Origin of the sequence: Siculibacillus lacustris (assembly GCF_004328075.1) — a bacterium.
Lineage (GTDB): Bacteria > Pseudomonadota > Alphaproteobacteria > Rhizobiales > Ancalomicrobiaceae > Siculibacillus > Siculibacillus lacustris.
This window is the reverse complement of sequence record NZ_SJFN01000021.1, coordinates 1-89,070: the sequence shown is the minus strand read 5'-3', so window position 1 is coordinate 89,070 and position 89,070 is coordinate 1. Positions and strand designations below refer to the sequence as shown.

The 89,070-nt window shown below is 70.1% G+C and carries 86 protein-coding genes, 1 tRNA gene and 1 pseudogene; 39 read left to right on the top strand and 49 right to left on the bottom strand.

Annotated elements, in window-relative coordinates; all coding sequences use genetic code 11:
• The 6 genes and pseudogenes from EYW49_RS14585 to rplS form a co-directional block, all read left to right on the top strand.
• The coding region (locus tag EYW49_RS14585) for a GyrI-like domain-containing protein (RefSeq protein WP_131310321.1) at window positions 1-564 on the top strand (564 nt) is incomplete at its 5' end.
• 299 nt (window positions 565-863) lie between these two features.
• Window positions 864-2,381, top strand: a complete 1,518-nt coding sequence (gene ffh / locus EYW49_RS14580; protein WP_131310320.1) for a signal recognition particle protein — start codon at window positions 864-866, stop codon at window positions 2,379-2,381.
• Window positions 2,382-2,514: 133 nt separating this feature from the next.
• Window positions 2,515-2,880, top strand: a complete 366-nt coding sequence (rpsP, locus tag EYW49_RS14575; RefSeq protein WP_131310319.1) for a 30S ribosomal protein S16 — start codon at window positions 2,515-2,517, stop codon at window positions 2,878-2,880.
• Window positions 2,881-2,906: 26 nt separating this feature from the next.
• A complete protein-coding gene (gene rimM / locus EYW49_RS14570; RefSeq protein ID WP_131310318.1) occupies window positions 2,907-3,452 on the top strand; it encodes a ribosome maturation factor RimM in 546 nt (181 codons plus the stop codon).
• Window positions 3,449-4,174 carry a tRNA (guanosine(37)-N1)-methyltransferase TrmD gene (gene trmD, locus EYW49_RS14565; RefSeq protein WP_228259617.1) on the top strand — a complete coding sequence of 242 codons (726 nt, stop codon included), beginning with the start codon at window positions 3,449-3,451 and terminating at the stop codon, window positions 4,172-4,174. Before rimM ends, trmD begins: the two co-directional genes overlap by 4 nt.
• 96 nt (window positions 4,175-4,270) lie before the next feature.
• Window positions 4,271-4,636: pseudogene (rplS, locus tag EYW49_RS14560) on the top strand (50S ribosomal protein L19); the annotation flags it as partial.
• 585 nt (window positions 4,637-5,221) lie between these two features.
• Here rplS and EYW49_RS14555 read toward each other — a convergent pair.
• The 4 genes from EYW49_RS14555 to hemC are packed head-to-tail and all read right to left on the bottom strand — an operon-like array spanning window position 5,222 to window position 10,179.
• Window positions 5,222-6,886 carry a heme biosynthesis protein HemY gene (locus EYW49_RS14555; RefSeq protein ID WP_131310316.1) on the bottom strand — a complete coding sequence of 555 codons (1,665 nt, stop codon included), beginning with the start codon at window positions 6,884-6,886 and terminating at the stop codon, window positions 5,222-5,224.
• 10 nt (window positions 6,887-6,896) lie between these two features.
• Entirely contained in the window at window positions 6,897-8,492 is a 1,596-nt protein-coding gene (locus tag EYW49_RS14550; protein ID WP_131310315.1) for a COG4223 family protein, read from the bottom strand.
• Window positions 8,493-8,528: 36 nt separating this feature from the next.
• A complete protein-coding gene (locus EYW49_RS14545; protein WP_206365476.1) occupies window positions 8,529-9,203 on the bottom strand; it encodes a uroporphyrinogen-III synthase in 675 nt (224 codons plus the stop codon).
• A gap of 52 nt (window positions 9,204-9,255) precedes the next feature.
• Entirely contained in the window at window positions 9,256-10,179 is a 924-nt protein-coding gene (gene hemC, locus EYW49_RS14540) for a hydroxymethylbilane synthase (RefSeq protein WP_131310325.1), read from the bottom strand.
• 172 nt (window positions 10,180-10,351) lie between these two features.
• On the opposite strand from hemC, the gene tsaD reads away from it, so the two are divergent.
• From tsaD to EYW49_RS14510, 6 genes are all read left to right on the top strand, one after another.
• Entirely contained in the window at window positions 10,352-11,428 is a 1,077-nt protein-coding gene (tsaD, locus tag EYW49_RS14535; RefSeq protein ID WP_131310313.1) for a tRNA (adenosine(37)-N6)-threonylcarbamoyltransferase complex transferase subunit TsaD, read from the top strand.
• A complete protein-coding gene (locus EYW49_RS14530) occupies window positions 11,425-12,444 on the top strand; it encodes an NAD(P)H-dependent glycerol-3-phosphate dehydrogenase (protein WP_131310312.1) in 1,020 nt (339 codons plus the stop codon). Before tsaD ends, EYW49_RS14530 begins: the two co-directional genes overlap by 4 nt.
• A 29-nt stretch (window positions 12,445-12,473) precedes the next feature.
• Complete coding sequence (locus EYW49_RS14525; RefSeq protein WP_131310311.1) at window positions 12,474-12,761, top strand: YciI family protein; 288 nt, start codon at window positions 12,474-12,476, stop codon at window positions 12,759-12,761.
• Window positions 12,762-12,771: 10 nt separating this feature from the next.
• Window positions 12,772-13,191 (top strand): EVE domain-containing protein, encoded by a 420-nt coding sequence (locus EYW49_RS14520; protein WP_131310310.1) that lies wholly within the window; start codon window positions 12,772-12,774, stop codon window positions 13,189-13,191.
• On the top strand, window positions 13,188-13,862 hold the full coding sequence (locus EYW49_RS14515; RefSeq protein ID WP_228259616.1) for a class I SAM-dependent methyltransferase: 675 nt from the start codon (window positions 13,188-13,190) through the stop codon (window positions 13,860-13,862). Before EYW49_RS14520 ends, EYW49_RS14515 begins: the two co-directional genes overlap by 4 nt.
• Window positions 13,863-13,986: 124 nt before the next feature.
• Window positions 13,987-14,361: a hypothetical protein gene (locus EYW49_RS14510; protein WP_131310308.1), complete on the top strand. Its 375-nt coding sequence runs from the start codon at window positions 13,987-13,989 to the stop codon at window positions 14,359-14,361.
• A gap of 6 nt (window positions 14,362-14,367) precedes the next feature.
• Here EYW49_RS14510 and EYW49_RS14505 read toward each other — a convergent pair whose 3' ends face one another.
• Together EYW49_RS14505 and rpmF are read right to left on the bottom strand one after the other, a co-directional pair.
• Window positions 14,368-14,778 carry a hypothetical protein gene (locus tag EYW49_RS14505; RefSeq protein WP_131310307.1) on the bottom strand — a complete coding sequence of 137 codons (411 nt, stop codon included), beginning with the start codon at window positions 14,776-14,778 and terminating at the stop codon, window positions 14,368-14,370.
• A gap of 153 nt (window positions 14,779-14,931) precedes the next feature.
• Window positions 14,932-15,114 (bottom strand): 50S ribosomal protein L32, encoded by a 183-nt coding sequence (gene rpmF, locus EYW49_RS14500; RefSeq protein ID WP_131310306.1) that lies wholly within the window; start codon window positions 15,112-15,114, stop codon window positions 14,932-14,934.
• Between the two features lie 278 nt (window positions 15,115-15,392).
• Between rpmF and EYW49_RS14495 the strand changes: the two genes are divergently transcribed.
• Window positions 15,393-16,325, top strand: a complete 933-nt coding sequence (locus tag EYW49_RS14495) for a polyprenyl synthetase family protein (RefSeq protein ID WP_131310305.1) — start codon at window positions 15,393-15,395, stop codon at window positions 16,323-16,325.
• 827 nt (window positions 16,326-17,152) lie between these two features.
• Here EYW49_RS14495 and ispG read toward each other — a convergent pair.
• A complete protein-coding gene (gene ispG, locus EYW49_RS14490; RefSeq protein ID WP_131310304.1) occupies window positions 17,153-18,397 on the bottom strand; it encodes a flavodoxin-dependent (E)-4-hydroxy-3-methylbut-2-enyl-diphosphate synthase in 1,245 nt (414 codons plus the stop codon).
• A 186-nt stretch (window positions 18,398-18,583) separates the two neighbouring features.
• Between ispG and EYW49_RS14485 the strand changes: the two genes are divergently transcribed.
• Window positions 18,584-19,810 carry an argininosuccinate synthase gene (locus EYW49_RS14485; RefSeq protein ID WP_131310303.1) on the top strand — a complete coding sequence of 409 codons (1,227 nt, stop codon included), beginning with the start codon at window positions 18,584-18,586 and terminating at the stop codon, window positions 19,808-19,810.
• A gap of 70 nt (window positions 19,811-19,880) precedes the next feature.
• Here EYW49_RS14485 and EYW49_RS14480 read toward each other — a convergent pair whose 3' ends face one another.
• Together EYW49_RS14480 and EYW49_RS14475 are read right to left on the bottom strand one after the other, a co-directional pair.
• The gene (locus EYW49_RS14480; protein ID WP_131310302.1) at window positions 19,881-21,083 is read right to left on the bottom strand and encodes a multidrug effflux MFS transporter; all 1,203 of its coding nucleotides are present in this window, start codon (window positions 21,081-21,083) and stop codon (window positions 19,881-19,883) included.
• Window positions 21,080-21,556 carry a MarR family winged helix-turn-helix transcriptional regulator gene (locus tag EYW49_RS14475; RefSeq protein ID WP_131310301.1) on the bottom strand — a complete coding sequence of 159 codons (477 nt, stop codon included), beginning with the start codon at window positions 21,554-21,556 and terminating at the stop codon, window positions 21,080-21,082. Before EYW49_RS14475 ends, EYW49_RS14480 begins: the two co-directional genes overlap by 4 nt.
• A 266-nt stretch (window positions 21,557-21,822) precedes the next feature.
• Here EYW49_RS14475 and typA point away from each other — a divergent pair, with 266 nt between their 5' ends.
• The 4 genes from typA (at window position 21,823) to EYW49_RS23020 (ending at window position 26,182) form a co-directional block, all read left to right on the top strand.
• Window positions 21,823-23,640 (top strand): translational GTPase TypA, encoded by a 1,818-nt coding sequence (typA, locus tag EYW49_RS14470; protein ID WP_131310300.1) that lies wholly within the window; start codon window positions 21,823-21,825, stop codon window positions 23,638-23,640.
• A 175-nt stretch (window positions 23,641-23,815) separates the two neighbouring features.
• Window positions 23,816-24,109 carry a FeoA family protein gene (locus EYW49_RS14465; protein WP_131310299.1) on the top strand — a complete coding sequence of 98 codons (294 nt, stop codon included), beginning with the start codon at window positions 23,816-23,818 and terminating at the stop codon, window positions 24,107-24,109.
• A gap of 4 nt (window positions 24,110-24,113) precedes the next feature.
• Complete coding sequence (feoB, locus tag EYW49_RS14460; protein ID WP_131310298.1) at window positions 24,114-26,021, top strand: ferrous iron transporter B; 1,908 nt, start codon at window positions 24,114-24,116, stop codon at window positions 26,019-26,021.
• Window positions 26,018-26,182, top strand: coding sequence for a hypothetical protein (locus EYW49_RS23020; RefSeq protein WP_165498265.1), 165 nt, complete (start codon window positions 26,018-26,020; stop codon window positions 26,180-26,182). The genes feoB and EYW49_RS23020 overlap by 4 nt, the downstream gene beginning before the upstream one ends.
• 20 nt (window positions 26,183-26,202) lie before the next feature.
• Here the strand turns inward: EYW49_RS23020 and thpR are convergent, their stop codons facing one another.
• The 8 genes from thpR to tesB all read right to left on the bottom strand — a co-directional run bounded on the left by thpR (window position 26,203) and on the right by tesB (window position 35,998).
• The gene (gene thpR, locus EYW49_RS14455; protein ID WP_131310297.1) at window positions 26,203-26,826 is read right to left on the bottom strand and encodes an RNA 2',3'-cyclic phosphodiesterase; all 624 of its coding nucleotides are present in this window, start codon (window positions 26,824-26,826) and stop codon (window positions 26,203-26,205) included.
• Window positions 26,827-27,003: 177 nt separating this feature from the next.
• Entirely contained in the window at window positions 27,004-27,807 is an 804-nt protein-coding gene (locus EYW49_RS14450) for an exodeoxyribonuclease III (protein ID WP_131310296.1), read from the bottom strand.
• 91 nt (window positions 27,808-27,898) lie between these two features.
• Window positions 27,899-28,618, bottom strand: coding sequence for an outer-membrane lipoprotein carrier protein LolA (locus EYW49_RS14445; RefSeq protein ID WP_131310295.1), 720 nt, complete (start codon window positions 28,616-28,618; stop codon window positions 27,899-27,901).
• 123 nt (window positions 28,619-28,741) lie between these two features.
• Entirely contained in the window at window positions 28,742-31,405 is a 2,664-nt protein-coding gene (locus EYW49_RS14440) for an FtsK/SpoIIIE family DNA translocase (RefSeq protein ID WP_131310294.1), read from the bottom strand.
• A 26-nt stretch (window positions 31,406-31,431) separates the two neighbouring features.
• Window positions 31,432-32,646, bottom strand: a complete 1,215-nt coding sequence (locus tag EYW49_RS14435) for an aminotransferase class I/II-fold pyridoxal phosphate-dependent enzyme (protein ID WP_131310293.1) — start codon at window positions 32,644-32,646, stop codon at window positions 31,432-31,434.
• A gap of 217 nt (window positions 32,647-32,863) precedes the next feature.
• A complete protein-coding gene (locus EYW49_RS14430; RefSeq protein WP_131310324.1) occupies window positions 32,864-34,432 on the bottom strand; it encodes an ammonium transporter in 1,569 nt (522 codons plus the stop codon).
• Between the two features lie 26 nt (window positions 34,433-34,458).
• The gene (locus EYW49_RS14425) at window positions 34,459-34,797 is read right to left on the bottom strand and encodes a P-II family nitrogen regulator (protein WP_131310292.1); all 339 of its coding nucleotides are present in this window, start codon (window positions 34,795-34,797) and stop codon (window positions 34,459-34,461) included.
• Window positions 34,798-35,119: 322 nt separating this feature from the next.
• On the bottom strand, window positions 35,120-35,998 hold the full coding sequence (gene tesB, locus EYW49_RS14420) for an acyl-CoA thioesterase II (RefSeq protein ID WP_131310291.1): 879 nt from the start codon (window positions 35,996-35,998) through the stop codon (window positions 35,120-35,122).
• 181 nt (window positions 35,999-36,179) lie between these two features.
• Between tesB and EYW49_RS14415 the strand changes: the two genes are divergently transcribed.
• The 4 genes from EYW49_RS14415 to EYW49_RS14400 all read left to right on the top strand — a co-directional run bounded on the left by EYW49_RS14415 (window position 36,180) and on the right by EYW49_RS14400 (window position 38,665).
• Entirely contained in the window at window positions 36,180-37,412 is a 1,233-nt protein-coding gene (locus EYW49_RS14415; protein WP_131310290.1) for a ubiquinone biosynthesis hydroxylase, read from the top strand.
• A gap of 139 nt (window positions 37,413-37,551) precedes the next feature.
• Window positions 37,552-37,896, top strand: a complete 345-nt coding sequence (locus EYW49_RS14410; protein ID WP_131310289.1) for a hypothetical protein — start codon at window positions 37,552-37,554, stop codon at window positions 37,894-37,896.
• Between the two features lie 131 nt (window positions 37,897-38,027).
• Window positions 38,028-38,285, top strand: coding sequence for a hypothetical protein (locus tag EYW49_RS14405; RefSeq protein ID WP_131310288.1), 258 nt, complete (start codon window positions 38,028-38,030; stop codon window positions 38,283-38,285).
• A 152-nt stretch (window positions 38,286-38,437) separates the two neighbouring features.
• Window positions 38,438-38,665, top strand: a complete 228-nt coding sequence (locus EYW49_RS14400) for a hypothetical protein (RefSeq protein ID WP_131310287.1) — start codon at window positions 38,438-38,440, stop codon at window positions 38,663-38,665.
• Window positions 38,666-38,731: 66 nt separating this feature from the next.
• Here the strand turns inward: EYW49_RS14400 and EYW49_RS14395 are convergent, their stop codons facing one another.
• The 5 genes from EYW49_RS14395 to ccmA all read right to left on the bottom strand — a co-directional run bounded on the left by EYW49_RS14395 (window position 38,732) and on the right by ccmA (window position 41,748).
• Window positions 38,732-39,367: a DsbE family thiol:disulfide interchange protein gene (locus EYW49_RS14395; RefSeq protein ID WP_131310286.1), complete on the bottom strand. Its 636-nt coding sequence runs from the start codon at window positions 39,365-39,367 to the stop codon at window positions 38,732-38,734.
• Window positions 39,364-39,543 (bottom strand): heme exporter protein CcmD, encoded by a 180-nt coding sequence (gene ccmD, locus EYW49_RS14390; protein ID WP_131310323.1) that lies wholly within the window; start codon window positions 39,541-39,543, stop codon window positions 39,364-39,366. Before ccmD ends, EYW49_RS14395 begins: the two co-directional genes overlap by 4 nt.
• 2 nt (window positions 39,544-39,545) lie before the next feature.
• Window positions 39,546-40,277, bottom strand: a complete 732-nt coding sequence (locus EYW49_RS14385; RefSeq protein ID WP_131310285.1) for a heme ABC transporter permease — start codon at window positions 40,275-40,277, stop codon at window positions 39,546-39,548.
• 167 nt (window positions 40,278-40,444) lie between these two features.
• Window positions 40,445-41,113: a heme exporter protein CcmB gene (ccmB, locus tag EYW49_RS14380; RefSeq protein WP_131310284.1), complete on the bottom strand. Its 669-nt coding sequence runs from the start codon at window positions 41,111-41,113 to the stop codon at window positions 40,445-40,447.
• Window positions 41,110-41,748 (bottom strand): heme ABC exporter ATP-binding protein CcmA, encoded by a 639-nt coding sequence (gene ccmA, locus EYW49_RS14375; protein ID WP_228259615.1) that lies wholly within the window; start codon window positions 41,746-41,748, stop codon window positions 41,110-41,112. The genes ccmB and ccmA overlap by 4 nt, the downstream gene beginning before the upstream one ends.
• Before the next feature lie 199 nt (window positions 41,749-41,947).
• Here ccmA and acnA point away from each other — a divergent pair, with 199 nt between their 5' ends.
• Both acnA and EYW49_RS14365 read left to right on the top strand, forming a co-directional pair.
• Entirely contained in the window at window positions 41,948-44,650 is a 2,703-nt protein-coding gene (acnA, locus tag EYW49_RS14370; RefSeq protein ID WP_131310282.1) for an aconitate hydratase AcnA, read from the top strand.
• A 211-nt stretch (window positions 44,651-44,861) separates the two neighbouring features.
• Window positions 44,862-45,605: a DUF1223 domain-containing protein gene (locus EYW49_RS14365; protein WP_228259619.1), complete on the top strand. Its 744-nt coding sequence runs from the start codon at window positions 44,862-44,864 to the stop codon at window positions 45,603-45,605.
• Window positions 45,606-45,615: 10 nt separating this feature from the next.
• Here EYW49_RS14365 and EYW49_RS14360 read toward each other — a convergent pair whose 3' ends face one another.
• The gene (locus tag EYW49_RS14360; protein WP_131310280.1) at window positions 45,616-45,999 is read right to left on the bottom strand and encodes a DUF2794 domain-containing protein; all 384 of its coding nucleotides are present in this window, start codon (window positions 45,997-45,999) and stop codon (window positions 45,616-45,618) included.
• 240 nt (window positions 46,000-46,239) lie between these two features.
• On the opposite strand from EYW49_RS14360, the gene EYW49_RS14355 reads away from it, so the two are divergent.
• On the top strand, window positions 46,240-48,447 hold the full coding sequence (locus tag EYW49_RS14355; RefSeq protein ID WP_131310279.1) for a glycoside hydrolase family 3 N-terminal domain-containing protein: 2,208 nt from the start codon (window positions 46,240-46,242) through the stop codon (window positions 48,445-48,447).
• Here EYW49_RS14355 and EYW49_RS14350 read toward each other — a convergent pair.
• Genes EYW49_RS14350 through EYW49_RS14335 form a run of 4 tightly spaced genes read right to left on the bottom strand, consistent with a single transcriptional unit; the run spans window position 48,439 to window position 53,078 of the window.
• Window positions 48,439-49,284, bottom strand: coding sequence for an ABC transporter permease (locus EYW49_RS14350; protein WP_131310278.1), 846 nt, complete (start codon window positions 49,282-49,284; stop codon window positions 48,439-48,441). The two genes, EYW49_RS14355 and EYW49_RS14350, sit on opposite strands and share 9 nt — an antisense overlap.
• Window positions 49,281-50,231 carry an ABC transporter permease gene (locus EYW49_RS14345; protein WP_131310277.1) on the bottom strand — a complete coding sequence of 317 codons (951 nt, stop codon included), beginning with the start codon at window positions 50,229-50,231 and terminating at the stop codon, window positions 49,281-49,283. The genes EYW49_RS14350 and EYW49_RS14345 overlap by 4 nt, the downstream gene beginning before the upstream one ends.
• Before the next feature lie 43 nt (window positions 50,232-50,274).
• Window positions 50,275-51,771 carry an ABC transporter substrate-binding protein gene (locus EYW49_RS14340; protein ID WP_131310276.1) on the bottom strand — a complete coding sequence of 499 codons (1,497 nt, stop codon included), beginning with the start codon at window positions 51,769-51,771 and terminating at the stop codon, window positions 50,275-50,277.
• Entirely contained in the window at window positions 51,768-53,078 is a 1,311-nt protein-coding gene (locus EYW49_RS14335) for an acetylornithine deacetylase/succinyl-diaminopimelate desuccinylase family protein (RefSeq protein ID WP_131310275.1), read from the bottom strand. The genes EYW49_RS14340 and EYW49_RS14335 overlap by 4 nt, the downstream gene beginning before the upstream one ends.
• Before the next feature lie 188 nt (window positions 53,079-53,266).
• Here EYW49_RS14335 and EYW49_RS14330 point away from each other — a divergent pair, with 188 nt between their 5' ends.
• From EYW49_RS14330 to EYW49_RS14315, 4 genes are all read left to right on the top strand, one after another.
• On the top strand, window positions 53,267-53,746 hold the full coding sequence (locus EYW49_RS14330; RefSeq protein WP_165498263.1) for a tellurite resistance TerB family protein: 480 nt from the start codon (window positions 53,267-53,269) through the stop codon (window positions 53,744-53,746).
• 68 nt (window positions 53,747-53,814) lie between these two features.
• The gene (locus tag EYW49_RS14325; protein WP_131310273.1) at window positions 53,815-54,528 is read left to right on the top strand and encodes a glutamine amidotransferase; all 714 of its coding nucleotides are present in this window, start codon (window positions 53,815-53,817) and stop codon (window positions 54,526-54,528) included.
• 498 nt (window positions 54,529-55,026) lie between these two features.
• Entirely contained in the window at window positions 55,027-55,749 is a 723-nt protein-coding gene (locus EYW49_RS14320; protein WP_131310272.1) for a helix-turn-helix transcriptional regulator, read from the top strand.
• Between the two features lie 229 nt (window positions 55,750-55,978).
• Window positions 55,979-56,620, top strand: coding sequence for an acyl-homoserine-lactone synthase (locus EYW49_RS14315; RefSeq protein ID WP_165498262.1), 642 nt, complete (start codon window positions 55,979-55,981; stop codon window positions 56,618-56,620).
• A 4-nt stretch (window positions 56,621-56,624) separates the two neighbouring features.
• On the opposite strand, the gene EYW49_RS14310 is transcribed toward EYW49_RS14315, so the two are convergent.
• From EYW49_RS14310 to EYW49_RS14300, 3 genes are read right to left on the bottom strand one after another with little or no spacing between them, the layout of a single operon-like run.
• The gene (locus EYW49_RS14310) at window positions 56,625-59,759 is read right to left on the bottom strand and encodes an efflux RND transporter permease subunit (protein ID WP_131310270.1); all 3,135 of its coding nucleotides are present in this window, start codon (window positions 59,757-59,759) and stop codon (window positions 56,625-56,627) included.
• Window positions 59,756-60,829, bottom strand: a complete 1,074-nt coding sequence (locus tag EYW49_RS14305; protein ID WP_131310269.1) for an efflux RND transporter periplasmic adaptor subunit — start codon at window positions 60,827-60,829, stop codon at window positions 59,756-59,758. The genes EYW49_RS14310 and EYW49_RS14305 overlap by 4 nt, the downstream gene beginning before the upstream one ends.
• Window positions 60,829-61,413 carry an O-acetyl-ADP-ribose deacetylase gene (locus EYW49_RS14300; RefSeq protein WP_131310268.1) on the bottom strand — a complete coding sequence of 195 codons (585 nt, stop codon included), beginning with the start codon at window positions 61,411-61,413 and terminating at the stop codon, window positions 60,829-60,831. The genes EYW49_RS14305 and EYW49_RS14300 overlap by 1 nt, the downstream gene beginning before the upstream one ends.
• Before the next feature lie 439 nt (window positions 61,414-61,852).
• On the opposite strand from EYW49_RS14300, the gene EYW49_RS14295 reads away from it, so the two are divergent.
• The gene (locus tag EYW49_RS14295; protein WP_131310267.1) at window positions 61,853-62,056 is read left to right on the top strand and encodes a hypothetical protein; all 204 of its coding nucleotides are present in this window, start codon (window positions 61,853-61,855) and stop codon (window positions 62,054-62,056) included.
• Window positions 62,057-62,362: 306 nt separating this feature from the next.
• Here EYW49_RS14295 and EYW49_RS14290 read toward each other — a convergent pair whose 3' ends face one another.
• The 3 genes from EYW49_RS14290 to EYW49_RS14280 all read right to left on the bottom strand — a co-directional run bounded on the left by EYW49_RS14290 (window position 62,363) and on the right by EYW49_RS14280 (window position 66,063).
• Window positions 62,363-63,421 (bottom strand): substrate-binding domain-containing protein, encoded by a 1,059-nt coding sequence (locus EYW49_RS14290; protein ID WP_131310266.1) that lies wholly within the window; start codon window positions 63,419-63,421, stop codon window positions 62,363-62,365.
• A 67-nt stretch (window positions 63,422-63,488) separates the two neighbouring features.
• Entirely contained in the window at window positions 63,489-64,529 is a 1,041-nt protein-coding gene (locus tag EYW49_RS14285) for an ABC transporter permease (RefSeq protein ID WP_131310265.1), read from the bottom strand.
• Window positions 64,530-64,545: 16 nt separating this feature from the next.
• Window positions 64,546-66,063, bottom strand: coding sequence for a sugar ABC transporter ATP-binding protein (locus tag EYW49_RS14280; RefSeq protein ID WP_131310264.1), 1,518 nt, complete (start codon window positions 66,061-66,063; stop codon window positions 64,546-64,548).
• Window positions 66,064-66,298: 235 nt separating this feature from the next.
• Here EYW49_RS14280 and mtnK point away from each other — a divergent pair, with 235 nt between their 5' ends.
• Together mtnK and mtnA are read left to right on the top strand one after the other, a co-directional pair.
• A complete protein-coding gene (mtnK, locus tag EYW49_RS14275) occupies window positions 66,299-67,588 on the top strand; it encodes an S-methyl-5-thioribose kinase (RefSeq protein ID WP_131310263.1) in 1,290 nt (429 codons plus the stop codon).
• A 4-nt stretch (window positions 67,589-67,592) separates the two neighbouring features.
• Entirely contained in the window at window positions 67,593-68,690 is a 1,098-nt protein-coding gene (mtnA, locus tag EYW49_RS14270; RefSeq protein WP_131310262.1) for an S-methyl-5-thioribose-1-phosphate isomerase, read from the top strand.
• Window positions 68,691-68,842: 152 nt separating this feature from the next.
• Here the strand turns inward: mtnA and EYW49_RS14265 are convergent, their stop codons facing one another.
• Complete coding sequence (locus EYW49_RS14265) at window positions 68,843-69,859, bottom strand: sugar-binding transcriptional regulator (protein ID WP_165498261.1); 1,017 nt, start codon at window positions 69,857-69,859, stop codon at window positions 68,843-68,845.
• A gap of 160 nt (window positions 69,860-70,019) precedes the next feature.
• Here EYW49_RS14265 and EYW49_RS14260 point away from each other — a divergent pair, with 160 nt between their 5' ends.
• Complete coding sequence (locus tag EYW49_RS14260; protein WP_206365477.1) at window positions 70,020-70,709, top strand: class II aldolase/adducin family protein; 690 nt, start codon at window positions 70,020-70,022, stop codon at window positions 70,707-70,709.
• A gap of 314 nt (window positions 70,710-71,023) precedes the next feature.
• Here EYW49_RS14260 and EYW49_RS14255 read toward each other — a convergent pair whose 3' ends face one another.
• The 7 genes from EYW49_RS14255 to EYW49_RS14225 form a co-directional block, all read right to left on the bottom strand.
• Window positions 71,024-71,863, bottom strand: a complete 840-nt coding sequence (locus tag EYW49_RS14255) for a class I SAM-dependent methyltransferase (protein WP_206365474.1) — start codon at window positions 71,861-71,863, stop codon at window positions 71,024-71,026.
• Between the two features lie 111 nt (window positions 71,864-71,974).
• Entirely contained in the window at window positions 71,975-72,376 is a 402-nt protein-coding gene (locus EYW49_RS14250) for a hypothetical protein (RefSeq protein ID WP_131310259.1), read from the bottom strand.
• Between the two features lie 70 nt (window positions 72,377-72,446).
• Window positions 72,447-73,715, bottom strand: a complete 1,269-nt coding sequence (locus EYW49_RS14245; RefSeq protein WP_131310258.1) for a radical SAM protein — start codon at window positions 73,713-73,715, stop codon at window positions 72,447-72,449.
• 25 nt (window positions 73,716-73,740) lie between these two features.
• Window positions 73,741-74,706, bottom strand: coding sequence for an aliphatic sulfonate ABC transporter substrate-binding protein (locus EYW49_RS14240; protein WP_131310257.1), 966 nt, complete (start codon window positions 74,704-74,706; stop codon window positions 73,741-73,743).
• 17 nt (window positions 74,707-74,723) lie between these two features.
• Window positions 74,724-75,473: an ABC transporter ATP-binding protein gene (locus EYW49_RS14235; protein WP_131310256.1), complete on the bottom strand. Its 750-nt coding sequence runs from the start codon at window positions 75,471-75,473 to the stop codon at window positions 74,724-74,726.
• A gap of 3 nt (window positions 75,474-75,476) precedes the next feature.
• Window positions 75,477-76,298 (bottom strand): ABC transporter permease, encoded by an 822-nt coding sequence (locus tag EYW49_RS14230; RefSeq protein WP_165498260.1) that lies wholly within the window; start codon window positions 76,296-76,298, stop codon window positions 75,477-75,479.
• 1,128 nt (window positions 76,299-77,426) lie between these two features.
• Window positions 77,427-77,512, bottom strand: a tRNA-Leu gene (locus EYW49_RS14225).
• 390 nt (window positions 77,513-77,902) lie between these two features.
• Between EYW49_RS14225 and EYW49_RS14220 the strand changes: the two genes are divergently transcribed.
• From EYW49_RS14220 to EYW49_RS14210, 3 genes are all read left to right on the top strand, one after another.
• Window positions 77,903-78,487, top strand: a complete 585-nt coding sequence (locus tag EYW49_RS14220) for a YqaA family protein (protein ID WP_131310254.1) — start codon at window positions 77,903-77,905, stop codon at window positions 78,485-78,487.
• Window positions 78,488-78,517: 30 nt separating this feature from the next.
• Window positions 78,518-79,042 (top strand): disulfide bond formation protein B, encoded by a 525-nt coding sequence (locus EYW49_RS14215; RefSeq protein ID WP_131310253.1) that lies wholly within the window; start codon window positions 78,518-78,520, stop codon window positions 79,040-79,042.
• Window positions 79,043-79,137: 95 nt separating this feature from the next.
• Window positions 79,138-79,893 (top strand): hypothetical protein, encoded by a 756-nt coding sequence (locus EYW49_RS14210; protein ID WP_131310252.1) that lies wholly within the window; start codon window positions 79,138-79,140, stop codon window positions 79,891-79,893.
• 64 nt (window positions 79,894-79,957) lie between these two features.
• On the opposite strand, the gene EYW49_RS14205 is transcribed toward EYW49_RS14210, so the two are convergent.
• Entirely contained in the window at window positions 79,958-80,521 is a 564-nt protein-coding gene (locus EYW49_RS14205) for an HNH endonuclease (protein ID WP_131310251.1), read from the bottom strand.
• A gap of 159 nt (window positions 80,522-80,680) precedes the next feature.
• Window positions 80,681-81,337, bottom strand: coding sequence for a DNA-3-methyladenine glycosylase family protein (locus tag EYW49_RS14200; protein ID WP_131310250.1), 657 nt, complete (start codon window positions 81,335-81,337; stop codon window positions 80,681-80,683).
• A gap of 151 nt (window positions 81,338-81,488) precedes the next feature.
• Here EYW49_RS14200 and gluQRS point away from each other — a divergent pair, with 151 nt between their 5' ends.
• A complete protein-coding gene (gene gluQRS, locus EYW49_RS14195) occupies window positions 81,489-82,394 on the top strand; it encodes a tRNA glutamyl-Q(34) synthetase GluQRS (RefSeq protein ID WP_131310249.1) in 906 nt (301 codons plus the stop codon).
• Window positions 82,395-82,425: 31 nt separating this feature from the next.
• A complete protein-coding gene (locus EYW49_RS14190) occupies window positions 82,426-82,848 on the top strand; it encodes a response regulator (protein WP_131310248.1) in 423 nt (140 codons plus the stop codon).
• Here the strand turns inward: EYW49_RS14190 and EYW49_RS14185 are convergent, their stop codons facing one another.
• Window positions 82,849-83,238 carry a hypothetical protein gene (locus tag EYW49_RS14185; RefSeq protein ID WP_131310247.1) on the bottom strand — a complete coding sequence of 130 codons (390 nt, stop codon included), beginning with the start codon at window positions 83,236-83,238 and terminating at the stop codon, window positions 82,849-82,851.
• A gap of 239 nt (window positions 83,239-83,477) precedes the next feature.
• Here EYW49_RS14185 and EYW49_RS14180 point away from each other — a divergent pair, with 239 nt between their 5' ends.
• Window positions 83,478-83,906, top strand: a complete 429-nt coding sequence (locus EYW49_RS14180; protein ID WP_131310246.1) for a L,D-transpeptidase — start codon at window positions 83,478-83,480, stop codon at window positions 83,904-83,906.
• Window positions 83,907-83,935: 29 nt separating this feature from the next.
• Here EYW49_RS14180 and EYW49_RS14175 read toward each other — a convergent pair whose 3' ends face one another.
• The 5 genes from EYW49_RS14175 to EYW49_RS14155 form a co-directional block, all read right to left on the bottom strand.
• Window positions 83,936-85,609, bottom strand: coding sequence for an AMP-binding protein (locus EYW49_RS14175; RefSeq protein ID WP_131310245.1), 1,674 nt, complete (start codon window positions 85,607-85,609; stop codon window positions 83,936-83,938).
• 134 nt (window positions 85,610-85,743) lie between these two features.
• Entirely contained in the window at window positions 85,744-86,244 is a 501-nt protein-coding gene (locus EYW49_RS14170) for a rubrerythrin family protein (protein ID WP_131310244.1), read from the bottom strand.
• Between the two features lie 303 nt (window positions 86,245-86,547).
• Window positions 86,548-86,856 carry a DUF6506 family protein gene (locus EYW49_RS14165; RefSeq protein WP_131310243.1) on the bottom strand — a complete coding sequence of 103 codons (309 nt, stop codon included), beginning with the start codon at window positions 86,854-86,856 and terminating at the stop codon, window positions 86,548-86,550.
• A 50-nt stretch (window positions 86,857-86,906) separates the two neighbouring features.
• Window positions 86,907-88,295 (bottom strand): dihydrolipoyl dehydrogenase, encoded by a 1,389-nt coding sequence (gene lpdA / locus EYW49_RS14160; RefSeq protein WP_131310242.1) that lies wholly within the window; start codon window positions 88,293-88,295, stop codon window positions 86,907-86,909.
• Between the two features lie 26 nt (window positions 88,296-88,321).
• Window positions 88,322-89,070 (bottom strand): 2-oxo acid dehydrogenase subunit E2 (locus EYW49_RS14155; RefSeq protein WP_165498259.1); only part of this gene is annotated, 749 nt, incomplete at its 5' end.

The following is an 89,070-nucleotide window of genomic DNA, read 5'->3' as shown; positions in this document are numbered from 1 at the left end:
CCGCCCGCTCCGCCGCCGGCTCCGGTCGTGCCGCCGCCGGCCCCGCCGGTCGAGCCGCCCCCGCCGCCGCCCGCCGCGGCGGTCGAGCCCGCCCGGCCGACCCCGGCCGCACCGGAAGAGGTCGTACTCAAGGCCCGTCCGGTGCTGTTCGTCACCGGCCGGACCACCTGGGACGACGCCGAGAAGAAGATGGGCGAGGCCTTCGCCACCCTCAACGGCGCGATCAAGAAGTCCGGCGCCAAGCCGGCCGGCGGCCTCTTGGTGCAATATGTCGAAACCGACGGCGACGACGTCGGCTACAAGGCGATGCTGCCGGTGGTCGAGGCGCCCAAGGCCAGCAAGCTGCCCAAAGGCGTCAAGGCCGGGACCTCCCCGGCCGGCAAGGCCCTGAAGTTCGTCCACAACGGCTCGCTCGACGACCTCGAGGAGGTCTATGCCCGCATCGACGACTGGCTCGCCGGTCACGGGCTCGATTCCAAGACCGTGGTCGAGGAATACGACGCCGCCGCCCTCACCGCCCCGGAAGACCGCGTGGTGGTCGACATCTGGGTGTTCACCAAGTGAGCCTCGGCCCTCCCCCCACGGGGAGGGCCGCTCGCCGGCGCAGGCGACGCGATCGCCCGCGGATTCTTCGCGTCCCGCGCCGGCGTCTGCCCGCCGGCGGCCGAGAACATTGACTCCGCGGCCGCTCTCGCCTAGAGCTTCCGCCTCTCGCCGACTTCGTCGTCGATCTCCTGCCGACCGGGGCATCGCATAAGCCCCCGGAGGCGACCGTCCGCCAGCGCGTTGCGCCCGCGGGCGCGTTTTTGTTTGGGAGATCGGTTGCGCGGTCGGGCGAGGCCACGAGAAACGGACCCGAACCCATGTTCGAGAACCTGTCGGAACGCCTGTCCGGCATCCTGGACAAGCTCACCCGCCGCGGCGCCCTCTCCGAGGCCGACGTCGGCGAGGCGATGCGCGAGGTGCGTCGCGCCCTGATCGAGGCCGACGTCGCCCTCGACGTGGTCCGCTCGTTCACCGACAAGGTCCGCAACCGCGCCGTCGGCCACGAAGTGCTGCGCTCGGTCACCCCCGGCCAGCAGGTCATCAAGATCGTCCACGATCAACTCGTGGAGATGCTCGGTTCGACCGCCCGGCCGATCGACCTCGAGGCCCCGGCCCCGGTGTGCATCATGATGGTCGGCCTGCAGGGCTCGGGCAAGACCACCACCACCGCCAAGATCGGCAAGCGGCTGGGCGACCGCCACAAGGCCAAGACCCTGCTCGCCTCGCTCGACACCCGCCGCCCGGCGGCGCAGGAGCAGTTGCGGGTCCTCGGCGAACAGAATTCCATCGACACGCTGCCGATCGTCGTCGGTCAGACCCCGACCCAGATCGCCGAGCGCGCCATGACCGCCGGCCGCCTCGGCGGCTACGACGTGGTGATCCTCGACACCGCCGGCCGCACCCACATCGACGAGCCGCTGATGCTCGAGATGGCCGAGATCAAGAAGATCTCCAAGCCGCACGAGATCCTGCTGGTCGCCGACGCCCTGACCGGCCAGGACGCGGTCAATCTCGCCAAGTCCTTCGACCAGCGGGTCGGCATCACCGGCATCGTGCTGACCCGCATGGACGGCGACGGCCGCGGCGGCGCGGCGCTGTCGATGCGCGCGGTCACCGGCAAGCCGATCAAGCTGGTCGGCACCGGCGAAAAGGCCGACGCGCTCGAGGACTTCGATCCGGCCCGCATCGCCGGCCGCATCCTCGGCATGGGCGACATCGTCGCCCTGGTCGAGCGCGCCGCCCAGGACTTCGACGCCAAGAAGGCGGCCGACATGGCCGCCAAGATGAAGAAGGGTCAGTTCGACCTCGACGATCTCGCCGACCAGCTGCGCCAGATGAAGAAGCTCGGCGGCATGAAGGGCATCATGGGCATGCTGCCCGGCATGGGCAAGATGAAGGGCCAGTTGGACGGCTTCGACGAGAAGGTGTTCGACCGCCAGATCGCCATCGTCCAGTCGATGACCCCCAAGGAGCGCCGCAAGCCGGAACTGCTCGCCGCCTCGCGCAAGCGTCGCGTCGCCACCGGCTCCGGCACCCGCGTCGAGGACGTCAACAAGCTCCTCAAGATGCATCGCCAGATGGCCGACATGATGAAGGCCATGGGCAAGAAGAAGGGCGGCCTGCTCGGCGGCCTCGGCTCGATGTTCGGCGGCGGCGGCATGCCCGACCCGGCCGAGCTCGAGGCGATGGCCAAGTCCGGTCAGATGCCGCAGCTGCCGCCCGGCGGCCTCGGTGGCTTGGGCGGCGGCATGCCGACCCTGCCGCGCGGCATGACCCTGCCCGGGCTCGGCGGCCCCAAGGGCCCGCAGGGCCCCGGCTTCGGCCGCAAGAAGTGAATTCGCCCCGTCCGGTCGCCGCCGGCCTCGCCTCGCGAGGGTCCGACGGCGCGGCGGGAGAATGGACGATCCGGAATTCCGAGGGCGTGACCCGCCTTCGCTCGACACCGAAACGACAACGAAAGGAAGAGCCATGTCGCTCAAGATCCGACTCGCCCGTGGTGGCTCCAAGAAGCGCCCGATCTATCGCATCGTCGTCGCCGACGCCCGCGCCCCCCGCGACGGCCGCTTCATCGAGAAGGTCGGCACCTACAACCCGATGCTCGCCAAGGATCATGCCGATCGCGTCACCCTGGTGACCGAGCGCCTGACCCATTGGCTGTCCGTCGGCGCCCAGCCGACCGACCGCGTCGCCCGCTTCCTCGACACCGCCGGCCTGATCAAGCGCGAAGCGCGCAACAATCCGGAAGCCGCCGTGCCGGGCAAGAAGGCCCAGGAACGCGCCGCCGAGCGGGCCAAGAAGGCCGAAGCGGCGGCTGCCGCTCCCGCGGCCGAGTGACCTCGCGTGCCGCCGAGGGTGAGATCATGACCTCCGATCCGATCCTCGTCGGCCGTATCGGCGCCGCCCACGGCATTCGCGGCGAGGTGCGGGTCAAGGCCTTCACCGAGCCGGCCGAGGCGCTCGGCGACTACGGTCCGCTGATGCTCCCCGACGGGCGCCGGCTGACCATCGAACGGATGCGCGACCAGGGCACCATGCTGGTGGTCAAGTTCCGCGAGATCGCCGACCGCACCGCGGCCGAACGCTTCAACGGCCTCGACCTCACCATCGAACGCTCGGCGCTGCCGGCGCCCGACGACGAGGAGACCTTCTACCACGCCGATCTGGTCGGCCTGGCGGTGGTCGACGGCACCGGGGACACGCTCGGACGGATCGTCGCCGTGCCGAACTTCGGCGCCGGCGATCTGCTCGAGGTCCAGCCGGCCGAGGGCGGGACCTACTATCTGCCCTTCACCCGGGCCTTCGTGCCGACCGTCGACGTGGCCGGCGGCCGGGTGACGGTCGAACTGCCCGCCGACTTCTTCGATACCGAGGAGCCGACGGACGCCGAGACGGGGGACGACGCGTGACCGGCTTCGCCGCCACCGTGCTGACCCTCTACCCGGAGATGTTTCCGGGCCCGCTCGGGACGGCGCTCGCCGGCCGGGCGCTCGCCCGGGGCACCTGGACGCTCGACTCCGTCGACATCCGGGACTTCGCGGAGGGGCGGCATCGCTCCGTCGACGACACGCCGGCGGGCGGCGGACCGGGCATGGTCCTGCGCGCCGACGTCGTCGCCCGGGCGATCGACGCGGTGTCGGTCGGACCGGACGGGGCGGCGGATCGCCGTCCGCGCCTGTTGATGAGCCCGCGCGGGCGACCCCTGACCCAGGGGTGGGTGCGCGAGCTGGCGGCGGGGCCGGGGGTGATCCTGCTCTGCGGCCGCTTCGAAGGGGTCGACGAGCGGGTCGTCGAGGGCCGCGAGCTGATCGAGGTGTCGATCGGCGACTACGTGCTGTCGGGTGGCGAGATCGCCGCTCTGGCGATTCTCGATGCCGTCGTCCGCCTCCTCGACGGGGTGATGGGCAAGGCGGAATCCGGTTCGGAGGAGAGCTTCGAGGCCGGACTCCTGGAATATCCGCACTACACCCGACCGCAGGTCTGGGAGGGGCGGACGATCCCCGAGGTGCTGACCTCCGGTGATCACGGAGCCATCGCGCGCTGGCGGCGCGGGATGGCCGAGGCGATCACCGAAGCCCGGCGACCGGACCTGTGGGCGGCGCGTGTGCCGCCCGACCGGCGCCGGACATGACTTTCGGCCCCGCGACCTGCCCTTCGATGCGACGAGGGCATGACAAGGGGCGCGACTTCGAGTATGGACAACGCAACTTCTGACCAGGTGAGAGCCATGAACATCATCGAACAGCTCGAGAAAGAGCAGGCGGCCGTGATCGCCGAAAAGCGCACGATCCCCGCCTTCGCCCCGGGCGACACCGTCCGCGTCAACGTGCGCGTCGTCGAAGGCGCGCGCACCCGCGTGCAGGCCTACGAAGGCGTGTGCATCGCCCGTTCGGGCGCCGGCCTCAACGAGAGCTTCACGGTCCGCAAGATCTCCTACGGCGAGGGCGTGGAACGCGTGTTCCCGATGTACACCCCGCTGATCGAGTCGGTCGACGTGGTCCGTCGCGGCAAGGTGCGGCGCGCCAAGCTCTATTACCTGCGCGGCCTGACCGGCAAGGCGGCCCGCATCGTCGAGAAGAAGCAGGACCGCAAGGTCGTCACCGCCGCCGAGTGATCGGCGCCGCGCGTCCTCTGCCTACGAATGCCACGAGGCCGGGAGCGATCCCGGCCTTTTCGGCGTCGGGGTGGGGTGAGCGGCGCGTATTGCGGGCGGCGCTGTGCGGTGAGGGGCGGCGCAGCGAGGCGCGGCGAGGGTCGCACGGCTCGGGCGGGCGGATCGGGGGAGATCGCTCGACGGGGTCGGTTTCGCGGTCAATGCCGGCCGTGCCGGCTGCTTCCGAGCGGCAATCGGCGATCCTCGGGGAGCCTACCTGTGGACGTCCTCTCCCCCCTCGAGGGGGAGAGACAGAGAGGGGGGCCCAGACTCTCCCCCCGCGCGCCCGTCGAGGATGCAGCTACCCGCCCCCCCTCCCTGTCCCTCCCCCTCGAGGGGGGAGGGGACGAGGTGGCGTCGCACTCGAACAATCCTGTAGGCGGGGTTTTCGTCAACCCTTCGAGCCGGCAATGCCATCCTCGATGGATCGCGATGTCCCGGAACGCGGCTCGGGTGAGAACAATCGCCCACCGCACGGCCTCACCCCCGCGGGCACCCTCGCCCGCGGCCGTGCCCCGCGCGCCGTCAGTTGAACAGCCGGAACCGCTTCTTGGGATCGACCGCCGGGACTTCCGTATCCGGCCCCGGATCGTCGGGGAGATGCGGCAGGGCCGTCTCGACGCCGTTGCTGCGGCCGGTCGGGCCGATCGTCGGGGGGACCGCCGTATCCGGCAGATCGCGCTCCGGCGCCACGGTGATCGGCCGAGCGGCCGCTTGAGGCGGAGCCGTGACCGGCGCCTTGGCCGGCTCCGGCGCGACCGCGACGGGCTTTGCGGGTTCGGGCGCGACCGCCGCCTCGACCACCGGCGCGACCTCGGGTGCCGGTGGGGCTTCGATCGGCGTGATCGATCCCGACAGCGCCAGGGCCTCGTCGGGCCGATCGATCGGATCGGTCACCAATCCCGTCACTTCTTCCGGCGGCAGCTTCCATTCGAAGGCGTCGAGGCGGCCGGACACCGGCGACACCGGCATCCAGCGATCGGACACGAAGCCGTCGGCGACCCAGGTGCGGTCGCGCGCGGCGTGCACCGCCCGCGTCAGCCAGGCGCGGGCGGCGCCGACGTTGCCGTGCTCGCCCTCTTCGATCTCGGCCATCAACAGGCACACCCGCCGGCTCGGCCCCTGCGCCACGAAGGGCTCGAGCGACCGGCGCGCGCCGGCGAAATCACGCACGTCGATCTCGGCGCGGGCCATCGCCAGCGCACATTCGGGATGATGGGCGCGGACCTTGACCAGATCGCGGATCCGCGACAGCCGGTCCTGGACCGAATCCCCAGCCCTGAGATGGGCATAGGCCTCGGCCAGTTCGGGATGCGGCTCGACCTTCCAGGCGGCCTCCAGCACCCGCGCCGCCTTGCGCAGATCGCCGCCGCGGGCCACCAGCCGCGCCGCGACGCAGGCCGCCGGCACCAGACCGGGGGCGAGCCCATGGGCCTCGAGCGCGGTCGCGCGCACCACGTCGGGGGCCGCCTGCTCGCGCTCCAGCGCGTCGGCGGTCAACACCACGGCGCGCAGCCGACGGGCATCGGCCTTGTCGATCACCCCGTGCCGGCGGTTGCGCTCGATGGTCTCGAGCGCCCCCTGCCAGTCGCGCGACTGCGAGCGATATTCGACCAGCGCCTGACCGGCCCAGCCGAGCTTGGGGGCCGCCTGATTGGCGGCTTCGGCATGGGCCGCCGCGGCGAGCCCATCGCCCCAGCGCACCGCCTCGACATAGAGGCCGCGCAGGCCGAGCAGCCGCGTCGCCGGAACCTTGGCCATCGCCTCGAAGGCGGCGCGCGCGCCGGCGCGATCGCCGATCGACTGGGCCGACTGGGCTTCGAGCAGCAGCGCCAGCGGCTCGTCGCCGAGGATCCGCCGCGCTTCCGTCGAGAACTTCGCCGCGGTCGCCGGATCGCCGGCACCGACCGCGATCATGCCGCGCGACAGCGCCGCCCAACCCTTGTCGCGACGGCGGCGGCCGAAGAACGAGCCGATAGATCCCGGCGTGTTCCAGATCGCCCGGAGCACCGCCACGACCACCATCACCGCCACCACGAAGGCGACGACGCCGATCGCCACGGTCATCAGGTCGGTATCGACCCGGGTGCCCTGCCAGACGAATGTGACCTCGCCCGGCCGGTCGGCGAGCCAGGCGAAACCGAAGGCGAGAGCGAGGAGAAGGACGAGGAACGCCAGCAACCGGATCATCGTCGCCACCTCACGGATTGGATTTGGAGAGTTCGGCGAGGGTCGCCGCCGTCTGCGCCGCCAGCGCCGCATCGACCGCCACCCGCGCCGCCAGGGCCGCGCCCCAGTCGGCCGACAGCCGCCGCGAGGCCTCCGGCAGGGCCTTCCACACGCCGAGCGCACCGGGCAGATCGCCGGCCGCCATCCGCGCCTCGAGGCGCGACAGCTGCGCGGCGAGGCCTTCGCCGGCGATCTCGCCGGCCGGCCGCACCCGCACGATCTGCGCCGCGTGGGCGATCAGCCGATCGACCACGCCGTCGCCGGCCACCCGCGTCTCTTCCGCCTCGGCCATCGCCTTGGTCTGGGCGGGCAGCCGATCGCGCAGCGCCGCGACGCTCGGCACGCCCTTGGCCGCGAAGGGCTCCAGCGCCGCCAGATCGACCTTGCCGGTCCGCTTGACCACGTCGAATTCGCCGGCGAAGGGCCGGCCGGAATCGACCGCCGAGCGCAGATCGGCCAGCGCCACGGCCAGCACCGCCCCGGCCTGGGCCTTGGTCGCCGAGGCCGCACCGGCCTCGACCGCCGCGACCCGGCCGTCGATCGTCCCGATTCGGGACTCGACCTCGCCGGTGCGCTTGCCGAGCGCCTCGGTGGCCGCGCCGCGCGCCGCCTCCGCCGCCTTCTCGGCCGATTCCACTGCCGACAGGCGGCCGATCAGTCCATCCACGTCGGCGCGCAGCCCCTCGAGGCCGCCCAGCCGGGTGCGCACGCCCTCCAGGATCCGGGCGATGTCGGCGCTGCGCCGATCGAGATCGCCCGCCAGACCCTCCTTCAGGACCCGCCCGTCGGCGACCACGCCGTCGAGCCGCTCGCGCGCCTTGTCGAGTGCCGCATCGACCCGCCCGGCCACCGCGTCGAGCGCGGCCTGGGTCGAGCCGTCGGCCGGCAGCGACGCGAGCGCGCCGGCGACCGAATTGCGCGCCGCCTCCAGGCGTTCGTGCAATTCGCGTTCGAGCCCGGTGAGGCGCGCCGCCAGATCGTCGCCGCGCGTCGTCGCCGCCTCGAGGGCCGCGAGCCGCGTCTCCAGGGCCGCCAGACCGGCGGCGGGCGTCGGAGCGGCGGCGAGTTTGCGGTCGAGCTCGGCGAGGCGCGATTCCAGCGCCGCGATCTTGGTCTCGGCGGCGGTCGGACCCTTGGCCTCCGGCGCGGCACGCGGCGCCAGCAGCTGCGATCCGCCGATGCCGATCGCCCCGCCCAGCACCGTGGCCAGCGCGGTGGCCAGCGCCAGCCGGCCGAAGCCCTGGGATCCGCTCGGTTCCGGGCGGCTCGGCGGCGGCAGCAGCGGCGGCACCGGTTCGGCGGCGGGTTGATCGAGACCGGCGTCGGCGCGAATTTCGGGGGACGGTTCGCCGTCACCGCTCGCCGCGAACAGCGGCGCGGTCTCGGCGCCGTCGGCGGGCTCGGCCGGCGTCACCGCCGCGGCCGGGTCGACCTCGCTCGGGGGCGCGACTTCGGGGGTGGCCGTCGGCGTCTCGGGCTCGGCCGGCGCCGTCACGGGCGTCTCCGGCGCCGCCGCGTCCTGCGGCCGGTGGCCGTCCGCCGGTTCCGCTTCGATCTTCGACGCCATGTCCCGTCTCCTGGTCTCTTCGTCCGGTAGGGGCGCTCACGCCGTGGCGTAGTCCCCGAAAGTCGCCATCATCGCCGCCGAATCCGGCGACGCCGCGACCACCACGTCGGTCCATCCGGCCTTGCGGAAGGGCGCGGCGGTCGCTTCGGATATAGCATGGATGCGGAAGGCCGGCGAAGCGGGTGGAAACCCGCAATCCGCGAGCAACCCCAGCAGGATCGCCGCACTGCGCGGCGAATGCACGGCGACCGCGTCGATCGCCCCGGCCTCGAGCGCCCGGCGCGCCTCGTAGGGCAGTTCCTGCGCCGCTTCCGCCCGATAGACCTCGATCACCCCGACCCCGAAACCGTGGGCCGCGAGATCTTCGCGGAAACCGCGGGTACGGTCGCGCCCGGCCACCCACAGCAGCGCCCCGTCGGCGGGATCGAGCCGGTCGCAGACCAATCGCACCAGGGTGTGGCGATCGCCCTCGGCCGAGGCCACGGTGGAGAAACCCGCTGCCCGCGCCGCCTTGGCGGTGCCGGCGCCGACCACCAGCAGCGGCAGGCGGTGAATCTCGCGCCGCCCGGCCAGCGCCTCGACGGCGTGCCGGCTGGTCGACAGCAGCGCCTGGACCCCGTCGAGCGGCAGATGTGCCGGCGGCGTCGCCACCACCTCCATCAGCGGCGCGACGATCGCCTCGTTCCCCAGCCGGACGAGGCGCGCCGCCATGGCGCGTCCCTCCCGTTCCGGCCGCGTCACCAGGATCCGCATCGTCTCGTCCTCACCCTTGGAAGAACCGCGGTCCGCCGCGTTCCTTCAACACCCGACCGGCCTCGCGACCGATCGCCGCGGCCTCGCCGATCGGCCCGGAGCGGGCGATCGCATGGGCCACCGAACCGTCCGGCGTCAGAATCTCGCCGTCGAAGATCACGCTCTCGCCCACGACCCGCGCCCAGCCGGCGATCGGCGTGCGGCACGAGCCGTCGAGCTCGTGCAGGAAGGCCCGTTCGAGCGCCAGCGCCACGCCGGTGTCGCCGTGGTGGATCGACGCCACCAGGGCGCTCGTCGCATCATCGTCGGCGCGGCTCTCGAGGCAGATCGCCCCTTGGCCGACCGCCGGCAGAAATTCTTGCGGTGCGATCGCCGCGGTCACCACGTGCTCGAGCCCGAGCCGCCGCAGGCCCGCCAGTGCCAGCAGCGTCGCATCGACCTCGCCGGCCGCGAGCTTGGCCAGCCGCGACTGGACGTTGCCGCGGAAGGTCACCACCGCGAGATCGGGGCGCGCCCGTTTGACCATCGCCTGGCGCCGCAGCGAAGCGGTGCCGACCACCGCGCCCGGCGGCAACGCCGAAAGGCTCTCGGCGCGCGGCGAGACGAAGGCGTCGCGGACGTCCTCGCGCGGCAGGAAGGCCGAGATGGTCAGACCATCGGGCAGAATCGTCGGCATGTCTTTGGAAGAATGCACCGCGAGATCGATGGTTCCGGCCAGCAGCGCGTCTTCGATCTCTTTGGTGAACAGACCCTTGCCGCCGACCTCCGAAAGGGGGCGATCGAGGATGCGATCGCCCGAGGTCTTGATCACCACGATCTCGAAGTCCTCGGCCGGCCGGCCGCTCGCCGCCACCAGCCGTTCGCGGGTCTCCGTCGCTTGGGCCAGCGCCAGCGCACTGCCGCGCGTCCCGATTCTGACCTTGTCGGCCGACATCTTCGATTGCACGTCGTTCCCGCCCGGTGTTACGGCATGAACCTCGGAAGACGGGGCGCGCGAGCGGCCCCGAGGCTTCCGCCGCCCTGTCTAGAGGAAGTCGAAGCCGGCCGCCACCGATTGCGACCAATGGGGGAGCGCCGAGCGGCCCCCGTGCGAGAAGGACGACGACGTGCGGATCTTGGGAATCGAGACCAGTTGCGACGAGACCGCCGCCGCGGTGGTGCTGCGCGACGCCGAGGGTCGCGGCCGAATCCTCGCCGACGTGGTCCATTCCCAACTCGCCGACCACGCCCCGTTCGGCGGCGTGGTGCCCGAGATCGCCGCCCGCGCCCATGTCGACCTGCTCGACGGCCTGATCGCCCGGGCGCTCGACGAAGCCGGGATCGGATTCGCCGACCTCGACGGCGTCGCCGCCACCGCCGGGCCCGGCCTGATCGGCGGGGTGATCGTCGGATTGATGACCGCCAAGGCGATCGCCGCGGTCCATCGCCTGCCGCTGCTCGCGGTCAATCACCTCGAGGGCCATGCCCTGACGCCGCGCCTCACCGACGCCGTCGCCTATCCCTATCTGCTGCTGCTGATCTCCGGCGGCCACAGCCAGTTCGTCGCGGTCGAGGGCCTGGGGCGCTACCGCCGCCTCGGCACCACCGTCGACGACGCCCTCGGCGAGGCCTTCGACAAGACCGCCAAGCTGCTCGGCCTGAGCTATCCCGGCGGCCCGGCGGTCGAGCGGATGGCCGCGACCGGTGATCCCGCGCGATTCGACCTGCCGCGCCCCCTGATGCGCCGCGACAGCCTCGATTTCTCGTTCTCCGGCCTCAAGACCGCGCTGCGCCTCGCCGCCGAAGCCTGCCAGCCGGTCGACGACCAGACCGTCGCCGATCTCTGCGCCTCGTTCCAGGCGGCGGTCGGCGACGTCGTACGCTTCAAGGCGACGCTGGCGCTGGAGCGCTTCCGCCGCGACACCGGCGAGGCGGTGCCGATCCTGGTCGCCGCCGGCGGCGTCGCCGCCAATCGCGCCGTCGGCCGGGCATTGGCCGAAGCCGCCGCGGCGGTCGGCGGCCGTCTGGTGATCCCGCCGCCCAAACTCTGCACCGACAACGGCGCGATGATCGCCTGGGCCGGCGCCGAGCGCCTCGCTGCGGGACTCGTCGACGGGCTCGAGGTCCAGGCCCGCGCCCGCTGGCCGCTCGACGGCGACGCCGCTCCGAAACTCGGGTCCGGCCAATGGGGAGCCAAGGCATGATCGAAACCTCGCCCCTCGCCCCGATCGAGCGCGTCGCGGTGATCGGCGCCGGTGCCTGGGGCACCGCGCTGGCTCTGGTGGCGCTGCGCGCCGGCCGCAGCGTGACCCTGCTCGCCCGCGACGCCGCCACCGTCGGGGCCTACGCCACCGCCGGCCGCAACCCCCGCCTCGGCGATCTCGCCCTCGACCCCGGCCTCGTCGTCACGCTCGACGCCGACGCGGCACTCGCCGGCGCCGATCTGGTGATCCTGGCGGTGCCGACCCAGGCCACCCGCGCCGCCGCCCGCGCCCACGCCGGCCGCATCGCCGCCGGCGTGCCGGTGGTCGGCGCCGCCAAGGGCCTCGAACACGGCACCCGCGCCCTGGTCACCGAAATCCTCGCCGAAGAGCTCCCCGGAACCCGCGCCGCGATCCTGTCCGGCCCGAGCTTCGCCGCCGACGTCGCCCGCGGATTGCCGACCGCCGTCACCGTCGCCGCTCTCGACGACGCCGTCGCCGAAGGCGTCGCCCGCGCCCTGTCGTCGCCGAGCTTCCGGCCCTACGCCTCCCACGACGTGGTCGGCGTCCAGATCGGCGGGGCGTTGAAGAACGTGTTGGCGATCGCCTCCGGCATCGTCGTCGGCCGCGGCCTCGGCGCCAGCGCTCAAGCCGCGCTGACCGCCCGCGGTTTCGCCGAACTGACCCGCCTCGGTCAGGCGCTCGGCGCCGAAGCCGAGACGCTGATGGGCCTGTCCGGCCTCGGCGATCTCGTGCTCACCGCCACCTCGCCGCAGTCGCGCAACTTCACCCTGGGTCTGGCGCTCGGCGCCGGTGGGCGCATCGCCGACCTGACGGCGACCGGCCGCACGCTGGCCGAGGGCGTCCACACCGCCGCCGTCGCCGTCGACTTCGCCGCCGCCCACGGCGTCGAACTGCCGATCACCGCGGCCGTCGCCGAGGTCGTCGCCGAACGTCTCGGCGTCGATGCGGCGATCGACCGCCTGATGAGCCGCCCGCTCAAACGCGAAACCGCCTGATCCCCCGCGCATCCCGAGGAGACGCCCCCATGCTGTTCGTCGCCGTCTGCCGTGACAAGCCCGACCACCTCGCCGTCCGCACCGCCCATCGCGACGCCCATCGTGCCTGGCTCGCCGGCCTTGGACACACGCTGAAGATCGCCGGCCCGTTCCTCGACGACGCCGGTCACGAAATGATCGGCTCGATGCTGATCCTCGAGGCCGACAGCCTCGAGGCCGCCCGCGCCACCTTCGCCGCCGACCCCTATGCGATCGCCGGCCTGTTCGCCGCGGTCGAGGTGCGGCCGTGGCTGTGGATCTTCGGCAAACCCGCCTGAGGAGGTGTCGATGGCCCATTGGCTCTACAAGTCCGAACCCGGGGTGTGGTCCTGGGACGCCCAGGTCGCCGCCGGCGCGGCCGGGACCTATTGGGACGGCGTGCGCAACCACCTCGCCAATGCCCACATGAAGGCGATGGCGGTCGGCGACCGCGGATTCTTCTATCATTCCAACGAAGGCAAGGCGGTGGTCGGGATCGTCGAGGTCGCCGCCGCCTGGGCGCCGGACCCCGCCGACCCCAAGGGCACCTTCGGCGCGGTGACGCTGCGCGCCGTCGAACCGCTGCCCCGCCCGGTCGGACTGGTCGAGATCAAGGCCGATCTGCGCCTCACCGAGATGGTGCTGGTCAAGAACTCGCGCCTGTCAGTCCAGCCGGTGACCGACGACGAATGGCGGCTGATCTGCGACCTCGGCGGCCTCGCGCCTTGACCCCCGCCCGGGTGTCCGACCCGCGGGCCTTCGTGCTGGCCAACACCCGTCTGCAGAGCCCGCCGCACGTGCCGGAGATCCGCCTGCATCTCGCCGACGAGGCGATGGATCTGTGGCGGCTGACCGAGGAGGACCTCGCCACCCTCGGCCTGCCGCTGCCGTTCTGGGCCTTCGCCTGGGCCGGCGGTCAGGCGCTGGCCCGCTACGTCCTCGATTCCCCCGCGACCGTCGCCGGACGCCGCGTTCTGGTCTTCGCCGCGGGTGCCGGGCTGGAGGCGATCGCCGCCGCCCGCGCCGGCGCCGCATCGATCGTCGCCACCGAGATCGATCCCTTCGCGCTCGCCGCCCTGGCGCTCAACGCCGAGGAGAACGGCGTCGCCTTCACCATTTCCGACCGCGACGTCCTCGCCCGCCCCTTCGTGGATCTGGCGCCCCGTCCCGAAACGGTCCTGCTCGGCGACGTGTTCTTCGAGGAACCGATGGCGACCCGCGTCGCCGCCTTCGCCGCCGACGCCACCGCCCACGGCGCCGACGTACTGATCGGCGACCCCGGCCGGGCCTATCTGCCGACCGACCGGCTCGAACGGCTCGCCGAATATCAGGTGCCGACCACCCGCGCCCTCGAGGATTCCGAGGTCAAGCGCACCCGCGTCTGGCGCTTCCGCGCCTGACGACGCTGCCGCCGCGCCGTTTCGAGCCGTCGCGGTGTGGTCCCGATCTTGCGAAGTCTGAACGAAGGATCACCAAAGCGTCCCAATTCGAGACGAGGGTCGGTCCGGCGTTTCGGAGTGGGTCATGCGGATCGGTCGCACGGAAGCGGTATTCGGCAACGGCCCGACGGCGCTGCGGCGCGCCGGCGGCGGTCGCGTCGAGCCGATCGACCGCTCCGCCTCGCCGCGCCGCGAACTGCCCCGCGAGACTCCGGAAAGCGCCTCCCGCGCCCTGGTGCCGACCGCCGCGCCCGCCGTCCCCGAGAGCCCGGCCGAACGCCTCGCCCGGTACCGGACGCATACGCCGTTCATCGCCCATCTGATCGGCCAGCGCGACGACGCCGAGGCCCTGCGGGTCCGCCGCCGCGCCCCCCCGGCGCTCGCCGCCGCGACCTACGACCGGGCCATGGCCGGCGCCGGTCTGCTGGTGCCCGGCTATTTCGTCGACGCCGCGCTCTGAGGCGCGTCAGTCGCGATCGATCCCGAAGTCGCGCCGCGCCCCGCGGATGGTGATGGTGAAACCACCGATCACGTCGATCGTCGCCACCACCGTCAGGATGAAGAACACCGAGGTCGCCGCCGCACCGACGGTCAGGAACTCGACCAGGTGGACCACGAACACCGCGAAGGACAGCACGTGGTCGACGATCGTCGGCCCGGCGGTACGCGTCGCCTTGACGATCTCGACGAACAGGCAGGCCAGCGCCGCGACGATCAGCACGTCGCCGAGCAGCAGCGTGAAGCGCGCGTCGGAGACCATCGTCACGGTGAACACCGGCTGGACCCACGGGTCGCCCGGCGTCGCGCCGAAGAAGCCGGCGATCACCAGATTGTAGACGAGCAGGGGAGCGAGGGTCAGCGGCAGGCTCAGGAACATCGACGCAACCGTCCGAACGCGAGCCGCGGGCGGGAATCGCCGCGCGTCACCCTTCGATACAATCGAAGCGGGTCGAAATGAAGAAGGGGCCGGCGCATCGCCGACCCCTCCGTTCGTCTTTTCGGCGACCGGACCCCGCAGGATCCGGATCGATCACTCGGCCTTGGGCTCGAGGATCTGGCGGCCGCGATACATGCCGGTCTTCAGATCGACGTGATGCGGACGGCGCAGTTCGCCGGAATCCTTGTCTTCGACGTAGGTCGGGGCCACGAGCGCGTCCGCCGAACGGCGGAACCCGCGCTTCATCGGCGAGGTCTTTCTCTTCGGAACGGCCATCGTTCTCTCCAGGATGCAAGGCACGCCGACCGGGGACGGAACGCACCGAAAGGGACGCGTCACCGTCGACCGACGCCCCGCGGCCCGAACGGCCGGCCGAAGGCGATGGTTTTCGGTGGATGGGCCGGGCTTATACAGAAGCGCGGGCGGCTTGACCAGAGCCTTCGCGCGCTTTTCGCGCCGCCGCCGGTCGATCGTCGCGCGCCCCCCGCGCTTTCGGCTTGGCGGAGGCGCGGATTCGCGTTAACCGACGGGTTCGCCCGCCACGGACCCCGCCCATGACCCCCGACGCCTTCGCCTCCCGCCTCGACAGGGCCGCCGCCGCGATCGAGGCGATGCTCGCCCGGCTGATCGATGCAACCCCGCGCCCCGGCGAGACGCTCCGCCCATCCCGTCTCGTCGCCGCCATGGGCCATGCCACACTGGGCGGCGGCAAGCGCCTCCGGCCGTTCCTGCTGGTCGAGACCGCCAACCTCTTCGGACTTTCCGACGAGGGCGTCCTGCGCGCCGCCTGTGCCGTCGAGATGGTCCATTGCTACAGCCTCGCCCACGACGATCTGCCGGCGATGGACGACGACGACCTGCGCCGCGGCCGCCCGACCGTCCACCGCGCCTTCGACGAGGCGACCGCGATCCTCGCCGGCGACGCCCTGCTGACCCTGGCCTTCGACACGCTGGCCGATCCCGCGACCCACCCGGACGCCGCGGTGCGCGCCGATCTGGTGCTGCGGCTGGCCCGCGCGAGCGGCCTCGGCGGCATGGTCGGCGGTCAGATCCTCGATCTCGGCGCCGAGGGCCGCTGGAGCGACGACCACCGGCCGCTGGCCCTCGACGACGCGGCGATCCGCCGCCTCCAGGCGATGAAGACCGGGGCGCTGCTGCGTTGGCCCCTGGAGGCCGGCGCGGTGCTGGCCGGCGCGTCCCGCGACGACGTCGCACGCCTCGGCCGCTTCGGCGACATCGTCGGCCTCGCCTTCCAGATCGCCGACGACCTGCTCGACGTCGAGGCGACGCCCGAAACCCTCGGCAAGGCCACCGGCAAGGACGCCGGCCGCGGCAAGGGCACCCTGGTCGGCCTGCACGGGGTCGCGGCGATGAAGGCCGAGCTCGCCCGCCTCACCGCGGCGGCGGAAGCCGAACTCGCCCCCTGGGGTCCCCGCGCGGCCGTCCTCCTCGCCGCCGCCCGCTTCGTCGCCGAACGACGGAAGTGACGGCGGGCAGATACGAAGCTCCCGATGATGCCTTCTGCAGAGCATCCCTTACGCACGAATCACGATGGCATTCGCCAACAGATTATTGAATCAACATAACTGATTGTTATAACTTTATGTTTTTCAATTGGCACCTGTGGAAACCGTGTGGATGGCCTTGCGTTATGAGGATTCACACGCGAATCGAGACGTGCTAGCTTTGATTCGCCCTACCAGTCGGGGCAAAGTTGAAAGCTGAAAGAGCGACACGGTGAAATTCTGCCGGCCGTAGCACCGCCCACAAGGCGGGAGTGATTTATGGGGTTCGAGGCAGGCCCCATCTCTTTCAGTTTACTACGGGCACCCCAGCGGGTGCCCGTTTTATCTAGAAATAAGAATAAGTCGTGCTTGCTTTTGTTTATATTGCCGCTCATCGATCCTATGCATCGAAGAGACCCAAATTTGGTGACCGCTTTCGGTCGCCTTCATGGGGATAAAGAACATTTTGGCACCTTCGTGCCTATAAATTGCACCGAAAAAATTTAATTTCTCTGGATCTCTGTAAATATCTCCGTTCATTATTGCGATCGGAAGTAACACTAGATCAAAGCTCGTAATATCTCTATGTTTCAACAATATATGCGCCGCTGTTTTGCCTGACAAATAAACAGCTCCGACCGAACACCCAAATTCCTTTCGAGCACCTTCGTGGATATTACATATCCACAAAGGGTCATTTTTCCCGGAAAGCAGATTCGTGAGCTGGGCGTGTTCAAGCGTCATGCCCGCATGAATACAATCAGCAGTTATCTCGTTGCAAATGGAACATTAATCCCATCCAAGGAAATTCAGACACCCCTGCGCCCGGCGCCCCAGCGCGTCTCGATGTAGTCGGCGACCAGCGCCTTGAACTCGGCGGCGATTGCCGGGCCCTTGAGGGTCACGGTCTTGTGGCCGTCGACGAACACCGGGGCGGACGGCGATTCGCCGGTGCCGGGCAGCGAGATGCCGATGTCGGCGTGTTTGCTCTCGCCGGGGCCGTTGACGATGCAGCCCATCACCGCGACGTTCAGCGCCTCGACCCCGGGATATTTCGCCTTCCACTCCGGCATCGATTCGCGGATCAGCGCCTGGATGTCGTGGGCGAGCTCCTGGAACACCGTCGAGGTGGTCCGGCCGCAGCCGGGACAGGCCGCGACGATCGGCGCGAAGGTTCGGAAGCCCATGGTCTGGAGCAGTTCCTGCGCAGCGATGACCTCCTTGGTGCGGTCGCCGCCGGGCTCGGGGGTCAGCGAATAGCGGATGGTGTCGCCGATCCCCTGCTGCAGCAGCAGCGCCATCGCCGCCGACGAGGCGACCAGTCCCTTCGAGCCCATGCCGGCCTCGGTCAGACCGAGGTGGAGGGCGTAATCCGAGCGCGCGGCGATCTCGCAGGAGACCTTCACCAGATCCTGGATCTGGCTGACCTTGGCCGAGATGACGATGCGGTCGCGCGGCAGCCCGATCTCTTCCGCCGTCTCCGCCGACAGCAGCGCCGAACGCACCATCGCCTCGTGCATCACCGCGCGCGCCGACAGCGGCGCCCCGGCGGCGGCGTTCTCGTCCATCAGCCGGGTCAACAGATCCTGGTCGAGCGAGCCCCAGTTGACGCCGATCCGGACCGGCTTGCCGTGGCGGATCGCCAGTTCGACGATCGCCGCGAACTGCCGATCGCGCTTGTCCTTGAAGCCGACGTTGCCGGGATTGATCCGGTATTTGGCCAGCGCCGCGGCGCACGCCGGATGATCGGCGAGCAGCTTGTGGCCGATGTAGTGGAAGTCGCCGATCAGCGGCACCGTGACGCCCCAGGCGTCGAGCCGGTCGCGGATCTTCGGCACCGCGGCGGCGGCCTCGTCGCGATCGACGGTGATCCGCACCAGTTCCGAGCCGGCGCGGGCCAGATCGCGGACCTGGGCGGCGGTGCCGGCGACGTCGGCGGTATCGGTGTTGGTCATCGACTGCACGACGATCGGTGCGCCGCCGCCGATCCGCACCCCGCCGACGTCGACGGCGACCGAGGCACGGCGGGCGAGCGGGGCGACGAGCGGATACATGAGGGACTCCGGGCGGGAACGGGGGGCAGACGCGGCCGACAGGAATGTCGCCCTCCCGTCGCCGCCGTCAAGAGCCCTGCGCGCCGCGCGCGCACCGATCCCGCCGCCCGGTCTTGCGCCGACCGAACGAGCGGTTAGAGTGCCGCCGAATTTCGCCCTTTCCCCAACGATCCCGAGGAGCCGACGATGGCCGTGGAGAACGTCAAGAAGGTGGTGCTGGCCTACTCCGGTGGCCTCGACACCTCGATCATCCTCAAGTGGCTCCAGGTCACCTATGGCTGCGAAGTGGTGACCTTCACCGCCGATCTCGGCCAGGGTGAAGAGCTCGAGCCGGCGCGCAAGAAGGCCGAGATGCTCGGCATCAAGGAGATCTTCATCGACGATCTCCGCGAGGAGTTCGTGCGCGACTACGTCTTCCCGATGTTCCGCGCCAACGCCGAATACGAAGGCCTCTACCTGCTCGGCACCTCGATCGCCCGGCCGCTGATCGCCAAGCGCCAGATCGAGATAGCCCGCCAAGTCGGCGCCGACGCGGTCTGCCACGGCGCCACCGGCAAGGGCAACGATCAGGTCCGCTTCGAGCTCGGCTACTATGCGCTGGAGCCGGACATCAAGGTCATCGCGCCGTGGCGCGAATGGGACTTCAAGTCGCGCGAGGCGCTGATCGCCTTCGCCGAGCAGCACCAGATCCCGATCTCCAAGGACAAGCGCGGCGAAGCGCCGTTCTCGGTCGACGCCAACCTGCTGCACTCCTCGTCCGAGGGCAAGGTGCTCGAGGATCCGTGGGTCGAGCCGCCGGAATACGTCCACATGCGGACGATCTCACCCAAGGACGCCCCCGACGTCGCCACCGAGATCACCATCGCCTTCGAGAAGGGCGACGCCATCGCCATCGACGGCGTCGAGATGTCGCCGGCGACCCTGCTGACCCGGCTCAACGAGCTCGGCCGCGCCAACGGCATCGGCCGCCTCGACCTGGTCGAGAACCGCTACGTCGGCATGAAGTCGCGCGGCGTCTACGAGACCCCCGGCGGCACCATCCTGCTCCAGGCCCATCGCGGCATCGAGAGCATCACGCTCGACCGCGGCGCCGCCCATCTCAAGGACGAGCTGATGCCGCGCTACGCCGAGCTGATCTACAACGGCTTCTGGTTCTCGCCGGAGCGCGAGATGCTGCAGGCGCTGATCGACAAGAGCCAGGAAGCGGTGCGCGGCGAGGTCCGGCTCGAGCTCTACAAGGGCAACGTCCGGGTCACCGGCCGCCGCTCGCCGTGGTCGCTCTACGACCAGGAGCTGGTGACCTTCGAAGAAGGCAAGGTCGCCTACGACCAGCGCGACGCCGCCGGCTTCATCAAGCTCAACGCCCTGCGCCTGCGCAGCCTGGGACGGCGGAAGAATCGCCTGGGGGCGTGAGCGCTCGCGCTTTGCGACGAGATGCCAGGGCGGCGGCTCCCGACGGGGCCGCCGCCCTTTCCGTGTCGGCTCACACCCGCGCCTTCGGCCACCACAGACCGAGGAGATGGGTCGCGAAGGCGATGGTCAGCATCGCCGGGAAGATCGTGCCCAGTGCGTTGACCGGATCGACGAAGGCCGTCGCCGCCAGACCGCCGACGAAACCCGCCCCCATCTGGATGAAGCCGAGCAGCGCCGAGGCCGAACCGGCGGTCTCGGCGAAGGGGGCGAGCGCCCGCGTCGTCAGATCCGGCATGATCGCCGCCGCCGCGAAGGCGAAGATGCCGATCGGGATCATCACCGTGGCATAGGTCGGGGTGATCCCGTGGCCGAGCGCCGCCGTCGCCAGCGCCCCGAGGAGGCCGAAGATCAGCCCCGGCAGCACCAGCCGTTCGGCTCCCCACACCGCCATCAGCCGGCGGGTCACCAAGCCGCCGAGGGTGTAGGACCCGGTCTGGGCCAACATGCCGAAGCCGAAATGGGTCGGCGTCAGGCCGACCCGGTCGATCAGCACGAAGGGCAGGATGGTGCCGAGCGCATAGAACACGCCGATCGCCGTGCCCATGGTCACCGCCGGCACGATGAAGCGCCGGTCGACGATCAACTGCCCGTAGGTCGCCAGCACCCGCCCCGGCCGCGCCCGCGCCGGATCGCGCGACAGGTTGGTCTCCGGCATGGCGAAACCGACCATCGCCATCGCCGCCAGCCCCACCGCCGCCATCACCACGAAGATCGCGTGCCAGCCCGAGAGATCGAGCACGATGCCGCCGATCGTCGGCGCCACCGCCGGACCGATCGCCAGCATGATGCCGATGGCGTTCATCACCTGCGCCGACTGCTGGCCGACGAACAGGTCGCGCACCACCGCGCGCGCCACCGCCACCCCGACCGCCGCGCCGATGCCCTGGAGCAGCCGCGCCGCGATCAGCACTTCGATCGAGCTCGCCAGCATCGCCACGACGCTGCCGGCGACGTAGAGCACCAGGAACAGTCCGGCGATCGGCCGGCGGCCGTAGCCGTCCGACAGCGGGCCGCACACCAGTTGCGCCAGCGCGAAACCGGCGAAATAGGCGGTCAGCGTCGATTTGACCATCGCCATCGAGGTGCCGAAGGCCAGGACCAGCGCCGGCATCGCCGGGGTGTAGATCGCCATCGACACCGAGCCCAGCGCGATCAGCAGGCCGCCGATCACCGTGGTCCGGCCGGCCGACATCGTCACGGGAATGACGCTCATGCCGCATGCCCCCGCGCCGCGGGACTCGTCGCCAGATTGGCCCGCACCCGATGGAGCAGGCTCGACAAGGCCGCCACCTCCTGGGCGTCGAGATCCGCGGCCATCGCCGCCCGCACCCGCGCGGCGATCGTGCCGATCGTCGCGGCGACCGAAAGCCCGGCTTCGGTCGCCCGCACGATCTTGGCGCGGCGATCGTCGGCGTCGGGCCGGCGCTCGACCAGACCGCGGGCTTCCAGCCGGTCGAGATGGCCGACCAGGGTCATCGGCTCGATGTGCAGCCGCTCGGCCAGCCGCGACTGACGCGAGCCGCCGCCGTCGCAGCGCTCGACCAGGGTGATCAACACCCGCGCCTCGCCGGAGGTGAAGTCCAGACCGGCGTCGCGGAAGGCCGCCTCCAGACGTCGCCAGAACAGGCGGGCGACGTCGGAGACGAGAATGCCGAGCGTATCCTCGGCCCGATCGGGGGGGATCATGGCAACTCCGAATTCAAAAGGATGCCTTATGATAAGGTCGCCTTACGATTCGACAAGGGTCGGGGCGACGAAAAGCGGCCGCGTCACCGTCATCGCCGCGTCACCGAACCGACGCATCGATCGGGTCGCCGCCGGAGCGGTGCCTCTCGCGCTTGCGAAAAACCCCTGAAAAGGTTAGAGACGGCGCCAATCCGTGAAAGACGACCGATCACACACGACGCGGGCGGCGCGTTGAGCGCGCGACCCCGTAACCGGCAGGCATTTCCATGAAGATCCGCAACATCGCCATCATCGCCCACGTCGACCACGGCAAGACGACTCTGGTCGACGAGCTCCTGAAGCAGTCCGGCACCTATCGCGAGAACCAGAAGGTCGCCGAACGCGTGATGGATTCCAACGAGTTGGAAAAAGAACGCGGCATCACCATTCTGGCCAAGGCGACGTCGATCGTGTGGAAGGACACCCACATCAACATCGTCGACACGCCCGGCCACGCCGACTTCGGCGGCGAGGTGGAGCGCATCCTCAACATGGTGGACGGCGCCATCGTGCTGGTCGACGCCGCCGAGGGCCCGATGCCCCAGACCAAGTTCGTGGTCGGCAAGGCGCTGAAGGTCGGTCTCCGCCCGATCGTGGCGATCAACAAGGTCGATCGCCACGACGCCCGCGCCCAGGACGTCGTCAACGAGGTGTTCGACCTGTTCGCCGCCCTCGACGCGACCGAAGACCAGCTCGACTTCCCGATCCTCTACGGCTCGGGCCGCAACGGCTGGATGGCCCATTCGCCCGAAGGCCCCGACACCGACGGCATGAAGCCGCTGCTCGACCTGGTGCTCCAGCACGTCCCCGAGCCGCACGTCGAGGAAGGGCCGTTCCGCATGATCGGCACCATCCTCGAGGCCAACCCCTTCCTCGGCCGCATCATCACCGGTCGCATCTCGTCCGGCACGATCAAGCCGAACCAGACCATCAAGGTGCTGCACCACGACGGCACCGTGCTGGAAACCGGCCGCATCTCCAAGATCCTGGCCTTCCGCGGCCTGGAGCGTCAGCCGATCGACCTCGGCGAGGCGGGCGACATCGTCGCCATCGCCGGCCTGCAGAAGGGCACCGTCGCCGACACCTTCTGCGACCTGTCGGTCACCGAACCGATGCACGCTCAGCCGATCGACCCGCCGACCGTCACCATGTCGTTCCTGGTCAACGACAGCCCGCTCGCCGGCACCGAAGGCGACAAGGTGACCAGCCGTGTCATCCGCGACCGCCTGCTCAAGGAAGCCGAGGGCAACGTCGCGCTGAAGATCGAGGAATCGGTCGACAAGGATTCGTTCTACGTCTCCGGCCGCGGCGAACTCCAGCTCGCCGTGCTGATCGAGACCATGCGCCGCGAGGGCTTCGAACTGGCGGTGTCGCGGCCGCGCGTGGTGATGCAGAAGGACGAGGCGACCGGCGAGACGCTCGAGCCGATCGAAGAAGTGGTCATCGACGTCGACGAGGAGTTCTCCGGCGTCGTCGTGCAGAAGATGAGCGAGCGCAAGGCCGACATGGTCGAGATGCGGCCCTCGGGCGGCAATCGTCTGCGGCTGATCTTCTACGCACCGACCCGCGGCCTGATCGGCTACCAGTCGGAACTGCTCACCGACACCCGCGGCACGGCGATCATGAACCGCCTGTTCCACGAATACGCCCCCCACAAGGGCGAGATCGCCGGCCGCCGCAACGGCGTGCTGATCTCCAACGACGCCGGCGAGTCCGTCGCCTACGCCATGTGGAAGCTGGAAGATCGCGGCCCGATGATGATCGAGCCCGGCACCAAGGTCTACCGCGGCATGATCATCGGCGAGCACACCCGCGAGAACGATCTCGAGATCAACGTGCTCAAGGGCAAGCAGCTGACCAACATCCGCGCCGCCGGCAAGGACGAGGCGGTGAAGCTGACCCCGCCGATCCGCATGACCCTCGATCGGGCGCTGGCCTGGATCCAGGACGACGAGCTGATGGAAGTCACGCCCAAGTCGATCCGCCTGCGCAAGTCCATGCTCGATCCCAACGAGCGCAAGCGCATCGCCAAGACCGGCTACTGAGCCGCACGGCAGCCATTCCCGACGGCCGGACCTCGCGCGATCGAGGCCCGGCCGTCGGCGTTTCGGGCGCCGCGTCGCGGCCCCGTGCGAACCCGCGATCCGGAAACTACTTATTGCGAGTGAGTGGCAATGTCCCTATTCACGGATCAGAGCCCTCGTGTCCCGGAGCCGCCCCTTGTCGTCCTCGTCGCTTACCCTCGCCGACCCGGCCGAGCCCGATCGGCTCGGCGCCTGCCCGCGCGGCTGGTCCGGTTGGGTCACCGGCTACGAGGCGACCGACGCGCTGTCGATCCCCTGGAACGAGTTGGAGCGACGTCTGCTCGAGATGGGCTTCGTCGAAGGGGCGCGGCTGGAGGTCCTCCAGGAGGGTCCGATCGCCCGCGATCCGATCGCCGTGCGGGTCGACGACCTCACCGTGGCGGTGCGACGCCGCGACGCCGCGGTGATCCGCGTCAGCGCCGCGGAATGAGCCGATGAACGTCGCAGCCCCCGATCTCGCCCCCGAAACCGCCACGCCCTTCGTGCTCGACAGCGCCCCCGAGATCGCCCTGGTCGGCTGCCCCAACTCCGGCAAGACCGCGCTGTTCAACGTCCTGACCGGCGCCCGCCAGAAGGTCGCCAACTACGCCGGCGTGACCGTCGAGCGCAAGGAGGGCGCCTTCGTCACGCCCGCCGGACGTTCGGTGAAGATCCTCGACCTGCCCGGCACCTACTCCTTGCGCGGCCGCAGCCCCGACGAGGCGGTGACCCGCGACGTGGTGCTCGGTCGCCTCGACGGCGAGGCCATCCCCGATGCGGTGATCTGCGTCGCCGACGCCACCAACCTGCGCCTGGTGCTGCGGCTGGTGTTGGAACTGAAGTCGGTCGGTCGGCCGATGATCCTCGCCCTCAACATGGTCGACATCGTCGAGCGCCTCGGTGGTCGCGTCGATCCCGAGCGCCTGTCCCAGGAACTGGGGATCCCGGTGGTCACCACCGTGGCGGTGCGCAAGGGCGGCGCCGACGATCTGATCGCCGCCGTCGACCGCCTCGACTTCGGCCGCCGCGTCGACGTGCACGGCTGGAGCGAGCCGACCGGCGACGAGATCCGCGCCGCCCATGCCGAAGCGGCGCGCATCCTCCAGGCCTGCGCCTTCCATCCCGGCGACGAGAAACTCACCCGCCGCCTCGACCGCGTGCTGCTGCATCCGGTCGCCGGCCTCGCCATCCTGTTCGCGATCCTGTTCCTGGTGTTCCAGGCGGTGTTCACCTGGGCCGCCCCGGCGATGGACCTGATCAAGGCCGGCGCCGGTCTGGTCGGCGACACCCTGCGCATCGCCCTGCCCGACGGCATCCTGCGCAGCCTGCTGGTCGACGGCGTGGTCGCCGGGGTCGGCAGCGTCCTGGTGTTCCTGCCGCAGATCCTGATCCTGTTCCTGTTCATCATCCTGCTCGAGGACTTCGGCTACATGGCCCGGGCGGCGTTCCTGATGGATCGCCTGATGGCCGGCACCGGCCTGCACGGCCGCGCCTTCATTCCCCTCCTGTCGAGCTTCGCCTGCGCCATTCCCGGCGTGATGGCCGCCCGCGTCATCGAGAACCGCCGCGATCGGCTGGCGACCATCCTGGTGGCGCCCCTGATGACCTGCTCGGCGCGCCTGCCGGTCTACACCCTGGTGATCTCGGCCTTCGTGCCCGATCGCACGGTGCTCGGCGGGATGGGCCTGCAGGGCCTCGTGATGTTCGCGCTGTTTTCCGCCGGCATCGGCTCGGCGCTGGTCGTCGCCTTCGTGCTCAAGAAGCTGGTGTGGCGCGAGGCGCCGGAACCCTTCCTGATGGAGCTGCCCGACTACAAGTGGCCACGTCCGTGGAACGTCGCGCTCGGCCTGTGGCAGCGCGCCGAGGTGTTCCTGCGCCGCGCCGGCACCATCATCCTCGCCCTGATGGTCCTGATCTGGTTCCTGTCGTCCTGGCCGGCCCCGCCCGAGGGCGCCGTCGGCCCGGCCATCGACTGGTCGATCGCCGGCCGCGTCGGCCACTGGCTGACCCCGCTGTTCGCGCCGATCGGCTTCAACTGGCAGATCGTCGTGGCGCTGATCCCCGGCATGGCGGCGCGCGAAGTCGCGGTCGGGGCGCTCGCCACGGTCTATGCCCTGTCGGCCACCGGCGAGGAGGTCGGTCAGGCGCTGCAGCCGATCCTCGCCGCCGAATGGTCGCTGCCGACCGCCCTGTCGCTGCTCGCCTGGTTCGTGTTCGCGCCGCAATGCGCCTCGACGCTCGCCGTGGTCAAGCGCGAGACCAATTCTTGGGCATGGCCGGCGGTGATGTTCGGCTACATGGCGACGCTGGCCTATCTCGCCGCCTTCCTGACCTTCCACATCGCCACCTGGGCGCTGACATGATCGAGAAGCTGATCGTCGCGGCGATCGTCGCCGCCGCCGTCCTCTGGCTCGCCCGCCGCTGGTGGCCGTCGCTTGCCTGCGGCCGCCGAACCGATGCGGCCGCCACGCCCGGCAAGCCCGGCACGACCTGCGGCAAACCCGGCTGCGGCGGCTGTCACTGACAGCGCCAGTGAGGTCCCGCTCACGCCGAAGTCGCGAAGCGCGGGTGCAGACGGCCGACGATCGGCGCGATCCGCGTCGGGGCGCGACCGAGGCCGCCGCCGGCGGTCGCCGGGGCGAGGTCGTAGGTCTCTTCGGTGACGTAGGGTCCGCCGCCGCGCGAGGCCTTGGACGAGAACAGCACGAAACGGTCGGCGGTGAAGGTGACCCCGGCGAAGCCGCCGCGCAGCGCCAGCCATTGCGCCACGCCCTCGTGCGAGGCCGCCTTGCAGCGGGCGATGGTGACGTGGGGGGTGAAGCGGCGCGGTTCGGCCGGCAGGCCGAGGCGCTGGCAGATCCGCTCGTGCTCGGCCTGGAGCTCGCTCAGCGCCGCCGACGCCGCCACCTTGGCCACCAGCGAATGGGGCTGGCGCCCGCCGAACACCGTCACCCCTTCGATCCGCACGTCGAACCGCTGCCGGCGGACCCGCGCCAGCTCCTGGGCGACCTCGTCGGCGGTGCGTTGGTCGACGTCGCCGATGAAGCGCAAGGTGACGTGGTAGTTCTCGGGGTCGATCCACTTGGCGCCGATCAGGCCGCCGCGCAGGAAGGACAGGGAGAGACCGAGACTTTCGGGGACTTCGAGACCGGTGAAGAGGCGCGGCATCGTCGGGTCCTCCGGTCTCGTCCCGGACGGCCGGAAGGTCCCGGCCCTCGAGGGCGCGGTCACCGCGGTCGAATCGCTCGCCGCGATGCACCATGGGGAAAAGGTACGCGAGCCCGCCGCGACATCAAGACCGGGACGGCGCGCGCGACCGCTCCGCCGCCCGGGCGGGCCGAAATGTCACAGGTCGAAGCGGGCGATCACCGGCACGTGGTCGGACGGCCGCTCCCAGCCGCGCGCGGCGCGCAGCACCTCGACCCCGATGAGCCGGCCGTCGAGATCCGGGCTCGCCCAGACGTGATCGAGGCGGCGCCCCTTGTCGGCCGCCGCCCAGTCGGCCGCCCGGTAGCTCCACCACGTGTAGAGCTTCTCCGGCTCCGGCACGAAGCGGCGCATCACGTCGATCCAGCCGCCGCCGCGGCGGATCGCCTCGAAGGCCGCGGTCTCGATCGGCGTGTGCGACACCACCTTGAGCAGCGCCTTGTGCGACCACACGTCGTCGGCGAGCGGCGCGATGTTGAGATCGCCGACCACCACCGACGGCATCGTCGCCGGGGTGGTGCCGAGCCAGGCCTCGAGCTCGGCGAGGAAGGCCAGCTTGTGGGCGAACTTGTCGTTGATCACCGGATCGGGCTCGTCGCCGCCGGCCGGGATGTAGAAGTCGTGCAGCTGCAGCGGGCCGACCGCGGTGTCGAGGACCACCGCGAGATGGCGGGCGTCGCCCTTCTCGCAGAAGTCGCGTTTGTCGACCGCCGTGAACGGCCGTTTCGAGACGATCGCCACCCCGTGGTAGCCCTTCTGGCCGTTGATCGCCACGTGGTCGTAGCCGAGCCGGTGGAAGGCGCCGGTCGGGAAACTGCCGTCCGGGCACTTGGTCTCCTGCAGGCACAGCACGTCGGGCTGCGTCGTCTCCAGGAAATGCTCGACCAGCGGCAGGCGCAGCCGCACCGAATTGATGTTCCAGGTGGCGATGGCGATCGACATGGCGGACCCTGCGCGAGCCGGGACCGCCCCCCGCGGAGTGGCCGACGCCGGCCCTGGCCGGAGCGGCGAACCCGGCGGGTCGAGCCAGTCCCTAGCGGATGATGGTGCGGTCGATCTTGAACAGCTTTTCGTCGACCGGTTGATTCGGCGTGACGTTGTAGACCGCCACGGTCGTATCGTAGCCCTGGGCGTCGGTCACCGTCCACTGCCGGAGTTCCGACGACTTGCGGTCGAACACCATCGTCAGCTTGCCGTCGCCGAACACCGTGTTCTGCTCCAGCACCACCGAGATCAGATCGGGCTCGAGCGACACCTTGGTGACGTTGGCCTCCGAGGTCAGGTCGATCTGATCGGCGAGCAGGAAGCGCAAGGGCGTCTTGCCGAGCGGATAGAGATCCTTGGTCTGGTTCTTGATGTCGCGCACCACCACGTCGATGCCGTCGGCGACGATGTCGAGGTTGGAGGGCTTGGCGTAGATGAAGCGGATCTTGCCCGGCCGGGCCATGTGGAATTCGCCGTCGGCGGTTTCGCCGTCCGGTCCGAACTGCACGAAGGCGCCGCTCATCGTCCGCACCGAGTTGAAGTAGCGGTTGATCGCCGACAGCGCCTCGCGCTGGGCCGGAGCGAGCCCGCCGGGCTTGACGCCGGCGTTCTGCATCACCATCGGCGCCTTGGGCGAGGCGGTGGCGGCCGGCGACGGCGAGGGTGTCGGGGTCGGCGGCGCGGCGAAGGCCAGCGACGCGGCGACCGCCACGGCGCCAAAGGAACCGAGGCGGGCGAGCAGAACGAACGGCGACGAACGGAGCGGCATCGAGGAAACCTTCGCGAGGACGGACGCGGAATCGGACGGGCCGGAGGGCGAACCGGCGGGGGGATCGACCACCACCATGGCCGGGCTTCGTGGCGGAACTCGGGAGCCGAGCCCCGCCATCGCTCAGTCGGCCTCCCCGACCAGGATGTCGCGCTTGCCGGCGTGATTGGCGGCGCCGACCAGCCCCTCCTTCTCCATCCGCTCGATCAGCGAGGCGGCGCGGTTGTAGCCGATCTGCAGCCGCCGCTGGATGTAGGAGGTCGAGGCCTTCTTGTCGCGCAGCACCAGGGCCACCGCCTTGTCGTAGAGATCGGCGGCATCCTCCAGCCCGCCGGCATCGCCGTCGCCGGCGACCTCCTCCTCTTCCGCGGTGATCGCCTCGAGATAGGCCGGCGCGCCCTGACGCTTCAGATGCGCCACCACCTTCTCGACCTCCTCGTCGGAGATGAACGGCCCGTGGACGCGCTGGATCCGGCCGCCGCCGGCCATGAACAGCATGTCGCCCTGGCCGAGCAGCTGCTCGGCGCCCTGCTCGCCGAGGATGGTGCGGCTGTCGATCTTCGAGGTCACCTGGAAGGAGATGCGGGTCGGGAAGTTGGCCTTGATGGTGCCGGTGATGACGTCGACCGACGGCCGCTGAGTGGCCATCACGATGTGGATGCCGGCGGCCCGCGCCATCTGCGCCAGCCGCTGGATCGCCCCTTCGATCTCCTTGCCGGCGACCATCATCAGGTCGGCCATCTCGTCGACGACGACGACGATGTAGGGCAAGGGCTCCAGCGCCAGTTCTTCCTGCTCGAAGATCGGCTCGCCGGTGTGGCGGTGGAAGCCGGTCTGGACCTCGCGGGTCAGCACCTCGCCGCGGGCGTTGGCTTCCGCCACCCGGGCGTTGAAGCCGTCGATGTTGCGCACCCCGAGCTTGGACATCTTGCGATAGCGGTCCTCCATCTCGCGGACCGTCCACTTCAGCGCCACCACCGCCTTCTTCGGGTCGGTGACCACCGGGGTCAGCAGATGGGGAATGTTGTCGTAGACCGACAGTTCCAGCATCTTCGGATCGATCATGATCAGCTTGCACTGCTGCGGCGTCAGCCGGTAGAGCAGCGACACGATCATGGTGTTGATCGCCACCGACTTGCCCGAACCGGTGGTGCCGGCGACCAGCAGATGCGGCATCCGCGCCAGATCGGCGATCACCGATTCGCCGCCGATCGTCTTGCCGAGACAGAAGGCCAGCCGCGCCTTGGTCTGATCGAAGTCGCGGCTCGACAGCAGCTCGCGCAGGAACACCGTCTCGCGCCGCTGATTGGGCAGCTCGATGCCGATCACGTTGCGCCCCGGCACCACCGCGACGCGGGCCGACACCGCGCTCATCGAGCGGGCGATGTCGTCGGCGAGCCCGATCACCCGCGACGACTTCACCCCCGGCGCCGGTTCGAGTTCGTAGAGCGTCACCACCGGCCCGGGCCGGACGTGGTTGACCTCGCCCTTGATGCCGAAGTCGTCGAGCACACCCTCCAGCATGCCGGCGTTGGATTCGAGCACGTCCTCGGAGAGCTCCTTGTCGGGTCCGAGGCGCTTCGGTTCGGTCAGCAGCGACAGCGCCGGGAACTGGTAACCGCGGGCGTCGAGGTGGTCGTCGCGCATGCCGACGTCGCGCGCGCCGGGCTTGCCCGGCAGCGGCGGCTTGGCCGCCGGGGTCACGGCGATGCGCCGGCCGTCGGAGGCGTCCGCGCCGGCGTCGACCGGCGCGCCGCGGGTCACCTGGGCGGTGCGCGGCGCGGTCGCGGCTTGCGGCGGCGGGCTCCAGTCGTCCTCGTCCTCGTCGTCGAAGGGCAGTTCGCTCTGCAGCGGCGCCGTCCGCGCCGGTTCGGGCGCGGCGACCCGCGTCGGGGCCGGTCGCGACTCCGGCCGCGGCGGGGTGAAGCCCGGCTCGACCCGGCCGACCGGGGCCCGCGAGCGCAGACCGACCGACGGCGGCAGCGCCTCCTCGTCGTCCCAAGCCTCCTCGCGTCGTCCGAACCGCGCCAGCATCCGCCGCAGCGACGGTCCGTGGCCGCGCGCGTCGAGGGTGTTGGGACGCCGTCCGAAGATCCGCAAGACGTTGGCGCGGGCCACCAGGAAGCCGTGGTGCAGCATCGCGAAGGGCATGAAGCCGCCGCGATCCTCGTCGGGGCCGCCGAAGTCGTCGTCGTCCCAGGCCGAATCCGCTTCGATCCGGCGCGGTCCCCACCAGCCGAGGCAGCGCGGGAAGGCGTGGATGGCGAAGCCCCCGAAGGCGAGGCCGGCGATCACCCGCACGCCGTCGCCGTCGCCGAGCAGCTTCACCGGCAGCCGCAGCAGCATGTCGCCGATCACCCCGCCGAGGCCGATCGGCAGAGGCCAGCCGCCGGCCAACGGCAAGGTCGCCAGCATCCCGCTGGTCGCCAGCCCGCCGAGCACCCACCAGGTCGCGAAGCGCCGATCGAAACCACCGGCCCCGGCGGCGATCAGGCGCCAGCCGATCACCAGGAGCGGCGGCAGCAGCAGCGGCGCCGACAGGCCGACGACCTGCATCGCCAGATCGGCGAGGATCGCGCCGACCGAGCCGAGGGCGTTGTGGGCCGGCTGGGTGGTGGCGTTGGACAGGCTCGGATCGGTCGCCGACCAGGTCGCCAGCGCCGCCCCCACCGCCGCCACCGCGGCCATCGTCGCGAGCCCCGCGAAACCGCGCAGGTTTCGGGCGAGGACCTGACGGACGTCCGCCTCCGGAGAGTAGGCGGGAGATGCCGAGCGTGCCGAACGCATGAGGGCGCCCTCCGTTTCAGTCGGCCTCAGCCGAGGGTTTCGACGATGCGACCGAGGGCCTCTTCGGTCGCCGCGAGGCTTTCGACCATCGCCACACGCAGGTAGGCTTCGCCGGGATTGCCGGCCCCGCCGCCGCACAGGTAGCTGCCCGGGACGGTGCGCACCCCCGCCTCGACCCACAACCGCATCGCTGCCGTCTCGCCGCCGCCCGAGCCCGAGACGTCGAGCCACAGGAAGAAGCCGCCCGGCGGCGTGCGATGGCCCCAGCGCGTGCCGATGATCCGCTCGGCCGCGGCATATTTCAGATCGTAGAGCCGACGGTTTTCGATCACGTGGGCTTCGTCGGCGAGGGCCGCCACCGCCACCGCCTGGATCGGCCCCGGCACCTGCGGCGCCGCCATGTTGCGGAACCCCGCCCAGGCCGCGAGAAACGCCGCGTCGCCGGCGGCGAAACCGCAGCGCAGACCCGGCAGATTGGAGCGCTTGGACAGCGAATTGAACGCGACGATGCCGTCGAAGCCCTCCGGCGTCTCCAGCGCCACCGACAACACCCCGTCGGGGACCATCCCGTCGCGATGGATCTCCGAATAGCATTCGTCGGCGAACACCAGGAAATCGTGGCGACGCGCCGTGTCGATCACCTCGCGCCAGTCGGCACGGCTCGCCACCGACCCTTGCGGATTGGCCGGCGAGGCATAGTAGATCGCCACCGCCCGATCGAGCAGATCGCGATCGATCTTGGTCAGGTCGGGCAGGAAGCCGGTCTCCGGCCCCGCCTCGATCAGCACCGCCTCGCAGCCGGCCGCCGCGGCGCCCGCCGCATAGGCCTGATAGAACGGATTGGGCAGCAGCAGGGTCGGCCGGGCGATGCCGCGCTTGCGCGTCCGCCGGGCCTCCAGCGCCGCGAAGAACAGGCCCTCGCGCGAGCCGTTGAGCGGCAGCACCTGGGTCTCCGGATCGATCCGCCCGTTGAGCCCGAATCGCCGATCGAGCCAACCGGCCACCGCGCCGCGGAACTCCGGGGTGCCCTTGATCGGCGGATAGCGCCCGAACCCGGCGGTCTCGGCGGCGAGAATCGGCGCCACGAAGCCCGGTACCGGGTGGCGCGGCTCGCCGACCGTCAGGTTGATCGGCGACCGCCCGGGCGCGTGCGGCGCCAGGAGATCGGCCAACTTCTGGAACGGCGAGGCGAAGATCGCCGGCGATTCGGCAGCGGGCGAGGACGTCGGGGCGGGGCTCATGGGGGTCCGATCGATGGGTTCGTCGGCCCCGAGCCTAGTCGGCGCTGGTTAAGGCGCTGTTAACCAAGGGCGCCCGATCGCCGTGGTTCGCGCGGCCGGCATCGCGGCGGGAACGCCCGGCGGCGGCCGGGGACCGCGGGACGAGAAAAAACCCCGGGCGGCTGAGCCGTCCGGGGTCGGGAGTTGGTCGGTCTCGGGGACCGGCAGGAGGAGAAGATCAGTTGTAGCCGCGTTCGCCGTGGGTCGAGATGTCGAGACCCTCGCGCTCGGCCTGCTCGCTGACGCGGATGCCGAAGATCGCCTTGATGATCAGCAGCGCCACGAGAGAGACCACGCCGGAGACCACCACCGAGGTGCCGACCGCCCAGAGCTGGGAGGTGACCTGGTCGCCGAGGACGTAGGGCACCATGCCGGAGGTCGCGTCGACCGCCGCATAGTTGGTGACGCCCACGCCGCCGAGACCCGGGTTGACGAACACGCCGGTCAGGATCGCACCGACGATGCCGCCGACGCCGTGCACGCCGAAAACGTCCAGGCTGTCGTCGTACTTGAACATGCCCTTGAGCCAGGTGACGGCCCAGAAGCAGATCACGCCGGCGGCGACGCCGATGACGATCGAGCCCATCGGACCGGCGAAGCCGGAAGCCGGGGTGACCGCCACCAGACCGGCGACCGCACCCGAGATGGCACCCAGCGCCGAGGCATGACCACGGGCCAGCCACTCCACGAAGGTCCAGGCCAGGGCCGCGGCGGCGGTGGCGACGATCGTGTTGAGGAAGGCGAGACCGGTCAGGCCGTTGGCTTCGAGGTTGGAGCCGGCGTTGAAGCCGAACCAGCCCACCCACAGCAGACAGGCGCCGATGACGCTGAGCGGCAGGTTGTGCGGCGCCATGTTGTCCTTGCCGAGACCGACGCGCGGTCCGAGCACGATGGCGGCGACGAGACCCGCGATGCCGGCGTTGATGTGGACGACGGTGCCGCCGGCGAAGTCGATCGCGCCCTTGGCATAGAGGAAGCCACCGGTCGCGGTGACCGCGTCGGAGAAGTCCGACAGGACCTTGGCGACGGCTTCCTTGTTCTCGCCGGCTGCGGTGAGCGCGGCCAGGAACTTCTGGGCACTCTCTTCACCCAGCGCACCCTTGATGGCGTCGAGGTTGGAGGCGGCCAGAGTGAAGGCGTCCGGGCCGGCCCAGAACCACACCATGTGGGCGATCGGCAGGTAGGAGAAGGTGAACCAGATCGTCAGGAACAGCAGCACCGCGCCGAACTTCATGCGCTCGGCGAAGGCGCCGACGATCAGCGCCGGGGTGATGGCGGCGAAGGTCAGCTGGAAGATGACGTAGACGATCTCGGGAATGACCACGCCCTTGGAGAAGGTCGCGGCATTGGCGAAGCTCATGCCGGCCACCGGATCGGCGGTCAGGACGCCCTTCAGGAACAGCTTGTCGAAGCCGCCGATGAAGGGATTGAGCGCGCTCGAGGCGTTGCCGGAGAAGGCCAGCGAATAGCCGTAGACCACCCACAGGAGGGCGATCAACGAGAAGCCGGCGAACACCTGCATCAGCACCGACAGGACGTTCTTCGACCGGACGAGACCCGCATAGAACAGCGCCAGACCGGGGATCGTCATCATGATGACGAGCGCGGTCGAGATCAGCATCCAGGAGGTGTCACCCTTGTTGGGCGTCGGCGCATCGGCGAAGGCCGAAGCAGCGGAGAGGGCCACGAGACCCGCCGCCAGCGAGGCGGTGCGAGCGCCCCGCGCGATGGAGAGGTTGAGGTTCATTGTCTTGGTCACTCCCACGGGGTGTCTCAGAGCGCTTCCGAATCGGTCTCGCCGGTGCGGATACGAACCGCCTGGTCGATGCCGTAGACGAAGATCTTGCCGTCGCCGATCTGACCGGTCTTGGCGGCGGAGGAAATCGCCTGCACGACCTTGTCGACCTGATCGGAATTGACCGCGATCTCGATCTTGATCTTCGGCAGGAAGCTGACGGCATATTCGGTGCCGCGGTAGATCTCGGTGTGTCCCTTCTGCCGGCCGTAGCCCTTGACCTCGGTCACGGTCAGACCCTGGACGCCGATCGCCGTGAGGGCATCGCGCACCTCGTCCAGCTTGAACGGCTTGATGATGGCCATCACGAATTTCATGTGGTGGTTCCCGTTTCCCTACGCCCGGTGGAGCGGGCCCTGAAGACTGACTGGTGACGGTGGGCTCGAGATCCGACCGGCGCCGGACCTCTTGTAATCAAGCTTCGTGCCAACTGCCCGAAAACCCCGTCAAACCCTTGTAAACCATCCCATCCGACGCCTGCCGCGGCGCGCTTCGGGCGTGTATTCCGACTGTCTTGCCGCATCCTGAGGCAGATCCCTCCGGCCTTTGGCCGATTCATCGGGATTCTCCCCTAGGGGTCGCTCGAGAAATAGGCAGCTGCTCACCATCGAGTCGCGATCGGCGGAGGTGACCGAGGGCTCAGGCCGGATCCGGCCGCGCCGACCGGCGCCGAATCAGGCCTTCCTGCGCCGTCGAAGCGACCAGCTCGCCGCTCGCCGTATGGATCGCGCCGCGGCAGAAGCCGCGCCCGCCCCCCGAGATCGGGCTGTCCTGGGTGTAGAGCAGCCAGTCGTCGACCCGGAGCGGGCGATGGAACCACATGGCGTGGTCGAGGCTGGCCAGTTGCAGCGTCGGATCGAACACCGAGCGGCCGTGGGCGAACAGCGCCGTGTCGAGCAGCGTCATGTCCGAGGCATAGGCCAGCACCGCGGCGTGGATCGCCGGATCGTCGGGCAGCGGCCCGGTGCTGCGCATCCACACCTGCTGGAAGGGATCGAGCCGGCGGCGCGAGAAATAGTGTTCGAGGTCGACCGGGCGCAGTTCGATCGGCCGCTCGTGCTCGAAATAGGCGCGCACGCCGGCCGGCGCCTCGGCCAGGAACTGCTGCTTCAGCGTCGCCTCGTCGGCGAGCGTCCCCGGCAGCGGCGCCGTCGGGCCGGCCACCTGATGGGCGAGGCTCTCCTCCGGGCGGTGGAACGAGGCCTCCATCGAGAAGATCGCCGCGCCGTGCTGGATCGCTTCGACATGGCGGGTGGTGAAGCTGCCGCCGTCGCGAATCCGCTCGACCCGGTAGACGATCGGCACCTTGGGGTCGCCCGGCCGCACGAAATAGCCGTGCAGCGAATGCACCGGCCGATCGGCGCCGACCGTGCGGGTCGCCGCCACCAGCGCCTGGCCGATCACCTGTCCGCCGAACACCCGCTGCCAGCCGGACTGCGGACTGCGACCTCGAAACAGATCGCGTTCGAGCGGCTCGAGATCGAGGATCTCGAGCAGAGCGGCGACGGCAGCGGACATCGAGGGCCTCGTGACAACGTTGGGGGGAGGAAGTTGCCGATTAGGTGTTCATCCTTACGCTCGAACGTCAACTTGGTCGATCGGATCGGTCATGGCTTTCCCCGCGCCATGCTGGTTGAATGGCGCGACGCGCCGACCGGCGCTGCGACACGTCGTCGCCCCGACCGAGGAGGACCACCCCATGACCGACCATTACGACGTCGTCGTCGCCGGTGGCGGCTATGTCGGCGCGTCGTTGGCCTTGGCCCTGAAGCGCGCCGATCCGCGTCTCACCGTGGCGGTGGTCGATCCGACCCCGCCCGGCGGCGGCGCCGACACCCGCGCCTCGGCGATCGCCGCCGCCGCCCGCCGCCTGCTCGAGCGCCTCGGCGTGTGGGCCGAGATCGCCCCCCACGCCCAGCCGATCGTCGACATGATCGTCACCGATTCGCGGCTCGGCGACGCCGTGCGGCCGGTGTTCCTGACCTTCGACGGCACCCTCGACACCGGCGAGCCCTTCGCCCACATGGTCCCCAACGGGGTGATGGTCGCCGCCCTGCTCGCCGCCGCCGGCGCCGCCGGAGTCGACCTGCGCCTGCCCGAACGGGTCGTCGGCTTCGAGACCTGCCCGGCCGCCACCACCGTCCGCCTCGGCGGCGGCGCCGTGCTCACCACCGGCCTGCTGGTCGCCGCCGACGGCGTCCGCTCGCGCCTGCGCGATCTCGCCGGCATCCGCGCTCTGCGCTGGGACTATGGCCAGTCCGGCATCGTCGCGACGATCGGCCACGAACGCCCCCACGGCGGCCGCGCCGAAGAACATTTCCTGCCCGCCGGCCCCTTCGCGGTGCTGCCGCTGGCCGACGACGCCGAGGGCCACCACCGCTCCTCGCTGGTGTGGACCGAACGCAGCGACGCCGCCGACCGACTGGTCGCCGGCGATTCCTTCACCTTCGGGCTCGAACTCGAGCGCCGCTTCGGCCGCCATCTCGGACCGATCGCCGCGCTGACCCGGCCGCGCGCCTTCCCGCTCGGCCTGACGCTCGCCCGCGACTTCGTGCGGCCGCGCTTCGCGCTGGTCGGCGACGCCGCCCACGGCATCCACCCGATCGCCGGCCAGGGCCTGAACATCGGCTTCCGCGACGTCGCGGCGCTGGCCGAAGTGGTGGTCGAGGCCCGTCGCCTCGGCCTCGACCCCGGCGGGCTCGACGTGCTCGCCCGCTACGAGCGCTGGCGGCGGTTCGACGCGGTCGAGATGGGCATCGTCACCGACGTGCTGAATCGCCTGTTCTCCAACGACCTCGGACCGATCCGGGTGGCGCGCGACATCGGCCTCGGTCTGGTCGACCGCCTCGGCGGGCTCAAGCGCCGCTTCATCCGCGAGGCCGCCGGCATCGGCGGCGCCACCCCCCGCCTGCTGCGCGGCGAAGCGATCTGAGGCGGCGATGAACGGCAGTTGAAGGGCGGGTTCGGATCCGGTTCAGTCGGGATCGGCGAAGATCGCTCCATCGACCGGCGATCGAGGTCCCTTCCGGACCGACGCCGCGGTCGACGGGTCTCGCATCGGAGCCGCCGCCATGACCTTCCGCATCCGCAGCCTCGCCCTCGGCCTCGCCGCCGCCGTCCTCGGCGCCGGCCTGCTCGCCGCGGTTCCCGCCCTGGCCTCCGAAGACGGCGGCAACGACGACTGGCAGCCCCGCCATTACGCACCCCGCTACGACCGGGGCGCCGACGGCCGCTCCGCCGGCGGTTGGGGCGACCGCTCCGAAGACGGCTGGAACAACCGGTGGGGACCCCGCGGCGACTGGGGCGGTCACCACGGATTCCGCGACCGCCGCTGCTGGACCGAAGAGCGCCACGTCCGCATCGACACGCCCTGGGGGCCGCGCTGGCGCCTCGGCGAAGTCCGCAACTGCCGCTGATCCCGGGTCGATGAACCGCGGATGAACGTCGATCTCACGGTCGGTTCACGCTTCGAGATGCAGAATGGAAATATCGGAAGTCGACGTCGCCGACCCAACGGGGCGCGATCGCGAGATCGGAGGATACGAACATGAGGAAGTCCATGCTCTCGGCCGCCGCCGCGGTCCTTCTCGCCGTCGTCGGCACCGCCCTCCTCGCCGCCCCGGCCTCCGCCCAACCCTACTGGCGCCATCATCACCACCACTATGGTTGGGGCGGCCCGATGGTCGGCTCCGGCCTGTGGCTCTATGCGCCGCGCCCGCGCTGCTGGACGGAGGTGCGCACGGTGCGTGTCCACACCCGCCACGGCTGGGTGCTGCGCGACCGCGCCGTTCGCTACTGCCGCTGATCCCCCGGCGACGGTCCGTTCGGACCGCCGTCACCCCCTCCGTTCTTCCGGTCGACGCCCGGTCGCAACGGCGCGATGATGATGCGTCGACGCACGTAGCGGCCGCAGGGCCGCGTCAGACGAGAACAACAGAAGACATCGGGAGACCCGACATGGTCCGCAGCAGACTCCTGACCGCCCTGGCCCTGGTGGCCGGCTTCGTCGCCCTCGACGCCGCCAGCCCCGCCGCCGCCCAGCCGTGGGGCTGGGGTCCGCCGCCGCGCCATCACCGCTGGGACGGCCCGCCGCCGCGCCGCTGCTGGATGGAAGAGCGCCGCGTCCGCGTCGACACCCCCTGGGGTCCGCGCTGGCGGATCCGCGAAGTCCGCGTCTGCCGCTGACCACACCCCGCACGAGATTCGACGCCGGCCCTCACGGGCCGGCGTTCGTGTGTCCACGTGCCGGACTCAGGAGCGGCCGGGCGTACGGGCCAGCGCCTTGACGATCTCCGGGCCGAGCACCGCGGCGATCGAGCCGGCCGACAACGGGCCGATGAACTTGTAGGTCACGGTCCCGTCGGCGGCGACCACATAGGTCTCGGGCACCCCGTAGACCCCCCAGTCGATGCCGGTCCGCCCCGATTCGTCGAGCCCGATCGCCGCATAAGGGTTGCCGAGCCCGGCGAGATAGCGCCGCGCATTGTCCGGCTTGTCCTTATAGGCGATGCCGACCAGCCGCACCCGCGGATCGCGCGCCAGCAGATCGAGCGCGCCGTGCTCGACCCGGCATTCGGCACACCACGACGCCCAGTAGTTGACGATCGTCACCCGTCCCGGACCGGGGGCGAGGAGATCGGCCGAGGTCAGGCCCGGCAGCGCCGCGCCGTCGCGAGTGATCCCCGGCAGCGCCGGCAGGGCCAGCGTCGGCGCCGGCCGATCGATCAGCATCGACGGCAGGCGGTTGGGATCGCCCCCCGTCTCCAGCCGCCACAGGAAGAATCCGGCGAGCGCCACGAAGATCACCAAGGGCAACAGCGCCAGCGACGGCCCGCGCCGAATCGGCGCCTCCGTCGCGGCCGGGCCGTCCGTCTCGATCCCGCTCATCGCCCCTCGCCTCCCGCCGCAACGTCCGAACGCCGGCGGATGCCGCGCGCCTCGAGCTCGGCCAACTGCCGGCGTTGGGCGCGGCCGTCGAGGCCGACCCACAGAAAAAGCCCGGCGATCACCACGACGGCGAAGCCATAGGCGGCGACGATGAATCCGGCGTGGGTCCCGAGCATGGTCACTCCGCCCTCGAGGCTTCGATCATCCGCATGGCGCGGATCCGCCGGCGCAGGATCTCGTTGCGCATGGCCATCAGGTGCACCGTCACGAACAGGCCGGTGAAGGCCCCGGCCATCACCAGGAGCGGCACCAGCATCGCCGGGTCGATGGTCGACCCGCCCATCCGGAACACCGAGGCCGGTTGATGCAGGGTGTTCCACCATTCGACCGAAAATTTGATGATCGGGATGTTGACCACCCCGACCAGGGTCAAGACCGCCCCGGCGCGCGCCGCGCGCACCGGGTCCTCGATCGTCTCGGTCAGGGCGATCAGCCCGAGATACATGATGAACAGCACCAGCACCGAGGTCAGGCGGGCGTCCCACACCCACCAGGTGCCCCACATCGGCTTGCCCCACAGCGATCCGGTGGCCAGCGCCAGGAAGGTGAAGGCCGCACCGATCGGCGCCGCGCACTTGGCCGAGACGTCGGCGAGCGGGTGGCGCCACACCAGGGTGCCGAGCGCCGATCCGGCCATGGTCATGTAGCAGAACATCGACAGCCACGCGCAGGGCACGTGGACATACATGATCTTGACCGTCTCGCCCTGCTGGTAGTCGGCCGGCGCCACCGCGAACACCAGCCACAGGCCGATCGCGAAGGTCACCGCCGTCGCCCCGGCGATCCACGGCAGCAGCCGGGCGACGAGACCCAGGAAGCGGGTCGGATTGGCATAGTCGATCAGACGCATCGTCTCGTCCCGCAGGCTCTTCGATCGTCGCGGCCGGCCACCCCGCGTGGTCGATCCCGCCTCGCTCCGCCGGCCCTGGCCCCAGACTTCTAGAGGGCGGGCGACGGCGCATCAATGCCGTCTCCCTCGGCCTTTCGCCTTGCGCGGGATCAAGTCGCCGTGACGGCTCAGTCGCCGGCGAAGCGCAGGGCCGCCGCCCCCGCCACCGGCCCGAGCACCGCCGCGAACAGGCCGAGCGCCGACAGGATCAGAAACGGGGTGAGGAACGGCACCGGCTCGCTCACCGCCGCCGTCGCCGCCGAGACGCCGAAGATCATCACCGGCACGGTCAGGGGCAGCACCAGGATGGCCAGCAGCAGGCCGCCGCGCCGCAGCGACACGGTCAGCGCCGCGCCGATCGCTCCGATGAAGGTCAGGGCCGGCGTGCCGACCAAGAGCGTCGTGGTGGTCGCCGCGATCGCCGTCGGCTCCATGTTGAGGAACACCGCGAACAGCGGCGACACCACCACCAAGGGCAAGCCGGTCGCGGTCCAATGGGCCAGGCACTTGACCAACACCACCAGTTCGAGCGGCGTCTCGCCGGCGACGATCAGATCGAGGCAGCCGTCGTCGCGATCGGCCTGGAACAGCCGGTCGAGCGACAGGAGCGTGGCGAGCAGCGCGCCGATCCACAGGATCGCCGGGCCGATCCGGGCGAGCAGCGCCAGATCCGGCCCGACCCCGAAGGGCACCACGGTGACCACGATCAGGAAGAACAGCGAGCCCATCAGCGCGCCGCCGCCGACCCGGGTGGCGAGTTTCAGTTCGCGCACGAACAGGGCGAGGAGCGCCGTCATGCCGCCCGCTCCCCGTTGCCCGGAGCGAGCGCCAGATTCTCGGACGCCGGCAGCGCCAGGGGCAGATGGGTCGCCGCCATCACCACGCCCCCGGCCGCCAGATGCCCGGCGACGATCTCGGTCAGCCGTGCCTCCGCCGCCGCATCGAGCGCCGCCGTCGGCTCGTCGAGCAGCCACACCGGTCGCGCCGTGACCAGGAGGCGCGCGAAGGCCAGCCGCCGCCGCTGCCCCGCCGAAAGATAGGCTGCCGGCAGGCCGGCGAGCCGCCCGAGCCCGACCCGATCGAGCGCCGCATCGACCGCCAGCGCCGGCACGCCGCCGAAATCCCGCCAGAAGGCGAGATTCTCGGCGACCGTCAGCGGCCCCTTGAGCGCATCCTGATGGCCGAAATAGTGACACTGCTGGCCGATCGTCAGCTCCGGATCGCCACCGGTCAGCGCCAACCGTCCGCCGACCGGCCGGAGCAGGCCGGCGACCAGCCGGAGCAGGGTCGACTTGCCCGAGCCGTTGGCACCGGTGACGATCAGCGCGGTGCCGGCCCGCGCCGTGAAGGACAATCCGTCGAGCACCCGCCGTCCGCCGCGATCGAGCGTCAGCCTCTCCCCGGTCAGGCGTTCCACGGCGGCCGTCGTCACGTCGCTCTCGTCCTTTTCCCCGCCGGTGGGCGGTCGGCGCGGACCATGTCCGAAAGCGCCGAACTGGTCAATTCGCCGCCCCGCCCCATATGCCGGGGGTAGCGTCGGCGCCCGCGCCCGCTCGAGGACCCGTCGGCCGCGTCCGACGACCCCGTCGCGGGGATCACGCCGTCCCGCCATCGCAGGGAGCCCCACGACCATGCCCACGCCCGACACGTTCCGCGCCCGCCGTCTCCTCGCCGTCGGTGGCGTCGACCACGTCGTCTTCGGCCTCGCCGAGGCCGAGCGCAACGGCCTGCCCGGGATCGGCCGCCTGCCGCGCTCGCTGAAGGTGCTGCTCGAGAACCTGCTGCGCCACGAGGACGGTCGCACGGTGACCGCCGACGACATCCGGGCTCTCGCCGACTGGACCACCACCCGCGGCCGCGGCGAACGCGAGATCGCCTTTCGCCCCGCCCGGGTGCTGATGCAGGACTTCACCGGCGTGCCGGCGGTGGTCGATCTGGCGGCGATGCGCGACGCCATGGTGGCGCTCGGCGGTTCGCCCGCCCGCATCGAGCCCTTGGTGCCGGTCGATCTGGTGATCGATCATTCGGTGGTGGTCGAGGCCTTCGGCGCCGCCGATTCGCTCGCCCGCAACGTCGAGCGCGAATACGAGCAGAACGGCGAGCGCTACGACTTCCTGAAATGGGGTCAGGGCGCGTTCGAAAGCCTGCGCGTGGTGCCGCCCGGCACCGGCATCTGCCACCAGGTCAATCTCGAATATCTCGCCAAGACAGTGTGGACCCGCCGCGACCGCGACGGCACCGTCCACGCCTATCCCGACACCTGCGTCGGTACCGACAGCCACACGACGATGGTCAACGCCCTCGGCGTGCTCGGCTGGGGGGTCGGCGGCATCGAAGCCGAGGCGGCGATGCTCGATCAGCCGGTGTCGATGCTGATTCCGGAAGTGATCGGCGTCCGCTTCACCGGCCGCCTGCCGGCCGGCGTCACCGCCACCGATCTGGTCCTGACCGTGACCCAGATGATCCGGGCGAAGGGCGTGGTCGGCAAGTTCGTCGAATTCTTCGGCCCCGGCCTCGACGTGCTGTCGCTGTCCGACCGCGCGACCATCGCCAACATGACGCCGGAATGGGGCGCGACCTGCGGCTTCTTCCCCATCGACGAGGTGACCCTCGCCTATCTGCGCCTGACCGGCCGCACCACCGAGGAGGTGGCGCTGGTCGAGTCCTACGCGCATGCCCAGGGCCTGTGGCGCGACCCCGACGCCGAGGAGCCGCTGTTCACCGAGGTCCTCGACCTCGACCTCGCCACGGTGCGGCCGTCGCTGGCCGGCCCCGGCCGACCCGAGGACCGGGTCGACCTCGCCGCCGTCCCGACCCGTTTCGCCGAAGTGCTCGCCGCCACCCCCGGCGCGACCGTCGACCTCCACCACCGCGCCCGGGTCGAACACCGCGACTTCGACCTCGGCCACGGCGACGTGGTGATCGCCGCGATCACCTCCTGCACCAACACCTCCAACCCGGCGGTGATGGTCGCCGCCGGACTGCTCGCCCGCAAGGCCCGCGCCGCCGGCCTGATGCCGGCCCCGTGGGTCAAGACCTCGCTCGCGCCGGGATCGCAGGTGGTCGCCGCCTATCTCGCCGAGTCCGGCCTGCAGGCCGACCTCGACGCCCTCGGCTTCGCCCTGGTCGGCTTCGGCTGCACCACCTGCATCGGCAATTCCGGCCCCCTCGCCCCCGAGATCTCCGCGGCGATCGGCGCCGACAGACTCGCCGTCGCCGCCGTCCTGTCGGGCAACCGCAACTTCGAGGGCCGCATCTCCCCCGACGTGCGGACCAATTGGCTGGCCTCGCCGCCGCTGGTGGTCGCCTATGCGCTGGCCGGATCGGTGCAGATCGATCTCACCACCCGTCCGCTCGGCATCGGCACCGGCGGCCGGCCGATCTATCTCGAAGAGGTCTGGCCGAGCGACGCCGAGATCCGCGAGATCGTCGACCGCCACCTCGGCGCCGATCTGTTCCGCGCCAAATATGCCGACGTCTTCACCGGCGACGCCCGCTGGCGGGCGATCACCCCGTCGGGCGGCGGCACCTATTCGTGGAACGACGCCTCGACCTACGTCCGCAACCCGCCCTACTTCGAGGGTCTCACGCGCACCCCGCTGCCGCTCGCCGACGTGGTCGGCGCCCGGGTGCTGGCGCTGTTCGGCGACAAGATCACCACCGACCACATCTCGCCGGCCGGGGCGATCGGCAAGACCTCGCCGGCCGGGCGCTACCTCGCCGAGCACGGCGTGGTGCCGCGCGACTTCAACCAGTACGGCACCCGGCGCGGCAATCACGAAGTGATGATGCGCGGCACCTTCGCCAACATCCGCATCAAGAACCACATGGTCCGCGACGCCACCGGCACCGTCGTCGAGGGCGGCCTGACGGTCCATCACCCCTCCGGCTCGACCCTGTCGATCTGGGACGCGGCGGTGCGCTACCGCGCCGAGGGGGCGCCGCTGGTGGTCTTCGCCGGCGTCGAATACGGCAACGGCTCGTCACGCGACTGGGCCGCCAAGGGCACCGCGCTGCTCGGCGTGCGGGCGGTGATCGCCCGCTCCTTCGAGCGAATCCACCGTTCCAATCTGGTCGGCATGGGGGTTCTGCCCCTGCAGTTCCTCGACGGCACCAGTTGGGAGAGCCTCGGCCTCACCGGCGACGAGGTCGTCTCGATCGGCGGTGTCGCCCGCGGTCTGACCCCGCGCTGCCGCCTCACCGTGACCATCGATCGCGCCGACGGCCGTCGCCTCGAGGTCGAGGTGATCGCCCGCATCGATACCGCCGACGAACTCGACTATTTCACCGACGGCGGCATCCTGCCCCACGTGCTGCGTCGGCTGCTCGACTGAGCCGGCGCGGCGCGCGCCACGCACCTTCGTCTCACCGCGAAGTGACTGGTCCGGATCGGCCGATTGTGGCTAACGTCTTCCCTCGGCAGGGATCGTCCGACCCGCGCAAGGCGCGGAGATCGGGCGGACCACCGACCACCGAGGGGAGGACCGGGCTCTGAAACCGCTGACGTCGAGATGCGCCGGAACGTCGTTGGGCGCCGGCTTGGCCGTGCTGATCTCGACGCTCGCCGCGCCGTCGGTGGTCGCCGCCGACGAGGCGACCGACCCCTCGCGACACCCGCGCGCGGTGGTCGAACTGTTCACCAGCCAGGGCTGCGCCAACTGCCCGCCGGCCGACGCGCTGATGCAACGCCTCGGCGCCGATCCCGATCTGGTCACCCTGTCCTTCGCCGTCGACTATTGGGACTACCTCGGCTGGAAGGACACCGCCGCCCGGCCGGAATTCTCCCAGCGCCAGCGCGCCTATGCCGAGATGCGCGGCGACCGGGCGATCTATACGCCGCAGGTGGTGATCAACGGCCGCGTCCATGCGGTCGGCTCCGACCGCCCGGCGATCGAGCGCCGCCTCGCCGGCCTCGCCGCCGAGCATCAGGATCTCGACGTCGCCATCGATCTCGAGACCGCCGGCGACGCCCTGGTGATCCGGGTCGGCGCCGCCCCCGACGACCGACCGCGCCCCCCCGCCACCGTGTGGTTGCTGCATTACGAGAAGAGCCGCACCGTGCCGATCGGTCGCGGCGAGAATTCCGGCAAGACCATCACCTACACCCACCTGGTGCGCAGCATGCAGCCGATCGGCATGTGGAAGGGCGCCGCCCTGCGGCTCGAACTGCCGCGCCGCGAGGCCACCCATGACGGCTCCGGCGGCTGCGCCGTACTGGTCCAGGTCGACCGCGACGGCGGTCCCGGTCCGATCGTCGGCGCCCGCGTGCTGGCCGGCCCGTCGTCCTGAGGCGTCCCGCTCAGCAGTCGACCAGCTTCGGCACCGTCTCCAGCACCGCCAGCACCCGTTTCAGGTCGGCGCCGCGTTTGACGATGCGCCCGCCCTGGTCGACCACCCGATAGGCCCCCTGGCGCGCCGCCAGCTTCGGGTCCTTCTCGATGCGGAATCGCGCGGTCTCGCGGGCATGGCGGAACACCGAGAACACCGCCCGGTCGGGCAGGTGATCGATGGCATAGTCGCGCCATTCGCCGGCCGCCACCATCCGCCCGTAGACGGCCAGGATCTCGAACAGCTCGCGGCGATCGAAGGTGACGTCTCGGGTTGCCGGCCGCGCCCGGAACCCGACCACCGTGCTGCCGGGCGAATCTGCCCCCGCCGCTTCGCCGCCGCCCGCTTCGCTCACCGCGCACGTCCTTTCGCGAAACCTTCGCCCGAGGTCGCCGCCGTTGCCGGACGGCGCCGTCGCCGAACCGTCATGATCGGCGAGCCGCCCGCCGCTGGCAAGACCCGCCGGCGGCGTCCGGTGGCCTCGCGGCGCAATCCTGTTGCGCCAGACCGCCCGACGATCGATCCGACGGTTTGACCGCGGCCCGTCGGTCGGCGATGGTGCCGGCCCCGCCGCCCCGTCGAAACGAAGTTCCCCATGGTCCGGTTCCTGCGTCCTCTGTCGCTGCTCCTCGCCCTCCTGCCCGCCATCGCCGGCGCCGGCGAAGCCCCGGTCGCCCCGCCTCGCGACGCCCGCATCGAGGCCGAGATCGCCGCGCTCCTCGCCCGCATGACCCTCGAGGAGAAGGTCGGCCAGATGTACATGGGCGGCTGGTCGCCGGACTTCGATCTCTCGGAAGTCACGAGCTCGAGCATCGGCGCCCTGTCCGGTCCGCCCGACGCCCCGACCATCGCGTCGATCGCCGCGACCGCCCGCCGCACCCGGCTGGGCATCCCGCTCTTGTTCACCCAGGACATGATCCACGGCTACCGCACCCTGTTCCCGATGCCGCTCGGCCTCGCCGCCTCCTTCGATCCGCGGGTGATCGCCGCGGCCGCCGAAGGCACCGCCCGCGAGGCGGCCGCTCAGGGCATGCATCTGGCGCTCGGACCGATGGTCGACCTGTCGCGCGACCCGCGCTGGGGCCGGGTGGTCGAAGGGCCGGGCGAAGACGTGTTCCTGTCGCGCCTGTTCGCCGAGGCCACCGTGCGCGGGCTGGCCAAAGGCGGGCTCGCCGCGACCCTGAAGCACTTCGTCGGCTACGGCGCCGCGGAGGCCGGGCGCGAATATGCCGCGACCTGGATCCCGGACGTGCAGTTGCGCGACGTCTACCTGCCGGCCTTCCATGCCGGGCTTTCCGCCGGCGCACCGATGGTGATGGCCGCCTTCAACGCCCTCAACGGCATCCCCGTCACCGCCAATCGCTTCGCGCTGACCACCCTGCTCAAGGGCGAATGGGGCTTCGACGGCTTCGTCGTGTCCGATTGGGATTCGGTCTCGGAACTGAAGGCCCACGGCCTCGCCGCCACCGATTCGGACGCGGTCGCACTCGCCGTCAATGCCGGGCTCGACGTCGAGATGGCCGGCCGCCTGTTCCCGCGCCTGCTGCCCGATCTGGTGCGCGCCGGCCGGGTGCCGATGGCCCGCATCGACGACGCCGTGACCCGGGTCCTGCGGGTCAAACATCGGCTCGGCCTGTTCGACGCGACCCGGCCGGCGATCGATCCGGCTGCGGCGACCGCGGCGTTGGCCACCCCGGCGACCCGCGAGATCGCCCGCGAGGTCGCCCGCCGCTCGGTGGTGCTGTTGAAGAACGATGCCGACCGCCTGCCGCTGGTGGCGCCGCCGCCGCGCATCGCGGTGATCGGCGCCGCCGCCGCCGATGCCGGCGACCACATGGGCGCCTGGGGCGCCGCCGGTCGCCGCGAGGACGTGCCGCTGCTCCTCGACCAGCTGCGCGACCGCCTCGCCGGCCGCAGCGAGGTCACCTTTTCCGCGCCGTGCGACGACGCCTGCCGCTCGACCGACGGCTTCGACGCGGCGGTCGCCACCGCCGCGGCCTCCGATCTGGTGATCGCCGTGCTCGGCGAGCCGTGGTGGATGACCGCGGAAGCGACCTCGCGCACCCGCCTCGGCCTGCCCAATCACCAGGAGGAACTGCTGACCCGGCTCGCCGCCACCGGCAAGCCGATCGTCCTGGTGGTCATCGCCGGCCGGCCGATGGTCCTGACCGAGACCTTGCCCAAGGTCGCGGCGATCCTCTGGACCTTCTCGCCCGGCACCATGGGCGGCGCGGCGCTGGCCGACCTGCTGCTCGGCGAGGCGAGCCCTTCGGCGCGCCTGCCGATGAGCCTGCCGCGCGCCGTCGGTCAGGTGCCGATCAGCTACGACCAGCTGCCGAGCGGCCGCCCGACCGGCCCCGATCTCCTGACCTCGCGCTATCTCGACGAGGAGGCGAGCCCGCTGTTCCCCTTCGGCTACGGCCTCACCTACACTCGCTTCGCCCACCGCGACCTGCGCGTCGTCGCCGATCGCCTGCGCCTCGCCGACACGCTCGCCGTGGCAGTGACCGTCGCCAATGTCGGCAGCCGGCCGGGGCGCGAGATCGTCCAGCTCTACGTCCACGACCTCGTCGCTTCGCGCAGCCGGCCGCTGCGCCAGCTCGCCGCCCTGGCGATCGTCGACCTCGCCCCCGGCGAGAGCCGCGAGGTGACCCTGTCGGTGCCGGTCGCCGATCTCGCCTTCCACGACGACGCCGGCCGCCGCATCGTCGAACCGGGGGTGTTCCGTGTCTTCGTCGGCGGCTCGTCGGACGCGACGCTGTCGGCCGACGTCACCGTGGTCGAGGGCACGCCGTCACCCTGACGGCAGCCGGCGCCGGCCCTTGGGGTCGAGGAGATCGCGCAAGCCGTCGCCGAGCAGGTTGAGGCCGATCACCGACACGGCGATGGCGAGGCCGGGGAAGATCGCCAGCCCCGGCTGGCGGCCCATGTAGGTCTGGGCTTCGGCCAGCATCCGCCCCCAGCTCGGGGCCGGCGGCCGCACGCCCAGGCCGAGATAGGACAGGCCGGCCTCCGCCAGAATCGCCAGAGCGAACTGGATGGTCGCCTGCACGACGATCGGCCCGAGCACGTTGGGCAGCACCTCGCCGATCAGGATGCGGGCCTCGCCGAGCCCGGCGAGCCGGGCCGCCGCGACGAAGTCGAGCGCCGTCACCTGCAGCGCCGCGCCGCGCACCAGCCGCACGAACACCGGCACGTTGAACAGCGCCACCGCCGCCACCACGTTGGCCGCCCCCGGCTCGCGGATCGCCGCCACCAGCATCGCGGTCAGCACCACCGGGAAGGCGAAGGCGAAGTCGGCGACCCGCAGCACCAGGCCCGACAGGAACGATCCCGGCCGCGCCGCGGCGATCAGACCGAGCGCCGTGCCGACCGCCATGGCGAGACCGATCGCCGCCAGGGCGATGGCGAAGGAGGTGGTCGCCCCGACCATCAATTGCGAGGCGACGTCGCGCCCGAACGGATCGGTGCCGAGCAGATGGCGCGCCGACGGCCCCTGCAGCCGCTCGGCCACCGCCATCGCGGTCGGCGAACGCGGCGTCCACACCACGGCGAGCGCCGCCACCGCGACCATCGCCCCGGTCGCCGTCGCGCCGATCACCAGCGACGGCGATCGCAGCAGCCGCCCGGGCCCGCTCATGCCGCACCTCGCCCGAGGCGCGGATCGATCACCCCATAGGCGACGTCGACGACGCTGTTGACCACCACCACCAGCCCGGCGAACAGGGTCACCAGGGCCCGCACCACCACCAGATCGTGGCCGGAGATCGCCTGGAACAGCAGCCGCCCGAGGCCGGGCAGGTTGAACACGTTCTCGATCAGGATCGCCCCGGCGACCAGCGACGAGAACTGCAGCCCGAGGATGGTCACCACCGGCACCAGGGCGTTGCGGGCGACGTGGCGGCGCATCACCGCGCCGCGGTCGAGGCCCTTGGCGCGCGCCGCGCGGACGAAGTCGGAGGAGAGCACTTCGAGCGCCGCGCCGCGGGTGACCCGCGCCAGGATCGCCGCCTGCGGCAAGGCCAGCGCCACCACCGGCAGCACCAGGGCCGCCGCCGCCGGACCGAGCCCGCCGCCCCAGCCGGGAAAGCCGCCGGCCGGCAGCCAGCCGAGCGTCACCGAGAAGCCGAGCACCAGCAGGATGCCGATCCAGAAGGCCGGCACCGCGAGGCCGATCTCGACCACCACCATCACCCCCGTGTCGAAGGCGCCGCCGGCGCGCGCCGCCGCCGCCAGCCCGACCGGCAGGCCGATCGCCGTCGACAGGCCGATCGCCGCCACGGCCAGCGCCAGCGTCACCCCCAACCGCTCGCCGATCAGGCTCGCCACCGCCACCCGATAGGTGGTGCTCTCGCCGAGCTCGCCGCGCGCCAGATCGCCGAGCCAGCCGAGGAAGCGCCAGACCACCGGCCGGTCGAGGCCGAGATCCCGATGCAGCGCCGCCAGCGTCTCCGGCGTCGCCGAGACCCCGAGGATCATCGCCGCCGGATCGCCGGGCAGGACTTCGGTGACCACGAACACCACCGTCGCCGCGCCGAGGAGCGTCGCCACCAGTTGCACCAACCGGCCGAGGATCAGGTCTCGCACCGCTTCCCGCCTCCGCCGCCCGACCGCGCCCCCGCCCCGCCGCTCATGGCCAGGCGAGCTCGGCGAGCGGATTGGCCGGCAGCGGCCAATCGGTCCACATGCCGGTGAGCCCGCCGCGCGTCACGGTGATCTTGGGCAGGATGAACAGGAAGATGTTGACCGCGTCCTGGGCGAGCATCTTCTGCGCCGAGATGTAGAGGCGGTCGCGCGCCGCCTCGTCGGGGGTGGTCTCGATCGTCGCCATCAACTCCTGAAAGCCGGGATTGACGTAGTTGAAATAGTAATCGGGCCGCGCATAGATGCCGATGTCGAGCGGCTCGGTGTGCGAGATGATGGTCAGGTCGTAGTCCTTGCCACGGAACACCTGCTCGAGCCACTGCGGGAACTCGACCGGCAGGATCGCCACCTCGACGCCGATCTCGGCCAGCTGCGCCGCGACGATCTCCGCCGAGCGCCGGGCATAGGCCGGCGGCGGCACCTTCAGCGTCAGCTTCAGGCCCTTGACCCCGGCCTCGTCGAGCAGCGCCCGCGCCTTGTCGGGATCGTGGGCGTTGATCGCCGTGAGATCGATATAGGCCGGATGATTGGGCGAGAAATGGCTGCCGATCGGTGTGCCGGTGCCCGATTCGACCGCCAGATTGACCGCGTCGCGATCGATCCCCATGGCCAGCGCCCGGCGCACCCGCACGTCGTCGAGCGGCTTGCGGGCATTGTTCATGGCGACGATGGTCTCGCCCTCGGTGCGCCCGACCACCACCGCGAGTTTCGGATCGGCGGCGAGCGAATCGGCGGCTTCCGGGGCGGCGAGATTGGTCAGCACGTCGCAATCGCCGGCCTTGATGCCGGCGACCTGGGCCTGGGGATCGTTGACGAAGCGGAAGGTCGCCTTGGCGATCCGCGTCGGCCCGCCCCACCACGCGCCGGTCGCGACCAGGGTCAACCGATCGCCGCGGGTCCAGGAGTCGAGCCGGTAGGGGCCGGTGCCGATCGGCTTGGTGGCGTTGGTCGCGGCCGTGGCACGGCCGACGATCACCGCATCACCCCAGGCGAGGCCGTAGAGGAAGTTCGCCGACGGCTGTTTCAGGGTGATCTTGACCGTGCGCGCGTCGGGCGTGTCGATCGCCGCGATCGGCGCGAAGATCCATTTCTGGGCGTTCTTGGAGTCGGGCGCCACCGCCCGCTCGAAGGAGAAGCGCACGTCGTCGGCGGTCACCGGCGTGCCGTCGTGGAAGATCGCCCCGTCGCGCAGGTGGAAGGTGAAGACCGTCCCGTCGGCGGCGACGTCCCAGCCTTCGGCGAGCCGCGGCACGATCCTCCCGTGGCGGTCGAGCCCGACCAGACCTTCGAAGATGTTGGCATAGGTCACTTCGCGGATCGCCTGCGCCGCTCCGGCGGTCGGGTCGAGCACCGGCGGCTCCAGCGACATGCACAACACCACGTCGCCGCGGGCCGGTGCGCCCGGGGCCGGCACCGGCTCGGCCCCGCCGGCGACGGCGACGCTCGCTGCCCATGCCGCGGCGATGATCCCGATGGCTCTCATGACGTCCCCTCCCGTGTCTCGGCATCCGCCGTCCAGTCGACGCCGATCAGCGTCGCCACCGTCGCCGCCAGGACCTTGGCGGAGGCGACGAGATCGTCGATCTCGACGTGTTCGTCGGGTTGGTGTGCCTGTTCCAGGTCGCCCGGTCCATAGGCCACGCAGGCGAGCGCACCGCCGAATCGGGCGAGATGCTTCTGGTCGTAGGTCCCGGGCGAGGCGACGTGCCGCGACGGCCGCCCCAACACCCGGTGGATCCAATGGTCGAGCGCCGCGACCACCGGCGCCTCGGGGTCGGTCATGGTCGGCGGAAAGCTCATCAGATCGCGCATCCGCCAGTCGAGCCCGGCGCGCTTGGCCTTGACCCGCTCGAGCAGCTCGACGACTTCGGCGCGCACCGAATCCGGGCTCTCCTCGACCAGCCAGCGCCGGTCGAGCACCAGGCGGCAGCGATCGGCGACCAGCGGCGCCGGCAGGCCGGCGTCGTCGGTTTCCGCGAGGCCGCCGTGCAGCGAATTGAGGTTGAGGGTCGCCGCCCTGGCGCCTTCGGGCACGCAGGGCATCCGCGTCGTCCGCTCGGCCAGCCGCGGCAGCAGCTCGGTCTCGAGCAGCGCCAGGAAGTCGCCCATGCCGCGGATCGCGCTGACCCCCAGGAACGGCATCGAGCCGTGGCCGATCCGTCCGGTGATCTCGACTTCCGCCCACCACACGCCGCGATGGCCGAGGCACACCCGGTCGACCCCGAGCGGTTCGGGAATCAGCACGTGGTCGACGCGGCCGGGATCGAACAGCCCGAGCCGGGCGAGATGGCCGACCCCGCCGAAGCCGCCGGATTCCTCGTCGGCGGTGCCCGACAGTTCGAGCGTCCCCGGCAGCGGCCCGCCGACCTCGATCAGCGCCTCGAGGGCGATCATCGCCGCGGCGATACCGCCCTTCATGTCGGCGGTGCCACGGCCCCAGACGCGGCCGTCGCGGACCAGCCCCGCGAAGGGCGGGACGGTCCAGCCCTCGCCCGCCGCCACCACGTCGATGTGGCCGTTGATGTGGACGGTCGGTCCGGGCGCCGCACCGGCGCGGCGGGCGACCACGTTGATCCGCGGATGGCGGTCGCCGTCGCCGGGCGCGCCCTTCGCGCGGATGTAGTCGACCGCGAAGCCGAGGCCGGCCATCCGCTCGCCGATGTAGCGGGCGCAGGGCTCGTAGTCGGCGCCGGGCGGATTGACCGTGGCGAAGCGCACCAGATCGGCGGTGGTCGCGACCAGGGCGTCGCGTTTGGCCTCGATCCGTTCGAACAGCCGTGACGGCGTCATCGCACCCACTCCCCGGTCGATCGTCGCCGCCTCACGGCCGCGGTCGGCGGACGCCCCCGACTATAGGCATTCGCCCGGAGCCCGCAACGACGCTGCCCGCGACCCGGCTCGCCCGAAGGCGGATGGAACCGACCGCACGCTTCTGCAATAGTGGAAACACCGATCCCCGGAACCCGGACCGCGCCGCGATGTTCGATGCCCTGAAGCGCTTCTTCGCCGATCTCGCCCCCGAGGCGCCGGGCGAGCCCTGGGAGCTCGACGACCCGCGGCTCGCGGTCGCCGCCCTGATGTTCCATCTGATCGCCGTCGACGGCTGCATCACCCCGCGCGAGATGGCCGGCATGGAGGGCGAACTCGGCCGCCGCTACGGGCTCGACGCACCGCAGGTGCGCACCCTGGTCGCCGCGGCGCGCGCCTCGACCCGCGAATCGACCGATCTCCAGAGCTTCACCGCCGGTCTCGCCCGCCGCCTGCCGATGGCCGAGCGCCACGAGGTGCTCGCCTCTTTGCTGCGGGTGGCGCTGATCGACGGCTCGCTGCACGAATTCGAAGACGATCTCGTCTGGCGCATCGCCGACCTCCTCGGCATCGCCCCGCACGAGCGGGTGGCGATCCGCAAGCGGCTGGAGGCCGACCAGGACGACGCCGACGCGCGGGCCGGCCGATGACCGTCTCCGACCACGGCGACGCGGCGCTCCCGCCGCCCTCGCGCCCGAACGACCCAGAACCCCGGCCGATGATGCCGCCGCCGAAATCCGCCGAGCCCCTGCTGCCGATCCTGATCGTGCTGCATCAGGAGCAATCGTCGCCCGGGCGTGTCGGCCAGATGCTCCAGGCCCGCGGTCATGCCCTCGACATCCGCCGCCCGCGCTTCGACGATCCGCTGCCGACGACCATGGCCGGCCACGCCGGCGCGGTGATCTTCGGCGGACCGATGAGCGCCAACGATTCCGACCCGTGGATCCGCCGCGAGATCGACTGGATCGGCGTGCCGCTGGCCGAGGACAAGCCGTTTCTCGGCATCTGCCTGGGCGCCCAGATGCTGGTGCGCCAGCTCGGCGGCACGGTGTTCGCGCACGAGCGCGAGGAGGTCGAGGTCGGGTGGTATCCACTGCTGCCGACCGAAGCGGGCCGCGCCCGCATCGACTGGCCGGACAAGGTCTATCAGTGGCACAGCGAGGGCTTCGATCTGCCGACCGGCGCCACCTTGCTCGCCACCGGCGAGCGCTTCCCCAATCAGGCGATCGCCCATGGCCGCGCCGCCTGGGGCGTCCAGTTCCATCCCGAACTGACCTGGGCGATGATGAACCGCTGGACGGTGCGCGCCGCTCATCGTCTCGGCGCGCCCGGCGCTCAGTCGCGCCGCCATCATTTCGAGGGACGCGGCCTGCACGATCACCAGACCCTGCGCTGGACCGAGCGGTTCCTCGACCTGTGGCTCGCCCCCTGACATGCGACGACCCCGCCACCGGGGGAGGGTGACGGGGTCGACGGGCGCTCACGGGGGGATGCGAGGCCGACGACACGCGACAGGGGGGGCGTGGTGTGCCGTCAGGCGCAGCGGGGGTCCGACCGTCGCTCGGCCCGGATCGTCCAGGGGGGTGGCGACCGGGGGCGGTTCGGACGGGCCGTCCGTTGCGATTGGATGATCTTGGTCGCCGGGCGTGGCCGCCCTTTGACCGAATGATGGCGAAAGCGCGAGGACGATCACGAAACCCGGAGCGCGGCGTCACCGGGCGATCCGAAACGATTTTTCCGGGACTTGCGGACAACCGTATGCGACATCGCCTTGGGTCGCGCCGCAGGTTGCGCTATCTTCGCATGCGTCGCGTCCGATCGGGGCTCGATCCCTCGGCGGGTCGGGAGGGTCGGGTCGCGGCTCGTCCGGTGAGAACCCCGCCCCCCGGCCGGGTTTGCGGCGAACGCAGGCGTCCAACGGCGGATTCCAATGGATCGGTTGCAGACCGCCCTCGACTTCATCGGCGACATCGCCGCAGAGGTCGACGTGAATCAGATGCTGGCCCGCCTGAGCCGGATCGCCGGGGGATTCGGCTTCGACTCGTTCCTGCTCACCGGCGTACCCGATCCCGGCCGCCGGATCGACGGCTACATCATGCTGTCGGGCTGGAGCGAGGCCTGGCTCGACCGTTACGTCTCCCAGGACTACGTCCAGGTCGATCCGATCGCCCGACGCCTGCAGAGCGTCGCCGATCCCTTCGTCTGGTCGGAGGTCATGCGTGGCCTCAAACCCGACCCGATGGGGCGCCGGGTGATGGACGAAGCTGCCTCGATCGGCATGCGTGACGGCCTCTGCGTGCCGCTCTACGACCGGGTGCGCGGCCGCTCGGTGCTGTCGCTCGCCGCCCGGACCGTCGATTTGTCGCCGGCCGACCGCGCCGTGCTCCATCTCGTCGGCATGTACGCCCAGTCGCGCATCCGCACCCTGCTCGATCCGGCGCCGCACGTCGACGAGCACCCGCGCCTGTCGCCGCGCGAACGCGAATGCCTGCAGTGGACCGCCGCCGGCAAGACCTCCTGGGAGATCTCGGCGATCCTCGGCCTGTCCCAGAGCACCACCGACGGCTACATCGCCTCGGCGACCCGCAAGCTCGGCGCGGTCAACCGCACCCAGGCGGTGGCCGAAGGCATCCGCCGCGGCCTGATCGACTGAGCCTCCCGGCTCCGGCCGTCGCGCGCTCGACGCACCACCGCACCCTCCGATGAACGCCACTTGCCGGAAACACCGATGCCCGCCGCCGTCGGCGGTGGCCGTTGCGCAGCGGTACCCGCTCTCTTCGATTGTAATTTCTTCGTCGACAACCAGAGTCTCCCTGCGACGCGGCCGAGAATCGGTCACGTCGCACGCGCCGTCCGTGCAGCCGAAAGACTGGGGAATCCGAATGATAAGAACCATCGAGAACGTCACCGCCGACCACCGCCTGCCCGTCCTCGAACAGGCGTGGCGGCTTCGCCACCGCGTCTTCGTCGAGGAAAAGGGCTGGCACGACCTCGCCCGTCCCGACGGTCGCGAGATCGACGCCTACGACCACGCCGAGGCGACCCACCTCTGCGTGATGCGCGGCGACCGCGTCGTCGCCTATGCGCGCCTGCTGCCGACCACCCGCGGCCACCTGCTCTCCGACGTGTTGCCGGAGCTGTGTCGCTTCCGCGCGGTGCCGCGCGGGCCCGAGACCCGCGAATGGACCCGCCACTGCGTCGATCCCGCCTACCGCGGCAGCGGCGCGGTGATGGGCGAGGTCGAACGCGAGCTGATCTGCGGCATCGTCGACTGGGCCGCCGAACACGGCGTCGAGCAGCTGACCGCCGAGGGTCACCCGGTGTGGGCGTCGCGCCTGCGCCGGCTCGGCTTCGGCGTCGAGCCGCTGTGCCTGCCGACCCCGATCGCCGGGGAGAAGGCGATCGGCATGCTGATCGCCCTGGAGGGTGCCGATCCCGACGGCGCCGGCGGCCGCCGCACCCCCACCGGCGCGGTCCGGGTGCCGGCGTCGCGTCCGGCTCCGACCGTCCCGCTCGGCCTCTGAGCCGTCAGGCCGATCCTTCCGGCGCGCTCCGGCGCGCCGGATCCTCCAGCGCCGTCTCGACCGACGATTCGAGCTCGGCCACGCCGGCATCGGGCCGCCGCCGCCGGGTGAACACCATCAGCGCCGACGGCGTCACCACCAGCGTCAGGATGGTGGCGAAGGCCAGACCGAACACCATGGCGCTCGACAGATGGATCCACCATTGGGTCGAGGGTGCGCCGATCGTCGTCTCGTGGCCGATCAGGTCGGGGTTGATGCCGAAGGCGATCGGCAGCACGCCGAAGATCGCCGTCACCGCGGTCAGCACCACCGGTCGGGCGCGTTCGCGACAGGTCTCGAGCGCCGCGTCGCGCTTCTCCCAGCCCTCGTGGATCAGCCGGTCGTAGGTGTCGATCAGCACGATGTTGTTGTTCACCACCACGCCGGCCAGCGCGATGATGCCGATCCCCGACATCACCACCGAGAACGACATGTCGTTGGCCATCAGGCCGAGGAACACGCCGATCGTCGAGAACACCACCGCCGACAGCACCAGCGCCACCGAGGTGAACTTGCCGAACTGGGCGAGCAGCACAGCGAAGATCAGGAACAGCGCCGTGCCGAAGGCCTTGGACAGGAACGCCGAGGCCTTGCGCCGTTCCTCGTCCTCGCCCTTGAGCTTCCAGCGCACCCCCGGGCCGAGATCGAGGCCGGCCATCTGGGCGGTGACCTTGGCCTGGACGTCGGCGGCGGGAACACCCTCGCGCAGGTTGGCGCTGACCGTCAGCACCCGCTCGCCGTCGACCCGATCGAGCCGGCCGACCCGCGGCGCCGCCTTGCGTTCCATGACGTTGGCGATCGGCACCGAGCCGTTGACCGAGTTGATGCGGATCTCGTCGAGGGTGGCGAGTGTCCGCCGCTCGGGCGGATAGCGCAGCACGATGTCGACCGAATCGGTGGTGTCGGAGGGTCGATAGTCGGTGAGCTTCAGGCCGTTGGTGACCAGTTGCACCGCCGACCCGACGGTCCCGACCGAGACCCCGTATTTCGCCGCCTCGGAGCGCTTGACCTCCAGCCGCCAGTCGATGCCCGGAACCTGGCGGGCGTCGTCGATGTCGACCACCTCCGGGTGGTCGCCGAGCATCGCCGCCACCTTGGCCGCCGCCGCCGGCAGATTGGCCGGATCTGCGGCCTTGATCTGGATCTGGATCGGCTTGCCGGTCGGCGGGCCGGCCTGCGGCTTGCGCGGCTCGATCTCGAGACCCGGCATCTCGGCGGTGCGCTCGCGGATCTCCGCCAGCACCTCGCGCGCCGGCCGCCGCTCGCGCCAGTCGACCAGTTCGAACTGGATCACCCCGATCACGTCCTCGGCGACGTCGCCGGAGCCGCCGCGCTGCTCGCCGACCCGGGTGTAGACGGTCTTCAGTTCGTTCATGCCGAGGAGCCGCGCCTCGACCGCCGCCACCGCGCCGTTCTTCTCCTCGAGGCTGAGATTGCCGCGGGCGTGGACATGGACGAGCCCGTAGTCCGGCTCGACGTCGGGGAAGAACTCGACGCCCTTGCCGAGCTTGCCATAGGCCTGCGGCACGGCGATCAGCAGGACGAGGGCAATCGCCAGCACCGTCTTGGGGTGATCGACCGCCCGCGTGACGATCTTCATGTAGAGCCCGTCGACCTTCTTCACCTCGTGCTTGGGCGGGCGCCCGAACAGCGAGCCGAGGGTCGGCGTGAAGATCAGCGAGAAGATCAGCGACGCCGACAGCGTGGCGATCAGCGTGATCGGCATGTACTTCATGAACTCGCCGACCACGCCCGGCCAGAACAACAGCGGCGAGAACGCCGCCACCCGGGTGGCGGTCGCCGCGAACACCGGCCCGGCCATGCGTTTGGCCGCCAGCGAATAGGCCACCGGCGGCGACATCCCCTCCTCCATCCGCCGCTCGGCGAATTCGGCGACGATGATCGCATCGTCGACCAGCATGCCGACCGCGAGGATCAGCGAGAACAGCACCACGATGTTGACCGTCAGCCCGGCCAGCGACAGCCACATGATGCCCATCAGGAACGACGTCGGGATCGCCAGCCCGATCATCGTCGAGGCGCGGAAGCCGAGCGCGTAGAGGATCACCACGAAGACCAGGATCACCGCGATCAGCACCGAATTCTGCAGTTCGCCGAGCAGGCGCCGGATGTCGGTCGACTTGTCCTGGCTGAAGCCGATATGGACGCCGGCCGGCATCTTGGCCGCGAACTCGCCGGCCACCCATTTCACCGCGTCGACCGTCTCGATCAGGTTGGCGCCGGTGCGCTTGACCACTTCGACGGCGATCGCCGTGCGCCCGTCGATGCGGGTGATGGTGGTGGCGTCCTTGAAGGTGCGCTTGACCGTGGCGACTTCCGCGGCGCGCACCACGGCGTTGGGGCCGGCGACGATCGGCAGATCGGCGACGTCGGCGAGCCCTTCGATCAGCGACGGCACCTTGACCGCGTAGCGGCCCTCGCGCCCCTCGAGCGTCCCCGCCGCCACCAACTGGTTGGAGCCGTTGGCGACCGCCAGCAGCTGGTCGAGCGACACGCCGTAGGATTCGAGCAGCATCGGATCGACGTTGATCTCCACGAGATCGTCGCGCGCGCCCTGCAGATCGGCCGAGAGCACGCCGGGCACCTGTTCGATCGCCTGACGCAACTCGCGCGCCAGGGTGGTCAGCGTCCGCTCCGGGGCGTCGCCCGACACCGTCACCACCAGCACCGGGAACAGCGACAGATTGACCTCGCGCACCGCCGGCTCGTCGGCGGTCGTCGGCAGGTCGCGCTTGGCGTCGTCGACCTTGGCGCGCACGTCGGCGAGCGCCGCCGAACTGTCGAAGCCGGCGTTGAACTCGAGCAGCACGTAGCCGCCGCCCTCGAAGGCCTGGGAGCGCATCTCCTTGACGTTGGTCACCGACTTCAGCCGCGTCTCGACCGGCCGTAAGAGCAGCCGCTCGGAATCCTCCGGCGAGATGCCGCGGAGCGTGAGCTGGACGTAGACGATCGGGATGCGGACGTCGGGTTCGGCCTCCTTGGGGATGCCGACATAGGAGAAGGCGCCGGCCACCAGCGTGAAGATCAGACACACCAGCGTCAGGCGCCAGTTGCGGATGGCGATGTCGACCGGGCTCATCGCACCACCTCGGCGACCACCGGGGTTCCGACCTTGACGAACTCCTGGCCGGCGACGATCACCCGGGTGGCATCGGCGATGCCGGCGAGCCACAGGCCTTCGGCGGTGTCGTCGAGAATCTCGACCGCGCGGAAACCGACCTTGCCCTCGGCATCGACGAAGCGCACGCCGATCACCCCCTCGTCCGACAGCGTCAGCACCGAGCGCGGCAACCGCACCGCCGGCACCGGCTCCGACGGCAGGGTGATCTCGGCGGTCAGCCCACCGGCGATGCGGTCGCCGGTGTTGATCGCCTCGACCTCGACCCGGTAGGTGCGGGTACGCTCGGCCGCCGACCGCGACACGTAGCTGATCCGCCCCTTGATGGTCTCGCCGGTGACCAGCCGCACCTCGGCCGGCCGTCCGACCGCGGCGCGTCCGACCGAACGTTCGCTGACCTCGCCGACCACCAGGATCGGATCGAGCGCCAGCACCGTGGCGATCAACCGCCCCTCGCCGACCGCCTGACCCCGCTCGATCGGGATCTGGTCGACCACCCCGGCGATCGGTGTCACCAGCGTCTTCTTGTCGACCTCGACCCGCGCCATGTCGAGCATCGCCGCGGCGCTGTCGACCGCCACCCGCGAGGCGGTGAGGTTGAGGCGCGGATTGGACCCGGTCTCGGTCAGCCGGCTGGCGGCTTCATATTCGATCTTGCGCTGGGCGAGGAAGGCCTCGGCCTGTTTCAGGGCGCTCGCCCGACCCTCGTCGGCGAGGCGGGCGATCACCGTCCCGGCCGCCACCTTGGTGCCCTTCTCGACCGGCAGGTCCTCGACGATTCCGGGACCGCGCGCCGAGATCGCCACCGCCTTGTTGGCCTCGGTGCGGCCGGACACTACCAGCGCCCGGCGATAGGCCTCGGTATGGACCACCGTGATGCCGACCTTGCGGCTCGCCGCCACCGTCGCTTCGCCGCCGCGCACCGGCGTCGGCTTCGACGCCGAGCGGCCGAACTCGCCGAGCCCGATCCACACCCCGACCGCCGCGATCAGCACCACCGCGACCGCCCGATTTGCCTTCAACCCGATCATCACGAACCCAAGATCCTGTGCAGCACGGCGCGATGGAGATCGGCCGAAACAGAGGAGAAACAGCAGAACACGACGCGAAGATGGTCGATCGCCGCGCTCGCGTCGAGGACCGTGGCCACCGCCACCTCCGCGGCCTCCCCCGGCGGGTAGCCGTAGACCCCGGTGGAGATCGCCGGGAAGGCGACGCTGGCGAGGCCTTCCGCCGCGACCAGGGCGAGGCTCGACCGATAAGCGGCGGCGAGCAGGGCCGGCTCCCCGGCGGTGCCCCCCTGCCAGATCGGCCCGACGGTGTGGATCACCCGCCGCGCCGGCAGATCGAAGCCGTCGGTGATCCGCGCCTCGCCGGTCGGACAGCCGCCGAGCGCCCGGCAGGCTGTGAGCAGGCGCGGTCCGGCGGCCCGGTGGATCGCCCCGTCGACCCCGCCGCCGCCGAGCAGCGACGGATTGGCGGCATTGACGATCGCATCGACCCGCAACGTCGTGATGTCGGCCACCACCACCGCGAAGACCCGCGTTCCCAGCCGATGTTCGTCGTCTTCCGCCACCGAGTTGCCCTTTCGACGACCTGTGCGCGCGGAACACATAGGCACAACGCATTGCGAGGTCGAGGGGCCTTCGCCGGGGTCGTGACGTTTCGTCACCCCCCGTCAGTCGCGCGCTGCGGTAGAGCGTTACCCGATCGACGCGTAGAGCGATTTCCGGCCCGATGTCGGCGCGCTTTCATGGTCGTCGCGACGAAAATCGCGAGTTCGGCATTATTTCGACGTCAGCGTTTGATCTCGATCAACGCCCGGATCGGGGTGTCCGCATTCCGAACAGAACTGATCTTTTCTGGACTTCGTCGATGCTCGAGATCGCGTCCGGATTCATTTCCCGGCCTTCGATCGTCATCTTCGCCGATCGCCGGCCGGCGCTTGATCGCGATCAAGGGGGCGGAGCGCGACTTCCTGTCCTCTGGACGGCGTCTCGTCGAGCGCGGCGCCGCCGCGCCCTCGCATCGATACGTTCGGGAGGACCTCACCGATGTTGAAGATCGCCGTACTCGTCTGGATCGTCCTCGGGGTCACGGTGGCCGGCGCCGCCCTCACCGTGGTGCTCGCCGTCCCGTCGCTCACCGTGAACGCGATGAAACTGCTGCCGATCGTCGCGCTGCTCGGCTTCGTGGTGGCGATCCCGCTGTCGATCCTGGTGGCCCGCCGGATCGACGCCCAGACCCGCCGGCCCTGAGCGGCGACGGCCCGGCGCCGTGGCCCCCGGGCCGCGGCGGCGCGCGCATTCGAATTCAGCCGAGCGACGATCAGCATTCGCGACACCGATGCCCGGCTCTTTGGCAATGTGCCCTTTCGTCGTCGAGGACGGGCGACCGCCGACACCGCCGCTCGATCGGTCGCCGCCCGGCACCGGCCGCCATGAGGGGACACGGCGCGTGGGCCGAACGGTCTCGGACCCGAACGGACCGGCCGTGACACGATCGGGCGAGCGCCGGTCCGGCGCCCGCCCGAAAGACTGTCGATCGCAGTGAACGTCGTCGGCTCAGCGCTTGGGTTCCGGGATCCACGGCGCCATGGCGACTTCGGCGCGCGAGAACTGCGGGATCTTGGCCGCCAGTTCTTCCATGTTCTTGATGCCCTTCTCGGCGAGCATGGCTTGCGTGATCAGGGTCGGCGGCACCACGACTTCACGGCCCGGATCGATCCCGGCGAGCAGCAGGGCGAGCGAGCGCACGCAGACTTCGCCGACGACGGCGGAGTTGGTGGCAGTGGTCGCGGACCAGGCGCTGTCCTTCTCGATCATCGCCGAGATGTCGGGGGTCGAAATGTCGGCCGAATAGATCTTGATCTGCTTCGACAGGCCCGCTTCGTCGACGGCGGTCTTGACGCCCTTGGCGAATTCGTCGAACGGCGCGAAGATCATCTTGATGTCGGGATTGGCGCGCAGCACCGCGGCGGTCTGGTCGGCGACCGAATTGGCGATCGGGTTGTTCATGGTCCCCCAACGGGCGACTTCGACGATCTTCGGGTACTTCTTCTTGACCGCCTGCCAGGTCTCGTCACGCCGGTCGAGGGGGGCGATGCCGGGGACGTAGACGTAGCCGGCCTTGAAGGCTTCGCCGTTGTCGCGGATCGCCTGCTCGAGCGACAGGCGGGCGAGTTCGCGGTCGTTCTGTTCGATCTGCGGGATCTTCGGGTTCTCGCAGTTGACGTCGAAGGCGACGACCTTGAAGCCTTCGGCGACGGCGCGGGCAGCCGGGTCCTTCAGGGTCTCGGTCAGACCGTGCTGCAGGATGATGCCGTCGACGCCCATGTTCATCGCCTGGGCCAACATCTCCGCCTGGAGAGCGGCGTCCTGGCGCGAGTCGAGGACGTGCAGATCGATGCCGAGAGCGGCGGCCTGGCGGGTGACGCCGGCGAGATAGAACTGGAAGAAGTCGCCGGTCGACAGATAGCGCACCAGCGCGATCTTGACCTGGCGCTTGCCGAAGATTCCCGGCGCGCCGGCGATGCCGGCGGCGCGTGCCGCCGAGAACGGCAGGGCACTCGCCAGCGACGCGCCGGCGAGAGCGGTGAGAACATGTCTCCGTGTTGTGGACATCGTGGACTCTCCTTGGGTAGTGCGCGTTTTTTGCGTTCTTGGTTGGTCACGGATGGCGTCGGCGACGTCATCGATGATTGCTGGAGGCAAATCCGAAGGTGAAGAGCAGCGCGAGCACCAGCACCAGGCCTTTGACGAAGTCCTGGGCGTAGTAGGGCGCATTGAGCATCGTCAGGCCGTTGAGCAGAGTGCCGACGAAGAGGGCGCCGATCGCGGTGCCGAACACGTTCGGTTTCTTGGCGCCGAGCACGGCGAAGCCGATCAGCGCCGCCGCGACCGAGTCGAGCAGCAACGAACTGCCCGACGAGACGTCGCCGCGACCGACACGGGCGGCGAGCAGCATGCCGCCGACCGAAGCGAAGCCGCCGGAAATCATGTAGGCGGCGATCTTGTAACGCTCGACCGGGGCCCCTGCGAGACGGGTCGCCTTCTCGTTGCCGCCGATCGCATAGAGGACGCGGCCGTAGCGCGAGCGCTCCATGAACACCCACAGGAGGATCGCAGCGACGATCATGACGATCACCGGCAACGGGATCAGGTCGAAGACGCGGTAGCGGCCGAGCGCCAGGAAGGTCTCGGTGAAGGAGCCCTGGGCCGAGCCGCCGCTCGGCAGGGTCATGCCCTTGGCGATCGAGCGGCCGCCGGTCGGGATCAGTTGCAGGCCGAGCAGCAGGAACATCATGCCGAGGGTGGCGAGCAGATCGGGAATCCGGCCCTTGACGATCAACATGCCGTTGGCGAAGCCGATCGCCAGTCCGAGAAACAGGCAGACGGCGATCGCCGGGAGCGTGCCGAGGTCGAGGATCACCATCACGTAGCTCGACGCCATCAGCGACATCGCCGCGGTCGAGCCGATCGACAGGTCGAAGCCGCCGATCGCCAGGGTCACGGTGACGCCGAGAGCGAGCAATGCCGTCACCGACACCGCCTGGAGGATCGAGAACATGTTGCGGGCGCTGCCGAAGGCCGGCTCGAGCCGCCAGAACACCACGATCATCACCGCGAGGATGACCAGGAGACCGAACTTGATGACGAAGTCCTTCAGCGAGAAGGAGACCCGTCGCGGTTCGGGCGCCGGCGACGTCTGGACGGAGGATGGGGTCTGCATGGGGAGTGCCTCTCGATCAAGCCAGGGTCGTCGCGGACTTCACGCTGGTCATCTGGTGGACCAGTCGATCGAGCGAGATGCCCTCGATCGAATGCGATCCGACGATCGAGAAGTCGCGCATCACCACGATGCGGTCGGCGATCTCGGTCGCCTCTTCCAGATCGGTACAGATGACCAGGGTGGCGCGCCCGTCGGCGGTCTCGCGCAGACGCCGTCCGATGTCCTGCCGAGCGCCGATGTCGACGCCTTGGAAAGGTTCGTCGAGCATCAGCAGGCGGCAGGGCTGCAGGAGCCAGCGTCCGAGCACGACCTTCTGCTGGTTGCCGCCGGACAGCGAAACGATCGGCGCGTCGGTCGACGCGCATTTGATGCCGAGATCGCCGGATTGCTTCTCCGCCGCCACCCGTTCGCGTTCGGGATCGACCAGCGTCAGGCGGGAGAAGACGGAGAGGAACGGCAGCGTCATGTTGTGACGGACCGAGAAGTCGACGACCAGCGAGCTGTTGCCGCGATCCTCCGGGGCCATGTGGACGCCGCGGGCGATGGCGTCGCCGGGATCGCGCGGCGCGTAGGGGGCATCGTCGAGCAGCACACGCCCGGAGACCGGCTTGCGGGTGCCGAACAGGCATTCCGCCAGTTCCGATTTGCCCGAGCCGATCAGCCCGGTCAGCACCACCACCTCGCCTTCGCAGAGATCGAGATCGAAGGGCTCGGCCCCCGGGCGCAGCACCACGTCGCGCAGCGCCATCGCGACGGGCCCGCCGGGCACCGCGACGCGGCCGCCGTCGGTGACGCTGTGCCCGATCATCGCGTGGATGATCGCATCGAAGTCGAACGGCGCGGCGAACTCGGCCCGCCAGCGGCCGTCGCGCATCACCACCGCGCGGTCGGCGAGGCGGCGGATGTCGGACATGCGATGGCTGATGTAGACGATGGCGACCCCACGGGACCGCAGGTCCTCGATGATCTCGAACAGCCGCGAGGCCTCGGATTCCGACAACGACGAGGTCGGCTCGTCGAGGATCAGGAGCTTGGGTTCGTGCGACAGGGCACGGGCGATGGCGACGAGTTGACGTTCGGCCTGGCCGAGTTCGCTCATCGCCCGCCCGAGCGGCAGGTCGAGACCGAGGATCGCCTGGATGTCCCGTGCCTGGGCATGGATGCGGTCGCGGCTCAGCATGCGCGGCCCGTCGGGGCGACAGATCTCGTCGAGCACCAGGTTTTCGGCGACGGACAATTGCTGGACGACACCGTCGTTGATCAGTTGGTGGACGGTGTGGATCCCGGCGGCCCGCGCTTCGAGCGGCGAGCGGAAGGCGACGGGGCGACCATCGATCTCGATGGTGCCGGAATCGGCCGGGTGCACGCCGCACAGGATCTTGATCAGCGTGGATTTGCCGGCGCCGTTGGCACCCATCAGCGCCAGCACTTCGCCGCGCCGGACGTCGAGGTCGACGGAGTCGACCGCCTGGGTGCTGCCGAAGCGCTTGGTCAGGCCGCGGACGCGAACGGCATCCACCGTGTCACTGTTCATGCCCCCGACCGCCTCCACGGATACACTGGCACGGAAGGTCTCTATCGGACCCGTTGCCGGCACCCTAGCGACGCCAGTTTCAATTGTCAAACGTTCTTGACAAATGACGAGAGCGGATCGAGAGTCGGGTCGACGTGGAGATTGTCGGCGTCCGTCGCACCATGCCCGAGCGGGCCGGTCGCGTCGGCGGACCGAATGCCGCACGACGCGGCTGTCCCGCGATGGAGGATGTCCCATGGTCCGCAACGAGAGCGCCCGTACCGGTGGCGCCGACTATCGTCCGATGAACGAGGCCAGTCTGCCCGCCTATCTCGCCGGCATTCCGGAAGTCGCCGACCGGCTCGGCGGAACCAGTGTCGATTGGACGGTCGCCGAGGTCGGCGACGGCAATCTCAATCTGGTGTTCATCGTCCGTGGCCCGACGGGCGTGCTGATCGTCAAGCAGGCGCTGCCCTATGTTCGACTGGTCGGCGATTCCTGGCCGCTGCCGCTCGATCGCTCCTACTACGAGACCCAGGCGCTGTTGACCCAGGGCCGCCATGCCCCCGGTCTGGTGCCGGTCGTCCACCATTTCGATGCGACCATGGCACTGGTGATCATGGAGTTCCTCACCCCCCATGTGATCATGCGCAAGGGGTTGATCGGCGGGGTCGAATATCCCCGCTTCGCCGCGACGCTCGCCGAATTCATGGCCCAGACGCTGTTCAAGACCTCCGATCTCTACCTGCCGGCGGCCGAGAAGAAGGCCCAGGTCGCGGTATTCTGCGCCAATACCGAGCTCTGCCGGATCACCGAGGATCTGGTGTTCACCGACCCCTACCGGATCGCCAAGCTCAACCATTGGACGACGCCGCAACTCGACGACATCGCCGCGGAGTTCCGGGTCGACGGGCCGCTCAAGGCGGCCGCGCAGGCGATGAAGCTCAAGTTCCTGTCGCAGACCGAAGCCCTGGTGCACGGCGATCTGCATTCCGGCTCGATCATGGCGACCGCCGACGACGTCCGCGTCATCGATCCGGAATTCGCCTTCTTCGGGCCGATGGGCTTCGACGTGGGCGCGCTGATCGGCAATCTGATCCTCGCCTATCTGTCGCAGGACGGTCACGCCACGGCGCAAGACCCGCGGATCGCCTATCGCGCCTGGATCCTGCGACAGATCGCCGAAGTCTGGACGCTGTTCGAGGCGCGCTTCATCGAGCTCTGGAACACCGAAGGCAAGGGCGACGCCTTCGTCGCCGAATTGTTCGCCGATGACGCCGGCCGGGCCGCGCTCGCCGTCGAGCAGAAGGCCTATATGCGGCGGCTGTTCGAAGACACCCTGGGCTTTGCCGGCTGCAAGATGATCCGCAGGATTCTCGGCCTCGCCCATGTCGCCGACTTCGAGACCATCGCCGATCCGGACGTCCGGGCCCGTGGCGAGCGCAAGGCGCTGCGCCTCGGTCGCCGGCTGGTCGTCGACCGTACCCGCTTCGCCGACGTCGATGCTCTGTGCGCCGCCGTCGTCGAAGCCGCCAAACAGGTGTGAACCCATGAAGATCTATGGAGAATCCCGCAGGACGATCTGGATCGCCGCCGACTCCTGGGGGGTCGAGGTGATCGACCAGACCCGGCTGCCGTTCGAGGTCGAGACCAAGGTGCTGCGCAGCATGGCGGCGGCGGCCGAGGCGATCCGCACCATGGTGGTGCGCGGAGCGCCGCTGATCGGCGCCACCGGTGCCTATGGCCTGGCACTGGCGATGCGCGAGGACCCGTCCGACGCCAACCTCGCCGAGGCCCATGCGACGCTGCTGGCGACCCGTCCGACCGCGGTCAATCTGCGCTGGGCACTCGACGACGTCGCCGGCCGCCTCGCGCCGATGGCGCCGTCGGAGCGGATGAGCGCGGCCTACCGCCGGGCTGCGGAAATCTGCGACGAGGACGTCGAGAGCTGCCGGTCGATCGGCCGCCACGGGCTCGAGATCATTCGCGGGCTGTGGGAGAAGAAGGGCAAGCCGGATCGTTTCGACGTGCTCACCCACTGCAACGCCGGCTGGCTCGCCACCATCGACTGGGGCACCGCGCTGGCGCCGATCTACATGGCCTATGAGGCCGGGATTCCGGTCCATGTCTGGGTCGACGAGACCCGGCCGCGCAACCAGGGCGCCAGCCTCACGGCCTTCGAGCTCGGCCAACACGGGGTCGACCACACGGTGATCGCCGACAACCTCGGCGGTCATCTGATGCAGCACGGGCAGGTCGACATGGCGATCGTCGGCTCCGACCGGACCACCGCCGCAGGCGACGTCTGCAACAAGATCGGCACTTATCTCAAGGCCTTGGCGGCGCACGACAACGGCGTGCCGTTCTATGCCGCGCTGCCCTACACGACGATCGACTGGTCGCTGTCGGACGGGGTCGAGGAGATCCCGATCGAGGAACGCGACGGGCGCGAATTGTCGCACATCACCGGCCGCACCGAGGACGGTTCGCTCGCCACCGTCGACATTCTGCCTCGCGGCAGTCGGGTGGCGAATTTCGGCTTCGACGTGACGCCGGCGCGGTTGGTCACCGGCCTGATCACCGAACGCGGCGTCTGCGCCGCATCGCGGGAGGGCCTGCGCGGGCTCTATCCGGAGGTCGCCGGCTGAGAGGCCGCCGACCGACTGCCGCTCGGCCCCTACCGCCGGCCGCGGCCTCGCCGCGACTCCCTTCCCCCTCGCGGGAGAAGGGAAGGTCGCGGCGGCGAGATCTCGAGCCGGCGCCCCGCGTCACCCGACCGGCGTCCCCGCCTGCGCGAAGATCACAGACGATTGAGGATGTTGCGCGCGGTCGGTTCGTCGGTGATCAGCGCCGTCGGCAGGCCGCCGCGCAGCGCGCCGAGGATCGCATCGGTCTTGTCGGGGCCACCGGCGACGGCGATACGGGTCGGGACCTTGAGGACGTCGTCGAGGGTGATGCCGATCATCCGGTCGTCCATGGTGCCGCGGATCCACTTGCCCTGAGCGTCGTAGAACCGCCCGGCGATCACCCCCACCGCCCCCTTGGCGATGAAGTATTTGCTCTCCTCGACGCTGATCAGGCCGCTGGCGAAGACCAGGCTGTTGGTCTTCACCGTGCAGATGCCGAACAGCAACTTGTTGCAGGAGCGGATGCGGGTGAACTGTTCCTGGATGGTCGGTTCGAGCAGCAGCGCGTCGCGCAGCGCAGCGCTCGAAAGCGACGCCGGGGCGTGCAGGTTGATCGAGCGGGCATGCAGCCGCCGGGCGATGAAGGCGACGCATTCTTCGGCGGTGAAGCCGTCGTAGGCGCCGCGTTGGCTGCCGATCACCTGCACGACGGACGACTCCGGCATGATCTTCTCGGGCAGGTTTTCGGCCAGCGCCAGCACGGTGTGGCCCCAGGCGACGCCGAGGACGTCGCCGTTCGACAGTTCCTGGTCGAGATACTGGGCACCGGCGCGGCCGATCCGTTCGGACGGGGGGCGCAGGCCGCCGTCCGACGGGATCACCATGCACTCGCCGAGGCCGAAGGCGGACTTCAGCCGTTGCGCCAGATCGATGGTGTTGAGCAGTTCGGGGCGGACCACGACCTTGACGTAGTGCTGTTCGCGAGCCTGTTGCAGGTAGTTGACCACGGTCGCCCGCGACACGCCCATCAGGTCGGCGATCTGGCTCTGGGTCATCTCGTCGTGGTGATAGAGCCAAGAGGCCCACAGCAGCGGATCGCATTGATATTCGCCCGGCCGCGGCGTCACGCTCGGTTTGGCGCCGCGATCGATCCGCGCGCTCAGTCCGCTGCTCTTCGTCCTCGTCGCCATGATCGGCCCGCCTCCCTCACCGTCGACCTTACAATTGACAGTGCTACATAACATAAGTATAGATTGGCCCTGTTGTCCAGATGTGGGGAGACGCGTCTTTCGACCGATCCTCGCCCGAACCGACGAGTTGGAAACGCCGATGTCCGCCTCTCTCCCGCTTCTGTCGCATCGCCCCCTGCGCGCCGAGATCATCGCGACCTGCCGACACATGAACGACATCGGAATCAACCAGGGGACGTCGGGCAACGTTTCCGTCCGCGTCGGTGATCGCATCCTGCTGACGCCGAGCGGCATTCCCTATGGCGACATGCGCGACGAGCAGATCGTCGAAATGACCTTCGACGGAACCTACTACGGGCCCTGTCGGCCGACCAGCGAATGGCGATTCCACCGCGACATCCTGGCGCGGCGTCCCGACATCGACACGATCATCCATACCCATTCGATGTTCTCCACGACCCTGTCGTGTCTGAGGCGCGACATTCCGGCGGTGCACTACATGATCGCCGCGGCGGGCGGCGATTCGATCCGCTGCGCCGACTATGCGACCTTCGGGTCGCAGGCGCTCTCCGACCATGCGCTGACCGCGCTGGAGGGCCGATACGCCTGCCTGCTCGCCAATCATGGGATGATCGTGTTGGGCGCCGATCTGAAGAAGGCGATGGCGCTGTTGGTCGAGGTCGAGACCATCGCCGCACAATATTGGCGTGCGCTGCAGGTCGGCGAGCCGGTGATCCTCGATTCCGAGGAGATGCGGCGGGTGATCGACCTGTTCAAGACCTACGGCCGCCAGGATGCCGCCGACGCCGGCCTGCGTCACGGCGGCCTGTCGGCGCCCGCGGTCGCCTGACGCAGCTTCCGACGCGATGGCGAAAGCCCGGGATCTCGGCGCATCCGCGTGCCGAGAGCCTGTCGATGTCGCGCGATCGCCCGGGCCCGACGATCGGGATCGCACCGGACTGCGGCCGCGCCCGAGGGTGTGGCGGGAGGCGTCGATGGGGCGTCGACCCGCGGTTTCGACGAGCGAGCGGGCGTCGTCCGAGAGCCCTCTCCTCCGCGCGCCTCGGACATCCCGACGGATCCGAAACTCGGCCCGGCGACGGAGGGGCGGCCTATCCCGGTCACCGGAGCCCGTTCGGCCTCAATTTCGACGGATGGGCAACGCTACTGCACCGGTTTGCGGAACTTGAGCACGAAGCGATCGCTTTCGCCGATCGCCTCGTATTTGGCTCGGTCGACGGCGCCCAGGCGGAACACCGGCGGCAGCGTCCAGACGCCGGCGGAATAGTCCTTGGTGTCCTTGGGGTTGGCGTTGACCTCCGAGCTGCCGGCGAATTCGAAGCCGACCCGTTCGGCCAGAGCGATGGTCCAGTCTTGGCGGACGTAGCCGCTCTTGGCTTCGGGATCCTGTGGTTGATCCGTGCGGCCGCGGTGTTCCTCGACGCCGAGCGTGCCGCCGGGCTTCAATGCCCTGAAGAACGTCCGAAACGCCGCCTCGTCTTCATGTTGTGCCATCCAATTGTGGACATTGCGGAAGGTGACGACCAGATCCGCGGTCGCGGCCGGAGCGATCTCATGCCGGTCGGCGCCGAACTCCGTCGTCGTCACGCGATCATAGAGACCGGGCGTCGCGGCGAGTTTCGCGGCGAATGCGGCATTGGACTTGAGCGTCTCCTCCGAAGCCCCGACCGTTTCGCCGACCGCCGCATAGTAGTGCCCCTTGTCGCGCAGGTAGGGCGCGAGGATCTCGGTCCAGTAGCCGCTGCCGCCCGGCCAGATTTCCACGACCGTCTGATCGTCCCTCAGGCCGAAGAAATGCAGAACCTCGTAGGGGTGTCGGAAGTTGTCCCGCGCGGCGGCGGCCGGTGTGCGCTGCGGTCCCTCCACCGACTGCTTCAGCTTCGCGTCGGGGACATCGTCGGCGCGCGCATGCGTGCCGGCGACGAGAAGGGCGACGACGGAGGCAATTCCGGCGGCGCGAACCAGCCGTGAGGCGTCGAACATCGGGATGGACCTCTGACGGTGAGCGGAAACGAGCAGATTGGGCGCTGCGATCGATCCCCGCAATGCATGAACGACGATTTCTCACGACCGCCGTCCGATCCTCGGCCGGCCTCACGCGCGGGCGATGCGGTCGAGGTGTCGGAAGAACGGGCGCTCGCGTTCCTCGGTCGCGATGTCGGCACCGAGGTCGAGCCCTTCGACGCCGGTCACGTCGATCACCCAGACCGCCGCGAGATCGACGTCGCCACGATCCGCTCGGAAGGCGGCGTAATGCGCCTGAAAGCGAGGGCCGGCGATCACGGCACGCTGCGGTCGGCCGCGGGCGGTGAAACGTCGTCCATCGGCGGCCACGACGACGACCGACACCGGCCGGTCGAACCAGATGGCACGAGTGAGATTACGCTGCGTCTTGGACGACTCCAGCGGTTCGAAGTAGAGCAGCGTGCCCCCGTCACCGGGGGCGATGAAGTCGGACACGGCCGGACGAGGGGTTCCGTCCTCGTCGGTCGTCACCAGGATCTTCAGTGTCGCCGGGGCGGCGATCAGGGCGTGGAATTCGGCCAACGACATGCGATGGGTTTCCTCAGAGCAGACGGGCGAGGTCGGTGTCGGGGTGATTGCCGCAGCGGCGATAGTCGTCGAAATCGATCGACAGACCGTATTTGACCCGCAGCCGGTGCAATCCACTCGCCAGGCGAATGTAGTAGTCGAGCGAGGGGGCGACCTGGTCGCGGAACTGCGAGCCGGGGCGCGGGACCCACACGGTGTGGATCGTCGTGACGCCGCGTTCGGCGAGATATTCGGCTTCCGACAGCGTCGCTTCGAGCGCTTCGCCCTCGCCTTGGAAGCCGAGAGGCCGCGCCAACTCGACGCCGCCGACGATGCCGGTGTTGACGTTGCCCCGACCGAAGATGTCGACCGCTCGGATCAGTCGATCGCGCCATTCGCGGTAGCCGACGTGCTTCGCCTTGCCGGGGCAGATCCACTCGAAGAGGCGTTCGTTCAGGACTTCGAGGTCGCTGGTGTAGCTGGTCAGGCCGGTCTCTTCCCACAGTCGCCGCAGTTGCTTCTCGTTGAAGGCCGAGGCGACGAGTTGGCTCGGGAACTTCTTCGTCGTGAAGTTCTCACCGATCGCCTGGAGGGTCTCGATGTAGTGGGAGACCTCCAGATCGAAGAGTTCCTCGCCCTTCAGCACCGAACCGCCCGTCAGGCAGAAGGTGGTGAATCGGCCCTTTTCCTTCAGAGCTTCCTTCACCGTCTCGGCGATGTCGCGCGCCCGCGGCCGCTCCGGCCGGTCGGAGAGGACTTCCCGTTGTTGCTTGGTGAAGTTGACGATGTCGCAGAATTGGCAACCGCCGTCGTCCTTGGCCCAGAAGTAGCAGAAGCTCGATTGGAAGATGTTGATCCGCTGCGGCCGCGCCTGAGCGATCAGGTTCATCGGCACGCCGGAACTGGTGGAGCGGTCGTAGAAGGCCGGCTTGTGCCAGAGCTCGACCTCTTCGAGCCGTTCGCCCTGATCGAACAGGAAGAGACGATCGTCGACGCGATCGACGACATAGGGGCCCCATTCGAGGGGCGCCGGATCGACGACGATCGACGTGCCGTCGCGCAGCAACAACGAATCCGGCAGAAGATAACGCACCTTCTCGTCGCGGGTTCCGAAGATGTTGGCACTGCGCAGTTGGTGCAGGGCCGGATCGACCAGTGTGAGGGCGCCATCGGTGTAATGGACACCGCGGCGTTGGACGTCGATCTTCAGGGCGATGAGGCGAGGAAAGTCCGGGTACTTCGCCCAGGCCTCGCGCAGCGTCGCCGTGTCGTCGAAATGCGTTCTCGTCAGGACGTAATTCATTCGGCAATCTCCGCTCGGTGCAGGGTCATCGGGTCGTCAGTTCGGAGGCGAAACCGTCGTCGAGAAAGGCCTCGACATCGACCGCCGCGCGGGTCAGCCCCTGTGAACGCAGGAAGGCTTCGGTCTTCTTCAACTCCGGCAGATACTCCGGGCGGAGCGCCGGATCGTAGTCGAACTTGGCGACCGAACCGGCGATCACCGCTACCGGCTGGTTGATCTCGGCCTTGAGGATTCCGATCGCCTGATCGCGGTTCTCGGCGAGGAAGGCGGCGGCGCGCCGATCTGCCCGCAGCACGGCACCGATCTCGGCACGATGGCCGGAGGCATAAGCCTCCCGGACGACGAAGGGGACGATCGAGTTCTTGGCTCCCTTGCCGTCCCTCAGGAGGCGCACGCCGCCGCGCTGCTCGAGCGCCGTGAGAATCGGTTCCCCGACCGCCGAGGCATCGACGTCGCCTTTGACCAGGACGTTGCCGAGGTCTCCCATCGGCAGGTTGACGAAGTCGAAGTCCTGGGCACCGATCCCCGCCTCGGCCAGAGCGGTGATGAGAAACTGGTGAATGGTCGTCCCTTTCTGGGTGGCGACCTTCTTTCCCTTCAGTTCGGCGACCGAGTGGATCGGAGAATCGGACCGGACCAAGAGGGAGACGGAGTTCCACCCCGAGGATGCGATACCGACGGCACGGGTCTGGAGCCCTGCCGACCTGCCGATCAAGGCCGGCGTGTCGCCGTAGGCGACGATGTCGATCTGGCCGGCGGCGAGCGCCTCGTTCATCGGCGGCCCCGCCTGGAAGGAGACCCACTCGATGGTCGTCGACGCGCGGCCGGCCTTGCGCAGTTCCTCCTCGACGAAGCCCTTCTGCTTGGCCAGCAACAACGGAGCGTCGAAGGTCGTCGGCGTGGTGCCGATCCGGATCGATTCCGCCGTCGCGGCTGCCGCCAGAGACAACAGTGCGGTGCAGGCCAGCACCAGGGAGGTGAGGAAACGCATGGGGGAACCTCGATGGGTCAGTGATGAGTGAAGAATCGGTGATGGATTTCGCGACGCAGCGCGACGAAGACGGGATCGGCGCGATCTCTGGGGCGCGGGAGTTCGACCTCCATGCGGGCGACGACGCGCCCGGGACGGTCGGACAGAACGACCACTTGGTCGCCCAAATAGATCGCCTCCTCGATGTCGTGCGTGACGACGATCATCGTCACGTTCCGCGCCGCCCTGAGCCGCAGCACCTCGTCCTGCATGCGCAGCCGGGTGAGAGCGTCGAGAGCCCCGAAGGGTTCGTCGAGGAGGAGGACCTGGGGGTCGTGCGACAGGGCACGCGCGAGGGCGACGCGCTGCGCCATTCCGCCGGAGAGTTGGTCGGGATAGGCATCGGCAGAGGTGGTGAGGCCGACCAGATCCAACTGCGCCTCGACCCGCGCCCGCCGTTCGGTCGGAGAGAGGCGATGGAGCGCGAACGCCACGTTGTCGGCGACCGTCATCCAGGGAACCAGGCGATGATCCTGGAAGACCAGACCGCGATCCAGTCCGGCACCGACGATCGGACGCCCCCCGACCGAGGCTTCGCCGGAGTAGTCACGCTCGAGTCCGCCGATGATGCGCAGGAGCGTACTCTTGCCGCAGCCGCTGGCTCCGATGATGCAGGTGACGCCGCCGCTCGGAACGGCGAGGCTGACATCCGTGAGCACCGTCGTGTCGATCCCTCCGGGTCCGAGGAAGGACTTGGAGACGTGACGCAGGTCCACCGGGGCGCTCATGGCTCAGTACCCTGCGAAGGTGGTGCGCCAACGGATCAGCCGTCGCTCGACGACGCGAAGCCCGTCGTCGCTCAGTTTGCCGACGACGCCGAGCGTGAGCATTCCGGCGAGAACCAGGTCGACCTGAGAGAGTTCGCGCCCGTCCATGATCAGGTAGCCGAGGCCTTTCGAAGCGGCGATCAACTCCGCAGCGACGACGCACATCCAGGAATAGGCGAAGCCCAGACGGAGGCCGGTCATGATCTGCGGCAGGGCACTCGGGATCAGAATTTTACGGACGAAATCGCCACGACCGACCTCCAGGACACGGGCCAATTCGACGAAGCGGCGATCGACTTGCCGCAAGGCTTCGACGGTGCTGACGAGGATCGGGAAGAAGGCACCCAGGACGATGATGAAGACCTTCGCCTGTTCGCCGATGCCGAACCACAGGATGGCCAGCGGAATCCAGGCGATCGGCGGGATCGGCTTCAAGACCTGGATCAGCAGGTCCGCCAAGCGGGTGACCGGCGGAAAGACGGCCATCGCCAAGCCGATCGCAAAGGCGGTCGTCGCGGCGATCGAGAAACCCTGCGAGACCCTCAGAAAGCTGGCACCCACATGGCGGAGAAGCTGACCCGAGGCGATCAACTGATAGAGCGTCTCGGCCACCCGGAGAGGCGAAGGCATGAGGAACGGCTCGACCCACCCGATCGAGGTCACGATTTGCCAGATGGCCAACAACGCGACCGGAAGCGCCAACCGTGCCGCATACGACATCACGGAAACGCGCGATCGAGGCCCGGTACGTGGGGTGGGGAGCGCCTCTACGATCGCTTGACTCATGAGATGACCAATTACTCTATTTTTCCGATCGATTATGATAATTATCATCGGCGAGCGCTGTCAAACCCTGCGGGTCGGTAGATCCGCGTAGAAAATGCTGCGTCTCCTCACACCGTTCCCGCAGTCCCGGCTTTCCCGGGCATGCGAACATCGTAAATGCGCGGTCCCGAGAACAGATCTCCAGATTCACCGGCATATTTGGATCAAGGAATTTCGCGCGACGGCCCTCGCCCTCATGAACCCTGCCGTACCCCCCGCATTTCGGTCCATCGGACGCAGGATTCCGGCCCGTTGAAAGGACCGGTGCGCCGCGAGATGGCGGACCTGTTCCACGTCGATCGACGGCCGGCGGCCCTCGTCGACGCCTGCGGCCTTCGCTCTGGCGATGCCGCCCATCTGGTGTTCACGGCGGATCGAGGGGTCTCCAGTGTCGCTCCGGCGAAACCCATGCACGCTTGGCATCCCGAGTAAGCGCGGGACATGCATTACGCACCTACTGATTGCATCAATTCGGGTTGGCTCGCCTACGCACCGCGGCGGCGGACTTGCCCCTGCTGCCGCATCGTTCGGCGCCGCCCCGACGCGAGCCCGCGCCGCGCCCTCGTGAAACGGAATTTTCAAAAATTTGCGCGACCGGCGCCGGCGTTGGGGTGTGCCGGCGGCGTCGTGCGGGGAAATCACCCTTTCTCGGCAGAGATTTGGACGGCGTCGGACAGCGCTCGGACGGCGCGGCGGCGTAAGCCGTTGAATTCATGAGGTTTGAACGGCGTCGACAGGGTGGCGGCGCATCTTGGAGAGCGCATTGAAAGGAGAAATCGAAAGTGCAGGAAAATCAGCGCGCTACACCCCTCTGCAGGGGCGGCGAAAATGCCGAACAGGGGTCGGGTTCCGAGTCGACGCCGAAGGTCTCCGAATATTCGAACAGAGGTTTAGAATTTCAGGGGCTGGAGGGCATTTCCGGGCCGTCTCCGGGTGCCCAAAACGGGGCGCCGGAACTCTCGGTTTCGGAACACGCCTCGTGCCGGCCCCCACGAGGTCCGTTCCCGTGCTCACCGAGCGCTTCCTTGGCGAAGCGCCGATCGGAAGCTGGTCGAGCCGGCCAAATAAAAACAAAATCAAATAGTTGAATGGTGCCCCAGGCCGGACTCGAACCAGCACGCTCTCTCGAGCAACAGATTTTGAGTCTGCCGCGTCTACCATTTCGCCACTGGGGCAGCGCGGCGCGCATATTAGCCGGGAGCGCCCGCGCGTCAACGGCCGCGCCGACGATCGTCGCCGACCGCCCGGGGAACCACCCGGGACCGCCCCATGCCCGGTCGCTCCGAACCCGACGGTATCGCCCCCCTTCCCCGGCCGCCCGGTCCCGCCAGTGCCGTCCTCCTTCCCCCGGCCGCGCCCCACCACCCGTCCGAGGCGCGCGCCCGTTCACTTCGCCGCGAGATCGCAGGCGCGCAGGGTGGACGGCGACCGGTGGCTCGGCTACATCCCGGAGCGTGAACCGACGCCCGCGCCCCGCCCGGTTCCCGCGCCGCGGAGCTTTCGGCCGCCGCGTCCCACCGCCCGGCTCCGCGCCCCGATCGTGCGACCCCGCCCCCCGAGGATCCATGCTGAGACGCCTCTACGACTGGACCCTGTCGCTCGCCGCCCGCAAGGGTGCCGAAGTATGGCTGGCGGTGATCGCCTTCATCGAGAGCTCGGTGTTCCTGGTGCCGGCCGACGTGCTGTTCCTGCCGATGGCGCTGGCCCGGCCGGAGCGCGCCTATCGCTATGCGCTGATCGCCACCGTCGCCTCGGTCGCCGGCGGCATCGCCGGCTGGATGCTCGGTTACTACGCCTTCGACGCCCTGGCGGTGCCGATCCTGCAGTTCTACGGCAAGCTCGAGGCCTTCGAGCGGCTGCGCGTCGCCTGGGGCGATTCGGTGCTGCTGCTCCTGATCACCTCCGGTCTCGCCCACCTGCCGCCGATCAAGGTGGTGACCATCCTGTCGGGCGCGGTGAAGGTCGACCTGTGGCTGTTCGTCATCTCGGCGATCGCCGCCCGCGGCGCCCGCTTCTTCGCCCTCGCCTGGGCGCTGAAGCGCTGGGGCGAGCCGATTCGCCACTTCATCGAAAATCGCCTCGGTCAGATCGCCGGCCTCGCCGCCGCCGCGATCATCGTCCTCTATGTCGCGGTGCGCGCCTTCGCCTGAGGCGACGGCGCGAACGGGAGAATGGCTTCGATGCCCACCTTCGGACTGGAACGCCCGCGCGCCACCGTCGCCGGGCTCCTCGCGCTGGCCGCCGTCGCGATCGTCGCCACCGCCTGGGGCTTCGAACTGATCGGCGGCTTCATCCCCTGCAAGCTCTGCCTCGAACAGCGCGAGCCCTATTATCTCGGCGCCGTCGTCGCCGCCGTCGCCTTTGCCTCGGAGCGCTTCGGCGGCCCGGCGCTCGTCGCCCGCCTCGCCTTTCTGGTCCTCGCCGGCCTGTTCGCCTGGGGCCTGTCGGTGGCGATCTATCAGGCCGGCGCCGAATGGGCCTTCTGGCCGGGGCCGACCGACTGCGGCGCGGTGCGCGGCGTCAGCGTGCCGATGAACGCTTCCGACCTGCTCGGCAGCCTGGAGAAGACCCACATCGTCGACTGCACCAAGGCGCAGATCCGCATCCTCGGCCTGTCCTTCGCCGGCTGGAACGTCCCGACCTCGCTCGGCCTGATCGCCGTGTCGCTGATCGGCTTCGCGCTGCCGCGCCGCACCGCCGCCTGAGGTCGACCCGCGACGATCGGCCGGCGCGCGACGGGGCGACGCAGCCGCCGCGACGGCCTATTCTCGGACCTCGCCCCGTCCCGGAGGCTGCCGCGATGACCTTCGCGAAAACGGTCCCGCTGATCCTCGCCCTGTCCGCCGCCCTGTGGCCGGCCGCCGCCCGCGCCGAACGGCCGACCCGCCACCCTTGCGTCACCGCCACCCGTGCCGCCGCCGACGGCCCCCTGCGCCGCACCGTCTGCGGCACCGGCGCTGCCGCAGTGTGGCTGTTCGACGGCGGCAGGGAGGCCTCGCAGGATCCGCGCTTCGCCTTCGGCTGGCGCGATGCCGAGGGATTGCCGGCCTTCGACGACGACGAAGCGATCCCCGAAGCCCCCGAGACCGTGCTGGTGCGCCGCGCCGACGGCGCCACCGTCGCAGTGTTCGGCGCCCATGCCTGGCGCACCGCGACGATGCACGCCAACCACGCCTTCTTCGAACCGGTGTGGTCGAAGCATCGGCGGTGGCTGTGGGTCGGCGGATCGGAGCGCTATTTCGCCGATTCGATCGACGTCGTGCATTTCTCGCCCGACGGCGACCGGGTCGCGGTCGGCCGGCTGCGCGACGCGGTGATCGGCCCGATCGAGCGGGATTTCGCGACGCGCGGCATCGTCGGCGACTTCGGCCCGACCTTGCCGGAGTCGCTGCGGATCGACGACGACGGCCGGGTCACCGCCGAGGTCCACTTCTGGGCCCGCGTCACCGGCGGCCCGGATCGGATCTACGACGTGGCGTTCCGGCTCGCCGAAACGCGCGGCGCGGTCGTCGTCACCGGCCTGACCTTTCGCTGGCGCGGCGCAGCGCCGGAGTGAGCCGGGGCGGCGGACGCGCCGCGCCCCTGCCCCCTGCCGCGAGACCCGACGTCGTCCCGGCCGCTCACGGCTCCAGTTCGGTGTCCCAGTAGAGGTAGTCGAGCCAGCTGTCGTGCAGGAAGTTGGGCGGGAAATGGCGCCCGGCGTCGTGCAGGTCGTGGACCGTCGGGCGCCACGGCAGATGATGGGGGTGCATCCCGACCTCGCGCCAGCCCTTGTCGGCCTTGCGCAGGTTGCACGGGGAACAGGCGGTCAGCACGTTCTCCCAGGTGGTCTGGCCGCCGCGCGAGCGCGGGATCAGGTGATCGAAGGTCAGATCCTCGCGCGACCCGCAGTACTGGCACTGGAAGCGATCGCGCAGGAACACGTTGAACCGGGTGAAGGCGGGATTGCGCGACGGCTTCACATAGGTCTTCAGCGACACCACCGACGGCAGCCGCATCGCGAATCGCGGCGAGCGGACCTCGATGTCGTAGTTCTGGACGATGTTGACCCGGTCCATGAACACCGCCTTGATGGCGTCCTGCCAGGACCACAGGGACAGCGGATAGTAGCTGAGCGGGCGGAAATCGGCGTTGAGGACGAGGGCCGGGTGCGACCTGGGCTGGACGGGGACGTGGATCGTCAAGACGCGCTCCTCGTATCGGCTCCGACGACGGAGACGCTGACGCGTGCGGTCCCTTTCCCGGTTCGAGGCGGCGGCGGGACCGCGAGCGCCAACGAACGTCGCGGATATTCTACAGGCCTCGTGTCGAACTTGTGAAGCTCGCCGTGAGCCCGGCGCCGATCACGTCGCGACCCCCTCGCGGCCGGCCCGGCGGGCGGCGTAATAGGCCCAGAACAGACGCGCCGCGACGCTCCGCCAGGGCTGCCAGGCCAGGGCGATCGCTCGGCATTCGGCCTCCGACGGACGCAGCTCGGCGCCCAGCGCCTCGCCGACCGCTTGCCGCAGCGCCAGATCGCCGGCCGGCCAGACGTCGGGATGACCGGCGCAGAAGAGCAGGAAGACCTCGGCCGTCCACGGCCCGATCCCCTTGATCAGGACCAGCTTTTCGATGGCCTCTGCGGCGTCGTGATCGGCCACCGCGGCGAGGTCGAGCCCTTCCTCGCAGGCCGCGGCGATCGCCCGCAGCGTCCGCACCTTGCCCGCCGACAGGCCGGCGCCGCGCAGCGTCGCGTCATCGTGGGACGCGATCGTCGCCGCCGTCACCGGGCGGTCGATCCCCGCGCCGAGCGTCGCCTCGAGCTTGGCCCAGATCGACGTCGCCGCCGCCGCCGAGACCTGCTGGGCGACGACGATTCGCGCCAGACCCTCGAATCCCGGGGGCCGGCGGCGCAGCGGCACGCTGCCGGCGAGGTCGATCACCGGCCCGAGTCGCGAATCGATCCGCCGCAGTTCGGCGAGCCCGAGGGCCACGTGTTCGTCGGTTTCGATCGGCCGCATCATGCCTCCCGCGGCGCCGCCGGCGCCTCACCCGCAGCATAGGCGGATTTGCGCCCGCGCAAAGGGCTGCCGCGCGGTCCGGCCGCCGCCCGCGTTGCCGCCGAGGTCCGGGCCGGTCTAAAAGGAATGCCCACCCGAGCCCGAACCGCCCATGCCGCAGCCGGTCTTCCGCTTCGCGCCGAGCCCCAACGGCGCCCTCCACCTCGGCCACGCCCTGTCGGCGCTGCTCGACCATGCCCTGGCGCGCGCTTGCGGCGGCCGCTTCCTGCTGCGCCTCGAGGACGTCGACCCGACCCGCTGCCGTCCCGAGTTCGAACGCGCCATTCTCGACGATCTCGCCTGGCTCGGCCTCGACTGGGACGGCGAGGTCCGCCGCCAGTCCGAGCATCTCGCCGAACACCGCGCCGCCCTCGCCCGGCTGGAGGCCGAGGGGCTGGTCTATCCGAGCCGGGTCACCCGCGGAGCGCTCAAGGCCCTGGTCGCCGCCGCCGAGGCCGCCGGCACGCCCTGGCCGCACGATCCCGACGGCGCCCCCTGGCCACCGCCGCGCGGCGCCCCGTTCGCCACCGTCGACGGCGAGCCGCCGGCCCTGCGCCTCGACACCGCGGCGGCGCTGGCCCGCAGTGGCCCGCTCGACTGGATCGAGACCGGCGGCGAGACGCCGGGGGTGGCACGCCGGGTCACCGCCGATCCCGCCGCCTGGGGCGATCCGATCCTGGCGCGCAAGGAAATGCCGTCGAGCTATCATCTCGCGGTGGTGGTCGACGATGCCGCCCAAGGAGTGACCCATGTGGTGCGCGGCGCCGATCTCTATCGCGCCACCGACGTCCACCGCCTGCTCCAGGACCGCCTCGGGCTGCCGGCGCCGATCTATCACCACCACGAACTGATCCGCGACGGACAGGGCCGCAAACTGTCGAAGTCGGCGTCCGACACCGCACTCGCCGCGCTGCGCGCCGACGGTGCCACCCCCGACGACGTTCGCGCCCTGATCGACTGGCCGGCCCGCGAAGCCGACATTCCGCGGCTTAGCCGAGTCTTAAGGGACGCCCGCTAAGGTCGGTTCCGGTTCCCACCGGAGCGCGACCATGTCCGCCTTCGATCCACCCCTCGCGCCGCTGCCGCCCCTGCCGCTCGCCGGCCTGCGAGTCCTGGCGGTCGAGGATCATGCCATCGGCCGGATGCTGCTCGAGGCGATGCTCGGCGGCTTCGGCGTCGTCGCCACGCTGGTCGGCACCGGCGAGGAGGCCCGCCGGACCGCCGCAGTCGGCGTGTTCGACGTGGTGTTGATCGACCTCGGCCTGCCCGACATCCCCGGCGACCGGCTCGCCGTCGAGCTCGCCCAGAGCCCCGGTTGTCGCGACGCGGCGATCATCGCCGTCACCGGGCGCGAACGTCCGACCCAACTGCCCGACGTGTTCCGCTCCTGGCTGCAGAAACCCTTCTCGGGGCGCGAGTTGCACGACCATCTCACCGCCGCCGCGCCGGTCCACGCCGTCCGCCGGGCCTGATCAGCGCGACAGCGGTCGCCCGTCGACGATCAGCACCGACCGCCCGCCGTTGCCGTCGAATCGCCAATTCGCGACCTTGCCGTCGAACAGCTTGCGCCAGCCGCTCCCCGCCGCCTGCCACACCTGCAACAGGCAGCGCTCGCCCTCGCAATAGGGTTCGTGCGCGCCGCCGCACAACGCGCGGGAATAGTCGAGCACCACGTCCGGCCGCCCGTCGCCGTCGACGTCGCGGCGCAGGACGAAGCCGACGTCGTAGCCGGTCGAGGTCTCGCAATAGGCGTGCTCGGTGGCGACGATCTCGCCGGCCAGCGCCTTGGGCAGATCTTCCGCCGCGGCGGTCGCGATCGACGCGATCAGCATCGCCGTGAGGATCATAGCCTGCCGGACCATGGGAACACCCTTTCGAGAGGCCGCGCAGCCGCGACGGAGCGCCCCGGGGAGGGGCCTGCGCGCGGATCTTCGCGCCGACATCGTCAATTTAATCTTAACATCAGGTTTCCCGACGCGATCGACCTGAGAAACGCGTCAGCGGCGAAGACTTGTGTATGCTTTTCGAATTCCGTCCTTCTCGACGCCGCCCCATCCTCTCGATTTCCGCGGCCGTCGACTATCGCCGAGGTGAGCCCGTCATGCTCCGTACTCTCGCTCTCGCCGTCGTCGTCCTCGCCGGCCTGTTCGGCCTCGTCGCTCCGGCCTCCGCCGCCGTCGAAGCGCGCATCCACATCGCCACCCAGCGCATGGAAGTGATCGTCGACGGCGCCACCACCGGCGTCTACGCCGTGTCGACCGGCAAACGCGGCCATCGCACCCCGATGGGCGTGTTCACGCCGCAGCGGATGCACGAGAAGTACCGCTCGCACACCTATCACAACGCCCGCATGCCCAATTCGATCTTCTTCGTCGGTGGCGTCGCGCTGCACGGTACCGACGACCTGCGCCATCTCGGCCGCCCCGCCTCGCACGGCTGCGTCCGCCTCCACCCGCAGGTCGCCGCCGGATTGTTCGATCTGGTGAAGAGCCACGGCATGAAGACCACCCGCATCGTCGTAACCGACTAGAGCAGCGCTCGGGAGCAAGTTCTCGTCGATCAGGTCGGTTCGACCCGATCGGAACGTGCTCCGAGCGGCCCGTCGCTCCCCGCCTCGGCGCGTGCGTCCTCGCGGAAGAAGCGGCGGATCACCTTGCCGGTGGTGGTCATCGGGATCTCGTCGACGAAGGCGATCTCGCGCGGATATTCGTGCGCCGACAGCCGTTCGCGGACATGGGCGCGGATCGCTTCGGCCAGCGCCGGCGACGCTTCGACGCCGTCGCGGAGTTTGACATAGGCCTTGACGATCTCGGTGCGCAGCCGGTCGGGCTTGCCGACCACCGCCGCAAAACCCACCGCCGGATGGCCGATCAGGCAGTCCTCGATCTCCGCCGGGCCGATGCGATAGCCCGACGAGGTGATCAGGTCGTCGTCGCGCCCGACGAAGGTGACGTAGCCGTCGTCGTCGGCGATGCCCTGGTCGCCGGTCATCAGCCAGTCGCCGCGGAACTTCGCCGCGGTCGCCGCCGGCTGGTTCCAATAGCCGAGGAACATCACCGGATCGGGCCGCGCCACGGCGATCTGCCCGACCTCGCCCGGACGCACCGGCGCCCCATCCGGCCCGAGCAGAGCCACCCGGTGGCCGGGCACCGGACGCCCGATCGCCCCGGCCCGCGACACCCCGAGCCCGGCCGCCGAGCCGAGCACCAGATTGCATTCGGTCTGGCCGTACCACTCGTTGATCGCCACGCCGAGCGCCGAACGGCCCCACTCCCAGGTCTCCCGCCCCAGCGCCTCGCCGGCCGAGGCGACGCTGCGCAGGCTCAGGCCCTTCCGCGCAGCCGGCGTGCCGCTGCGCATCATCTTCAGCGCGGTCGGCGGCAGGAACACGTTGCGCACCCCGAGATCGATAATCGACCGCACCGCCCGGTCGGGATCGAAGCGACCCCCGCGTCCGGCCACCACCGGCACGCCGAAGGCCAGCGCCGGCAAGAGCGCGTTGAGCAGGCCGCCAGCCCAGGCCCAGTCGGCCGGGGTCCACATCAGATCGCCGGGGGCGGGCAGGAACTCGTGGGCGAGCTGCACCCCCGGCAGATGGCCGAGCAACACCCGGTGGCCGTGCAGCGCGCCCTTGGGCAGGCCGGTAGTGCCGGAGGTGTAGATCATCAGCGCCGGGTCGTCCGGCCCGGTCGTCACGGGCGTGAAGGCATCGGAGGCCCGCGCCGTCGCCGCCGCCAGATCCTCGCCGTGAGCGCCGGGCCCGTCGACGCACCAGATCGTCTCGAGGCTCGGCAGACGATCGGCGAGCGCCGCGATCTTGGCCGCGCCGGCATGATGGGTGATGACCGCCCGCACTCCGGCGTCGCCGAGCCGATGGTCGAGCGCCTCGACCCCGAACACTTCGGCGAGCGGCAGCGCCACCGCGGCCAGCGCATAGACCGCGAGATGGGCGATCACCGTGTCGGGCGACTGCGGCAGGAGGATCGCCACCCGGTCGCCGCGGCCGATCCCGGTCGCCGCCAGAACGTTGGAAAGACGATGGACGGCGAGCGACAGGCGCCGGTAGGACCACACCTCGATCCGCCCCTCGTCGCGCGCGTCGACGATCGCCGGCGCGTCGGGGCTCGCCGCCGCGCGACGTTCGCAGACTTCCACGGCGATGTTGTAAGTGGTCGGGCGCGGCCAGCGGAACTCCGCGGCGATCTCGTCCCAACTCTTCGCCCGCGGCAGCATCCGATCCTCCCGAGATCCGTCCCGGAACTATCGGCGATCACACCGCACTGCACAATCCGACCAACGGCGGCGATCCGCGGGTCGCGGCGGCGGATGGGCGACGTCTGGCGAGAGGCGTCGCCCGACCGGCGCGATCAGGCCACGTCGAGGTAGTTTTCGCCCTTGCAGCCGCACACCGGGCAGGAATCGGGGGCGTCGCCGATCACCGTGTGGCCGCAGTGCGGGCACACCCGCGCGGTCTCGGCGCCGAGATCGGTGCCGGTCTTCAGCGCCGCCAGGGCCTGCGCGAACAGATCGAAATGGACCTTCTCGACCTCCAGCGCATAGCGCATCGAGCGCATTGCCCGCTTGTCACCGGCCGCGGTGGCCCGCTCCAGCATCGGCGGATACATCTCGGTGAATTCGTGCTGCTCGCCGCCCTGGGCTTCGGTCAGGTTGTCGAGCGTGCTCTTGACCCCGCCCATCGCCCGGAGATGCGCCAGAGCATGGATCGTCTCGGCGGCGGCCACCGCCCGGAACAGCTTGGCCACGCCGGGAAAGCCGTCGGTGACCGCCTGCTCGCCATAGGCGAGATACTTGCGGTTGGCTTGGGATTCGCCGGCGAAGGCTTCCTTCAGGTCGTCGGTGGTGCTCATTTCGAGTCCTTCTGATCGCTCGGTGGCCGTCGTCCGGCGTGGACCTCCCGGCGACGCCACCGCGCCGCACCTTATCCGCTGGAGCGGGGCCGCTTCATCCGAGTTTCCCCCTAGACGCCGGGGCGATCGGGCTCGAACCGCTCCGGGCCCCCCGGTCCGGTTCGGTCAATGACGGATCGGCAGCCGGGGGCACCGCCGGACCGTTCGACGACGGACGGCGACATCCGAACCCCCTGGAAATTGCCGCTTTTCGCAATCGGAACGTCCGGGGCGGTGGGCTCGGGTCCTGCTGCGGCCGGCGATCTACGCCGCGAAGATCGCGTCGCCGCTCTTGAAGCCGAGCGCCGGGTGGGGATCGAACCGGACCACGCCGACCGGAATCCCGTCTCCGGCGGCCCGGCAGATCTCGGCGACGCCCTGGTTGCCAAAACCGGCGCAGAGTTCGATCGCCACCACGCCCTTGGCCACCAGATCGGTCACGGCGGCGACGGCGGCGGCGTAATTCGCGACGCCGACGACGTGGAGATGCACGATCGGCGTCTCGATCAGGGCGGCGTGCGTCCGGGCATCGGCCTCGGGGGCGAGGAAGATGAAGGCGGCTTGGATCGACATGGCGGGTTCTCCGGGATCGGGCCGATGGCGGCGAACCGCCGCCCGGCCGCTCAGGGCGCGTGGATCGGACGACCGGCCGCGACCAGGGCGGCTTCGGCGATGGCCTCGGCGATCGTCGGATGGGCATGAATGGTCGCGGCGACGTCGTCGAGCGTCGCGTCCAGGGTGAGGCCGAGCCCGGCTTCGCCGATCAGATCGGTGGCGCGCGGCCCGATCACGTGGACGCCGAGGATCTGCCGGTACTTCCGCTCGGCGATCACCTTCACCAGACCGTCGCCGGCGTTCATGATCAGGCTCTTGCCGTTGGCGGCGAGCGGGAACCGGCCGACCACCACGTCGAGCCCTTTGGCGCGCGCCTCCTTTTCGCTCATCCCGACCCAGGCGATCTCCGGCCGCGTGTAGATCGCCCCGGGCACGGCGGCGACGGCATGCGCACCGGCGACCCCCATGATCGACTCCGCCGCTTCCAGCCCCTGATGCGAGGCGAGGTGGGCGAGCATGATCGGCGCGGTGCAGTCGCCGATCGCCCAGACGTGGGGCAGGCTGGTCCGCAGATCGCGCCCGGTGACGATCCGCCGACGGTCGAGGCCGACGCCGGCGCGCTCCAGCCCGAGGCCGTCGGTGGCCGGGCGCCGGCCGGTGGCGACCAGGACCTTCTCGGCGACCACGGTGAAGGGTTTCGGTCCGGCGATCGCCACCGCGTAGCCGTCGGCCTGCGCCGTCACGCCGGCGACCGCGACCCCGGTGTGGACGGCGACGCCGAGCGCCTTCAGCCGCGCCCGCACCACGGCGACCAGATCGTCGTCGACGTTGGCCAGGATCCCCGGCAGGGCCTCGACGATCGTCACCTGGGTGCCGAATGCGGCGTGGACGAAGGCCAATTCGACCCCGATCACCCCGCCGCCGACCACCACCAGCGAGCGCGGCAGCCGATCGAAGGCCAGCGCCTCGGTCGAGGTGGCAATGCCCGGCAGATCGAAGCCGGGCACCGGCGGCAGCGCCGGTTCCGAGCCGGTGGCGACGACGAAGGCCTCGGCGGTGAGCGCCGAGGTGGTCCCGTCGGGCGCGGTGATCTCCAGCGTCGTCGGGCCGGTGAAGGCGGCCCGGCCGGCGATCACCTCGACCCCGTGTTTCTTCATCAGAAAACCGACGCCGCCGGTCAGCCGCGCGACGGTGGCGTCCTTGCGCCGCATCAACGCCGCCCAGTCGAGCCGGCGGCCGTCGACGGCGATGCCGAAGGTCGCCGCCTCGCCGATCTCGGCCCACAGTTCGGCGGCGTGCAGGAGCACCTTGGTCGGAATGCAGCCGCGATTGAGGCAGGTCCCGCCGAGCATGTCCTTTTCGATCAGGGTCACCGCGGCGCCCAGTTGGGCGAGCCGGATCGCCGCCACATAGCCGCCGGGGCCGCCCCCGATCACCGCCACCCGCTTCTTGCTCATGCCGGTTCTCTCTTCTGGCGGACGAATCAGACCACCGCCGCGATCGGATTGGCGAGGAGGGCCTCGAAGGCGGCGAGGAACTTCGCCGCCGGCGCGCCGTCGACCACGCGATGGTCGTGGGACAGCGAGAACCCGGTCAGCGGCCGGATCTCCACCCGGCCGTCGACGGCGACCGGCGTGTCGACGGTACGGCCGACGCCGAGGATCGCCACCTGCGGCAGGGGGACGATCGGCGTGAAGTGGTCGACCGAGCCGAAAACCCCTTCGTTGCTGATCGTGAAGGTGGCGCCGACGAGGTCCGCCTCGACCAGAGTGCGGGTCCGCGCCTTGGCCGCCAGCGCCTTGGTGTCGGCGGCGATCTCGTCGATCGACCGGCGGTCGGCGGCGCGGATCACCGGCACCACCAGCCCGTCGTCGACGGCGATCGCCAGCCCCATGTCGACGTCGCGCAGGATCTGCAGCTCGTGCCCGTCGAACACGGCGTTGAGTTCGGGCACCCGGACCAACGCCCGGGCGGTGATCCGGATCAGGAGATCGGTCAGGGACACGCGCCGCTCGGCGTCGCGGTCGCGATTGATCCGGGCGCGCAGGTCGAGCAGCGCCGACACGTCGATCGCCGCGTGCTGGGTGACCAGCGGCACCGCCGCCCAACTCGCGGCCATCGCCGTGCCGATCGCCTTGCGCATGCCGACGTAGGCCACCCGGCGCAGCACGGCGTTGCCGCCGGGCGCCGCCGGAGCGGGCGGCTCGGCCGGCGTCGCGGGCGCCGCCGCCG

What these genes read in the sequence shown, in the direction of transcription:
- ffh (WP_131310320.1), top strand. Translation starts at nt 864, where the DNA reads ATGTTCGAGAACCTGTCGGAACGCCTGTCCGGCATCCTGGACAAGCTC.
- rpsP (WP_131310319.1), top strand. Translation starts at nt 2,515, where the DNA reads ATGTCGCTCAAGATCCGACTCGCCCGTGGTGGCTCCAAGAAGCGCCCG.
- rimM (WP_131310318.1), top strand. Translation starts at nt 2,907, where the DNA reads ATGACCTCCGATCCGATCCTCGTCGGCCGTATCGGCGCCGCCCACGGC.
- EYW49_RS14555 (WP_131310316.1), bottom strand. Translation starts at nt 6,886, where the DNA reads ATGATCCGGTTGCTGGCGTTCCTCGTCCTTCTCCTCGCTCTCGCCTTC.
- EYW49_RS14550 (WP_131310315.1), bottom strand. Translation starts at nt 8,492, where the DNA reads ATGGCGTCGAAGATCGAAGCGGAACCGGCGGACGGCCACCGGCCGCAG.
- EYW49_RS14545 (WP_206365476.1), bottom strand. Translation starts at nt 9,203, where the DNA reads ATGGCGGCGCGCCTCGTCCGGCTGGGGAACGAGGCGATCGTCGCGCCG.
- hemC (WP_131310325.1), bottom strand. Translation starts at nt 10,179, where the DNA reads ATGTCGGCCGACAAGGTCAGAATCGGGACGCGCGGCAGTGCGCTGGCG.
- EYW49_RS14530 (WP_131310312.1), top strand. Translation starts at nt 11,425, where the DNA reads ATGATCGAAACCTCGCCCCTCGCCCCGATCGAGCGCGTCGCGGTGATC.
- EYW49_RS14525 (WP_131310311.1), top strand. Translation starts at nt 12,474, where the DNA reads ATGCTGTTCGTCGCCGTCTGCCGTGACAAGCCCGACCACCTCGCCGTC.
- EYW49_RS14520 (WP_131310310.1), top strand. Translation starts at nt 12,772, where the DNA reads ATGGCCCATTGGCTCTACAAGTCCGAACCCGGGGTGTGGTCCTGGGAC.
- EYW49_RS14510 (WP_131310308.1), top strand. Translation starts at nt 13,987, where the DNA reads ATGCGGATCGGTCGCACGGAAGCGGTATTCGGCAACGGCCCGACGGCG.
- EYW49_RS14505 (WP_131310307.1), bottom strand. Translation starts at nt 14,778, where the DNA reads ATGTTCCTGAGCCTGCCGCTGACCCTCGCTCCCCTGCTCGTCTACAAT.
- rpmF (WP_131310306.1), bottom strand. Translation starts at nt 15,114, where the DNA reads ATGGCCGTTCCGAAGAGAAAGACCTCGCCGATGAAGCGCGGGTTCCGC.
- EYW49_RS14495 (WP_131310305.1), top strand. Translation starts at nt 15,393, where the DNA reads ATGACCCCCGACGCCTTCGCCTCCCGCCTCGACAGGGCCGCCGCCGCG.
- ispG (WP_131310304.1), bottom strand. Translation starts at nt 18,397, where the DNA reads ATGTATCCGCTCGTCGCCCCGCTCGCCCGCCGTGCCTCGGTCGCCGTC.
- EYW49_RS14485 (WP_131310303.1), top strand. Translation starts at nt 18,584, where the DNA reads ATGGCCGTGGAGAACGTCAAGAAGGTGGTGCTGGCCTACTCCGGTGGC.
- EYW49_RS14480 (WP_131310302.1), bottom strand. Translation starts at nt 21,083, where the DNA reads ATGAGCGTCATTCCCGTGACGATGTCGGCCGGCCGGACCACGGTGATC.
- EYW49_RS14475 (WP_131310301.1), bottom strand. Translation starts at nt 21,556, where the DNA reads ATGATCCCCCCCGATCGGGCCGAGGATACGCTCGGCATTCTCGTCTCC.
- typA (WP_131310300.1), top strand. Translation starts at nt 21,823, where the DNA reads ATGAAGATCCGCAACATCGCCATCATCGCCCACGTCGACCACGGCAAG.
- feoB (WP_131310298.1), top strand. Translation starts at nt 24,114, where the DNA reads ATGAACGTCGCAGCCCCCGATCTCGCCCCCGAAACCGCCACGCCCTTC.
- EYW49_RS23020 (WP_165498265.1), top strand. Translation starts at nt 26,018, where the DNA reads ATGATCGAGAAGCTGATCGTCGCGGCGATCGTCGCCGCCGCCGTCCTC.
- thpR (WP_131310297.1), bottom strand. Translation starts at nt 26,826, where the DNA reads ATGCCGCGCCTCTTCACCGGTCTCGAAGTCCCCGAAAGTCTCGGTCTC.
- EYW49_RS14450 (WP_131310296.1), bottom strand. Translation starts at nt 27,807, where the DNA reads ATGTCGATCGCCATCGCCACCTGGAACATCAATTCGGTGCGGCTGCGC.
- EYW49_RS14445 (WP_131310295.1), bottom strand. Translation starts at nt 28,618, where the DNA reads ATGCCGCTCCGTTCGTCGCCGTTCGTTCTGCTCGCCCGCCTCGGTTCC.
- EYW49_RS14440 (WP_131310294.1), bottom strand. Translation starts at nt 31,405, where the DNA reads ATGCGTTCGGCACGCTCGGCATCTCCCGCCTACTCTCCGGAGGCGGAC.
- EYW49_RS14435 (WP_131310293.1), bottom strand. Translation starts at nt 32,646, where the DNA reads ATGAGCCCCGCCCCGACGTCCTCGCCCGCTGCCGAATCGCCGGCGATC.
- EYW49_RS14430 (WP_131310324.1), bottom strand. Translation starts at nt 34,432, where the DNA reads ATGAACCTCAACCTCTCCATCGCGCGGGGCGCTCGCACCGCCTCGCTG.
- EYW49_RS14425 (WP_131310292.1), bottom strand. Translation starts at nt 34,797, where the DNA reads ATGAAATTCGTGATGGCCATCATCAAGCCGTTCAAGCTGGACGAGGTG.
- tesB (WP_131310291.1), bottom strand. Translation starts at nt 35,998, where the DNA reads ATGTCCGCTGCCGTCGCCGCTCTGCTCGAGATCCTCGATCTCGAGCCG.
- EYW49_RS14415 (WP_131310290.1), top strand. Translation starts at nt 36,180, where the DNA reads ATGACCGACCATTACGACGTCGTCGTCGCCGGTGGCGGCTATGTCGGC.
- EYW49_RS14410 (WP_131310289.1), top strand. Translation starts at nt 37,552, where the DNA reads ATGACCTTCCGCATCCGCAGCCTCGCCCTCGGCCTCGCCGCCGCCGTC.
- EYW49_RS14405 (WP_131310288.1), top strand. Translation starts at nt 38,028, where the DNA reads ATGAGGAAGTCCATGCTCTCGGCCGCCGCCGCGGTCCTTCTCGCCGTC.
- EYW49_RS14400 (WP_131310287.1), top strand. Translation starts at nt 38,438, where the DNA reads ATGGTCCGCAGCAGACTCCTGACCGCCCTGGCCCTGGTGGCCGGCTTC.
- EYW49_RS14395 (WP_131310286.1), bottom strand. Translation starts at nt 39,367, where the DNA reads ATGAGCGGGATCGAGACGGACGGCCCGGCCGCGACGGAGGCGCCGATT.
- ccmD (WP_131310323.1), bottom strand. Translation starts at nt 39,543, where the DNA reads ATGCTCGGGACCCACGCCGGATTCATCGTCGCCGCCTATGGCTTCGCC.
- EYW49_RS14385 (WP_131310285.1), bottom strand. Translation starts at nt 40,277, where the DNA reads ATGCGTCTGATCGACTATGCCAATCCGACCCGCTTCCTGGGTCTCGTC.
- ccmB (WP_131310284.1), bottom strand. Translation starts at nt 41,113, where the DNA reads ATGACGGCGCTCCTCGCCCTGTTCGTGCGCGAACTGAAACTCGCCACC.
- acnA (WP_131310282.1), top strand. Translation starts at nt 41,948, where the DNA reads ATGCCCACGCCCGACACGTTCCGCGCCCGCCGTCTCCTCGCCGTCGGT.
- EYW49_RS14355 (WP_131310279.1), top strand. Translation starts at nt 46,240, where the DNA reads ATGGTCCGGTTCCTGCGTCCTCTGTCGCTGCTCCTCGCCCTCCTGCCC.
- EYW49_RS14350 (WP_131310278.1), bottom strand. Translation starts at nt 49,284, where the DNA reads ATGAGCGGGCCCGGGCGGCTGCTGCGATCGCCGTCGCTGGTGATCGGC.
- EYW49_RS14340 (WP_131310276.1), bottom strand. Translation starts at nt 51,771, where the DNA reads ATGAGAGCCATCGGGATCATCGCCGCGGCATGGGCAGCGAGCGTCGCC.
- EYW49_RS14335 (WP_131310275.1), bottom strand. Translation starts at nt 53,078, where the DNA reads ATGACGCCGTCACGGCTGTTCGAACGGATCGAGGCCAAACGCGACGCC.
- EYW49_RS14330 (WP_165498263.1), top strand. Translation starts at nt 53,267, where the DNA reads ATGTTCGATGCCCTGAAGCGCTTCTTCGCCGATCTCGCCCCCGAGGCG.
- EYW49_RS14325 (WP_131310273.1), top strand. Translation starts at nt 53,815, where the DNA reads ATGATGCCGCCGCCGAAATCCGCCGAGCCCCTGCTGCCGATCCTGATC.
- EYW49_RS14320 (WP_131310272.1), top strand. Translation starts at nt 55,027, where the DNA reads ATGGATCGGTTGCAGACCGCCCTCGACTTCATCGGCGACATCGCCGCA.
- EYW49_RS14315 (WP_165498262.1), top strand. Translation starts at nt 55,979, where the DNA reads ATGATAAGAACCATCGAGAACGTCACCGCCGACCACCGCCTGCCCGTC.
- EYW49_RS14310 (WP_131310270.1), bottom strand. Translation starts at nt 59,759, where the DNA reads ATGAGCCCGGTCGACATCGCCATCCGCAACTGGCGCCTGACGCTGGTG.
- EYW49_RS14305 (WP_131310269.1), bottom strand. Translation starts at nt 60,829, where the DNA reads ATGATCGGGTTGAAGGCAAATCGGGCGGTCGCGGTGGTGCTGATCGCG.
- EYW49_RS14300 (WP_131310268.1), bottom strand. Translation starts at nt 61,413, where the DNA reads ATGTGTTCCGCGCGCACAGGTCGTCGAAAGGGCAACTCGGTGGCGGAA.
- EYW49_RS14295 (WP_131310267.1), top strand. Translation starts at nt 61,853, where the DNA reads ATGTTGAAGATCGCCGTACTCGTCTGGATCGTCCTCGGGGTCACGGTG.
- EYW49_RS14290 (WP_131310266.1), bottom strand. Translation starts at nt 63,421, where the DNA reads ATGTCCACAACACGGAGACATGTTCTCACCGCTCTCGCCGGCGCGTCG.
- EYW49_RS14285 (WP_131310265.1), bottom strand. Translation starts at nt 64,529, where the DNA reads ATGCAGACCCCATCCTCCGTCCAGACGTCGCCGGCGCCCGAACCGCGA.
- EYW49_RS14280 (WP_131310264.1), bottom strand. Translation starts at nt 66,063, where the DNA reads ATGAACAGTGACACGGTGGATGCCGTTCGCGTCCGCGGCCTGACCAAG.
- mtnK (WP_131310263.1), top strand. Translation starts at nt 66,299, where the DNA reads ATGGTCCGCAACGAGAGCGCCCGTACCGGTGGCGCCGACTATCGTCCG.
- mtnA (WP_131310262.1), top strand. Translation starts at nt 67,593, where the DNA reads ATGAAGATCTATGGAGAATCCCGCAGGACGATCTGGATCGCCGCCGAC.
- EYW49_RS14265 (WP_165498261.1), bottom strand. Translation starts at nt 69,859, where the DNA reads ATGGCGACGAGGACGAAGAGCAGCGGACTGAGCGCGCGGATCGATCGC.
- EYW49_RS14255 (WP_206365474.1), bottom strand. Translation starts at nt 71,863, where the DNA reads ATGTTCGACGCCTCACGGCTGGTTCGCGCCGCCGGAATTGCCTCCGTC.
- EYW49_RS14245 (WP_131310258.1), bottom strand. Translation starts at nt 73,715, where the DNA reads ATGAATTACGTCCTGACGAGAACGCATTTCGACGACACGGCGACGCTG.
- EYW49_RS14240 (WP_131310257.1), bottom strand. Translation starts at nt 74,706, where the DNA reads ATGCGTTTCCTCACCTCCCTGGTGCTGGCCTGCACCGCACTGTTGTCT.
- EYW49_RS14235 (WP_131310256.1), bottom strand. Translation starts at nt 75,473, where the DNA reads ATGAGCGCCCCGGTGGACCTGCGTCACGTCTCCAAGTCCTTCCTCGGA.
- EYW49_RS14230 (WP_165498260.1), bottom strand. Translation starts at nt 76,298, where the DNA reads ATGAGTCAAGCGATCGTAGAGGCGCTCCCCACCCCACGTACCGGGCCT.
- EYW49_RS14220 (WP_131310254.1), top strand. Translation starts at nt 77,903, where the DNA reads ATGCTGAGACGCCTCTACGACTGGACCCTGTCGCTCGCCGCCCGCAAG.
- EYW49_RS14215 (WP_131310253.1), top strand. Translation starts at nt 78,518, where the DNA reads ATGCCCACCTTCGGACTGGAACGCCCGCGCGCCACCGTCGCCGGGCTC.
- EYW49_RS14210 (WP_131310252.1), top strand. Translation starts at nt 79,138, where the DNA reads ATGACCTTCGCGAAAACGGTCCCGCTGATCCTCGCCCTGTCCGCCGCC.
- EYW49_RS14200 (WP_131310250.1), bottom strand. Translation starts at nt 81,337, where the DNA reads ATGCGGCCGATCGAAACCGACGAACACGTGGCCCTCGGGCTCGCCGAA.
- gluQRS (WP_131310249.1), top strand. Translation starts at nt 81,489, where the DNA reads ATGCCGCAGCCGGTCTTCCGCTTCGCGCCGAGCCCCAACGGCGCCCTC.
- EYW49_RS14190 (WP_131310248.1), top strand. Translation starts at nt 82,426, where the DNA reads ATGTCCGCCTTCGATCCACCCCTCGCGCCGCTGCCGCCCCTGCCGCTC.
- EYW49_RS14185 (WP_131310247.1), bottom strand. Translation starts at nt 83,238, where the DNA reads ATGGTCCGGCAGGCTATGATCCTCACGGCGATGCTGATCGCGTCGATC.
- EYW49_RS14180 (WP_131310246.1), top strand. Translation starts at nt 83,478, where the DNA reads ATGCTCCGTACTCTCGCTCTCGCCGTCGTCGTCCTCGCCGGCCTGTTC.
- EYW49_RS14175 (WP_131310245.1), bottom strand. Translation starts at nt 85,609, where the DNA reads ATGCTGCCGCGGGCGAAGAGTTGGGACGAGATCGCCGCGGAGTTCCGC.
- EYW49_RS14170 (WP_131310244.1), bottom strand. Translation starts at nt 86,244, where the DNA reads ATGAGCACCACCGACGACCTGAAGGAAGCCTTCGCCGGCGAATCCCAA.
- EYW49_RS14165 (WP_131310243.1), bottom strand. Translation starts at nt 86,856, where the DNA reads ATGTCGATCCAAGCCGCCTTCATCTTCCTCGCCCCCGAGGCCGATGCC.
- lpdA (WP_131310242.1), bottom strand. Translation starts at nt 88,295, where the DNA reads ATGAGCAAGAAGCGGGTGGCGGTGATCGGGGGCGGCCCCGGCGGCTAT.